The following is a 111,259-nucleotide window of genomic DNA, read 5'->3' as shown; positions in this document are numbered from 1 at the left end:
TCTCGGCTCGACCGACACGATGACGCCGTCCTCGATGACGACGGTCGCGTCCGGCACGACGTGTGGACGCGGTTCGGTGTCGACGACGGTGCCGTTGACGATGATCGTTTTCATACCGCAAACCTCTTTCCCGAATGCTTTTGGTAAAGCTTTTTGGAAAGCTATCAGGATGAAGGACTAAGCTCAAGGGCATGCGAGAGCGGGACCGGGTCGACGAGATGATCGAAGGGTGGCGGGCCGAACTGCCGGAGGCGGCCACCGTCCAGTTGGAGATCGTCAAGCGCGTCAGCCTGCTCAAGTCCCGCATCGAGGAGGTCACGCAGGCGGTGCTCGGCCGCCATGGCCTGACGTACGCGGAGTTCGACGTGCTCGCCACCCTCCGCAGGGCCGGCCGGCCATACCGGCTCAAGCCGAGCAGGCTCGCCTCTCACCTGATGCTCACGACCGGGGGGACGAGCAACATCCTGCAGCGGCTGGTCGCCGGGGGGCTGGTGGAGCGGGAGCCCGATCCGGCGGACGGGCGCAGCTCGTGGGTGCGGCTCACGCCGCTCGGCGTCGAGAAGGCCGAGGAGCTGGCGCTGGCCACGACCGTGGCACACCGGGAGCTGCTGGCCGACGTGCCGGAACCGGCCATGCGAGCCCTGGCCGACCAGCTCAGGGACGTCCTGCTCGCGCTGGGCGACCGCGCCCGGCCCTGAGCGTCCGCCGGTGCGGCGGCCGAGCCGTCAGTAGGCGAGGGCGATCATGCGCCGGACGGTGTCCGGGTCGTCCAGCGCCTTGAGCAGGTATCGGGCCAGGTCCTCCCTGGAGATGCGCGTGCCGCCGCGCACGCTGTCGCCGACGGCGACGCGGTAGGCGCCCGTGGCCGGTCCGTTCGTGAGGCGGGGCGGCTGCACGACGGTTCAGTCGAGGTCACGGTGCTGCTCGAACAGATGCCCGCCCTGGCCCCCCCGCGGTGGCCCGGTTGCGCGCGACCCTGGGGGAGGGGGACCCGGCCGCGAGCCTGCGGGAGTTCGCCGTGGCGGCGATCCCTACTTCGGCAGGTCGCTGCCGCTCATCGCCGGCCTGCTCGCGGAGGCCTCGCTGCGGGAGGGCTTCCGGGAGATGCTCGCGGGCACCGGCGGCGGTCCGCACATACCCGTCGCGGTCCTCGGCCGTCACCTCGCCGAGGAACAGCGGCTGGGCAGGTTCCCGGCGGGGACGAAGCCCGACGCCGCGGCGGCGCTCCTGCTAAGAGCGTGCTTCCAGCGGGCGGTCGTCGTGAGCCTCGTCGGCGGCCTCACCGACCTCGGCTCGGACGAGGACGCCGCCGCCGATCTGGTGGCGGCGGTCCTGGGAAGCGCGGGCCCTCGCGATCCGGCGCCCCGAAGCCGGCTCTAAGGTGCTTGTCATGCCGCGCAACCTCATCGTGTCCGGGGGAGTGGCCCACGACTTCCCGGCCACCTCCGCCGCCCTCGCGGACGTGCTCGCCGGGATCGGCGTCGAGTCGGAGATCACCGAAGACGTCGCCGGCGCCCTGGCCGCGCCCCCGCCGACCGGCCTCATCACGGTCAACGCGTTCCGCTGGACGATGGACGGCGACGACTTCGCGGACGAGCGAGACCGCTGGCGCTTCGAGACACCCGAATCCGTGAGGCGGACGGTGCTCGACCACCTCGCGAGGGGCGGCGGGCTGCTCGCCGTGCACACCGCCTCGCTCTGCTTCGACGACTGGCCCGAGTGGGCCGAGATCATCGGCGGCGCCTGGAGGTGGGGCCGGTCGTACCATCCGCCGATCGGCCCGGCGAAGATCCGCCTCGGCTCCGGCCACCCGATCGTCGACGGCCTGAGCGGCTTCGAGGTGACCGACGAGGTCTACACCGACCTCGACGTCCTCCCCGATGTGGAGCCGCTGGCGTACTCGGAGGACCAGCCCCTGTTGTGGGCGAGGAGCGTGGCGGGCGGCAGGGTAGTGTACGACGCGCTCGGCCACGACACCCGGTCGTACGCCCACCCGGTGCGCCGCACGCTGCTCCGGCGGGCGGCGCGGTGGCTCCTCGGAGACCGACTCTGACCCGCCGGCCCTGGCTGACCCGCCGGCCCTGACCCGCCGGCCCTGGCACGCCCGACTTACACACCGGCCCTGAACACCGGCCCTGAACACCGGCCCTGAACACCGGCCCTGAACACCGGCCCTGAACACCGGCCCTGAACACCGGCCCTGAACACCGGCCCTGAACACCGGCCCTGAACGCCGGCCCTCCCCGCAGGCCCTTACGCTTCGGGCAGGTTGCGCAGCGCCTCACGGCGGCTCAGCCCGCTGAGGCCTTGGTGCTTCACGTAGCGGAGCACCTCCTGCGGGTTGGTCTTCGCGTACTCGCGCAGCGCCCAGCCGATCGCCTTGCGGGCGAAGAAGTCGGTGTCCGACAGGCTGGGCTCGATGCAGGCGTAGAGCAGGTGGACGTCGGTGCGGTCCTTGAAGGAGTTCTGGCACAGGATGGCGGTGCGCCGCTTCCACAGGTCGGGGTCGTGCGCCCACTCCAGCACCATGCGGCGCATGCTGTCGGGATACAGCCGCAGCAGCGTGCCGATCCGGTGCACGGCGATGTCGTCCACCAGGTCCCACCACGCCCCTGTGACGATCATCTCCTCGTACATGGGGATCGTGTAGAGCGTCTGCCAGGACCGGTAGAAGCGGTGCGCGGACAGCTCGATGGCGGCGTAGCGCTCCTCGCGGTATTCCGCCTCTCGCCACAGCGCCAGCACCGCCCTGCGCCACTCGGGGGCGCTGTCGAGCCGGTGCTCGTTGAAGACCTTGCGCAGCGCGGCCCGCCGCGGCACCGCCGGGACCCCGAGGAACGGCATGTCCGACTTCATGTACGACCGCATGCCCGCGGCCCGGGCGGGGTCGGCGAGCTCGGTCAGCGCGAGCCGTACGGCCTTGAGGAGTGTCATCACGGCTGGCTCGCCCGCTCTCCGGTCGCCAGGCCGTCGAACAGCAGCTTGACGAAGTGGTCGGCAAGGGCGTCGGTGTCGAGCCTGCCGCCGGGACGGAACCAGCGCACGGTCACCCAGATCGTGTCGCGGATCATCCGATAGGTGAGCTTGGGATCGACGTCGGGACGGAACTGGCCGATGGCCTGGCCGCTCGTGATCTGCTCCACCCACAGGCGCTCGACCTCGTCCTCGGCCCGCACCAGGTAGTCGAACCGGTCTCCGGGCAGCGAACGCAGGTAGTTCCAGTCGTTCTGCATGACCGTGATGGCCGCCCGGTGGTCCTCCAGGGTGCCGAAGCCGATGCGGACCATCTCCGCGAGGATCGAGCGCGGGTCGGTGTGCGTGCCCAGCGCCGCGCGATAGCGGGCGATCAGATCCTCGAGGAAGGTGCGGAGCACCTCGTCGACGATCGTCTCCTTGGAGTCGAAGTGGTGGTAGAGGCTGCCGGACAGGATGCCCGCCTCCAGCGCGATCTCCCGCACCGTGGTGGCCTGGAAGCCCTTGCGTGCGAACAACTCGGCGGCGAGCTTGACAAGGTGGTCACGCCGTTCGGACGCCGAACCCGCCGTCCCCCGCTTCGCCCTGACCGGCGCGGCCGTGCCGCCGGAGTCCTTACGCTGGTTCACGGCTCCCATTATGACTGTCGAGCAAGAGCTTGTTCACATTCTCGCCTCGTACGACCTCCCCGCACGGGCGGGATCGGTAGGGCAGGATCGAACCCATGGCGAAAATGGGGTATCCGTTCACCTTGGGGGTGGCATCAGGAGAGCCGTTATCCGACGGCGTGATCCTGTGGACCCGCCTGGCCCCCGAGCCACTGCATCCGACACAGCCCGGCGGCATGCCCAACCGGGCGATGAGCGTACGGTGGGAGCTCGCCGAGGACGACAAGTTCAAGAGGATCGTCCAGTCGGGCACCGCGCCCGCGCAGCCGGACTGGGCGCACAGCGTGCACGTACGCGTCGCCGGGCTGCGGCCCGCGGCCGACTACTTCTACCGCTTCTCCATCGAGGGACACGTCAGTCCGGTGGGTCGCACCAGGACCGCGCCCGCTTCCGATTCGACCGCCCCCGTCCGGTTCTGCTTCGTCTCCTGCCAGCGTTACGAGCACGGCTACTTCACCGCGCTGCGCCACCTCGCCGCCGAGCGCCCCGACCTGGTGCTCCACCTCGGCGACTACATCTACGAGTACGGCAAGCCGAAGAACCCCAAGCCGGGCCGCTGGGTGCGCCCGCTGGAGTCGACGGCCGAGTGCACGACGCTCGGCGCGTACCGCAACCGCTACGCCCGCTACAAGATGGACCCGGACCTGCAGGCCGCCCATGCCGCCGCGCCGTGGGTCGCGATCCCCGACGACCACGAGGTCCGCGACAACTGGGCCGGCGCGCTGCCCGGCGACGGCGGCAGCCCCGCCGCCTTCCTCAAGCGCAGGGCCGCGGCGTTCAAGGCCTACTACGAGCACCAGCCGCTGCGCGTCCACCCGTCCGGCTCCGCGCTGCAGAACTACCGCTGGCGGCCGTACGGCCGGGTGGCCGACTTCCTGCTCGCCGACACGCGGCAGTATCGCGAGGGGCGGGACATGCTCGGCGCCGAGCAGGAGAAGTGGCTGACCGGCCGGCTGCGCGGATCGACGGCCCGGTGGAAGGTGCTCGCGCAGGCGGTCTTCTTCTCCCAGCGCAGGTTCCCGCTCGAAGCCGTCAGCGCCGACGCCTGGGACGGCTACCCGGACTCGCGGGCCCGCGTGCTCGCCGCCGCCCCCGACGGGATGGTCGTGCTGAGCGGCGACGTGCACAGCGCGTACGCGAGCGACGTGCGCGCCGACTGGGCCGATCCGGCCTCGCGCGCCCTCGGGGTCGAGTTCGTCGGGCCGTCGGTGACGAGCGCGCCGGGCATCACCGACGCAAGCGAGATCCTCTCGCTGAATCCGCACATCGCGTTCTTCGACAGCCGCCACGGCTACGTGTCCTGTGCGGCCGACATGGAGAACTTCCGCGCGGACTACCGGGCCGTGGCCTTCGTGGACCGTCCCGGCGCGCCACTGACGACCATCGCGGGCTTCGAGGTGAAGGAGAACCGGCTCCACCGCACCGACGTGTGATCCAGGGCGACAACCCAGGCCCGCCCCCTAGCAAATAGGAAACTTTCCTATTAGATTGCGGGGCATGCCTGAGCGATGCCATGTGGGCGCAGCATGAAGCGAAGCCCTGACCTGCTCCGTCTGGCCGACACGGTCCTGTTGCCCGGCTTCACCGGGACCACCGCACCCGACTGGGTGCGGCGGCGGCTCGCCGGCGGGCTCGCCGGTGTGGTGCTGTTCTCCCGGAACGTCGACACCCCGGCCCAGCTCGCCGCGCTGACCTCGGCCCTGCGCGCGGAGAACCCCGAGATCCTGATCGGCATAGACGAGGAGGCGGGGGAGGTGACGAGGCTGGAGGCCCGCACGGGCAGCTCGCGGCCGGGCAACTACGCCCTCGGTGTCGTGGACGACGTGGACCTGACCGAGCGGGTGGCCCGCGGCATCGGGCGGGACCTGCGCGCGGTGGGAGTGAACATCGACTTCGCCCCGGCCGCCGACGTCAACTCCAATCCCGACAATCCGGTCATCGGCCTGCGGTCGTTCGGCGCCGATCCGCTGCTCGTCGCGCGGCACACGGCCGCCTGGATCCGCGGCCTGCAGTCCACCGGCGTGGCGGCCTGCGCCAAGCACTTCCCCGGGCACGGCGACACGTCGGTCGACTCCCACCACGGCGTGCCGCGCGTCACGGTCTCCCGCGAGGAGCTGGCCGAGGTCGAGCTGTGGCCGTTCCGGGTGGCCATCGACGAGGGCGTGCGCTCGATCATGACCGGCCACCTGCTGGTCACGGCGTACGACGAGGAGCTGCCGGCCACGCTCAGCCCCCGCGTCCTCACCGGCCTGCTGCGCGAGGAGCTGGGTTTCGAGGGCCTCATCGTCACCGACGGAATCGAGATGGCCGCCGTGTCGGGCCGGTACGGCCTGGGCGGCGCGAGCGCGATGGCGGTCGCGGCCGGGGCCGACGCCGTCTGCGTGGGCGGGGAGAACGCCGACGAGGCGACCTACGAGCACATCCGCGCCGCCGTCGCGGACGCGGTGACCGAGGGCAGGCTGCCGGAGGAGCGGCTCGCCGACGCCGCCGCGCGGGTGCGCGCCCTGACCGCCTGGCAGGCGCAGGCCGCCCAACCCGTGGACGACGGCCGAGACGAGGGAGGGGACGACGGCAGGGACGAGGCCGGGCTGGTCGCCGCCCGCCGGGCCGTACGGGTGACCCGGCACCGCGCGGACGGCCCGCTGCCGCTGACGGCCGCCCCGCACGTGGTGGAGCTGGCGCCGGAGACCAACCTCGCGATCGACAAGGACATGCCGTGGGGCGCGGGGGAGCCGCTGGGCAAGCTGCTGCCCGGCACCACGGTCACCCGGCTGCGGCAGCCGGACGTGCACAACGGCGTCGCCGGCACGATGCTGCGCCAGGCCGCCGACCGGCCCCTCGTGGTCGTGGTGCGGGACGCCCACCGGCACCCCTGGCAGACGGACCTGCTGGAGAGCCTGCTGGCCGCCCGGCCGGACGGCGTCGTGGTCGAGATGGGGCTGCCGGGCCGTACGGACCTGGGCGCGGTGCACATCGCCACGCACGGTGCCGCCCGGGTCTGCGGCCAGGCGGCGGCCGAGGTGCTCGCCGGCCTCGCCTGACATTGCCCATAGCATTGGTCACTGCTGACATGCGAATGGGAGCGTAATGAAGGTCGCCTACGTCACCACGGACCATCCGGCCGCCGAGCAGGACGACGAGCGGGAGACCGCCCTCACCGCTTGGCTCGGGGCCGGCATCGAGGGCTCGCCGGTGAACTGGAGGGATCCCCGCGTCGACTGGTCGGACTTCGACGCGGCGGTGGTTCGCTCGCCCTGGGACTACATCCTTTATCGGGACGAGTTCGTCGCCTGGGCCCACCGGGTGGGGTCGGTGACGCGGTTGCTCAACCCCGCGCCGGTGATCGAGTGGAACACCGACAAGACCTACCTGCGCACGCTCGGCGTGCCCACAGTGCCGACGCACTGGGCGGAGCCGGGTACGGAGCTGCCCGAATGGGACGAATACGTGGTGAAGCCCGCCGTCTCGGCGGGGGCGCGCGACACCATCCGCACCACGGACCGGAACGCCGCCGAGAGCCACGCGGCGACGCTGCTCGCCGCCGGCCGCACGGTCATGGTGCAGCCGTACGTCCCGTCCGTCGAGCAGGAGGGCGAGCTGTCGCTGCTGTACTTCGGCGGACAGTTCAGCCATGCCGTACGCCGGCACCCGATGCTCACCGGGGTGGCCGAGACCGCGGAGAACCGCGCCACGCTGCGCGACCCGGACGACGACCAGTTCGCCCTCGCGGAGCGGGTGCTGGCCGCCGTGCCGGAGACCCTGCTGTACGCCCGGGTGGACCTGGTGCGGATGCCGGACGGCGAGCCGGTGCTGATCGAGCTGGAGCTCACCGAGCCCTACCTCTTCCTGCGGCACGAGCTGGCCGCGCCCGACCTGTTCGCCGAGGCCCTCGCCGAGATGCTCAAGGGCTGAGCGCCCGCTCCGCGGCGGCGAGCGCCAGCCGTACGGCGTCGGCCGGGTCGGCGGCGGACACCGGACCGGGCACGGGAAGGCCCTCGGCGTCGAGGACCCGCCACCCACCGAGGGTGATCACGGGCGTGCCGCCCCGCTGGGCGAGCGCCAGCTCGGACAGCGTGCCCCAGGAGCCGCCGACGACCACGACCGCGTCGGCGGCCCGCACGATCAGCGCGTTGCGGGCCTCGCCCAGGCCGGTCGGCAGGGCCACGGTGAGGTCCGGGCTCGCCCCGGCGCGGTCGCGGCCGGACAGGACGCCGACCACGACGCCCCCGGCCTCCCGCGCGCCCGCCGCCGCGGCGGCCATCACCCCGCCATAGCCGCCGCACAGCACGACCACGCCGCGCCCGGCCAGCAGGCGGCCCACGGCGTGGGCCGCCTCGGCCTCCTGCGGGGTGCACTCGCCCGGCCCGCACACCGCCACCTGCCACATGGTGACCACGTTAGGCGGAGATGCCCCCGTCGACGGGGATCACGGTGCCGGTCAGGTAGGAGCCGGCCCGGGAGGCCAGGAAGATCGCCGCGCCCGCCATGTCGTCGGGCCTGCCGATGCGGCCCAGCGGGACGTTGCTCTCGATCGCGCCGCGCATCTGGGGGTCGTCGAGCGCGAAGGCCATCATCTTCGACTCGAACGGCCCGGGCGCGATCGCGTTGACCGTGATCGACTCCCGGGCGAGCTGGCGGGCCAGATGCCGGGTCAGCATGTGGACGCCCGCCTTGGCCGCCGAGTAGGCGTAGTTCTCCATGAACGGCACCCGGAGCCCGTCGATCGACCCGATGTTGATCACGCGGGCCGGGTCGCCGGGCGACGCGGCGGCGCGCAGCAGGGGCAGGAAGCGGCGGGTGAGGAAGAAGACGCCCTTGACGTTGATGTTCCAGAGCTTGTCGAAGGCGTGCTCCGGATACTCCTCCAGCGGCGCGCCCCAGCTCGCCCCCGCGTTGTTGACGAGCACGTCGAGCCGGCTCTCCCGCTCCGACACCGCCTGCACCAGCGTCTCGACGCCGTCGGAGGTGGACAGGTCCGCCTGTACGGCGTGGCAGCCCAGCTCGGCGGCCGTGGCCTCCAGCTCGTCCTTCTTCCGTGAGGAGATGTAGACGGTGGCGCCCGCGTCGAGGAACCCCCGCGTGATCATCTTCCCGATGCCCCGGGACCCGCCCGTGACGACGACCGTCTTGCCTTCCACCGAGAACAGAGTCATGCGGGCAGCATACCGACCGGTCGGTTCCGCGTCAGGCCCGGAAACCGCCGTACGTTCCGCGGAAGAACACCAGCGGGCCGCCGTCGTCGTGCCGGTCGAGCCCGGTGACCCGGGCGACGACGATCACGTGGTCGCCGGCCGGGTGTTCCGCGTCCACCGCGCAGTCGATCCAGGCGAGCGCGCCGTCCAGCACGGGCGCGCCCGCGGGGGACAGTGCCCACGACAGGCCCGCGAACTTGTCCCCGCCGGGGACGGCGAGCCGGTCGCACACCTGCCGCTGGTGGTCGGCGAGCACGTTGACGCACAGGGCGGGCGCGGCCTTCAGGCGCGGCCAGCTCGTGCTGGCCCGCGAGACGCAGAACGACACCAGCGGCGGGTCGAGGCTCACGGACGTGAAAGAGTTGACGGCCAGGCCGCACGGCTCCCCGGTTTCCGGGTCGATCGCGGTGACGGCCACGACGCCGGCGGCGTACCTGCCGAGGACGTTCCTGAAATGCTGGGGATTGACGGCCGGAATTCTCCTGGCGCCGTCACGGCCGACCTTCCGGGCCACAGGGATGCTCATCGCGCACGTGCCTCCTCGGTCGCCTCCCCATGAAGTCAAGGAGGGCCGGAGTCGATGCATTCCCTGCGCGTGATCAGCGGTGGCCGATTGACGGTGGCTGCTCGGCGGTGGCTGCTCAGCGGGGCTTTCTAACGGTGGCGCGTCCTGGCGGGCGTGGGGGACCCGCCAGGACGCGCTCCGCCCCGGCGCGAGACCTCGACCCCGGCGAGGGTTGGGGTCGAGACCTCGTTCATTCGCGCGGAGTCTGTGGGGAGCGGCCGTTCTCGACCGGACGCTCCGGCGCGCTGTCGTACCGCATGTTCGGGCATGTCACGCCGTTCCCGCACAAGGCGGTCATGTCGGTGGATACCGACAGCTCTGACATGCCGCTCCCGTCGCTCTGGTAGGTCTGGGCTCTGCAGGCCCGGCCTCTGTGGGTCCGGGTTGGGGGCTCGCGCCAGGGCGAGTTCGGCGTTCTCGCACCGACCGCCCTCACGTGTCCCTCCATTGGATGGATTTGTACCAACGTTTGGATAATGCGCGGCTGGGTGGGCTCTGGTCAAGGGGTTGTTTCCCGGTAGACCGAGATCCTCTAGATTTGTTGGAACAAAAGGGTGGATTGAGGAAAGATGGCACGATCGTCGCTCTACCAGCAGGTGGCCGCCGAAGTACGCAGGGCCATCTATGCGGGCGAACTCGCGCCGGGCGACCAGATTCCGACCGAGGCCGACCTCATGGAGGCACACGGCGTCAGCCGCAACACCGTGCGGCTGGCCCTGGGCGAGCTGGAGAACGAGGGTCTCATCCTGCGGATGCGCCGGCGTGGAACGTTCGTACGCGAGCGCCGCCCGCTCCTCATGCGCCCCCAGGACGAGTTCCTCCCGTACGACCAGGAGGGGCGGCGCTTCGACACGTTCGTGCACGCGGTCCGCTCCGAAGGACGTACGGCGGACCAGCGGATCGAGGTCTCGATCGTCGAGCCGCCCGAGGACGTGGCCACCCGCCTCGCCCTCGCCGACGGCGCGCTGGCCGTCGTGCGCCGCCGGCTGCGCTTCGTCGACGGCCAGCCGTACAACACCTTGGACTCCTACTTCCCCCTGGAGATCGTGGGGGACTCCGAGATCGCCCGGCCCGGCGACATCACGCGCGGGGCCAACCGGGTGCTGGAGGAGTTGGGTCATCTCCAGGTACGTGTGATCGACGACCTCTCGGCCCGCATGCCGACATCCGACGAGTCGTCGCGGCTCCAGCTTGAGCCCGGCACTCCGGTCGTCGTCCACACCCGGGTCGGCTACGACGCCGACGACACGCCCGTCCGCGTCGCCGTGTCCGTGCTGCCCGCAGACAAGCATCTGATCCGATACGAGCTGGAACGTCATTGACGAGGCCCGGACGCCCTCTGGCCTGAGCGGGCGTCCCCGGCCGACGGGCCCTCCTCCGGAGGGCCGCTTCCGCGATTCCCGTCCTGACCCCGGCAGGGGACCGCGCAGAACCCGCGCGCCCTAGCGGGCCCGCCGTCTCCCGGACGGACGCTGTACGGCATCCAGCCGTCACTCTCAGTGATCAAATCGCCGCCGTCGGCACGAAAGGAATCAGGCATGCCCGCGAACACCCTGGATCTTGTTATGGAACTCACGCTGCGTCGCGCCACCCCGGCCGACCTTGAGGGGGTCCTCGCCCTGCTGACGCGCACCGCCGGATGGCTGAACGGCCTCGGCGTCCGGCAGTGGCCCGCCGGGGGCTTCCCCGCCGAGCGCATCGAGCCGCTCATCGGCGCGGGCGTCATGTATCTCCTGGACGACGGCTCCCCGGAGCCGGCCGCCACGATCGCCGTGGACGGCCACGCCGACCCCGAGTTCTGGACCCCCGCCGACCGCCCCGGCGACGCGCTCTACGTCCACAAACTCGCCGTGAGCAGGACATGCTCGGGCCAGGGACTGGGGGAGGTGCTGCTCGACTGGGCAGCCCTGCGGGCCGCCGCGCACGACCGGCCCTACCTGCGGCTCGACTGCGCCAAGGACAACGCCCGCCTGCAGGCGTACTACAAGAAGGCGGGCTTCCGGCACGTCCGCACCGTCGACCTGCCGCATCGCGCCTCCGGCGCGCTGTTCGAGCGGGACGCCGGCGCCGCGATCCCGGCCGCGCCGTCCCGTCGGCGCACGCCGATGGTGCCGGCCCAGCGCTCGGGACATGCGGTGCAAGCCTGGAGAGTTCTTGACATCACCGCTCACAACGAGTTGATCGAGTGCTGAACAGGGCGGATGCCGTGAGGCCCCGCAAAGGGACCGGATACTGTTCACTTCATGACGGGATCCCTCCTTGAAGTGATCGCGCTCGACGTGCGTGACGCCGTGGCCGCCGAGGAGGGCGGAGCGGACCGCCTGGAAATCGTGTCCGGCATGGACGTGGGCGGGCTCACCCCCTCGGCGGACCTCGTCGCGGCGATCGCACGCGAGTGTGGGCTGCCGCAGATGGTCATGCTCCGCTGCAACGCCGGGTTCACCGTGTCCCCGGAGGAGCTCGACCGGCTGCGCGGCCACGTCAAGGAACTCGCCGAGGCCGGCGCGGCGGGCTTCGTCTTCGGCTTCCTTTCCGAGGACGGGTCGGTCGACAGGGAGGCGACGGACGCGCTGATCCACGCGGTCTCGCCGCTGCCCTGGACCTTCCACCGCGCCGTGGACAACGCCGCCGACGTCCGGGCCGCCTGGCGTGCCGTACGGCTGCTGCCGAACCTGGCGACCGTCCTCACGTCGGGCCTGCCCGAGGGGGTCGGCAGCGGCCTCGGCGTGTTACGCGCGCGGGCCGAGGCGGGGGACGCCTCGCTGGTGCTCGCGGGCGGCGGCCTGCGCGAGGAGCACGTGCCGGTCCTGCTCGACTACGGCATCCGCGCTTTCCATGTTGGCACCGCCGTACGGGGCTCCTGGCAGGAGCCGGTCGACCCGGGCCTCGTCAGGCGCTGGCGCGGCATCGTGGACCGGCTCTGAGCGCCTGGCTCTGGCCACCCGGTTCTGGCCACCCTGGCCACCTGGCTCTGGCCACTCTGCCCTGACCGTCGGGCCCTGACCGTCCGGCCCTGACCGTCGGGCCCTGACCGTCCGGCCCTGACCGTCCGGCGCCGAGACTCAGGCGCGGCGTCGGGCGACCAGGACGGCGTCGCGGCTGGTGACCTCGTGGCCCTCCGGGTCGACCGCCGTGCGCGGCCGGGCCTCGGCCGCCGCGATCTCCCACTCGGCCGGATCGAGCGACGCCGCGACCTCCTCGGCGGTGAACATCATCTGCGGGAAGTGCATCTTCCGGACCCTGGTCACCAGATCGGACGGGTGGTGCCCGACGATCAGCAGGGTGCCGCCCGGAGCCACCGCGGCCGCCAGCCGGGCGAACAGCGTCCGCCTGGCCTCACCCGGCAGGTGCATGTACTGCGCGGACACCAGGTCGTACGCGCCCTCGGGGAAGACATGGTCGCGCAGGTCCGCGCGCACCCACTCGGTGCGGTCGGCGACGCCCGCGTCGACGGCGTGGGCGGCGGCCCGCTCCAGCGCCGTGGCGGAGATGTCGGCTCCCGTCACCCGCCAGCCCCTCGTGGCGAGCCAGACGGCGTCGGCGCCCTCACCGCTGCCGACGTCGAGGGCCCGGCCCGGAGGAAGCTGCGCGGCCTCGGCGACGAGCTGCGGGTTGGGGTCGCCGCTCCAGATCGCCGGCCGGGAGCGGTAGCGCTCCTCCCAGGCCGCCTCCTCGAACATCGTGCGCATGTCGTCGCGGTAGGCCGCGACGGCCTCACGGGTCTCCTCGGCGACGAGGTCCGCGTTGATCGCCGCCCCTGCGGCCAGGCCCGCGGCGGCGGACGCGATCACCACGGCGCGTACGTCCGTCACGTTCCCCGCCACGTAGACCCCCGGCACGGCGGTCGCGCCGGTCGGCTCAGCGGCAATCCGGGTGCCCGCCAGGTGGCCGCCGAGCTCCACCTCGACCGGCTTGAGCCCGAGTGACTCCAGCACCTGGGACCGGGTGGTGAGCGGTGCGCCGACGACCAGCGCGTCCAGCGCGACGACCTCGCCGGAGGCCAGCCGCACCCCGGTGAGCGCGTCACCGGTCACCTCGATCCCCGTGACGGGGCCTTCGGCGACCGGGATCCGCCGCGCGGCGAGCCGTTCGGCATCCTCCTCGGACGGCGCGGGGCAGTGGTGGGCCAGGAACACCACGTCGTCGCTCCACTGCCGCCACAAAAGGGCCTGCTCGACGGAGAGCGGCCCCATGGCCAGCACGCCGATGCGCCGGTCGCGCACCTCCCACCCGTGGCAGTAGGGGCAGTGGAGCACGTCGCGGCCCCACCGCCCGGCCAGGCCCGGCACGTCGGGCAGCTCGTCCACGGCCCCGGTCGCCACCAGCAGCCGGCGGGCCCGGACGGCGCGGCCGTCGTCCAGCGTCACGAGGAAGCCGTCGCCCTCCCGCGTGGCCGTCTCGGCCCGCCCGGTGACGACCTCACCGCCGTACCCGATCACCTCCTCGCGCCCGGCCGCCCGCAGCTCGGCGGGTGGCGTGCCGTCCAGGCCGAGGTAGTTGTGCATGTGCGCGGCCGGGGCGTTGCGCGGCTCTCCCGCGTCCACCACCAGCACCGACCGCCGGGCCCGCGCCAGCGCCAGGGCTCCGCTGAGCCCCGCCGGGCCGCCGCCCACCACGACCACGTCGTACTTCTTCTCGTCCACCTCTGCCTCCCGTGTCGGCGTCTGCTGTCGACGTCGGGCCCACAGTGCGGCACAGGTGGCGAAGGCGGCAAGGAACCTTGCCGATATGGCAAATCCCGTGCGTACTGTCCAGGGTGGGCGCGGCCGGCCGGGGGCAGCAGGGGGCCATGGCCGGCCGGTCTCGGCAGAGGCCGTGGTGGGCCCGGTGTCGGCAGAGGGACCGGTCTCAGCAGAGAGCGCGGTCGGCCCGGGCCAGGGCGGCGACCAGGGTCCTGATCGTCGCCGGCTCGTCCAGCACGCCCCCCGAGGCCGCGCGCCGTTCCTGCCACGCGCGCACCCGGTCGGCGTACTTCTCGTAGCAGGCCAGGTGGAAGGCGTAGACGGTCGCGAAGCGGCTGACCAGGTGCGAGGGGTGCATGTCCCAGCCCTGGTAGAAGCCGTGCGCCAGCGAGTGCGACACCAGCGCCGAGTGCCTGCGCAGGAGGGCGTGCACGTCGGCCGCCGCGTCCGAGGCCGGGGCCGCGGCCAGCGAGCCGTCCGACAGCTCCACGCCCGTCCCCGACAGCGCCGTCTGCATGACGTGCCGCGCGTGGTCGCAGGCCGGGTGGTCGAGCCGCTGCTCGTCCGGGGGCAGCCCGAGCGCGGCCGTGTAGTCGAACACGCCGAAGTGGGCGGCCGCCAGCCGGCCGCACAGCGAGGGCACCAGGTCGGCCGAGCGTTGGAGCATGAGCACGGTCTGCGGGGCCTCCACCTGCATCTCGAAGCGCAGGGTGCCCGGGGGCAGGCGCAACCCGTGCTCCAGCGCCTCCAGGCAGCGTGCGAACTGGTGCAGGTAGTCCTCCATGAGGACCTTGGGGAACGTGACCGTGAACCCGTCGGGGAGCCTGCCGGCCCGCCGTACGACCCCGGTCAGGAACCCGTCGAGCGTGCGCACCGAGCGCACGGGGTCGCCGTCGGCGAACGACTTCACCCGCAGCCCCCACCTGCGGGGCAGCGTGCCCGCCTCGTGCATCGCGGCCACCGCCGCCGCCGCCGACTCGGCGTGCCCGTCCTCCTCCTCGGGGGAGCGCGTGCCGTAGCCGTCCTCGAAGTCGATCCGCAGGTCCTCGATCGGCTCGGCGTGCAGCTTCCTGCGCACCCGGTCGTGCACGGGCTGGGCCAGCTCGAGGTCGAGATCGAACAGCTCGGCCAGCTCGGTTGGGGTGAACAGGAGCCGGTGGAGGAGATCGGTCGCGGCGTGCCGCCACTGCTGGACGATCTCCGCCGTCACCCGGTCCGCGGGCACATACACCGTGTGCACCGGCTGCCACGCGGGCTCCCTTACGGGGAAGCGGGCGAGCTGCTCGTCATGGGTCCCGGCGAAGCCGTCGAGCAGGCCGTCGAGCAGGCCGCCTGGGCCGGTCAGCGTCGTCTCCATAGGGACGATCCTCGCAGAAGCCCTCGCCACGAAGACCTCATCACACAACGTCGCTGCGCGACCACGTTCGGTTGGCTATTCTTTTCCTCGAACGGCCGATCGAACAGGTGATCGAATCGGTGGGGGAAAAAGAAACGGCCCCCTGCCGGGGGCCGTAGAGCCCGGGGACGTAACCCCGGGCGCGGTGACTCCATGTTAGGAGATGATGGCGTTGCGCGACAACCCCGTTCCCCAGGTCCTGCGTGTCGGGGTCTACGTGGACGGGTTCAACCTCTACTACGGACTGCGCTCCCTGCGGGGACGCCGCTATCTCTGGCTCGATCTCCATGCGTTGGCGGGCCGGCTGCTGAGGTCCGGGCAGACGCTTGCGACCGTCCGCTACTTCAGCGCCCACGTGCGCGGCGAGCCGGCCGCGCTGCTGCGGCAGAAGACCTACCTCGCGGTCCTGGAGAGCCTGGGGGTCGAGGTGGTGCTGGGGCGGTTCCAGGAGCAGCGGGCCTCCTGCCGGGCCTGCGGCGTCTCCCGGCGGACCTACGAGGAGAAGCAGTCCGACGTCGCGCTGGCCGCCGCGATGGTCGGCGACGTCGCCCTCGACCGGGTCGACATGGTGCTGCTGCTTTCGGCCGACTCCGACCTGTGCGCGGCCATCGAGGCGGTGCGTCAGGTGGACGCCCGGCGCGGCGGCAAGACCCGGGTCGTCACCGTCTTCCCGCCCGGCAGACGTTCGGACGGCCTTCGCCTCGCGAGCGACGCCTGGTTTCCTCTCGGCGAGGCGCTCGTCAGGCAGTCGCAACTGCCCGATCTCGTGCCCGGCCGCGACGGAGGGCGCTACCACCGGCCGGCCCACTGGTCCTGACCACGCCACCCCGTCAGGACGAGACGCCCCGTCAGGACGAGACGCCCGTTCAGGACGTGACCCCAACGAGCCGTGTCAGGAGGCGCCCGTGAGCGCTCGGCCCCGCCAGAAACGCGGCACTCGTCAGGGCGCGCCCCCGTCAGCACCCGGCACCCGCGAGAAATCGACACCCGCCAGAGCCTGGCACCCGCCAGAAACGCGGCACTCGTCAGGGCGCGCCCTCATCAGGACCCGGCACCCGCCAGGACGCGGCCTTGTCAGGCCCCGGTCCTTGTCAGGACGCGCCGCCTGGGCGGGAGAGCCGGCCGCACGCGTTCAGCATCGCGTCCCTGCCCACCAGCTTCACCCGTTCGCCCCTCCCGAGGCTGCCGGCCAGCGCCGCCTCCGCGGCCTCGATCGCCAGCCAGTCCTCGTACGTCACCGGGCTCAGCCCGCGCGCGGCGAGCAGGTCGTCCAGCCGGGCGGTCGCCGTTCCCGGCACCACCTCGGCGAGCAGCGTGCGCACGGTCTCGGCGGCATCGGACTTGTTGGTCCCGATCACGCCCGTCGGCCCGCGCTTGAGCCAGCCCGCGACGTACTGCCGGTCGGTCACCTTGCCGGCGACGTTCGGCACCGTCATCGTCGCCGGGTCGAACGGCACCCCGGGCAGCGCCACGCTCTGGTAGCCCACCGAGCGCATCACCATGTCCGCCGGGATCGTCTCGAAGTCGCCGGTCCCGACGACCCGCCCGTTCTCCAGCCGGGTCCGCTCCAGCCGTACGCCCTCGACCCGGGACACGCCGAGGATCTCCACCGGGCGCAGCCAGAAACGCACCTCCAGGCGGCGGGGCCGGTCGGAAGGCTTGCGCTCCGACCACGACCGCAGCACGTCCACGTTGCCCCTGACCTGGCGCGACAGCGTGGTCAGGTCCGCGACCGCGACCTCGTCGGGATAGGTGAGGACGTCGGCGTTCAGCAGCTCGCCGAGCTCCCGCAGCTCCTTCAGGGTGAACTTCGCGTGCTCGGGCCCGCGCCGGCCGACCATGTGGATCCGCTTCACCTTGGAGGCGGCCAGCCGGTCGAGCACCTCTTCGGGCACGTCCGTGCCGCGCAGCTCGTCGGCCGTCTTCGCCATGATCCGCACCACGTCCACGGCGACGTTGCCGACGCCGATGACGACGACCTCCTCCGCGTCGAGGGAGAACGTGTCCGGCGGGACGTCGGGGTGGCCGCAGTACCAGTTGACGAAGTCGGTCGCCGCGACGCTGCCCGGCAGGTCCTCGCCCGGGACTCCGAGGTGCCTGTCGACCATCGCGCCCGTGCAGTAGACGACGGCGTCGTAGCAGGACAGCAGGTCGTCCGCCGACAGGTCGGCGCCCAGTTCGACGCCGCCCAGGAAGCGCACCCCCGGGGTCTCCAGAACCCTGCGCAGGTAGCCGGCGATCGACTTGATCGACGTGTGGTCGGGCGCCACGCCATAGCGGACCAGCCCATACGGTGTCGGCAGGCGTTCGAGAACGTCCACCTCGACGGGGTCCTGCGACTGTTTGACCAGCGCCTCGGCCGTGTAGATGCCGGCCGGGCCCGACCCGACGATCGCGACGCGCAGTGTCACCATGGCCTCCAGCATCTGCGGATGCTCCCTGTCTGTGATTCTTTATCACCGCCGGTTGCACTGCCAGTGGAACGCCGTGCCGCGCACACCGGATTGTCATCCGTGTTGTGATGGTTCGCGGGGTTGCGGCGACCATGCGGCCACGATCAAAGTGATGCCCGTGGGCAGTGGGGCTAAAAGACGGGGAAACCCGCGGACGAGAAGGCCGGGCGGTGGCACCCTCCCTGACATGAGGGGACTCCGCGGGGGGCGGGACGAGCCCGGGGCCTCACCGGCCACGGTGCCCGGCCCGCAGAACGGTCAAGAGGACGGCGACGCGCCGCCGTCCGGCTCCGTGCCGGACGGGCTGAGGTATGAGGCACTGGGGCGGGTCATGGCCGCCTTATCCGGTGAGGCGGAGACGCTGGAGGCGTGCCGCGACCTGACATGGTGGCGGGGCACCGACCGCTCCTGGCACATCGAGTGGCGCGACGGCCCGTACGCCGCCGAGGTGGCGGCGCAGCTCCTTGACCGGATCGGCGAGCCCGGCCAGGACGCCGTACGGGCGGCCCCCGCGGGCCCGGCGACCACGTCCACGGCGATGCTGAACGTGATGGGCGTGACCTTCGTGCTGCGCGCCATCGACCCGTTCGGCATGGAGCGGTTGCGGACCAGGCCCGGCCTGTGGCGGCTGTCGGCGGCGCTGGACGGCCCGGCAGGCTCGGTCGGCACGGGTGGACGGGGCCGTCAGCACTGGGAGGAACTGCTCGGCGGCTGACGCCGGCGGCCCTGTATCGGCTCGCCGTTCGTTTTACGTGAGGCGGTGTGGCCCCCGGAGTCGATAGCCTTGGGGGCACATCGTCTTCGTCTCGTCCCTCCGGTCGTCTCCGAGGGTCCGTGAGGAGATCCGATCGCACCCCGAGGGGGCGCCGCGGACGAGACCTCTTACGAGCAAGGAGTAGCCGTGCTGCTGCGTATGTCGACCCTGTTCCTGCGCACCCTGCGTGAGGATCCGGCGGACGCGGAAGTGCCGAGCCACAAGCTGCTCGTCCGCGCCGGCTACATCCGCCGCGTCGCGCCCGGCATCTACTCCTGGCTGCCGCTCGGCAAGATCGTGCTGGAGAACGTCGCGCGGGTCGTGCGTGAGGAGATGGACCGGATGGGCGCGCAGGAGGTGCTGTTCCCCGCGCTGCTGCCCCGGGACTTCTACGAGCCCACGGGCCGCTGGACCGAGTACGGCGACACGCTGTTCCGGTTGAAGGACCGCAAGGGCGCCGACTACCTCCTCGGGCCCACCCACGAGGAGATGTTCACCGACATGGTGAAGGGGGAGTACTCCTCCTACAAGGACTACCCCGTCACCCTCTACCAGATCCAGACGAAGTACCGCGACGAGGCCCGGCCCCGGGCGGGCATCCTGCGTGGCCGCGAGTTCGTCATGAAGGACTCCTACTCCTTCGACCTCGACGACGACGGCCTCAAGCGGTCCTACGAGATGCACCGCGAGGCGTACATCCGCATCTTCGATCGCCTCGGCATCGACTACAAGATCTGCTTCGCGATGTCGGGCGCGATGGGCGGGTCGGCCTCCGAGGAGTTCCTCGCCCCCTGCCCGACCGGTGAGGACACCTTCGTGGCCTGCCACAACTGCGGATACGCGGCCAACGCCGAGGCGGTCGTCACGCCCGCGCCGCCCGCCGTCACCGCCGAGCAGCCCCCCATGAAGGTGCTCGACACGCCCGACACCCCGACGATCGAGTCGCTCGTCTCGTACGTCAACGAGACGTACGGCCTGGACATCACCGCAGCCGACACGCTGAAGAACCTCGTCGTCAAGGTCCGTACGCCGGGCTCCGACGAGGTCAAGACGGTGATCGTCGGCGTGCCCGGCGACCGCGAGGTCGACTTCAAGCGCCTTGAGGCGGCGCTCGCGCCCGGCGTGCCGGAGATCTTCGAGGCCGAGGACTTCGCCCGCCACCCCGGCCTGGTGCGCGGCTACATCGGCCCCCAGGTGCTCAAGGAGCTGGGGATCACCTACCTGGTCGACCCCCGCGTGGTCGAGGGCTCGGCCTGGGTGACGGGCGCCAACGAGCCGGGCAAGCACGCCGCGCACGTGGTCGTGGGCCGCGACTTCCAGCCCGACGGCACCATCGAGGCCGCCGAGGTGCGGGCGGGCGACGCCTGCCCCCGCTGCGCGCACCCGCTGTCGATCGACCGGGGCATCGAGATCGGCCACATCTTCCAGCTCGGCCGCAAGTACGCCGACGCCGCCCAGCTCGACGCGCTCGGGCCCGACGGCAAGCCCATCCGCATCACCATGGGCTCGTACGGCGTCGGCGTGTCCCGGGCGGTGGCCGTGCTCGCCGAGCAGCGCCACGACGAGCTGGGCCTGGTGTGGCCCAGGGAGGTGGCGCCCGCCGACGTGCACATCGTGGGCACCGGCAAGGAGAACCAGATCGAGGTCGCGAGCAACCTCGCCGAGACCCTTGAGGCGCGGGGGCTGCGCGTGCTCGTGGACGACCGCCCCGGCGTGTCGCCCGGCGTCAAGTTCAAGGACTCCGAGCTGCTCGGCCTGCCCACCGTGCTGATCGTCGGCCGGGGCCTGGCCAACGGCGTGGTCGAGCTGCGCGACCGGGCCACCGGGACCAAGGAGGAGATCCCGCTGGACGAGGCCGTCGAGCGGGTGCTGGCCGCCTGCCGGGCCTGATCGCCGGGCACATCTGATCACCACACGGCGCCGCCGTCCCCGTACGAAGGGGGCGGCGGCGCCGCGTTGCTGTGCCTGTGGGGCGCTGCTCCGTGGGCCGCGCGACCTTGCCGGCTCGCTGGGCCGGACTGTTCCGGCAGGGCTTCCCGGTGCCGGGGCGGCGGGACCGTGTCGTTGTGCGCCGTCCGTGGGTTGCGCTGCTTACTCGCCGGGGCGGATCCTGCTGAACTCCAGGGCGAGGGCCCTATTGGCCGCCTTGGGCGGACTGCTCCGGCCGGGCCTCCTGGCCGGGGGCGGCGTCCGCCCCGGCCGATTCGGAGGAAGCGGCATCCGACCCTGCCCCCTCTGACCCTGCCCCCTCTGACCCTGCCTCCTCTGACCCGGCTTCCTCCGCAGGGGCGGCGTCGACGTCGGCGCCGCCGCGGCCCATGCCCGGGAACGGGTCGCCGATCTTCGGCTGCCAGCCGTACGCGCGGGTCGCGCACTCCTGCGCGGCCAGAGCGGCGAGCCGCCGCAGCGCCGGGTCGCGGTCGGCGGCGAGCTCCAGGTAGGCGGTGGTCACCCGCTGCTCCACCAGCACGGCCAGACGCACCGCGTCGGCCGGTTTGCGCACCTCGAAAGGCAGGAGGTAGGTGGGGCCGGGCTCGGCGGGCGTGCCGCCTCGCCGGGTGATGAGCGTTCGCAGCTGGTCGCGCCGTGCCCGGTGGGCGTCGAACCCTGCGGTGGCGCGTTTGAGCAGCGCGCCGCTGGTCTTCCCGCCGATCACTCCGTAGGCGTACACGGCGGCGTGCTCGGCGGACAGGGCCCGGTCGAGCGCGTCGCCGGTGGGCGCCTTGGAGGGCTCGGCCGCGCTCTCAGTCACGCACCCTCCCCAGGGCGACGACGTGGACGGCCTCGCACGCGCCGATGCTCGCCAGGAGCTGGGAGAGCGCGGGGGAGGCCGTGGCCATCTGCGCGGGTCGCGCCGACGCCGCGCGCCGTTCGGCGTCCCTGAGCGTCTCGACGGACACGGCGGACACGGCGGACACGGCGGACGGCGACGGGGCCGCGGAGGACGAGGCCGGCGGCGCGGGGCTCGCGGGGAACGTTCCGCCCCCGGCGGGCAGGAGCGCGCGCAGCGCCTGGAGATGCGCCGCGTGACGCTGACGGAACGGCTCCAGCGCGGCGGCCTGGGCGGGCCGGGCGGCGACCGCCTGCCCGTAGAGCGAGACCAGGTGTTCCTTGCCCGTGATCAGCGAGGTGAGCAGCACGGTCTGCGGATCCGGAGCGGCCGGAGCGGCAGGCTTCCGCGGGGCCGGGGAACAACCCGCCGCGGCCAGACCGGCAGCGGCGGCGGAGCCCAGCAACACGCGTCTCGTCACCCGTGGCCCGCCGCTGTGTCTCACGACACAGCATCGTACGGCGCGGCGCGCACTGGTCATCGCCCGTGACCGTGTCGATCGTGCCCGTGTCGGATCGCCGCCCGGGTGTGGCGCTGTTTCCACCTCCCGGTGTCGATAGGCTGTTGGCACATCGGGCTTGGGCACCAGGGGCTTGGGCACTACGGTCACAGGCAACGATCACAGCCACACGGTCATTTGGGAGGTCGGCATGGGCAGCGACGCTCGACGCGGCCGCCTGGTTGAGCTGCTCGGCCCGGTCGTCGCCGCCGAGGGGTTCGACCTGGAGGACGTCACGGTCACACCGGCGGGCCGCCGGCGGCTGGTGCGCGTCGTGGTGGACCGGGACGGCGGTGTGAGCCTCGACGACGTGGCCGACGTGAGCCAGTCCGTTTCCAAGCGGCTCGACGAGGTGGACGTCCTCGGCGGCAGCCCGTACGTCCTCGAGGTCACCTCTCCCGGAGTCGACAGGCCGCTCACCGAGCCGCGCCACTGGCGACGGGCGCGCGGGCGGCTGGTGAAGGCCGAGCTGCGTGACGGCACCTCCGTGGAGGGCCGGGTGACCGAGGCCGGCGAGACCGATGTGGAGCTGGACGGCGCGCGCCGCATCGCGTACGGCGAGCTGGTGCGCGGCCGCGTGCAGGTCGAGTTCAACCGGCGCGACGCCGGGCTCGACGACGAACTTGACGAAGACCTCGATGTCGACGAAGACATCGACGACGCCGACGACGAGGGCTAGGGGGAGCCTTGTGGACATTGACATGAGCGTCCTGCGCAGCCTGGAGCGGGAGAAGGACATTTCCTTCGACCTGGTCGTCAAGGCGATCGAGGACGCGTTGCTGATCGCGTACTTCCGCACGGAGGGCGCGGCGCAGAAGGCGCGGGCCGAGCTGGACCGCGACACGGGCCATGTGATCATCTGGGCCGCCGAGATGGACGAGAACGGCGAGGTCGTGCGGGAGTACGACGACACCCCGTCCAACTTCAGCAGGATCGCGGCCACCACGGCCAAGCAGGTGATCCTCCAGCAGCTGCGCGACGCCGAGGACGAGGTGAACTTCGGCGAGTTCGCCAGCCGCGAGGGCGAGCTGGTCGCGGGCGTCATCCAGCAGGGCAAGGACCCGCGGGTGGTGCTGGTCGACCTCGGCAAGATCGAGGCGATCCTGCCGCACAACGAGCAGGTGCCGGGCGAGGAGTACGCGCACGGCGAGCGCATCCGCTGCTACGTGGTGCAGGTGAAGAAGGGGCCCAAGGGGCCGTCGGTCACCCTGTCGCGCACGCACCCCAACCTCGTGAAGAAGCTCTTCGCGCTGGAGGTGCCGGAGATCGCCGACGGGACCGTGGAGATCGCGGCCATCGCCCGCGAGGCCGGCCACCGCACGAAGATCGCGGTGCGGTCGCGCAAGCCCGGCGTCAACGCCAAGGGCGCCTGCATCGGCCCGATGGGCTCGCGCGTGCGCAACGTCATGACGGAGCTGCACGGCGAGAAGATCGACATCATCGACTGGTCGGAGGACCCGGCCGAGTTCGTCGGGAATGCCCTGTCGCCCGCGCGTGTTTCCCGTGTCGAGGTGGTCGACGCCGAGAGCCGCACCGCGCGTGTGATCGTGCCCGACTACCAGTTGTCCCTGGCGATCGGCAAGGAGGGCCAGAACGCCCGCCTCGCCAACCGTCTTACGGGCTGGCGGATCGACATCCGTCCGGACACCGAGCAGGCACCTGCTGATCCCGCTGATGCGTCGGCAAGGTAAGCTGGAATATGGTTACCAGGCAGCCCCGCTGAGAACGTGTGTGGGCTGCCGGGTTCGCACGGTAAAGTCCGAGTTGCTCCGCCTGGTCGTGGTCGAGGGCGTGATCGTCCCCGACACGCGAGGACGGCTCCCGGGACGTGGTGCCTCGTTGCATCCGTCCCCGCGCTGTCTGGAGTTCGCCGAGCGTCGCCGGGCGTTCCCACGCGCGTTTCGCGTGGAGGGACCGCTCGATACGTCGCTGCTGCGGGCTCATTTGGAGGGGTTGACGCCGGGACGGTCCGGGTGAATGGTTACCGCTGGCCCTCGGTATCGGCTCCGGGAGCCAGGGCACGACGAAATTGTCATGTAGGACGCCGAGTTGATGGGCGGAGTCAGATTGCTATGAGCGCCTGATGAGCACGCGGCGATGAGTACGTTCAGGTAGCGACGGTCCGGCGGCACTGCGAGCCTCCCGGGCCGAGTTAGGGAGTGCAGTGGCGAAGGTCCGGGTATACGAGCTCGCCAAGGAGTTCGGGGTCGAGAGCAAGGTCGTGATGGCCAAGCTCACCGAAATGGGCGAGTTCGTGAGGTCGGCGTCCTCGACGATAGAGGCGCCGGTCGTCCGCAAACTGACCGAGGCGTTCAAGGGTGACGCCTCCAAGGGCGGGGGGAAGCCCGCCCGTCCGGCGCAGCCGAAGCCTGCGCCGAGGCCGGCAGAGAGCCAGGCCAACGGGGGCGCCGCGCAGGCGCCCGTTTCACAGTCCACCGGCGCGGTGGCCAAGCCGGGTCCGAAGCCCGGCCCGCGGCCCGCTCCGCGTCCGGTTCCGATGCCTCACCCGCCGGTGTCCCAGCCGGGCGCACCCGGCCCCGAGGCCGCCCGCCCGCAGGCGCCCCGTCCCGAGGGGCCGCGTCCGGCGGCCGCAGGCCCGAGGCCGGGCGCCCCAGGCGCCGGCGCGCCAAAGCCGGGTCCCCGGCCGGCGCCGGCTCCGCGTCCGGGCGGCGCACCCGCCGGTCCCGGCGCGCCCACCGGTGGCGCTCCGCGTCCCGGTGCGCCCAAGCCGGGCCCGCGTGGCCCGCGTCCGGGCAACAACCCGTTCTCCTCGACCGCCAGCGGCATGGGCCAGCGCCCCGCGCGGCCCGGCGGCCGTGACGGCGGTCGTCCCGACCGTGGGGACCGTCCCGACCGTGGTGACGGAGCCCCTCGCGAGCCGCGTCGTGACGGCGCGCGCGACGGAGCCATGCCGCGTCCGCCGGGCGCGCGTTCCGGCGCTCCGGGCGCCGGTGGTCCGCGTCCCGGGCCTGCGGGTCCGCGTCCGGGACCGGGCATGGGCGGTCCGCGCCCCGGCCCCGGAGCCGGTGGCCCGCGTCCCGGTGGTCCGCGTCCGAACCCGATGATGATGCCGCAGGGCCGTCCGGCCGCGCCGGGCGGTCGTCCCGGTGGTCCCGGTGGCGGCGGTCGTCCCGGTGGTCCGGGCGGCGGTGGCCGTCCGGGTGGCGGCGGTGGTCGTCCCGGTGGCGGCTTCGGCGGTCCGCGTCCCGGCGCCGCGGGTGCCGGTCGTCCCGGTGGTCCGGGCGGCGGTCCCGGTGGTGGCGGCGGCGGTTTCGCCGGCCGTCCCGGCGGTGGCGGCGGCCGTGGTCGCGGTGGCGGCACGGCGGGCGCGTTCGGGCGTCCGGGTGGCCGTCCGACCCGTGGCCGCAAGTCCAAGCGCCAGAGGCGCCAGGAGTTCGACAACATGCAGGCCCCGGCGATCGGCGGCGTGCAGGTTCCGCGTGGCGGCGGCCAGACGATCCGCCTCCCACGCGGCGCGTCCCTGTCGGACTTCGCCGATCGCATCGGCGCCAACCCCGCCTCGCTCGTGCAGATCATGCTGCACCTCGGCGAGATGGTGACGGCGACCCAGTCGGTCAACGAGGAGACGCTTCAGCTTCTCGGCGCCGAGCTGGACTACGACGTCCAGGTCGTCAGCCCGGAGGAGGAGGACCGCGAGCTCCTCGAGTCCTTCAAGATCGAGTTCGGTGAGGACGAGGGCGACGAGGCCGACCTCGCGCCGCGCCCGCCGGTCGTGACCGTCATGGGTCACGTCGACCACGGTAAGACGAAGCTGCTCGACGCGATCCGCCACACCAACGTGGTGGCCCGCGAGGCCGGCGGCATCACCCAGCACATCGGCGCCTACCAGGTGGCGACGACGCACGAGGGCGAGCCGCGGAAGATCACCTTCATCGACACCCCGGGTCACGAGGCGTTCACCGCCATGCGTGCCCGTGGTGCGCAGGCCACCGACATCGCGGTGCTGGTGGTCGCGGCCGACGACGGTGTGAAGCCGCAGACCATCGAGGCGCTGAACCACGCCCAGGCGGCGAACGTCCCGGTCGTGGTGGCGGTCAACAAGATCGACAAGGAGGGCGCGGACCCGACCAAGGTGCGGGCCCAGCTCACCGAGTACGGCCTGGTGGCCGAGGAGTTCGGTGGCTCCACCCTCTTCGTCGACATCTCGGCCAAGCAGGGCATCGGCATCGAGAACCTGCTCGAGGCCATCCTGCTGACCGCGGACGCCGAGCTCGACCTGCGGGCCAACCCGGAGATGGACGCTCAGGGACTCGCGATCGAGGCGCACCTCGACAAGGGCCGCGGCCCGGTGGCGACCGTGCTCGTGCAGCGCGGCACGCTGCGGGTGGGCGACTCGATCGTCTGTGGCGAGGCCTTCGGCCGCGTCCGCGCGATGCTGGACGACAACGGCGAGACGGTCGAAGAGGCCGACCCGTCGCGTCCGGTCCTGGTCCTCGGTCTGACGGCCGTCCCGCGCGCCGGTGACAACTTCATCGTCGTCACCGACGACCGCATGGCCCGCCAGATCGCCCAGCAGCGGGCGGCCAGGCAGCGCATCGCCGACATGGCCAGGTCCGGCCGTCGCCGCACCCTCGAGGAGCTGTTCAAGGACCTCGAGAAGGGCCAGGTCGACGAGCTCAAGCTCATCATCAAGGGTGACGTCTCCGGTTCCGTCGAGGCACTGGAAGACGCGCTGCTCAAGATCGACGTCGGCGACGAGGTGCGCCTGCGGGTGCTCCACCGCGCGGTCGGCGCCATCACCGAGCACGACGTCAACCTGGCGATGGGCGACGACAACGCCGTCATCATCGGCTTCAACGTGCGTCCCGAGGTGCGGGCGCGCGACCTGGCCGAGCGCGAGGGCGTGGACATCCGCTACTACTCGGTCATCTACCAGGCGATCGAGGAGATCGAGGCGGCCCTCAAGGGCATGCTGAAGCCGGAGTTCGAGGAGGTCAGGACCGGCACCGCCGAGATCCGCGAGGTCTTCAAGGTCCCGCGGATCGGCAACGTCGCCGGTTCGATCGTCCGCTCGGGCGTCATCACCCGCAACAGCAAGGCCCGGCTCATCCGCGACGGCGTCGTGGTGGCCGACAACCTCACCGTCTCGTCGCTGCGTCGCTTCAAGGACGACGCGACCGAGGTCCGCGAGGGCTTCGAGTGCGGTATCGGTATCGGCTACAGCGACATCCGGGTCGAGGACGTCATCGAGACGTTCGAGATGCAGGAGAAGCCGCGCGTCTGACGCGCCGTTCCGCCGCCCCCGCCACGCGCGGGGGCGGCGGCCGGACGTTCGCCGACGTGGTGACGACCCATGTTCATCGGTGCTCTTACTCTTGACATCCTGCTCGGCGACGTCCGTTCGCTGAAGCAGAAGCGCTCGGTGGTCCGGCCGCTCATCGCCGAGATCCAGCGCAAGTATCCCGCCGCCGCCGTCGCCGAGGCGGGCCACCTCGACCTGCACCGGCGCGCCGAGATCGGCGTCGCCGTGGTGTCGGCGTCCGCGGCCAACTGCGACGAGGTGCTCGACGCCTGCGAACGCCTGGTCGCCTACCACCCCGAGATCGAGTTGCTGTCCGCGCGGCGGCGGCTCTTCAACGACCACGAGGAATAGACGGCCGGGGCCCGCGCGTCAGCCGTACAGATACGAGGGAGCGTGAGCATGGACGCAGCGCGTGCCAGGAAGCTGGCCGATCGCATCCAGCAGGTGGTCGCGGAGATGCTGGAGCGGCGGATCAAGGATCCGCGGCTGGGGTTCGTGACGGTGACCGACGCCAGGGTCACCGCGGATCTGAGCGACGCGACCGTCTACTACACGGTTTTCGGCTCCGAGGCGGAGCGTGCCGACACGGCCGCCGCCCTGGAGAGCGCGAAGGGCATCATCCGCTCCGAGGTCGGCCGGCAGACCGGCCTGCGGCACACCCCCGGCCTGACGTTCGTGCACGACCCGCTTCCGGACAGCGCCCGCCACATGAACGACCTGTTCGAGCTGGCCAAGAAGAAGGACGCGGAGATCGCACGCCAGGCGGAGGGCGCGAAGTTCGCCGGGGACGCCGAGCCCTACCGCTTCGAGGACGACCTCGACACCGAGGCGGCCGAGGAGGAGGGCGAGGACGAGCCCACCGGCCGCGCGGGGCACCCCGCCCGGTGACCACGAACGAAAGCGCCGCCGGCGAGGCGGACTGGCGGCGTGCGACCGAACTGATCAGCGCCGCCGGCACGGTGGCGCTCGCCTGTCACGTGTCCCCGGACGGGGACGCCCTCGGCTCGATGCTGGGCCTCGGGCTGGCGCTCGCGGCCACCGGCAGGAAGGTCGTCGCGTCCTTCGGCGACCGGGTGTTCGCCGTGCCCCGGCTGCTGCGGTTCCTGCCCGGCCAGCACCTGCTGGTCGAGCCCTCGGCCTACCCCGCCGAGCCCGACCTGATGATCACCTTCGACGCCTCCACGATGGAGCGGCTGGGCCTGCTCGCGCCCCATGCGGGCAAGGCCCGCGAACTCCTCGTGATCGACCACCACGTGTCGAACACCCGCTTCGGGACGGTCCACCTCGTGGACCCCGGGGCGGCCTCGACCACGATGGTCGTCGAGGAGCTCCTCAACCGGCTCGGTCTCCCGGTCGACCGTGAGGTCGCCACCTGCCTGTACGCGGGGCTGGTGACCGACACCGGCTCCTTCCGGCACTCCATCACCACCCCGGCCGCGCACGCCATGGCCGGCCGGCTGCTGGCCACGGGGCTGCGCCCGGAGGAGATCGCCAGGGAACTGTGGGACCGCTCGCCCTTCGCGTACCTGCGGGTGCTCGGCACGGCGCTCGGGCGGGCCGCCCTGGAGCCGGACGCCGCGGGCGGCCTGGGCCTGGTGTGGACCTACGTGAGCCGTGCCGACCGCGCCGCCGAGGGCTTGCCGTACGACGAGGTGGAAGGCGTGATCGACGTCGTGCGCCGGGTCGACGAGGCGGAGGTCGCGGTCGTGCTCAAGGAGGACGACGAGGGCGGCTGGAACGTCTCGACCCGGTCGAAGGGCGCGGTGGACGTGGCCCGGGCCTGCGCCGCGCTCGGTGGCGGCGGCCACGCGCGTGCCGCAGGGTTCTCCTCGGCGCTGTCCGTGGCGGACACGATGGCCGCACTGCGTCCCCTCCTCGCTCCGGAAGGGAGCCGGTCATGAGCACGCCCAAGGCGAGAAGGACGCCGCCGCCGAGCGGCCTGATCATCGTGGACAAGCCGGCCGACTGGACGTCGCACGACGTGGTCGGCAAGATGCGCGGCATCGCGGGCACCCGCAAGGTCGGTCACGCGGGCACGCTCGACCCGATGGCCACCGGCGTGCTGGTGATCGGGGTGGAGAAGGCGACCCGCCTGCTCGGGCACCTCGCGCTGACCGAGAAGGTCTACGAGGCCACGATCCGCCTCGGCGTGACGACGAACACCGACGACGCCGAGGGCGAGGTGGTCGCCACCACCGCCGCCGGGCACGTGACCGACGACCAGGTGCACAAGGGCGTCGCCGCGCTCACCGGCGAGATCATGCAGGTGCCGCCGCAGGTCAGCGCCATCAAGGTCGACGGGCAGCGGGCCTACAAGCGGGCCCGCGCCGGCGAGGAGGTGGAGCTGGCCGCCCGGCCGGTCACGATCCACGCGTTCGAGGTGGGGGAGATCCGGCGGACCCCGCAGACGGTGGACCTGGACGCCGTGATCACCTGCTCCAGCGGCACCTACATCCGGGCGCTGGCCCGCGACCTCGGCGCGTCGCTCGGCGTCGGCGGCCATCTCACCCGGCTGCGCCGCACCCGGGTCGGGCCGTACGGAATCGAGGCGGCGCGCACGATCGAGGATCTCTCCCGGGAGTGCGTGATCATGCCCATGGCCGACGCGGTGGCGGCGGCCTTCCCCCGCAGGGACGTGGGCGAGGACGAGGCGCGGCTGGTCGCCCACGGCGGGCGGCTGCGCGCGGCGGGCCTGGGGCCTGGCCCGATCGGCGTCTTCGGGCCGGACGGCACGCTGCTCGCGCTCGCCGAGGAGCGGGGCGGGACGGCCCGGCCTCTGGTGGTCTTCGTCTCCTGAGGCCGGGGGCTGGTGCCTCGGCACCCCCCGGGGCATGGCAGTCTTGTCTACTGCGCGGTTCCCAGACGAGGCGATACGGCCGCCTCGCCGACGGCACGGCAATCGGACACAGAAGCGAGGTCGAGGTGCAGAGCTGGCACGGGCTGGACGAGGTCCCGCAGGACTGGGGCAGGTCCGTCGTCACGATCGGCGTGTTCGACGGCGTGCATCTCGGTCACCAGCGGATGGTGGCCCGAGCGGTCGAGATGGCCCGCGAGCTGGGGCTGCCCGCCGTGGCGATCACCTTCGACCCGCACCCCGACGAGGTGGTGCGTCCCGGCAGCCACCCGCCGCGGCTCACCACCACCGAGCGCAGGGTCGAGCTGCTCCACGCGCTGGGCGTCGACGCCGTGTGCGTGCTGCCGTTCACGCTGGAGTTCTCCCGGATGTCGCCGGACGAGTTCGTCCAGACGGCCCTGGTCGACCGGCTGCACGCCGCCGGGGTCGTGGTGGGGGAGAACTTCCGCTTCGGCCACAAGGCGTCGGGCGACCTGGAGACCCTGCGGACGCTGGGCGAGAAGTACGACTTCACGGCCGAGGGCGTGCCCCTGGTCAGCGACGGCGACGCCATCTCCTCCACGGTGATCCGGGAGCGGCTGGCCGAGGGTGACGTCGAGGGCGCGGCCGCCCTGCTGGGCCGTCCCCACCGGGTGGAGGGCGTGGTGGTCCGCGGCCACCAGCGGGGCCGGGCGCTCGGCTTCCCCACCGCGAACGTCGAGTCGCCGCCCAACACGGCCATCCCCGCCGAGGGCGTCTACGCGGGGTGGCTGCAGTGCACCCAGAGCCCCTCGCCGTACGAGGGGGAGCGCTGGCCTGCCGCGATCTCGATCGGGACCAACCCCACGTTCGACGGGGTGGAGCGCACGGTCGAGGCGTACGCGCTGGACCGCGACGACCTGGACCTGTACGGCGCGCACGTGGCCGTGGACTTCGGCGCCCGGCTGCGCGACACGCTCCGCTTCGACTCGATCGAGGCGCTGATCGAGCAGATGCACGACGACGTGGCCAGGGCGCGGGCGTTCACGTCCTGAAGGGCAGGCGTGACGCGGCGTGTCCTACGGGCTGGTAAGGTTGTATGTCAGCCATGCTCAGGTGGTGTAAGCCACCCGGCTGTCCTGTCACGGCGACTGTAGGCACGCACGGTCGTTCGCGGGATGGGAACCGTTGCGCGTGCCATTTCACCAGAATGGAGAAGCAGTGTCGCTTGACGCCGCTACCACCAAGTCCATCATCAGCGAGTACGGCACCAGCGAGGGTGACACCGGGTCGCCGGAGGTCCAGATCGCGCTTCTGAGCAAGCGGATCAGCGACCTCACGGAGCACCTCAAGACCCACAAGCACGACCACCACAGCCGCCGTGGTCTGCTCCTGCTGGTGGGCCGCCGGCGCCGGCTGCTGAAGTACCTGCAGGCCAAGGACATCACCCGCTACCGCTCGCTCATTGAGCGGCTGGGCCTTCGCCGATAAGGTGAGGAAGGAGCGGCGATTCTTCGCCGCTCCTTTTCCATAACCAGCCACAATGGCTGAGCACGACAACTCCATAGCCGAGACAACTGAATAGCCGAGACACAGTGCCCCGCGTCCGCAAGCAAGCCGCAGCGCGATCCCGCGGCGTGAGAGGGCCGGTCCTCGGTAGTGGCCCCCGGTCGGCGCGGCGACAGCCGCGCGGACGGACCGGGCGCTTCGATCGAAGACCGGCACTGCACCTGAACGGGGAGCCCGGCGAAAAAGAGGACGCGGGGAGACCGACCCGAAGAGGAGGTCCCCCGTGGAGGGTGTCCACAGCACAGAGGCCGTTATCGACAACGGTCCCTTCGGCACGCGCACGATCAGGTTCGAGACCGGGCGGCTGGCCCGGCAGGCGGCGGGTAGCGCCGTCGCGTACCTGGACGACGAGACGATGATCCTGTCCGCGACCACCGCGTCCAAGCATCCCAAGGAGAGCCTGGACTTCTTCCCGCTGACGGTGGACGTCGAGGAGCGGATGTACGCGGCCGGCCGCATTCCCGGCTCGTTCTTCCGCCGTGAGGGCAGGCCGTCCGAGGACGCGATCCTGACCTGCCGTTTGATCGACCGGCCGCTGCGCCCGTCGTTCGTCAAGGGCCTGCGCAACGAGATCCAGATCGTCGCGACGGTCATGGCCCTGCACCCCGAGCACCTGTACGACGTGATCGCGATCAACGCCGCGAGCATGTCCACGCAGCTCGCCGGGCTGCCGTTCTCCGGCCCGATCGGCGGCGTGCGCGTCGCGCTGATCGACGGCCAGTGGGTGGCGTTCCCGACCCACACCGAGCTCGAGCGCGCCACGTTCGACATGGTCGTCGCCGGGCGCGTCCTGGCCGACGGCGACGTCGCGATCATGATGGTCGAGGCCGAGTCGACCCGCGACACGCTCAAGCTGGTCGCCGAGGGCGCGGTCGCCCCGACCGAGGAGGCCGTGGCCCAGGGCCTGGAGGCCGCCAAGCCGTTCATCAAGGTGCTCTGCGAGGCCCAGTCGAAGCTGGCCGAGGTCGCCGCCAAGCCGACCGCCGAGTATCCGATCTTCCTCGACTACCAGGACGACGCCCTGGAGGCCGTGACCGCCGCCGTCAAGAGCGAGCTCGCCGCGGCGCTGACGATCGCGGGCAAGCAGGAGCGCGAGCTGGAGATCGAGCGCGTCAAGATGCTCGCGGCCGAGAAGCTGCTGCCCGACTTCGAGGGCCGCGAGAAGGAGATCGGCGCCGCGTTCCGGTCGCTCACCAAGAAGCTGATGCGCGAGCGCGTCATCAACGAGGGTGTCCGCATCGACGGCCGCGGCCCGAAGGACATCCGGCAGCTCAACGCCGAGGTCCACGTGGTGCCGCGGGTGCACGGCTCGGCCCTGTTCGAGCGGGGCGAGACGCAGATCCTCGGCGTCACCACGCTCAACATGCTGCGCATGGAGCAGATGATCGACACGCTTAATCCCGAGCGGACCAAGCGCTACATGCACAACTACAACTTCCCGCCGTACTCCACGGGTGAGACGGGCCGCGTCGGCTCGCCGAAGCGCCGCGAGATCGGCCACGGCGCGCTGGCCGAGCGGGCGCTGATCCCCGTGCTGCCGTCGCGCGAGGAGTTCCCGTACGCCATCCGGCAGGTGTCGGAGGCCATCGGGTCGAACGGCTCGACCTCGATGGGGTCGGTCTGCGCCTCCACGATGGCCCTGCTCGACGCGGGCGTGCCGCTCAAGGAGATGGTCGCCGGCATCGCGATGGGCCTCATCGGCGAGGGTGACACCTACGTCACGCTGACCGACATCCTCGGCGCCGAGGACGCCATGGGCGACATGGACTTCAAGGTCGCCGGCACCAAGGATCTGATCACCGCGCTCCAGCTCGACACCAAGCTGGACGGCATTCCGGCCCACGTGCTCGCCGCCGCGCTGAAGCAGGCGAGGGGCGCCCGCCTGGCGATCCTCGACGTGATGCAGGAGGCCATCGACTCCCCGGCGGAGATGAACCCGACCGCGCCGCGCATCATCACGATCAAGGTGCCGGTCGACAAGATCGGCGAGGTCATCGGCCCCAAGGGCAAGATGATCAACCAGATCCAGGACGACACGGGCGCCGAGATCACCATCGAGGACGACGGCACGATCTACATCGGCGCCACCGACGGCCCGTCCGCCGAGGCGGCCCGTACGCTGATCAACGGCATCGCGAACCCGCACATGCCGGAGGTCGGCGAGCGTTACCTGGGCACGGTCGTCAAGATCGCCGCCTTCGGCGCGTTCGTCTCGCTGCTGCCGGGCAAGGACGGTCTGCTGCACGTCTCGCAGATCCGCAAGCTGCACGGCGGACGCCGGATCGAGAACGTCGAGGACGTCATGAACGTCGGCGAGAAGATCCAGGTGGAGATCGCCGAGATCGACTCGCGCGGCAAGCTCTCGCTGGTCCCGGTCGAGGTGGTCGAGAAGGAGGCCGCCGAGAAGGCCGCCGGTGCCGACAACGGCGAGGCCGCGCCCGCTCAGGCCGAGGCCGGCGCCGCGCCGGCGGAGGAGGAGCAGCCGCGGACTCCGCGCCGCAGCCGCAGCCGTACTCGTGGCGGCCGGGACGAGCGCAACTCGTGACGACCGAGACACTGTTTCCGGGCAAGGACGGCGCGGGGGTCATCCGCCGCACCGTCCTCCCCGGCGGCCTTCGGGTCGTGACCGAGACGATGCCGACCGTGCGCAGCGTGGCGGTCGGCCTGTGGGTGGGCATCGGTTCACGCGACGAGGCCCCCGAGCACATGGGAGCCACCCACTTCCTGGAGCACCTGCTCTTCAAGGGCACGCCCACGCGCGACGCCATGGAGATCTCGGCGTCCATCGAGGGCATCGGCGGTGAGATCAACGCGTTCACCGCCAAGGAGTACACCTGCTACTACGCCCGGGTGCTCGACGAGGACCTGCCGCTGGCGATCGACGTGCTCGCCGACGTGGTGACCTCCTCGCTGATCACCGAGGAGGACGTGGAGTCGGAGCGCGGCGTGATCCTGGAGGAGATCGCCATGCACGACGACGATCCCTCCGACGTGGTGCACGAGCAGTTCTCCGCCGAGCTGTACGGCGACACGCCGATCGGCCGCCCGATCCTCGGCAACGAGGAGTCGATCAACGCGCTCACCCGTGACCGCATCCGCGAGTACTACCAGCGGTTCTACGTCCCGCCCCGCACGGTCGTGTCGGTGGCGGGCAACGTGGACCACGAGCGGGTGGTCGCGCTGGTCGCGGCGGCGTACGAGCGGGCGGGCGCGCTGGGCGGCTCCGCCGAGCCCGCGCCGCCGCGCATCGGCGGCCCCGGCGTGGACGTCAGGACCGGCGTCCGGGTGGTCGACCGGCCGACCGAGCAGGCCAACCTGGTCCTCGGTATGACCGCGTTCCACCGCAACGACGACCGGCGCTTCGCGCTCGGCGTCCTGAACGCGGCGCTCGGCGGCGGCATGTCGTCGCGCCTGTTCCAGGAGATCCGGGAGAAGCGCGGCCTGGCCTACAGCGCCTACAGCTACACCTCGCAGTACGCCGACACCGGCCAGTTCGGCATCTACGTGGGCTGTCTGCCCTCGAAGGTGGACGACGTGCTGAAGATCTGCCGCGACGAGGTGGCCAGGGTCGTGGCCGAGGGGATCACCCCCGAGGAGATCGCCCGCGGCAAGGGCCAGATGCGCGGCGGGCTCGTGCTCGGCCTTGAGGACACCGGCTCGCGCATGTCCAGGATCGGCAAGAGCGAGCTCGTGTACGAGCGGCTCATGACGGTCGACGAGGTGCTCGGGCGGATCGAGGCGGTCACCCCCGAGGAGATCGCCGCGGTCGCCGAGGACGTCCTCAACCGGCCGCTGACCCTCGCGGTGATCGGGCCCTACTCCGACAAGGACTTCGGCTCCGCCATCGCCTGATCGTGCCGCTGAGGCCGCGCCGACGCCCTTCCGCGCCGACGCGGCCTCTTGCGTTTTCTGGGACGTGCGGCCCGCTCGCCTGCCGCCGCCCCGGCCATGCGTCCGCCCGTTACGGCTCGCGCCCGGGGGCGGTGCTTCTCGCCGTCGTGGGCTCGGGCGCGCCGGTCTGTTACGGCTCGCGCCGGGGGCGGTGCTTCTCGCCGTCGTGGGCTCGGGCGCGCCGGTCTGTTACGGCTCGCGCCGGGGGCGGTGCTTCTCGCCGTCGTGGGCTCGGGCGCGTCGGCCCGCTCCTCGCCGCCTCGCCCGCCGCCGTCACGTATAGCCTTGGGCGCGTGATTAAGGTCGGTGTTCTCGGCGCCCGCGGGCGCGTGGGTGTGGAAGTGTGCAAGGCCGTCGCGGCGGCCGATGACCTGGAACTCGTGGCGGAGGTCGACAAGGACGATCCGCTCGACGCGCTGACCGGCGCCGAGGTGGTGGTGGACTTCACCCACCCCGACGTCGTCATGGACAACCTGAAGTGGTGCATCTCCCACGGCATCCACACGGTCGTGGGCACGACCGGTTTCGACGCGGAGCGGCTGGAGACCGTGCGGGGGTGGCTGGCCGCCAACCCCGGCACGAACGCGCTCATCGCCCCCAACTTCGGCATCGCGGCCGTGCTGATGATGCACTTCGCCGCGCAGGCGGCCAGGTACTTCGAGTCGGTCGAGATCGTCGAGCTGCACCATCCGAACAAGGCCGACGCCCCCTCCGGCACCGCCCGCCGTACGGCGGAGCTGGTGGCGCAGGCGCGGCGCGAGGCGGGGCTCGGTCTCTCTCCCGACGCGACCACCACCGCGCTCGACGGCGCCAGGGGCGCGGATGTGGACGGCGTCCATGTGCACGCCGTACGGCTCGCCGGGCTGATCGCCCACCAGGAGGTCATCCTGGGCGGCGAGGGGGAGACCCTCACGATCCGGCACGACACGATGAACCGGGCGTCGTTCACGCCGGGCGTCCTGCTGGGCGTCCGCCGTGTGCAGGGGCTCGACGGCCTCACCGTCGGCCTGGAGCGCCTCCTCGACCTGCAGTAGTCTCCGCGGCCGCCCGGCCTGTCCTCGTCGGGGACAGGCCGGGCGGCCGGGAGTGGTCCATCCCGGTTGAGACGCCATCCGCAGGGTCGGCATGGACACATACGAGCGACAGCCCCGCGTTCCGGGGCAAGCAATTCCCGCATCGCGGGCATGAGCGGGCGCCTTCGGCGTTTCGCCGCCATCTTCCCAGTTCGCGCGGCAGGAGGCCGCTCAGGGAGTGCGACTCGTCTACCCGGGGCGGCAAAGGTCATCCACGCGGTTCAGGTCCTTCTCCAGAACGGTTTTCGGTGGTCCGAAGCGGTTCGAAACCGCTCCCGTCCTAGGGCATGGTTGTCCCCCGGACCGCCGCTCGGCGGACCGTTCCAAACGACGACCCCCCGGAGAAAGGCATGACTACCATGGCCGGCATGGAGCTCGAAGAGCGCGTCACGGCACTCGAGACGGACGTGCAGTCCTTCAAGATCCTCATCAACGCCGTCGACAACAAGGTCGAGCGTGCGCGCCTGGACATTCAGCAGGCACAGGGCGCGAACATCCGCCTGTTCCAGGCGACGCGCGACGACGTGATGGAGTTCCGCTCGCGCATGGACTCGCGCTTCGCCGAGATGAGGGCGAGGTTCGACCTCGCCGACGAGCGCTTCACGGCGATGGAGGACCGCTCTCTCGGTATCCAGGCCGAGCTTAAATTCGTCAACCGCCGTCTCGACGGCCTGGACGCGCGGATGGATCACGTCGAGACCCGTCTCGGCGGCATCGATCAGCGGCTGGACGGCATGGACGCGCGAATCGAGCGTGTCGAGACTCGCCTTGACGGCATCGATCAGCGGCTGGACGGCATGGACGTCCGCTTCGACGCCGTGGACGAGCGGCTTGACAAGATGGACGCGCGAATCGATCGCGTGGAGATCCGCCTCGACCAGATGGACGAGCGGCTTGAGCACGTGGAGACCCGGCTCGACAAGATGGATGCGCGGATCGAACGCGTGGAGACCCGCCTTGACGGCATCGATCGGCGGCTGGACGGCATAGACGCCCGGTTCGACAAGATGGACGCGCGGTTTGACGAGGTGATCGCGCTCATCAAGGACCGGCTCGTGCCCCAGGGCTGACCGCCTCAAGGGCGACGCGCTCCTCCATGGGATCCTCCGGATGCGGCCCGGCTGCCGGTGACGGCGTTCCGCGTCCGGAGGTCCTCCAGCCCGGCCGGAGCGGCGGTGTCAGCGCAACTCGACGGTGATGTCCACCTCGGCGAACATGCCGAGCAGCTCGTCCAGGGTGACGGGCGGGCCCCAGGAGCGCAGGGCGTACGCGGGCCGGTCGTAGCCGGGAACGAGATGGCGGCGGGCCACCTCCGCGTGATGCCAGACGAGCCGGAAGGGGCGACTGGCGCCCCATCCGCCTCGGAGACAGTCCACCAACGCGTCGAGGTTCCATCCGAAGTAGCCGCCGGGGCCGTTGACGGCCTCACCGACGGCGCAGTAGAAGCCCTCGATGTCGGTGACGAACCGCCCGTCGAGGTGACAGGTCCTGCCCGGCGGCCGGTCCGGTTGATCATGAGTATGGTGGCACAGCGCCGCGCCGACCCACTCGTGCCGCAGGCGGCGGTCGTACCCGGCCCAGAGGTTGCGCCGGGAGGGCCGTCCCGCATGCCAGAGGTCCCAGATCGCGCGGGCGCCGTCGGGGAACGGCTCGTCGAAACCGCCGTCGAGGGTGATGTCGAGGAGCCCGGGGTCCAGCCGGGAGGGGTTCGCCTCGATGACGACGGAGGACACCGCTCTGTGCGTCGGGACGGCGCGGCCGGTGACGTCGACGGCGCAGACGGTCGCCGCGAGGTGCCGCTTCCTGGCGGACCGCCGCCGCAGCAGCGTGAGCAGCGGTTCCTCCGGGCGGCAGCCGACGAGGGTCACCGGCCGCTCCTCCGGATAGGGCCGGTCGTGGAAGACCCCGGTGGTGCGGCGGCACGTGCCCGGTCCCCGGCCTGGCCGTGGAGCAGGAAGCCCTGCGCCTCCGGAGGCTGCGCGGGCGCGGCGAACAGCCCATTGATGTCGGTGCAGACCCCCATCGCGCTACCCGGGGTGTCCGTGAACTCGTCGAGCAGCAGCCACCGCAGCGGCAGGGGCCGGTCCCAGGTCCACGCGCGGTCCATCGGGGATCCGGTCAGAACAGGGCGAGGCCGAGGGTGAACAAGGCGCCGAAGACGAGTTGCAGGCGGCCGGTCTGCTGGAGCGTCGCGATGAGCGCGGGACCGGTCGCGCCGGAGCGGACCGTCTTGATCGGGGCGGCCACGAGGGGGAGCGCCAGCACGGTCAGCGCGGCGAAGGGCCGTACGGGCACCAGAGCGAGCGCGAACACGAAGGGCAGCACCAGGGTCGCCGAGTAGGCCAGGCGCGTACGGCTGTCGCCGAGCACGACGGCCAGCGTGCGCTTGCCCGAGGGGCCGTCGGTCACGATGTCACGCAGGTTGTTGACCATGAGGAGCGCGCAGGCGAGCAGCCCCACGGGCACGGCGGCGGCCAGCGAGAGCCAGGTCAGCCGCTCCACCTGGACGTACGTCGTCCCGGCGACGGCCACGATGCCGAAGAACACGAAGACCGAGATCTCCCCGAGCGCGCGGTAGCCGTACGGGCGGGAGCCTCCGGTGTAGAACCAGGCCGCGAGGATGGAGGCGAGGCCGACGAGCAGCAGCCACCATGCCTGGGTGACCACCACGAGGACGAGACCGGCGACCGCGGCGGCGAGGAAGCAGCCGAGGGCGGCGGCGAGCACCTGCTTGGGGGCCGCGACACCCGAACCGACCAGGCGCAGGGGCCCCACACGGTCCTTGTCGGTGCCCTTGATGCCGTCGCTGTAGTCGTTGGCGTAGTTGACCCCGATCTGCAGCGCCAGCGCGACGAACAGCGCGAGCAGGGCGCGCCACCAGATCGCGCCGTCTTCCGCGATGGCGGCTCCGGTGCCGACGGCGACCGGGACGACGGCGGCGGGCAGCGTACGGGGGCGTGCGCCCGCTAACCATTGAGCTGGGGTGGCCACGTGACTCCCTTTTCCTACCTGTGCGTAGCCGGTGAAGGCGTACCTAGTTTGGCCAATCCCCCATCTTCTCGTGACAGCGGGGTTGGCGGAGGCGACGCCCCCGGGGGCGCAAGCCGTACGGACGGGCAGGAAAGGAGGCGAGTCAGCTGATGTCGGTGGTGAGGCGGATCATCCGGATCGGGCGGCCCATGTCGAGAACGCGCTCGGCCTCGTCCTCGCCCCAGCCGGCCGACTCCAGGAATCCGATCATCGGGTGGTTGTCGGCGAAGACCCAGGTGACGACGGTGCTGTAGCCGTCCTCGCGCAGGTGGTCGACGGTCGCGTTGAGCAGCCTGCTGGCGTGTCCGCGCCGGATGTGGTTGGGATCGACGAGCAACGTCATCAACTCGGCCGTGGTGGCCGGGTGAAGATCGGGGTCCTCGGCGGGTCCGTGCGACGCCAGCCCCACGACCCGGTCGGAGGCGCGCTGCGCGGCGGTCGCCAGGATGCCGCCGGGACCGAGCGCGGTGAACGCGTCGGTGTCGGGCACCACCCGCTCGACTGCGACGAGCAGACGGTGACGGGGCGTGGGCGGCGAGAGGATCGCCTCCTCCCACTGGCGGCGCCACATCTTCTCCGCCGCCGGCCCCGTCATCTGTTCCAACGGGATCGGTGGCAGGAAGTCGCGATAAACCGCCTTCCACGCCCGGATCTGGGTGCTGGTCACCGCGTCGACGTCTTCGAGGCGGGCAGCTCTAACACCCATTCGACGGGCTCCTTTCTTAGCCTGTAACACCGTACTGGTCAGGAGGGCCTCGGCGTACCTTCCGCCTGGCGTCGTGCCCGATATGCCCGAGTTTTTGTGCGGTTTCCGCAGACGCGCATGGAGCACCAGGAGCGAGACCGGTTTTTCGACGAGTCGATGAACGCCCATTGACAGGTGCTCTCGGCGCAGACCTTCAGCCGCGGCCAGGTGCCGTCGGCGTGGGCGGCCGGAATCAGCGCCGCCAGCCGTGCGAGCCCGCCCGCCACTCCGGACCCCATGGGTTCGAGCGCCGGCATCCCCGCCGAGAGCGTCACGCGCACCGGCAACTGCGCCAGCGCCGCGTCCAGTCCCTCCGGAACCTCGTACGGACCTCCGTCGTGGTTGCCGCGCAGCGCGGCGCGCAGTCCTTCGCGCAGCTGGGTCGCCATCGCGAGGTCCTCGTCGGCGGCGCGGTCGTCGTCGCCGATGAGCCCCCGTTCGCGCAGCCAGACGGACAGCTCGGCCGGCGAGGCCAGCTCATCGGCGTCTCCCTCGACGTCGTAGGTGTTCACGAAGTCGCGGAGCAGCTCCGCCGGGCCCGTCATGATCGATCACCCCTCGTGACCACTTTACGACAGTCGGAGGTCATGAAATAACAACACCACCGCGAGTGTTTCACTGGTGTCGACTATTCCGAGGAGAGCCTCATGCGCTTCAGCTACCTGGCCTATCTGGCGCTGCGGAACAAGGAGCGTCGCGAGCGCCTGTCGGGCGAATACCGGCAGGACGAGCACCGGCGGGACGGGCGTCGGCGGCAGGAGCGCCGATGACGCCCGGGTCGTAGGGAAGCCGTCTAGAGGCCGAGCCGTCGCACCGCGGTCCGCCAGTTCTTGGCGATGGCCTGCTGCGCCTTGGCGAGTGGCACCTTGCCGCGGCACACCGCCCTCCACAGGGTGAGCTCGACCGCGTCCTTGGCGGCCGGGGTCTTGCCCGTGCCCGCCAGGACCGGCTGGGGCCACAGGTTCTTCGCGCTCTTGGGCGAGCCGCCCAGGGAGAGCGGGATCAGGTGGTCCTCCTTGTAGTGCGACGGCTTCCTGTCCGCGTAGCCGTACTGGGCGATCTGCGTGACCCGCAGGGCGTTGAGGTAGCTCGCCGGAGGCGCGACCTTCCTGCTGTAACCGGGCACGCAGATCGTCGACTTGATCGTCTTCTGCGTGACGGCGGGGTTGCGCGCGCCCGGCTGGCACTTCGGGTCCGGCAGCGGCAGGTACTTACGGGAGCACTTCGCCCCCGACGGCTTCGCGACCGGCTTCGGCTTGACGGTCGGCTTGGGCTTGACGGTCGGCTTGGGCTTCGCGGTCGGCTTGGGCGTCGTGCCGCCGGAGGAGCCGGCCGGCTTCCACCGCCAGTAGGAGCCGTCCTGCACGCACCGGTAGGAGTCGCCGTCCTGCGAGGTTCCGCTCTTGCCATGGGCCGCCGCCGGGCAGAACGCGCCGGGCGTGACGCACTCCCAGTGGTCCCCGACCTGGCGGTAGCAGCCCGCCGACGCGGAGGAGGTCCCCGCGGGGGCGGCCACGGCGGCGGACGGGACGACGAGCAGGCCGGCTGACGCGAGCACGGCGCATAACGCGATCAACAGAGAACGGACGCGCACGCTGTCTCCTCTGTGAGGGGTTGAAGGGTGACAGAGAAGAGACGGCTCAGCCGGGGCAAAGGTTCACTGGTGGGACTGATGTGACAGCTGTGACAAGACCGGGGCGAGGCGGCGGATTCCCTCCTCCAGCTCGGCCAGGCCGATCGCGGCCGTGTGGGTGAGCCGCAGCCGTGGTCCCGGGGGCTCGGAGGGGTAGTAGATGCGCCCCGGGCTCACCACCACGCCCTGTGCCTGCGCCGCCTCGACCACTTCCGCCTCGTCGGCGCCGGGCGGCAGCCGCACCCAGACGTGCAGGCCGCCGGCGGGAGTCAGCTGCACCTCGGCCGCGGGCGCGTGGCGGGCGAGCCCCGCCAGCAGCGTGGCCTGCCGTACGCCGATCTCCTGCCGGACCGTGCCCAGGTGACGCCGCCAGGCGGTGGAGCCCACGAACTCGGCGGCCGTCTCCTGCAGGGGCCGGGCGACGAAGAACGACTCCACCACCTGGCAGGCGCGCAGCCGGTGTGCGGCCGGGCCCCGCGCGGTCAGGCCGGCCACCCGCAGGCTCGGTGACGTGATCTTGCTCAGCGACAGGATGTGCACCACCGTGCCGTGGGTGTCCATGGTCACCATGGGCGGCGGAACGGGTCCCGTGGCCAGATAACGCGCGTAGTCGTCCTCGATCACGAACGCCCCCGCCGCCCGCGCCACGGCGAGCACCTGCTCCCTGCGCTCGCGGGTCAGCGTCGCGCCCGTGGGGTTGTGCAGTGTCGGCTGGCAGTAGAACACCCGCGCACCCGTCATCGCGAACGCCTCCGCCAGCAGGTCGGGCCGCACGCCGTCCCGGTCGAGCGGCACCGCGCTCGGCCGCAGCCCGGCCGCTCTCGCCGCCGCCAGCGCTCCCGGGTAGGTGGGGGTCTCGACGAGGATCGGCGAGCCGGGGGCCGCCAGCGCGCGGAACGCGAGGGTGAGCGCCGACTGGCCGCCGCTCACCACGAGCACGTCGCTGTGCGTCACCGCGCCGCCGACCTCGGCGGCGAACCACCGGCGCAGCTCCGGCAGGCCGTTCAGCGGGGGCATGCTCCACGCCTCCGGCCGGCGTACGGCTCGCGCGGCCGCCGCGGCCAGCGCCTTGACCGGGCGCAGATCGGGGTTGAGGTAGCCGCCGGTGAGCGGCACGACGCCGTCGGGAAGCGGGGCCAGCAGGCTCGCCGTCGCCGAGTCGTCCACCACCCGGTCGCCGAGGGCCACGGTCTGCCACGACAGGTCGGGCGTCCGCGCGACCGGCCGCCGGGCCGGGGCGACGAACACGCCCGCGCCGGGCCGGGTGACGACCCTCCCCTCCGCCGCGAGCTGCGCGATCGCCCGCGAGACCGTCACCGGGCCCACGCCGTGGCGGCGCATGATCTCCCGGCTGGACGGCAGCCGCTCGCCCGGCCGAGCCCTTTCCGTCTCCTCCCGGAGGATCGCGGCGAGCCGAGCGATACTGCTATCGTCATTCATGAAAGCTGACAATAGCGCTACTGTAGTTCTCCCGATAGCGGCAGCCCCGCACCGTTCGGCATGGCGGGGCAGCCTGCTGGCCGGCCTGGGCGTGCTGTCGTTCTCCGGCTCGCTTCCCGCGACCGCGTTCGCGCTGCGGGGGTTCGATCCGTACCTCGTCGCGATCGGGCGCGCGGCCGTCGCCGCGGTCGCCGCGGCGGTCTGCCTCAAGGCCGCCGGGGCGCCGCTCCTGCCGCCCCGCGCCCACCTGCGGGCGTACGCGCTGATCGTGCTGGGGGTGGTCGTCGGCTTCCCGCTGTTCAGCACCCTGGCCCTGGCCGGTGGTGCGAGCACGGCGCACTCGGCCGTGGTCATCGGGTTGCTCCCGGCCGCCACGGCCGCGTTCGCGGTGCTGCGGGCGGGGGAGCGGCCGAGGCCGCTGTTCTGGGCCGCCTGTGCGGCGGGCGCATTGTCGATCACCGTGTTCACGCTGACCCGCGGCACCGGCCGCCTCGCCGGGGCCGACGTGTTGCTCGTGCTCGCCCTGCTGTCGGCGGCCGTCGGCTACACCGAGGGCGGCCGCCTGGCCAGGGAGACGCCCGGCTGGCGCGTCATCTCGTACGCCCTGGTGCTGGCGGCCCCGCTCACCGTGCCCGCGACGGTCGTGCTGGCCCTGACCACATCGGCGGCGCCCTCGGCCGAGTCGCTGGCCGGGTTCACGTACGTCGCGCTGGTGTCGATGTTCCTCGGGTTCATTCCGTGGTACGCCGGGCTCGCGATGGGCGGGATCGCCCGCGCCGGGCAGACCCAGCTCGCGCAGCCGCTGCTCAACCTGGTGTGGGCGTGGCTGCTGCTGCACGAGGAGATCGGCGCCGCGACGATCGCGGCGGCCCTGGCCGTGCTCGCCTGCGTGGCGGTCACGCAGGGCAGCCGGAGGGCCGCATGACACAGGCCGGCCGCAGGCGGCCCGGAGTGGGCACTTGATTGGTGTGACGGAGCGGCGCAGGATGGGGCTGACAGTGTTACAACGTGATGCGGGTCACACGCGCGCGGGATGGTGAGGCGATGTCGGACGTCGTGGTTCCTGAGGGTGGTTTCTGGCCGGCGCCCGAGATCCCGCAGCCCAACATCTACCCGATGGAGTGGCGGGTGGAGACCGAGAAGCTCGCGGCCATCTACGAGAAGTCCAAGCGTATGGTCTGGAACCCCGCCGACCTGCCGTGGGACGCGCTCGACCCGCGGGACTTCACGGCCGAGCAACGGCTGGGGATCATGTACTGGTTCTCCGTGCTGGCCAACTTCGACGCCTCGGGCCCGGCCGTCTTCGCCCGCGCCACGATCCAGGCGTTCGAGAAGCACGAGGAGGATCCCGTCCGCAAGTGTTTCTTCTCGATCACGCGCGACGAGATGAACCACGAGGAGTGCTGCCAGCGGTCCATCGCCCGGCTGTGGCCCGGCGGCCCGCTCGACTGGCAGCCCTCCACCGACCTGGAGCGGGCGGCGCACAACAACATCGGCTGGCTTTATCACAACGGCGGGCGCTACTGGAACGGCTACAACACGGCCGTGGGCAAGTATTCGCTCGCCGTGCTGTTCACGAGCTTCATGATGGGGGAGATGGCGGCCTCGACGCTGTTCCGGGGCATGGCCTCCGGCACCGAGCACCCCCTGTTCTCGGAGATGTTCCACAAGATCGGCCGGGACGAGTCGCGGCACCTCCAGATCTGCATGACGATCCTGGAGAACGAGTGGCCCGGGCTCACCGACGACGTACGCGGCCTGATCACCCGTCAGTTGCGTGCCGGGTTCGTGTTCCTGTCGATGATCCTGTGGGAGCCGCCGGAGGGCTTCTGGGAGCTCCCGCCGTACTTCCTGCACAACCACCGCGTGCTGATGGACCACGCGCGGGAGGGCGGCCTCGGCGTGCTGTCGTACGACGAGCAGGCCGACAACTGGCGCGTGGCGATGGCCCGTGTGCGCGCGATCGTCGAGCGGTGGGGGATCGAGTTCCCCGCGATCCCCGAGCTCGACATCGACGGCGTGAACGTCGACGTGATCGACCCTGAGGACATCATCCCGGTGTTCTGACTCCTGGACGAGTGATTCCGATCGGTGATGAAGGCGCCCAGGAGCTCGTTCGGCAGGGCGTCTCCATTGCGACGTGACGGCGACGGTCCGGCCTGGACGCCGGAGACGACGAGCAGCGTGATGGAGTCGCCGGCCAGGCCCGCGCTCCCGGAAGAGGTGCACGTCCAGCAGGGATGCGTTCCGGCGGTGCGGCTCTCAGGCCACGAAGGCGATGGCGGCGACGACGCGCGGATCGCCCACCGTCTGGGCGGGCAGGGGTCGCTCTCGCAGCGGGAAGTCTGTCCGGACATGTCGCGCTTTCATCGCACCTGGCCTCGTGCTGGGCCATCTGGATTCGACGTCAAGCGCGAATTGCGGGCGGGGCATACGCTGTTGCATATGACGCAAGAAGACGGAGCGCTGGACAGCCTCGTACGCAAACGGATCCGCGCACTGCGCGTCGCACAGGGCTGGTCGCTGGAAGAACTGGCCACCCGCGCCAACCTCAGCCAGTCCTCGCTGAGCCGGATCGAGAACGGACAACGCCGCCTCGCCCTGGACCAGCTCGTCACCCTCGCCCGCGCCCTGGACACCACACTCGACCAGCTCGTGGAGAACGCCGCCGACGACGTCGTCATCAGCCCGATGATCGACGGCGCCCACGGTCTGATGCGCTGGCCCATAAAGGGCGACCCCGGCATGAGCGTCATGCGTCAGCGCATGACCGAGCCTCCGCCCGGCAATCCCGCCCGCATGCGCGCCCACCCCGGCCGCGAATGGCTCGTCGTGCTTTCCGGCACCGCGATCCTCATGCTCGGCCACCGCCGGTTCCGCATCGAGACCAACCAGGCCGCCGAGTTCCCGACCATGATGCCGCACGCGATCGGAGCCGAGGGCGGCCCGTGCGAGATCATGGGCATCTTCGACCGCGACGCTCGTCGGGGCCACCGGCGCGTCGCGGGCGAGACCGGCGAGTGCGACGGCGCGCAGGGCCCCTGCGAGTAGCACCCTCGCGAGTACGGGTTGCCCCGCCACATTTGCGCGGCGGGCAGCACACCGAGCCACCTTGTTGCGTTTCTCGCAAGGAGTCATGCCGTAGGCGCATGGGCTGCTTACGGTGATGTCATGACCCCAGCGCACGAGCACACCCCGCACCACGGCGGCTCGCACGGCCGCCACCAGGAGCACGACGACAGCGGCCAGGCGGAGATCCTCGACCTCGACGCCGAGGTCCTCGCCGAGCACATCGCATCCATCACCGCCTGGCTGCCGCTGAAGGTCGAGCCGCGCCAGGTCGTGGACCTGGGCTGCGGCACCGGCGCGGGCACCTTCGCGCTCCTCGAAGGCTTCCCAGAGGCGCACGTCACCGCGGTCGACGCCTCCGTCGGTCACCTGCGGCTCCTGCGTGAGAAGGCATGCGCCCGCGGCGTCTCGGACCGGGTGCGCACCGTGCAGGCCGACCTCGACACCAGCCGCTGGCCCGACCTCGGCACACCGGACCTGGTGTGGGCCTCCGCGTCCATGCATCACATGGCCCATCCCGACCGCGCACTGCGGAGCGTCTACGAACTTCTCGCGCCGGGCGGGCTGTTCGCCGTCGTGGAGCTGGACGGCCTCCCCCGCTTCCTGCCCGCCGACGCCCCCGAAGGCCGGCCGGGGCTCGAGGACCGCGTCCACAGAGCGACCGACGGCTTCCACGCTGAACACGTCCCGCACCGCGGCGCCGACTGGGGGCCGATGCTGGCCGCCGCCGGCTTCACCGTCGAGGCCGAGCGCACCATCACCGTCGACATCGAGGGCGACGTCGAGGGCGACGTCGAGGGCGACCGCGGCGAGGCCATCGGCCGCTACGCCCACCGCAGCCTGCAACGCCTCCGCGGCGCCGCCGCGCCCGCACTCGGCCCTGAGGACCTCGCCGCCCTCGACGAACTCCTGGACGCCGACAGCCCGCACAGCATCCTGCGCCGCGACGACCTCGCCGTACGCACCGAGCGCACCGTCTGGGCCGCCCGCCGCACCTGACCCTGGGCTCCCCGGTCGCCTGCCGGGCGGCAAGCGCGCCCAACCTTTCGGAACCACTCGTCCTAGCGGACGGCGGAACGCAGGGCCGCGATCAGCGCGACGGCGGCGGGATGGCCGCCGGCGCCCCGGCGGAAGGCCACGCGGGTGCGGCGGCGCATCGACAGCGCGGTCAGCGTGACGCCGTCGGGCGGGTCGGCGGCGCCCAGCTCCGGCACGAGCGCCACGCCCTGCCCGACGGCGACCATCGCCAGGACCGTGGCGAAGTCGTCGATGTGGTGGCGTACGCGTGGGGAGAAGCCGGCCGCCTGGCAGGCGCGCACGGTCATCGTGTGGCAGAGGGTGCCCGGCGTCGAGACGATCCACGGCGCGTCTCGGCAGGTGAGGAGCGTGGCCGCGTCCCCCTCCCCGCCGGCGGGGCGGACGGTGGCCAGATACATCGGTTCGTCGAGAAGGGGGACGGCGTCCAGGGCGAGATCGGGCTCGGCCGGGACGAAGTCGTACTCATGGACCAGCGCCACGTCGAGCTCGCCGGCGCGCAGGCGCGGCGCGACCTCGGCCGGGTCCACCTCGTCCACCATCGGGTCGAGGCCCGGATGGCTGCGGGCGAGCGCCGCCAGGGCCGAGGGGAGGATGGCGCGGGTCGCAGTGGGAAAGGCGCCGATCCGCACGGTCCCGGATAAGTCCCCCTTGGCCGCGGCGAGCTCCGCCGCCGCCTGCTCCAGCCGTTCGAGCACGGCCTCCGCGTGCCGTACGAGTGTCACCCCGGCGGGGGTGAGCGCGACCCGGCGTCCGGTGCGTTCCAGCAGGGCGACCCCCGCCTCGCGCTCCAGCGCGGCGAGCTGCTGGGAGACGGCCGAGGGAGTGAACGTCAGCGCCTCGGCCACCGCGGCGATCGTGCCCCGGTAGGCGAGCTCGCGGAGCAGGCGCAGCCTGCGGACGTCGAGCATCAGCGCGGGAAGTGGACGTCGAGCATCAGCTCAGCTTAACGGTTTCGACAGAAAGGCGAACTGGACCTACATGCTCTGCCGCCGGAAGGATCGCGGCATGACTCTTTCCGGCATCCATGTCCCGCTGATCACCCCGTTCGCCGAGAACGGCGAGATCGCCTTCGACGCGCTCGAAGACCTGGCCCGCGGCGTGCTCGACGACGGTGCGTCCGGGCTCGTCGCGCTCGGCACCACCGCGGAGGTCGCCACGCTGACCGAGCAGGAGCGGCGCGCGGTCATCGAGCTGTGCGGCCGGGTCTGCCGTGAGCGGGGCGCCACGCTCACCGTCGGCGCTGGCTCGGCCGACACGCGGAGCACGGCCGAGGCGCTGCGCGCGCTCAAGGGGGAGGCCGACGCGGCGCTGGTGACGGTTCCCGCGTTCGTCCGCCCATCCGAGGCCGGTGTGCTCGCCCACTTCGCCGCGCTGGCCGAGCAGACCCCGGTGCCGCTGGTCGTCTACAACATCCCCTATCGCACCGGGCAGACGGTGGGCGCGGCCACGCTGCGGCGGCTGGGCGAGCTGCCCATGGTGGCCGGGGTGAAGCACGCCGTCGGCGGCGTCGACCTCGACACGGTCGCCCTGCTCGCCGACCCGCCGGAGGACTTCGCGGTGCTCGCCGGGGACGACCCGTTCCTGTCCGCGCTGCTCGCCCTGGGCGCCTCCGGTGGCATCCTCGCCTCCGCCCACCTGCGCACCGGTGAGTTCGCCGCGCTCTTCCAGGCGTGGCGGGCCGGGGACGTCGAGCACGCCCGCGCCCTCGGGCACCGGCTGTCGCTCATGTCGGCGGCCATGTTCGCCGAGCCCAACCCCACCGTGCTGAAGGGCGTCCTGCACGCCCAGGGCCGCATTCCCACCGCCGCCGTACGGCTCCCGCTCGTCCCGGCGAGCGCGACGTCCGTCGAGGCGGCCCTACGGACGGTGTGACCCGGTGTGACGTGGTGTGACCTTTGCGGATAATCCGCAAGCGGACGAATTGGTAGCCTGGACGCATGACCGCCATGGCGCCCTCACGTGACGAGCCCGACCTGTCCTTCCTGCTCGACCACACCAGCCACGTGCTGCGAACGCGGATGGCGGCGGCCCTCGCCGAGATCGGCCTGACGGCGCGCATGCACTGTGTGCTCGTCCACGCGCTGCAGGAGGAGCGTACGCAGATCCAGCTCGCCGAGCTGGGCGACATGGACAAGACCACGATGGTGGTCACCCTCGACGCCCTGGAGCAGGCCGGTCTCGCCGAGCGCCGGCCGTCCAGCACCGACCGGCGGGCCCGGATCGTCGCGGTCACGGAGAAGGGGGCGCAGGTGGCCAAGCGGAGCCAGGAGATCGTCGACAGGGTCCACCGGGACGCCCTCGCGTCGCTGCCCGAGGAGGAGGCGGAGGTGCTCGTGCGCGCGCTCAACCGGCTGGTCACGGGGCGCCTGGCGACCGCGGTGGAGGCGCCGCAACCGGTGAGGCGGGCGCGCCAGCGCGGGTGACCGGTCCGTTAGGGATCGTCTACAACAAAACTATCTGCTACGGTTCTTTCTGTTCCTCATGAACAGGAGGCGACCCATGTCGCGGATATCCCGATCCCGTCTGCTCGTGCTGGGCGTGCTGTCCGCCACGATGCTGATGACGGTGCTCGACGGCAGCATCGTTACCGTGGCCATGCCCGCCATCCAGCGGGACCTCGGCTTCGCGCCCGCCGAGCTGAGCTGGACCGTCAACGCCTACCTCATCGCGTTCGGCGGACTGCTCCTGCTGGCCGGTCGGCTGGGCGACCTGATCGGCCGCCGGACCATGTTCCTGGCGGGCAACGCCGTCTTCGCCGCCGCGTCCCTGCTCGCCGGAGCCGCCGGCAGCCCGGGGATGCTGATCGGCGCCCGCTTCCTCCAGGGCGTCGGCAGCGCCATGGCCTCGGCGGTCGTGCTCGGCATCCTGGTGACGACGTTCACGGACGCGGGGGAGCGGGCGAAGGCCATCGGCGTCTTCAGCTTCACCGGCGCCGCCGGGGCGTCGCTGGGCGCGGTGCTCGGCGGAGTCCTCACCGACGCGCTGGGCTGGAACTACATCTTCCTGATCAACGTGCCGATCGGCGTGGTCACGATCGTGCTGGCGCTCCGGGCGCTGCCGGCCGACCGGGGGCTCGGCCTGGCGGCCGGCGCGGACGCCCTGGGCGCCCTGCTGGTCACGGCCGGTCTCATGCTGGGCATCTACGCCGTGGTCCAGATCGAGCGGTATGGCCCGCGCTCCCTGTGGTTCGGTGTGATGGCGCTCGTGCTGCTGGCCGCGTTCCTCGTCCGGCAGGCCACCGCCCGCACCCCGCTCATGCCGCTGCGGATCCTCCGCTCACGCGCCGTCGCCGGGGCCAACCTCGTGCAGGTGCTGACCGTGGGCGCGATGTTCGCCTTCCAGGTCATCGTCGCGCTGTTCCTGCAGCATGTGCTCCGCTATGACGCGTTCGGCACCGGGCTGGCCATGCTTCCGGCGGCGGTGTCCATCGCGGGGGTGTCGCTGTTCGCGTCCCCTCGCCTGAGCACCCGCTTCGGCGCGCGTGCCGTACTGCTGGGCGGCCTGGTGCTGCTGATCGGTGCGATGGCCTGGCTCGCCCGCGTCCCTGTCGACGCGCATTACGTGACCGATCTGCTTCCCGTGATGGTGCTCATCATGGGCGCCGGGCTGGTGCTTCCGGCGCTGACCGCGCTCGGCATGTCCGACGCCCGCCCCGACGACGCGGGCCTGGTCTCGGGGTTCTTCAACACGACCCAGCAGGTCGGCATGGCCGCCGGCGTCGCCCTGCTGTCCACGCTCGCCGCCTCCCGTACGGACGGGCTGCTGGCGGGCGGGGCGAGCGAGGCGGTCGCGCTGACCGGCGGCTACCGGCTGGCCTTCACGGTCTCCCTCGCCCTGCTGGTCGGCGCCTTCGTGGTCGCGTACGTGGTCCTGCGGCGGCCCGGGGCGGACGTGGAGCAGGCGGCGGAGCTCCAGCCCGAGGGAGTCTGAGGACCGCCCCGCCCCCGGGGCGCTGTGGCTCCGACACCGTGGCTCCAACACTGTGTGGTCAGACACTGTGGCTCCAACGCTGTGGCTTTGAAGCTGAGACTCCAAAGTTGTGACTCCAGCCAATGGGCGTCCGGCTGTCACCGGCCGGAGGCGGTGCGGCGTCCTCTCACGTGCGACCAGTGTTCCCGGAGGCAACGATGGGCGTCCCCTCGCAGGCCATGCGCGCGCCCTGGGCGCGGGTGACCACCCGCGCCCGCCTCCGGCACTGGTTCGCCCGGCCGGTGAGTGACGGTGACCGCGCCCCCGTGCGACCGGCTTCCGTACGGCGGCGCCTTCGTCGCCGGTCCGTCCCCCGACCACGGAGCCATGGTGGATTCCCAGACCGTTCTCGTCCTCGCCGGGGCCTTCTTCGGCGTCTGGCTCGTCTTCGATTACATACGCAACTACCTGTCGAAATGCCCCAAGTGCAAGGGAAGCGGCACGCTCAAGGCCACCTGGTGGTCGGGGCGCTACCGGCCCTGCCCGCGCTGCGGCCGTAAGGGAGAGGTCTCGCACGCCTTCGGCCCCAAGAGCTGAGCCGGCGGCGCGGCCGCTTTCCGGGTGATCGGTTGTCAGGCTGATCCTGACGGTGTAGCTTTTGGCCGTGCACGTCAGGAACAACCTGACAGCTCACCCCCCTTGGAGGCGTCGTGCCTGCTCCTTCCCTGGCGGACCAGGACATCCGCTGCTCGTTCTGTTCCAAGCCGAAGACCGCCGTAGCCAAGGTGATCGCCGGTGCCGGCGTCTACATCTGCAACGAGTGCGTCGGGCTCTGCGCCGAGATCCTGGCGGCCCAGTCCATCGAGGCTCCGGAGATCCCGTACACCGAGAGCATGACCGACGAGCAGATCCTGGAGTTCCTTCCGCGGATCGCCGAGGTCGGCGCGCAGGTCGAGGACAACCTGAAGGTCTGGGTCCAGCGGGCGCGCGACCGGGGCGTCACCTGGGCCAGGATCGGGGCCGCGCTCGGCATGACCCGGCAGTCCGCCTGGGGCCGGTTCTCCGGCGAGGAATGACGCTCGCTCGGCCGGATTGTCGGTGCGGCCCGCCACGATGTCCCGCATGACGACGATCGATCCCCTGGCGCCGTTCCAGTGGCTCAACGGGTCTCGGTGCGGAGGCGGCGGACCGCTGGCGAGATTTTCAGCGCGGCCTTCTTTCGCGGGCTCGACCGCGCGGAGGTGGTGCGCCGCTTCAGCCCCGGCCGTGGCTCGGGCAAGGAGACGGTCGTTCGCGGTGAGATCAGCGGCGTGAGTGAGGCGTGAGGTCGTATCCGGGCGCGGTGACCGACTGCGACCGGCCGTCGTGGTCGCTTTCCGGTGCGGCTGTCGTTCCGCCGGGGCTCAGGATTCCGGCGGCGATTCGAGGTCGATGCCGAGCTGGGAGTAGAGCTCCAGCTGGTCGTAGTAATCGCGATCGGTGACGATCTTGCCGTTCTCGACCGCGCAGGCGCAGCTGCCCCGCACCGTTATGCGACGGCCCGTCGCGGCCGCCACCCGGCCGCCCGGCAGCAGGAGCGCGCCCATGTGCGTGCCGGTCATCGTGTACTCGGTGAAGGCGGGGTCATCGCAGGGGGCCTTGTACCAGGCGGTGTAGTAGATGTCGGGGAAGACCTTGCAGAGGTCCTCGTAGGCCCAGGCGATCTGCTCATGGCCCTCCGCGATGCCCGCCGGGCTGATGTACACGGCGTCGGGCGCGTAACAGTCCAGCACGTCATAGAGGTCGTGACTGTTGATCGCGGCGAAGAGCCTGTCTTTGAGTTCTCGAGCGCTCGGCATCGTCCCGGCCACCTCCTCGGCGCCTGCTTCCGACGGCGCCGCAAAGCGTGGTTCAAATCTAACGCCATTGGTATTCAGGTGCCCGACCTGGGATGATGCTTTTGGTTATGGCGTGATGTGCAATGTTCATGTCGTTGACGCCATCAAGTCCTGGTCGCGAGCATTGAGGGCATGCAGCGACGCGTGGTCATCGTGATCTTCGATGGCTTTCAGATGTTCGACCTCGCCGGGCCGGCCGACGTCTTCTCCACGGCGAACCTGATCGTGCCGGAGGCCGGCTATCGGCTTGAGGTGACGGCCGTGCGCGCCGGGGCCATACCGGCTCAGAACGGGATCGCGACCCTCGCGGAGACCCCGCTGGCCGAGGTCGCGGGGCCGATCGACACGCTGCTGGTCGTGGGCGGGCTGTCGATGCCGGAACACCTGCGGGATCGTGAACTGGTCGCGGGCATCACACGGCTGGCGGCCGGGGCCCGGCGCGTCGCCTCCGTCTGCAACGGGAGCTTCCTGCTCGCGGAGGCCGGGCTGCTCGACGGCAGGCGCGCGACCACCCACTGGCTGGTCGCGGGCGAGCTGGCCGACCGCTACCCGGACGTCGAGGTGGACGCCGATCCCATCTACATCCGCGACGGGAACGTCTGGACCTCGGCCGGGGTCAGCTCGGGAGTGGACCTCGCCCTGGCGCTCGTGGTCGACGACCACGGCCACACGATCGCCCGGAACGTCGCCCGCGGACTCGTGGTGTATCTGCACCGGCCGGGCGGGCAGAGCCAGTTCAGCGCCCCGATGCGGGCCGCCGTCCCGCGTGCCGAGCCGCTGCGCGAGATCCAGGCGTTCATCGACGCCAACCCGGCCGAGGACCTGAGCGTGCCCGCGCTCGCCCGGCGGGCCGGGATGAGCGAGCGGCACTTCTCCCGCGTCTTCACCGAGCAGACCGGGGTCTCACCCGGCAGGTACGTCGAACGCAGCAGGGCCGACGCCGCCCGGCGGCTGCTGGAGACCACCGCGCATCCCCTGGACCGGGTGGCCAGGGAGTCGGGGCTCGGCGTCCCCGAGACCCTCTATCGGGTCTTCCGCCGTCATTGGCGCGTCTCACCCGGCGACTACCGCCGCCGGTTCCGGTCGAAGGAAAGCAGCAGATCATGAACATCGCGATTCCGCTCTATCCCCGGTTCACCGCGCTCGACGCCGTCGGGCCGTACACGGTGCTCGCGTTCGCGCCGGGCTGCACGGTCACGTTCGTCGCGGCCGAGCCCGGGCCGGTGCTCGACGACCGGGGCAGCCTGAGCCTCGCGGCCACCGCGTCGTACGGCGACCTGCCCGCGCCGGACGTGGTCGTCGTGCCGGGAGGGCCGGGGACGATCGAGGCGCTGTCCGACACGGAGTTGCTGAGCTGGATCGCACGGGCCCACGAGGGCACCCGGTGGACGACCTCGGTGTGCAGCGGCTCGTTCCTGCTGGGCGCGGCGGGGCTGCTGAAGGGCCGCAGGGCGACGACCCACTGGGGATGGCTCGACCAGCTCGCCGGGTTCGGCGCCGAGCCGGTCGGCGAGCGCGTGGTCATCGACGGCAAGATCGTGACGGCGGCGGGGGTGTCCGCCGGCATCGACATGGCCCTGAGCCTGCTGGCCGCGACGCACGACGAGGAGACGGCGCAGACCGTGCAACTCGCGATCGAGTACGACCCGCGGCCGCCCTACTCGGCAGGCAGCCCGAAGACCGCCCCGGCCGGCCTGAGCGACAAGGCGCTGGCCCTGATCGGCTGAGCCGTTCGTGCCGTCGAGCGTGTCGACCGGCACGGGCCTCGCGCCGCCCCCGCGGCTCCTCCGGGAGATTGTTCCGCATCGACCCCAGGCAACCGGTGAGGCCGCCGGGTGAACGAGGGTGATACCACTGGGCGCCTCTGGGGCGGTCCGGTGCGCGACCCTCAGGAGCGTACCGCTCGGTCATGACCCGCGGGAGCGCCTCGTCGAGACCGCCGCGTGAGGTGGTCGCCCACCTCGCGCGGCAGCCGGCCGCGCTACGTCACAGGGCCCGCCGCGTCCGGCCCTCCGGACACCGCGGGCAGGTCGAGGTGCTCGCGCAACGTCGTCCCGGTGTACTCGGTGCGGTAGGCGCCCCTGTCCTGCAACTCCGGAATCAGCTTGTTCACGATGTCCTCCAGAGAGGAGGGGAGCAGGTGCGGGCTGATGTTGAACCCGTCCACCGCACGCGTACGGACGTATCGCACCCATTCGTCGGCGACTTGCGACGCGGTGCCGACGAAGGCGCGCTCGCGCGGCGTGACCCGGCGGACGAGCTGCAGGATCGACAGGTTCTCCGCCGCGGCCTGCTCCCGCCACCGGGCGATGGTGGCGAGCTTGCCGGTGCGCCGCTCGATGGGGAGCGTGCCGCGAGAGGGGTCCAGCTCGGCCGCGCTCGGCTCGATGTCGGGCAGCGGGCCGTGCGGATCGTAGGCCGACAGGTCGGTGTTCCAGTACTGCTCCAGGAACGCGATCGCCCGGGGTGGCGAGACCTGCTCCGCGAACACCCACTCGGCGCGCTCTCTCGCCTCTTCCGGAGTGTCGCCGATGATCACCGAGGCGCCGGGCAGGATGCGCAGCGAGTCCGGCGAGCGGCCGTGACGGGCCAGCCGGGCCCGCAGATCGGCGGCGTAGGCGACGGCCTTGTCATAGTCGGTGTTGGCCGAGAACACCACGTCGGCATGACGGGCCGCCAGCTCGCGGCCGCCGTCGGAGTCGCCCGCCTGGAACAGCACCGGCCGTCCCTGGGGGCTGGCCGGAACGGTGGCGCGGGCGCGCAGCCGTACCAGGTCGGTGTCGCGTCCGACCTCGCGGATCGCGCCGGGCCGTGCCCAGGACGCCTCCTCTCCTGACTCGGCGATCGCGTCCGGCGCCCAGGACGCCCACAGCTCCTTGGCCGCCTCCACGAACTGCGTGGCCCGCTCGTAACGCCGCTCATGGGCAAGCCAGCCGCCGTGGCGGAAGTTCGCGCCCGTCCAGGCGTTGTCGGTGGTGACGATGTTCCAGCCGGCCCGTCCGCCGGACAGGAAGTCCAGGCTCGCCAGGCGGCGGGCCAGGTCGGCGGGGAAGTTGTAGGTCGTGTTCTGCGTGGCGACCAGGCCGATCCGCTCGGTCACCGCGGCGAGGGCGGAGAGCTGGGTGATCGCGTCGGGGCGGCCGGCCACGTCCAGGTCGTGCACACGTCCGCGGTTCTCCCGTACGCGGAGCCCCTCGCCGAGGAAGAACGCGTCGAACAGCCCGCGCTCCAGGAGCTGCGCGACGTGGACGAAGGTCTCGATCGCGGTGTGGGATGCGGCGTGCGGATCCGTCCAGATGAGCTGGGGGCCGACCCCGGGATAGAACACGCCGAGGTGCACCTGGGCGTGCGGGTCGTAGGGGGCGCCGGTCGGGCTGGGGGAGGTCATGGGGCGTCCCTTCAGACGGTCGCGCTCGCGACGGCGGCGAAGCGGTTGGCGGGATGGGGCAGGCCCAGCGTCGTACGGAGCGTGGCCCCGGGCACGGGCGGTGCGTGCAGGCCCGCCGCGGCGAGCGCGGGCAGCACGTCCGCGGCGAGCACCGGCAGGTCGGCGGCGAGGACGGCGGGGTGCAGGCGAACCCCGTCGACGGCCGGGGGGAGCGAACGCAGCAGTGCCACGAGCCCGCCGGCCGGTCCGGTGTAACGCAGGCGTCCCGAGTCCGGCCACGGCGTCGCCGCGTCCAGGACGGCGAGCCTCCGCGCCGCCGGTTCGGCGGCGTCGAGCACGACCTCGATCTCGGCGAACGCGAGCGCCGCGCCCGCGTCCTTGGCCTGCCGTGCCCGGCGGGCGAGCGCGTCGGGATCGGTCTCGCTCACGAGCACCACGTCGGCCAGGGCGTCGAGTTCCAGGGCGGCCGGGGCGAGCACGACGACCTGGCCCTGCGGCGGGCGCGGTGTGATGAGAGGTCCCGAGATGGTGAAGTTCGTCCCGATGTAGTTGACGTGATGGACGCGGCCGGAGTCGAGGTAGCGGCCGGTGGCCACGTCCTTGATCACCGCGTCGTCCTCCCAGGAGTCCCACAGCAGGCGGGCCACCTCGATGACGTCGGCCGCCTCACGCCGCGCGTCCTCGCCGGTGAGCGCCCGCGCCCCGATGGTGGCGAAGGCGTCGTCGCCGTCGGCCGCGCCGACCACCCAGGCCGCCCGGCCCCGGCTGGCGTGGTCCAGGCTCGCCAGCTGCGTGGCCAGGTGGAACGGCTCCGTCGTGGTCGTGTGCAGCGTGGGGGCGAGCCCGATGCCGCTGGTCAGAAGGGCGGCGAACGCGGCCCGGGTGCCCGCCTCCAGCCGCCCGGCGTCGTCCGGCGCGGGGCCGGCCAGGAGCGGGGAGTCGGCGAAGGTGGCGAGCGTGAAGCCGGCCGCCTCCGCCTCGGTGACGACCCGCCGCAGCGCCGCGGCCGTCAGCGTGTGCGCGGGTGGGCGGCCACTGTGGCGCCAGGAGGCCGGATGGGCGCCGTCTCCGTCCAGATCGACGGCGAGCGACAGGCGACGATCGGTCATGGTGGGCTCGTCCTCTTCTCTCCGTGCGGGTGTTCCTCCGCGGCGTTGCCGTCCAGCAATTAGCTGGTTATTTGGTAGGAATAGTCTGGAAGACGGATATGTTCCCGCACAAGGCGATCTTTTTCTGAGGACGCGTTCTGAGGGGCCCGGTCAGCCCGCGACCGGGGGCGCCTCCCCGTCCGGCCCTGTCGCGGGTCGCCAGCCGAGTTCGGGCCCCAGCCTCGTGGCGATGTCGGTGAGGATCTGCACGTAGTCCTCGTGGCCGAAGGTGAACGGCAGCGCGAACGCGACCTCGTCGATCTCCCGGAAGGCGGCGTGCGCGTACAGCCGCTCGGCGATTTCCGCCGAGCTGCCGACGAGATCGGGCGCGAACATCATGCGGGCAGGTCCCTGCGGTGCGGCGGTGCGGGGCGTGCGCTTGGCGGCGTACTCCTCGTACTTGGCCCGCTGCTCCGGCGTCGCCGTGTCGGTGGGGATGACGACCAGCCCCTGGGAGACGCGGGCCTTCTGCCCGTCGGGGTGGCGGTCGCGGAACTCCCGAATGTGGGAGAGCTGGATCTCGGCGAAGTCCTCCGACTCCTCCGCCTTGACGACGCTGCTGGTCAGGAAGTTCATGCCGTGTTCGCCCGCCCATCGGGCCGAGCGGAGGCTGGCGCCGCCGTACCACATGCGATCGCCCAGCCCCGGCGAGTGCGGCTGGACCCGGTCGGAGAAGACCTCGAACCCCTCGGTGCCGCTGAAATCGGTGACCGGCTCGCCGCGTACGAAGGACAGCAACCGGCGCACCCGCTCGTAACTGAAGTCCTCCAGGTCGGCGGTCCCGGGGTGGAGCGCGTCCTTGACCTGGTCGTAGTGCATCGGGGGCCCGACGCTGACGCCCGGGTTGAGCCGGCCCCCGGACAGGATGTCCACCGTGGCAAGGTCTTCGGCGAGCCGTAGTGGGTTCTCCCAGCCGAGGGGGGTGACCGCCGTCCCCAGCTCGATGCGGGTGGTGCGCTGGGAGGCCGCCGCCAGGATGGCGACCGGGGAGGAGATGCCGTACTGCAGATGGCGGTGCCGCACCCAGGCGCTGTCGAAACCGAGCCGCTCGCCCAGCTCGATGATCCGCAGCGTCGACTCGTGTCCCGGGCGCGGGTCGTCCCCGTCGAACAGTCCGATGGTCAGAAAACCCAGCTTGCGCAGTGGTTGTGTGGGCACCGGCATGATGACCTTCCTCCTCTTTGTCCAAAGCCAACCAGGAATGAGGGGAAATAATTGCCGGGGCCCGGCGGCTCCGCAACACTCGACGTCCTCGCTGGTCTACGACCGGCCGGCCGGTGCGCCGAACGGCCCGGCGTAGTCCGCGCGGCGCCGCCTGATGACGGTCTCGACCACGATCAGGTTGACGACCCAGCCCAGCGTCTGCCCGACCGGGATCATCGAGTTCGCGAGCTCTCCCATCGCTTCGGCCCCGCGGAAGGGGCCTGCACCAGCAGGAGCAGGGGAACGAGGACGCGCGCGGTGACGGCGAGGAACGCCGAGGAGATAGGCCCGGCCGAGCGCCCGGTGGACTCGCCTGCGAGCCCGCACCTTGGGCATGAACTGCAGGGAGCCGAGCACGAGCGCCACCGCGCCACGGAAGCCTTCACGCAGACAGCGAGGCGGCGTCGGGTTGGTCAGGCGGCGCTCGGGTGGTGCGATCAGTCCTTCGGCCAGTTGTCTGGGGAAGACACATAAGTGCCGCGATGGGGAACGGTGAACACCCATCCCTGCTTGCGAAGGAAGTCCACGGCGTTGCGAGCGGTGGCCTTGGCGACGCCGTACTGCTTCATCAGCGCCTTCTCCGGCGGAATGCGCCGATTCGGCACGAGGTCTCCGTTGCGGATCTGTTCCAGGATCTCGGCCGCTATGCGCTGGTAGACAGGCGTCCGTTCGGCTGACCGTGGAGTGCCCGGCTGTCCGACGAACGTTCCTTCGCCTTGGACGGTGTAGACGAGGCCCTGCTCGCGAAGCTCCCGGGTGACGCGTCGTGCCGTGAGGCGGGCGATGCCGTATTCGGCTTCCATCTCGGTCTCGCTCGGGACGGCGTCGCCCGGCTCAAGCTCGCCGTGATCGATCTGCTCTCGGATGATCTCGGCGATCTGTTTGTAGATCGGCACCGGACCGTCGCGATCAATCATGAAGGAATGATAGACGAAACCGGACGTCTACCTACAAAGCAGACAACCACCGGCTAGATGTATAGGAGTAGTAGACCGCTATAGCTAATATGGTCTACGCGTCGTCGACCTGGCCGTCAGACGCGATCCGGCGCCAGGCGGTGTCGGTGACGATCACGTGGTCGAGGAAGCGGAGGCCGACGGTGTCGGCGGCCTCGTGGAGGCGGGCCGTGACCTCGACGTCGGCGGGGCTGGGGTCGAGCGATCCGCTCGGGTGGTTGTGGGCGAGGCCGAAGGCGGCACCGCCGGAGAGGAGGACGGTCGTGACGATGTCGCGGACGGGCGCGGGAGTGTGGTCGCTGCCGCCCTCGGTGACAACGGTCCGGCGGAGCACGGCGCCGCGGCCGTCGCACACGATCACGACGAGCCGCTCGCGCGGCTGTCCGTGCAGCAGGGGAGCGGCAGCCGAAGCGATGTCGGCCGAGCAGGTGATCCGGCTTCGCTCCGGCTCCGCCTGGGCCCGCCGTACGAGATGGAACGCGGCCGCCACACGGGCGGCCTTGGCGGGGCCCACACCTGGGACGGCGAGCAGCCGGTGGGCCTCGGAACGGGCAAGCTCCCCGAGGTCGCCACAGTGGGCGATGAGCTGGGAGGCGAGTTCGACGGCGCTCACGCCCCTGCTGCCCGAGCCGAGCAGCAGGGCGAGCAACTCCCTGTCGGCGAGCGCGGCGGCTCCCGACGTCAGCAGCCGCTCACGCGGCTGGTCGGCCAGGGGCATGTCCTTGACGCGCATCGGCACCTCCGGATGGGGGATCCGGATTGGTTGTACCAGTGGGCACCGACAGTCAGAGGGGGCTGGGAATGCCGTAGACCAGCCGGAACCTGTCGCCGGGCACCACGGCGTCGCTGGTCTCGACCGGGCGCTCCCCGGTCCAGTACGTACGCTCGATCTGGAGCACCTGGACGCCGGCGGGCAGTTCGAGCAGGTCGCTCTCGGTCGGCTGGGGGACACGGATGAGCACGCTCTCGCTGATCTCCGTGACAGGCAGGCCGCTCGCCGCGAGCCGGAAGGCCGCGCTCCTGCGTTCGTACGTGCCCTCTTCGGGCGCCTGGCTCTGGCCGGGCTCGATCGGCTCGTACGAGGTGAGCAACTGCACCGGGCGGCCGTCCCCGCGGAAGATGTAGCGGGTTCTGATCACCGGGCTGCATTCCCCGATGCGGAGCCGGCGGGCGATGTCGGGAGGAGCGTCGGTGAGCTCGCTGCGCCAGCTCCAGCTGGGTTGTCGGCCGCCCGCCTGCATGTCGCTCGCGAAGGCGGCGTGCGGTTCGGGATAGCGGCTGCGGTGGAGCGGGAGCAGGATCGGTTTCTCCCGCACCCGGTGGCCGGAGCCCACCCGGCCGATGATGAGGCCCTCCTGGGCGAGCACGCGCAGCGCGTGGCGGGCGGCCGTTTCTCCGACGCTGTATTTCCGGGTGATCTGGTGCCGCGAGGGGATCGGTGCGCCCGGGGGGAGCGTGCCGTCGACGATCTGGCGGCGAATGTCCTCGACTACGCGCAGGTAGACCGGATCAGAGTTTGCCATCAATCCATCCCTGAGGGGGTGACGGGTCCTCCAAATCTTGGCGTATTCGCCGGGCGACCGAGAGTGACGGGGATGGCCTGTGACTCCAACTTTACCTGGTGAAAGGGCTGCTAATGGGTGATTGTGCCGCTAAGCGGCCAGGTGCTGATATTCCCCTTCCACCGCCCTATCACGGTATCCATGCCAGCCCTCCACGGGACGGGCACAAGCGGATCAAATGGATGCAGCCCACCAACCGCAGCGATCGCGTACGGGTGCGCCGACACACGTGCGAGTGCAAGCCGACGATCTATGAGCTGTGCGCGGCGGGCGGCCTGTTGTTCATCCGGCGGACGACCCGGGGCAAGAACCCGGAGGTCCGCGAGACCGAGCGGCTCGTGGCCGCGCGCATGGAGGAGCTGTGGGTGCGGCTCCTCGCAGGCGAGGTCCACTGACGTGGTCGCGGCTTCCGCCGCGGCCCGCCGCCCGCCCCGAAGGGGCTCGAAGGCCAGCGCAAACCCGTAAGGGCACGCGAAGGCTCGCGCGAAAACCGTGCAGGCCGGCGGAGGCTCCGCCAACCTGTGGAGGCCCGCGCGGGTTCGCGAAAACCCGTGAAGGCCCGCGGGCTCGCGAAAGACCCCCGAGGCCCCCCAGGAGACCCCTCGAAGACCGCTCGAAGACCCCGAAGATCCCCTAAGAACCCCCGGAGGTGCAGAAGCCGCTGTTCGCGGCCTTCCGGAAAATTCTCGCCAGCGGCGTGTAACGTCCGCGTAAGACGCGGCGATTTTCGGTTAGAGGTCGCTGATGTGTGTACCCCCGAGCACATATCGGCGGCCTCTTCCGCTGTCAGCACCGCTCACGGGGCGGTACTGGACATAACGGGGTGGCGAGGTCCATCACTCCTGCGGATCCGGGTACCGTTCGGTCTATGGCATCGCCTACTGGAACCTCCGACGCCCCCTTCGGCCGCACGCTGACCGCCATGGTCACACCGTTCACCTCTGACGGCGCCGTCGACTATGAGGGCGTCCAGCGGCTCGCCGCCTATCTCGTGGACGAGCAGCGCAACGACGGCCTGGTCGTCAGTGGCACGACAGGGGAGTCCCCCACCACCTCCGACGAGGAGAAGGACCGAATCCTGCGCGCGGTCGTCGAGGCCGTCGGCGACCGGGCCACCGTCGTGGCCGGTGCCGGCACCAACGACACGCGGCACAGCGTCGAGCTGGCCAGGGCCGCCGAGCGCGCCGGTGCGCACGGTCTCCTGGTGGTGACCCCCTACTACAACAAACCGCCGCAGGAGGGTCTGCTCCGGCACTTCACGGCCGTCGCCGACGCGACCGGCCTGCCGGTGATGCTGTACGACATCCCGGGCCGAGCCGGGGTGCCCATCACGATCGAGACCCTGTTCCGGCTGGCCGAGCACCCGCGCATCGCCGCCGTCAAGGACGCCAAGGGCGACCTGTTCACGGGCTCGCAGGTGATGGCCTCCACCGATCTCGTCTTCTACTCCGGCGACGACCTGCTGAACCTGCCGTGGCTTTCCGTCGGCGCGGCCGGGTACGTCAGCGTGGTGGGCCACGTGGTGGGCGCCGAGCTGGCCGCGATGGTCGACTCCTACCGGTCCGGTGATGTCGAGAACGCTTTGGCCGTCCACCGTCAGCTCCTTCCGGTGGTCTCGGCGATCATGACCCGCACCCAGGGGGCGATCATGGTCAAGGCGGCGTTGAAGCTGGTGGGCCAGGACGCGGGATACGTCCGGCCGCCGCTCGTGGACGCCACGGAGGAGCAGACGACAGCGCTTCGGGAGGACCTCATCACGGGGGGCCTCAAGCTTGTGGATTAGATCAACAGATGGAGCCGAATGAGCGACTTGATCAGAAGGAACGACGATAGGGAACTGCGCGCGCACGGCGAGCGGCCCGGGGCGGAGGGCGCGGAATGAGTCATCCGCATCCCGAACTCGGTCCGCCTCCGGCGCTGCCGGAAAACGGCCTGCGCATCGTCGCGCTGGGCGGCCTCGGTGAGATCGGCCGCAACATGGCGGTGTTCGAGTATGACGGCCGCCTGCTCGTGGTGGACTGCGGCGTGCTGTTCCCCGAGCCCGACCAGCCGGGCGTCGATCTCATCCTGCCCGACTTCGACTACATACGGGGGCGGCTCGACGACATCGAGGCGCTCGTGCTCACGCACGCCCACGAGGACCACATCGGCGCGGTGCCCTACCTGCTGCGCGAGCGGCGCGACATCCCGATCGTCGGTTCGCGGCTGACGCTCGGGCTCATCGAGAGCAAGCTGACCGAGCACCGGATGCAGCCGGTCAAGGTCGAGGTGGCCGAGGGCGAGCGGCGCACGTTCGGGCCGTTCGAGTGCGAGTTCGTCTCGGTCAACCACTCGATCCCCGACGCGCTGGCCGTGGCGATCCGCACCCCTGCGGGCCTCGTCCTCCACACCGGCGACTTCAAGATGGACCAGCTTCCGCTGGACGGGCGGCTGACCGACCTCGGGGCGTTCGCCCGGCTCGGGGCCGAGGGCGTCGACCTGCTGATGTCCGACTCCACCAACTCCGAGGTGCCGGGCTTCGTCACCAGCGAGCGGGAGATCGCGCCGGTCATCGACGACGTCTTCCGCAGCGCGACCAAGCGGATCATCGTTGCGAGCTTCGCCTCGCACATCCACCGCGTGCAGCAGATCATGGACGCGGCCGAGAAGCACGGCCGCAAGGTCGCGCTCATCGGCAGGTCGATGGTGCGCAACATGGGCGTGGCGCGCGAGCTGGGCTACCTGAAGGTGCCCGGTGGCCTGCTCGTGGACTCCCGGGAGATCGAGGAGTGGCCGCCGGAGGACGTGGTGCTGATCTGCACCGGCTCCCAGGGCGAGCCGATGGCCGCGCTGTCACGCATGGCCAACCGCGACCACCCGATCAGGATCGCCGAGGGCGACACCGTCCTGCTCGCCTCGTCGCTCGTGCCGGGCAACGAGACGGCGGTCAGCAAGGTCATCAACGGCCTCAACCGGTGGGGCGCTCGGGTGGTCCACAAGGGCAACGCGCGGGTGCACGTCTCCGGGCACGCCGCCGCGGGCGAGCTGCTGTACGTGCTCAACCTCACCAAGCCGTCCAACTTCATGCCCGTACACGGGGAGTGGCGGCACCTGCGGGCGCACGCCAGGCTCGCCGAGCTGACCGGCGTCCCCCGGGAGAACATCGTGATCGCCGAGGACGGCGTGGTCGTCGACCTCGTCGACGGCCAGGCGAGGATCACCGGCGCGGTTCCGTGCGGGTACGTCTTCGTGGACGGCACCTCGGTGGGCGACATCACGGACGTGGCGCTCAAGGACCGGCGGATCCTGGGCGACGAGGGGTTCATCTCCATCGTCGTCGTGGTCGACTCCACCACGGGGAAGCTCACCGGGGGCCCGGAGATCACCGCGCGCGGCTCGGGCATCGACCCCGACGCGTTCGACGCGGTCATCCCGCAGATCGAGGTCGCGCTGCAGGAGGTCGCCGCGTCCGGAGTGGCCGACGAGCTGCAGATCCGCCGGACCATCAGGCGTACGGTGGGGCGCTGGGTGAGCGACACCTACCGCCGCCGCCCGATGATCATCCCGGTGGTCGTCGAGGTCTGACGGGTTTATCCCGTTGTACTCGGAGACGGGCGTGGCGTAGCGTCCCGCCCGTGTCCGAGGTGAGGATCGTCTACCGCAAGTACGGCGGGTCGCTGCACTGGCACCAGTACGCGCGGGTGCTGGGCGAGGACGAGCACGGCGTCTGGACCGGATGTCCCCCGGGCACCGTCGGCCGGCGGGGAAACGAGCCGCCGGTGGTCTGGGAGGACGCCTTCGTGATGCTGTTCCCTGGGAACGCGTGGTGGACGGCCACGTTCAACTCCCCGTCGAACCGGTGCGCCATCTACTGCGACGTCACCACCGTGCCCGTCCGCGGCGACGGCCGGATCACGATGGCCGACCTCGATCTCGACGTGCTCCGGATGCGCGACGGCCGGGTGATCCTGGACGACGAGGACGAGTTCGCCGTCCACCAGGTGCGGTACGGCTACCCGGAGGAGGTCGTCCGCCAGGCGGAGCGGTCGGCCGCCTGGCTGATGGAGGCGGTGGCCGCGCGGACCGGCCCCTTCGGCGGCGCCCACCACCGCTGGCTGTCCCTCGTGAGATAGGGACCACGCCCGCCTTGATGTAGGCACCATGCAGGACCGAGGCCATGGGAAACCCTCTGTGGCTCATGACCACGCCCGCTTTGATGCAGGCACCATGTCCCATGCCTCGGCGGGCAGTGCCTCGCCGGGCCACGCCTCAGTGGGCCGGGCCTCAGTGGGCCGGGCCTCAGTGGGCCGGGCCTCAGTGGGCCGGGTCTCGGCGGGGGCGCCCCCAGTGTGCGGGGACGCCCCAGGCGTGTGGCCCGCATCAGTGGGCCGTGACCGCGCCCTCGGCGGGCTGCCCGCCGGTCTCCTCGTCCTCGGTCTCGGGGATCACCTTGGGCACGCCGCGCAGTGCGAACGGCACGGCGACCGCGAGCACGAGCAGGATGGCCGCGCCGGTCAGCACGGTGACGTGGATGCCTTCGACGAACGCCTGGCGGGCGGCCCGGGCGACGGCCCCCGCGGCGTCGCCCGGGAGCGTGGCTGCGACCTTCAGCGCGCCCGCGAGCGTGTCGCGTGCCTCGGCCGCGGGCCCGCCGGGCAGGCCGGGCGGAAGCGCCAGGCCGTTCCGGTAGGCGCTGGTCAGCACGGTGCCGAGCACGGCGATGCCGAGCGCGCCGCCCATCTCGTGCGCCGTCTCCGAGATCGCGCTCGCCGCGCCGGCCCGTTCCTTGGGCACCGAGGCGAGCAGCGTGTCGCCGGTCACCGCGAACGTGAAACCCATCCCGATGCCCTGGATGATCATGGCGACCAGCATGTAGAGATAGGGCGTCTCCGTGTCGATCCGGCTGAACAGGATGAACCCGGTCGCGGTCAGCACCAGCCCGAGGCTGACGACCGGCCCGCGGCCCCACCGGTGCACGAGCACACCGGACAGCGCGCCGCCGAGGCCCCCGGCGAGGCCGCCCGGCAACCCGGCGAGCCCCGCGGTCAACGGCGACCAGCCCATGACGAGCTGGAAATACTGCGCGAAGACCACCGACATGGCGAGCATCGCGAAGACCGCGACCAGTTCGGCGCCGACCGTGGCCGCGAACGCCCACCGCCGGAACAGCGCCACGTCGATCAGCGGCTCGGCCAGCCGGGTCTGCCTGCGGACGAAGACGACCAGCGCGGCGACCGCGACCACCGCCGCGACGATCACGGGGGCCTGCGCGACGCCGCCGGTCGTGGCCTCCTTCATCGCGTAGATCAGGCCGAGCACGCCTGCGGCGGACAGCGGAACGCTGACGAGGTCGAGCCGTCCGGGCCGGGGGTTGCGCGACTCGGGCAGCACGACGAACCCGGCGGCCAGGACGGCCACGACGACGGGCACGTTGATCAGGAAGACCGAGCCCCACCAGAAGTGGTCGAGCAGCAGGCCGCCGACGACGGGCCCGAGGGCGAACCCGATCGCGCCCACGCTGCTCCAGATGCCGACCGCGGTGGTCCGCTCCTTCGGGTCGGAGAACACGTTGCGGATCAGCGACAGCGTCGAGGGCATGATCGTCGCGCCGGCCACGCCGAGGAGCGCCCGAGCGGCGATCAGCAGCGGGGCGTTCGGCGCGAACGCCGTGAGCACCGAGGTCGCGCCGAAGGCGGCCAGGCCGGTGAGCAGCAGGCGTTTGCGCCCGATCCGGTCGCCGACGTTGCCCATGGTCACGAGCAGCGCGGCCAGCGCGAAGCCGTAGATGTCGGCGATCCACAGCAACTGGGTGGCCGAGGGCGCCAGGTCCTCGCCGAGCTTCGGCAGGGCGAGGTGCAACACGGTGAGATCGAGGGACAGCAGGAGCATGGCCAGGCAGGCGACGACCAGCGTGCCCCATTTGCGAGAGGTGCCGTTCATGGCCGTCAGCGTGCGCCCGGGCGCTGACGGCTCATCCACCGAGCGCTGACAGGTGCCTTTCGATGACGGTCAGCGCCGCCGCCTCCGTGTCCTCCGCGGCGCCCTCCGCAGCCCCCTCCGCGGCACCCCTCGTGACGCCCGCCGTGGCCGGCACCCGCTGCCGCGTGAACGCCTCGGCCTCGGCGTACGTCCGGTCGAAGGCGTCGTCGCCGAGGACGGTCCGGCAGCGCGCCTCGATCCGGGCGACGTCCGGATCGCGGACGGCGGGCGCTCCGCGCAGCGCGCCGCCGACGCCCAGCAACCAGGCGGCCCGCTCGGGGGCCTCCTCCAGCAGCGCGACGCCGGCGACGCCCTCCGCGACCGCGGCGGTCATGGCGAGGCTGCGGGTGCCGAGGCCGGTGGTGAGGGCGCGGCGGTGCCACGCCAGCGCCTCGGCGGCCTGGCCCGACATCTGCGCGGCCCAGCCGAGCGCGAGATAGACGTGCGAGCGCGTCTCCTCGGCGGTGAACCACTCGGCCGTGCACTCCGCCAGGGCCGTCTCGTACCACCGCCGGGCCCCGGGCAGGTCGCCGTCGTGCCGGGCGAGCTCGCCGAGCCCGAGGAGCGCCGTCGCGAGGATCTCCGGTGCGCCCGTGCGCCGGGACAACTCGGCGGCCCGCTCGAAGTCGGCCCTCGCGGCGTCCATGTGCCCGGAACGCATGCGGGCCCAGCCGCGCCGGCAGAGGCTCTCGGCGAGGTCCGCCGTGGCGCCCAGCCGCTCGGCCAGGTCGATCGCCTCGTTGGTCAGCGCCTCGACCCGTTCGAGATCGCCCCGCCCGTCGGCGACGTCCGACATCGCGGACAACATCATCACGCGGAGCCAGACGTCCCCGGCGGCGCGGGCGTCGCGGAGCGCGCCGGTGAGCTCCTGCTCAGCCTCGTCGAGCCGGCCGTCGAACGCCTTGAGATAGGAGAGGCTGAACCGGCTGAGCATCCGCGTCCACGGGTCGCGCTCCAGCGCGCGGAACAGGTCCTCCATCCGGCCGAGCATCTCCCCGGAGGGTGGACCGCTGATCATCGCGTTCAGCACGAGGAGGTACGGCTGACGGGGCGGCATGGGCAGCGTGTAGGTCCGGCCGATGGCCTCGGCCACGAGCGCGTCCAGGGCGGGGCCGCTCGTTCCGCCCCAGGCCACGAGGCAGGCGCACACGACGTGCTCCTCCTCCAGGCCCTCGGGCGGCGTGGCGCCGACCTCGCCCAGCAGTTCGGCGCCCAGCCGGGCGGCCTCGCCGCGCAGCCCGCGCAGCAGCCAGTAGCCGGCCGTGGCCGACAGCAGCCGCAGCGCGGGTGCCAGATCACCCGCGCGTACGGCACGGCGCAGCGCGGCCTGCAGGTTGTCGCGCTCGCCGTCCAGCCGGCGCAGCCACTCGATCTGACCATGCCCACGCAGGTGCGGGTCGGCCGTGGCGGCCAGGTCGAGGATGTACGCGAGGTGGGCCTGCCGCATGGTCTCGCTCTCGCCGGCCTCGGCGAGCCGTTCGGCGCAGAACGCCCGGATCGTCTCCAGCATCCGGTAGCGGTCGTCCACCACCTCGACGAGGGACTTGTCCACCAGGGAGGCGAGCACACCGTCGGTGTCGGGCAGGCCGCACACCCGCTCGGCCGCCTCCAGCGTCGCGCCGCCCGCGAAGACCGTCAGCCGCCGGGCGAGCGCGCGCTCCGGCTCGTCGAGCAGGTCCCAGCTCCACTCGACGACCGCGCGCAGCGTCCGGTGGCGCGGCTGGGCCGTACGGCTGCCGCGCGACAGCAGCGCGAAGCGCGGGGCGTCGCCCTCCGCCGCCGGGTCGCCGTCGTCGCCGCCCAGCCGGACGGCGATCCGGGCCAGGGGCAGCGAGCGCAGCCGCGCGGCGGCCAGTTCGACGGCGAGCGGCAGCCCGTCGAGCGCCCGGCAGATCCGCAGCACGTGCCCGACGTCGCCGGGCGTGAGGACGAATCCGGGGCGTACGGCGGCCGCCCGCTCGGCGAACAGCCGTACGGCCGGATAGGCGAGCGCGTCCTCCACGGAGGGCTCGGCGGCGGACTCGCCGGCGGCTTCGTCGGCGGGCGGCGGGACCCGCAGCGGGGGCACCGGGCACAGGCGCTCGCCGGTGATGCCGAGCGCCTCCCGGCCGGTGGCCAGCACGCGCAGGGCGGGGCACGCCGCGAGCAGCCGGTCGGCGAGCCGGGCCGCCTCCTCCACGACGTGCTCGCAGTTGTCGAGCACGAGCAGCACCGGCCGCAGGGTGAGGGCGGCCACGAGGCGGGCGACCGGATCGGCGGCGCCCTGCCGCGTGCCGGGAGCGGGGATGGCCGCGGCGGTCTCGCGCAGCCCGAGCGCGCCGAGCACGGCCTGCGGCACGTCGGCGCCGTCGGTGAGCGGGGCCAGCTCCACGAGGCAGACCTCGCCCGGCCACCGGCCGGCCGCCTCGATCGCCAGCCGGGTCTTCCCGGTGCCGCCCGGGCCGATGAGCGTCACCAGCCGCGCCTCGGCGAGCAGCGCGCCGATGCGCTCCAGCTCGTCGTCGCGGCCCACGAGAGAGGTGAGCGGGACGGGGCGCCCGCCGGTCGCGGCGGAGGCGGAGGCGGGAGCGAGGGAGGGATCGGAGCGCAGCACCGCGAGGTGGATCGCGGCCAGCTCGGCCGAGGGATCGACGCCCAGCTCGTCGGCGAGCACCCGCCGGGCCTCGTCATAGACGGCCAGCGCCTCCGCCGGGCGGCCCGCAGCGTACAGCGCGCGCATGAGCTGTCCGCGCGAGCGCTCCCGCAGCGGGTGTGTCGCGACCCGTTCCTGCAGCTCGGGCAGCAGGTCGCGGTGCCGCCCGAGGGCGAGGCGGGCCTCGGTGAGGTCTTCGGCCGCCGACAGGCGCAGCTCCTCCAGCCGGGCCGCCTGGACGGGTGCGAACGGCGCGTCGGGCACGTCCGCGAGCGCGGGCCCGCGCCACAGCGCGAGGGCCTGGTCGAGCAGGCCGGCGGCCCCGGCGGGGTCGCCCGCGTCGAGCGCCCGCCGCCCCTCGGCCGCCAGCCGTTCGAAGCGCGGCGCGTCCACGTCGTCCGGGTCCACCGCCAGCCGGTAGCCCGCGGGTTCCCGTACGACGAGGTCGCCGAGGTGCTGGCGCAGCCGCGACACCTGGGCCTGCAGGGCGTTGGTCGCTCCGGCGGGAGGCTCGGCGCCGTAGAGGCCGTCGATCAGGCGTTCGGTGGTGACGACCCGCCCCGCGTTGAGGAGCAGCAGGCCGAGCAGCGCCCGCACCCCCGGCCCGCCGACCGGGACCGGGCGCTCGCCGTCGGGCCGCGCCTGCGTGGGGCCGAGGATGCCGAACCGCATGCCCATGATTGTCCCGCATCGTGTCGGTCTCTGGGGTGGGCTCGGCACGGGTTCGGCACGGGTTCGGCACGGTGCCTCAGCGGCGGATCGCCTCGGCGATCGCCTTCAGCCGGGCCGCGGAGGCGAGGCCGCCGTGATACCAGTGGATCTCGTCGGCACCCGCGGCCGTGTAGGCCTCGGCGAGGAACGACAGCGCCGCGCCGTCCGCCGGGCGCGGGGGCAGGGCCAGCACGTACGCGCCCACGCGGGGGCCGAGCCGGCCCAGGGCGCGCAGCCCGGCCTCGTCCACCTCGGGGGCGTTCCAGCAGTTGCCGACGAGCACGTCGACGTCCACCCCCTCGGGCACGGTCGCGAACGGGCTGGTCGCCCACGGGTCGGCGTTGGCGTGCAGGGCGATCTTCAGGCCGGGCCGCACCGCCCTGGCCTCGGCCAGCAGCAGGTCGCGCAGTTCGCCCGCGAGCCCCGTGCGCAGGTCGCGCACCGGGCCGGCGAGGTCGCCGAGCGCGTCCTCGACCGAGCGCGGCGCGCCGTCGACGCCCGCCCGCACCCTGGCGCGGACCTCGGCGAAGTCCAGCCCGGCCGCCTCATAGCGGCGCAGGCAGGCCGCGCAGAAGCACAGCGACAGCAGCGCGATCTGCGCGGGCGACCAGTCGGCGCCGTCGGTCTTCTCGTGGTGGCCGCCGTGCCGGAAGCCGAGCGCGCCGCACGCCTCCAGGATCAGCGCGTCGGGGTCGCCCGCCTCGACGACCTCGTGGACCAGCGTGCGGCAGTAGTCGCGCACGTCGGCCGCCGCCGGGCACAGCGCGTACGGATAGAGCTCGCCGAAGGCGTTGGTGACGACCAGGTCGGGGTTGGCCGCGCCGAGCAGCGTGCTGTGGGTCAGCACGGTCCACGCGTGGACCGGCAGCCCGACGGCGCGCAGGGCGTCCCTCGCCTCCCCGAACGGGTCGCCCGAGTCCACCCACGACGGCGTGCCGGGCACGAGCCGCGACCCCTTCCACGCCTCCTCGCGTACGGGGACGTAGCAGGCGGCGTGCCGGGCGTCGACCAGCCGGTGCGCCGGATGGAAAGGGGTGGCGGCGCGGGTGGTGTGGTAGGAGGCGGCGAGCGCCACCGCGTCGACGCCGAGCGCCTTGAGGCGTGCGGCGGCGCCGGGGTCGCCGACGATGTCCCAGGGGTAGGCGTAGATGACGTTCACCAGCGTGGCCTCCGAGCGGAGAAGGACGGGTCGACGGACCGCATGTACGTCGTGTCGTCGCGGGAGCGTACCCCGCACTTCTCATACTGCTCGTTCATGATTGCGAGGGCGTCGCGGTCGAGTTCCACTCCGAGTCCCGGGCCGTCGGGCACCGGGACCGCGCCGTCCACGAACCGCAGCGCGCCGGGGACGACCACGTCCTGGCCGTCCTGCCAGGGCGTGTGGGTGTCGCAGGCGTGGGTGACCGACGGGGTGGCGGCGGCCAGGTGGGTCATCGCGGCGAGGCTGATGCCGAGGTGGGAGTTGCTGTGCATGGACAGCTCGATGCCGAAGGTCGCGCACAGTGTGGCGATGTGCGCCGAGCGCACCAGGCCGCCCCAATAGTGGTGATCGGTCAGCAGCACGCCGATCGCGTTGCGCCGGACGGCCTCGGGCAGGTGCTCGGGCGTCACGACGCACATGTTGGTGGCGAGCGGCATCGGCACCTCGGCGGCGACCCGGGCCATGCCCTCGATGCCCTCGGTCGGGTCCTCCAGATATTCGAGCACGCCGTCGAGCTCGCGGCCCACCCGGATCGAGGTCTCCACGCTCCAGACGGCGTTGGGGTCGAGGCGCAGCGGATGGTCGGGGAACGCCTCGCGCAGCGCGCGGGTCGCCTCGATCTCCTGCTCGGGCGGGAACACGCCGCCCTTGAGCTTGATCGAGCGGAAGCCGTACCGGCCGATCAGCATCCGGGCCTGCTCGACCACTCCTTCGGGGTCGAGTGCGGCGCCGAAGCCGTCGTCCGGCGCGCCCGGGTGGCCCGCCCACTTGTAGAACAGATAGGCGCTGTACGGCACGGCGTCGCGCACCCTGCCGCCGAGCAGGTCCACGACGGGCCGGCCCACCGCCTTGCCCTGGATGTCGAGGCATGCCACCTCGAAGGGGGAGAAGATCCGGTCGACGGTCTTGGCCCGCGAGGAGGTGCCGGTCAGGCCGTGCAGGTCGGTGACGACGTCGGCCCCGACGAGGCCGGCCACGGTGGCGTACATCGCGTTGTGGCCGTAGACGTCGTGTCCGATCAGCGCCTCGGCGGCGGCCCGCACCCGCACGAGGTGGTCGAGGTCGCCGTAGGTCTCGCCGAGGCCGGTGAGCCCCTCGTCGGTGACGACCTCGACGATCGTGCGCAGCGCCCACGGTTCGTGCACGCCGGCGGCGTTGAGCAGCGGCGGGTCGCGGAAGGCGACCGGCGTGACGTTGATCTCGCGAATCCTCATCCCACGATCTCCAATCCGGCCTCGATCAGCCGCTCCAGCCGGGCCACGTGCTCGGGCGCCGCGTCGACCAGCGGCGGGCGCACCGGGCCCACGTCGAGGCCGCGCAGTGCGACGCCGGCCTTGATGAGCGAGACGGCGTAGCCGGGCACGAGGTCGCGCAGCTCGACCAGCGGGCGGTAGAAACCGGCGAGCAGGCGCCGCACGAGGTCGTCGTCCCCGGCGGTCACGGCCTTGTGGAAGGCCAGCGCCACCTCGGGGAGGAAGCAGAACACGGCGGAGGAATACAGGCTCACGCCGATCCCCCGATAGGCGGGCACGGTCATCTCGGCCGTCGGCAGCCCGTTGAAGAACGTGAAGTCGCCGTCGGTCGCGTCCCTGACGGCGAGCACGATGCGCTGCATGGCGTCGACGTCGCCCAGGCCGTCCTTGAACCCGACGACGTTGGGGATCTCGGTGAGCGCCACGGCGGCGGCGGGCGTGAAGCGGGCGTTGGCCCGTTGGTAGACGATGATCGGCAGGTCGGTGGAGGCCGCGATCTCACGGACGTAGCGGACCAGCCCGTCGGCGGGCGCGCTGACCAGGTAGGGCGGCAGCAGCAGCAGGCCGTCGGCGCCCGCGTCGGCGGCCCTGTGCGCGCACTCGCGGGCGAACGGGAGGGAGCCGCCCGCTCCCGACAGCACGGGCACCCGCCCGTCCGCCGACTCGACGGCGATCCGCACCACCCGTGCGTACTCGTCGATGCCCAGTGCGTTGAACTCGCCGGTGCCACAGGCGGCGAACACCCCGCCCGCGCCCTCGGCCACCCCTCGGCTCACGTGCTTGGCCAGCACGTCCTCGGCCAGCTCACCGTCCGAGCCGAACGGTGTGACCGGAAAGAAGAGAACGCCGTCGAGCTGCATCCGCCCACCCCCCTTGGTGTCCACATATATGGACAGAGTTCTTCAATATGTCCCCGAAGCTAGCCGGATCATCCGATGAAAGTCAACTTTGTCACCCTTTGGCCGCGCCGCTGCTGCCCGCGGCGCTGGTCGGCCCGCGGCGCTGCGGGCCGAGCTTGTAGGCGGGCGTCATCGGCATCTCTCCGGAGCCAGGCTGCCGGCGGCAGGGGCGAGTGCGGGGGGTGAGTGCAGGGGGCGAGTGCGGGGGGTGAGTGCAGGGAGTGAGTGCGGGGGGTGCGTGCGCCGATCGGACAGATGACGCGGCATGTGCCCGCCTCCGGTTCACGTGTTTGGGGTGGTTCACGTTCTGAATCGGCCCCGCAATTGTGATTGCTCGCTAGCAAGACCGTAGAAATTGGCATCAGTTGCGTCAAGGAGAGATGTCGGGTCAGATATGTGAACCATGCACGTGCTTGTGAACATTTGTGGGTTGCTGCGAGACTGACGCCGTTCCGCATCGACACGGTCCATACGTCGCTTGGACGATCACGGAGCGCCGCGCACCGGCGCGGGCACCAAGATCCCCATCGCCGGGGCCGCGCTCCATGCAGGGCCGATCCGACAGGAGGCACATGCGAATTCTCATGACCGGCGCGGCGGGCGGCGTCGGCACCCTGCTGCGACCCCGGCTGGCCAGAGAGGGGCGCGTGCTGCGCCTGCTCGACGTCGTCCCGCTGGAGGCGGGCCCGGGCGAGGAGGCCGTGACCGCCGACATCACCGACCCCGCCGCGATGGAAGCGGCGATGGACGGCGTGGACGCCGTGCTGCACCTGGGCGGCCACAGCGTCGAACAGCCGTGGGCGGACATCCTGCAGGTCAACATCAACGGCACCTACGTCGTGCTGGAGGCCGCGAGGCGGGCCGGAGTGCGCCACGTCGTGCTGGCCAGCAGCAACCACGCGGTCGGGTTCCACCCGCGCGGCGAGGGCGAGGCGCCCGACTACCTGTTCCCGCGCCCCGACACCTTCTATGGCGTGAGCAAGGTGACCAAGGAGGCGCTCGGCTCGCTCTACCACGACCGCTACGGCATCCAGGTGACCTGCCTGCGCATCGGCTCGTGCTTCGAGAAGCCCAGGGACGTGCGCATGCTGTCGACCTGGCTGTCCCCGGACGACTGCGCGCGGCTGGTCGAGGCGTCGCTTGCGGCCGACGGCTTCCACGTGGTGTGGGGCGTGTCCGCCAACACACGCCGCTGGTGGTCGCTGGAGGAGGGCCGGGCCATCGGCTACGAGCCCAAGGACGACTCGGAGGTGTTCGCCGAGAAGCTGATCGCCGAGCACGGCGAGCCCGATCTCGGCGAGCTGCCGCACTCCCTGGTCGGCGGGGCGTTCTGCGGTCCCCGTTACGATGTCGGGAATCTGACGGCGGAAAAGTGAGGTGACCGATCAGGTGATCGATTCCGTACAGGCGGCGGTCGAGCGAGCCGCGACGGCGGGCGAGGCGTGGCGGGCGACGCCCCCGGCCGAGCGAGCCACCGTGCTCGAAAGTGTCGCCGACGCCCTGCTCAAGCACGCCGAGGAGCTGTGGCCTGCCGCCGCGGAGGAGACCCGGCTGCCGGAGGCGCGGCTGCGCGGCGAGATCGCCCGTACGGCCGCGCAGTTCCGGCTGTTCGCCGACGTTCTGCGGGACGGCGGCTGGGTCGAGGCGGTGATCGACCACCCCGACCCCGGCGCCACCCCGCCCCGGCCCGACCTGCGGCGGATGAACCACCCGCTCGGCGTCGTGGCCGTCTTCGCGGCCAGCAACTTCCCCTTCGCGTTCTCGGTGGCGGGCGGCGACACGGCGTCGGCGCTCGCGGCCGGCTGCCCGGTCGTGGTCAAGGCCCACGAGGGGCATCCCCGCACCTCCGACCTGACCGCCTCCGTCGTACGGCAGGCCCTGCCCGACCCCGACCTGCTCGGGCTCGTGCACGGGTTCGAGGCGGGGGCTCCGCTGGTGCAGCACCCGCTCGTCACGGCGGTCGGCTTCACCGGCTCCCTCGCGGGCGGCACGGCCATCCAGCGGCTGATCGACGAGCGGCCCGACCCCATCCCGTTCTACGGCGAGCTGGGCAGCGTCAACCCGGTCGTCGTGTTGCCGTCGGCCGGCCCCGCCGAGGTGGCCTCCGGGTTCGCGGCCTCGCTCACGCTGGGGGTGGGACAGTTCTGCACCAACCCCGGCCTGGTCTTCGTACCGGCCGAGGGCGGGTTCGAGGAGGCCATCGCCGAGGCGGTCGGCGCGACCAGCGGCGGGCCCATGCTGACCGGCAAGATCCGCGAGGGCTACCTGCGGGCGTCCGGCCGGCTGGCCGAGCGGCTCCCCGTGCTGGCCGGCGGAAGCGAGGTGGACGGCATCACCCCACAGGTCTTCGCCGCCGACCTGGAGGCGTTCGCGGACGGGCTGCCCGAGCTGGCGGAGGAGTGCTTCGGCCCGTCGGCGATCGTGATCCGCTATCGCGACGCCGCCGACCTGCCCGCCGTGCTGCGCCGGCTGCCCGGGTCGCTGACCGCGACCATCCACGCGGCCGGGCCGGAGGAGGCCCGCGATCTCGTGCCGGTGCTGCGGCGCCTGGCGGGGCGGCTCATCTGGAACGGCTGGCCCACGGGCGTCGCCGTCTGCTGGGCGATGCACCACGGCGGCCCCTGGCCCGCCTCCACTGCCCCGGCGCACACCTCCGTCGGCGCGGCCTCGATCAGCCGCTGGACCACCCCCGTGGCCTACCAGGACTGGCCGGCGGATCTGCTGCCGCCGGAGCTGCGCGACGACAACCCCCTCGGCGTGCCGCAACGCGTGGACGGCCGCCTGCGCGTCTGACACCACCGCGCTCGTCGCCGCGTGTTCGCTACCGCGCCGCTCCCGTTCCGGGGGAGCGGCGCGGACTGTTATTCGGCCCGCTGTTCCTTGTGCTGTTCCGACCGGTCTTCGGGTCGCTGTTCCGACCGGTCTTCGGGGTGCCGTTCGGGGCCGAGCCCGAGGAGCCGGGCGACCAGGGAGACCTGCTCGGCGTAGTGCCGGACGAACTCGGGGGAGTGGGGATCGGCTCCGCAGACGCCCTCGACGACGTGTGGCAGGGTGACGGGGGCCATGGCGGCGGCCATCAGCATGATGCTCAGACAGGCCGGATCGACCTCGTCCGGCAGCCGGCCCGCCGCCTGCCGGGCGCGGACCTCGTCCACGTAGCCCCGCAGCGCCTCGGAACGCGGCGCCTGGTCGGGATCGGTGTGCGGCCCCGCGTACTCCAGGCCGCTCCACGCCAGCAACCGGACACCGTCCGGGTTGTCCAGCGCCTCCAGCGCGTACCTGCGGATCTGCTCGGGCAGCGGCGTGGCGGGCGACACGAGCTCGCCCTGACGCTGCCGCCAGCGTTCCCCGAGGGCCCGATAGAGGCCCTCCTTGCCGTCGAAGTAGTACGAGATCAGCTGCTGGTTGACGCCGGCCCTGGTGGCGATCGCGCTGAGCCGGGCGCCCGCGTAGCCGTGCGCGGCGAACTCGGCCGTGGCCGCGTCCAGGATGAGCCCGCGGGTGCGCTCCGGGTCGCGCTGCCGTTCCTGGGGCTTGGGCGATCTGCGGGGCTTCGGCGTGGACATGATCCGATCGTAGCGCTGACAGTGTCATCCATCCATTCAACACAATCAACCATCTGATTGACACAATTTTATAGACGGTTGATTATGGGTGCGACAGGTTCCGAACGGGAGGACGCACCCATGACCACGCCGTACGACGACAGGACCGCCGTTCTCATCGTGGGAGGAGGCATCACCGGCCTGTCCGCCGCGCTCTTCCTCACCCGCCTCGGGGTCCGCCCGATGCTGGTCGAACGGCATCCGTCGACGGCGATCACACCGCAGGCGCGGGCGTTCAACCCGCGCTCGATGGAGATCTACCGCTCGCTCGGGCTGGAGGAGGAGATCCGCGGGCGGCAGTCGATCCTCGCCGGCCTTCCGGAGATGATCGGCGCGGACACGCTGGCCGGCCGGGAGCGCTTCCGCGTGGACCTGCTCGCGCATGTCCGGCCGCCGTCATCGGTCGGCCCGGCCGACTGGGCGATGATCGACCAGGACGAGCTCGAACGGATCGTGCGCTGCCATGCCGAGAGCGGCGGCGCGGACATCCGCTTCGGCACCGAGCTGGTCTCCTTCGACGCCGACGACGACGGTGTGACGGCCGTCGTCCGCGACCTGCGCACCGGCGCCGACCGATGCGTCCGCGCCGATTATCTGGTCGCCGCCGACGGTCACCGCGCCGGCGTGCGCGGCCGGCTCGGCATCGGCGCGGACCAGCCGGGACCGGTGACCCACGTGGCGTACTTCGTCTTCGACGCCGACCTCACCGCCGTGCTGCGGGAACGCCGGTTCCTGCTGGCCTACCTCGACCGGCCGGTCACCGGCACCGTGCTCGTGCCGCTGCGGACCCCCGGGCGGTGGATGCTCGGCGTGCCCTACCGGCCGGGCGAGACCCCCGGCGACTTCTCCGAGGGGCGCTGCGCCGAGCTGGCCCGCCTCGCGACCGGGGTGGAAGACCTCGACCTCACGCTCGTGCCCCCGGTGCCGGGATGGCCGTGGGAGGTCTCCCACAGTACGGTCGGCGGGTGGGTCGCCCACCGATACCGGGCCGGGCGGGTGTTCATCGCCGGTGACGCCGCCCACGTCGTGCCGCCGTCCGGGTCGTACGGCGCGAACACCGGCATCGCCGACGCGCACAACCTGGCGTGGAAACTCGCCGCGGTGATCGGCGGCCGGGCGGGAGACGCGCTGCTGGACACCTACGAGACCGAGCGCCGGCCGGTCGCGCTGCTGACGCTGGAGACCGCGACGCGGCACCTCGCCGGTCGCCACGAAGGCACCGGCGAGGACGTCACCGCGATCGACGACCTGACCATGATCCTCGGGTACCGCTACGACTCCCCGGCGATCATCCCGGAGACGCCCGCGCCCGAGGCGCCGGCCGAGGACCCGCGGGCGCCCGGCGGGCGTCCGGGCCTGCGGGCGCCGCACGTATGGCTGGAGCGCGCGGGGACCAGGCTGTCCACGCTCGACCTGTTCACCGGAGCGTTCACCCTGTTGATCGGCCCGGACGGCGCGGAGTGGGCCGCGGAGGCCCCGGGCCGCGCCGGGCTGGACGTCCACCGGATCGGCGTCGATCTGCGTGATTCCGAAGGCCGGTTCTGCGAGGCGTACGGCATCACGAGGACCGGCGCGACCCTCGTCAGGCCCGACGGTTTCGTCGCCTGGCGGTCGAAGCAGAGCCCCCGCGGCGGGCGGCCGGGACGCCGGCTGGAGGAGGTGCTGGCCCGCCTGCTCGCTCCGGACGCCCGCCCGAGGTGAAGGGCCGGCGTCTCGATAGCCTGGACAACCAGGTGCGAGCATCGGGGGTCTCGCCGTGGCCGACGTGGTTGACCGATACTTCAGTGCGTACAACGCCCACGACCTGGACGAGGTCATGGGGTGCTTCTGCCTCAAGCCCGTCGCGGTGGGGCCGGGCGGCCCGGTGGAGGGCCGTTCGGAGGTGGCGTCCTACCACACCGCGATCTGGAGCGCGTTCCCCGACCTGCACGTCACGGTGTTGCGGAAGGTCGTGGAGGGCGACGTCGCGGCGGTCACCACGGTGGGGACCGGCAGGCACACCGGGCCCTTCCCGCTCACCACGGGTGAGGAGCTCCACGGCTCCTGGCGGTACGTCAGCGTGCGGTGCGGCTGGTTCTTCACCGTGCAGGACGGCCTGATCGTCGACCAGCAGATCTTCTTCGACCAGCTTGAGCTGTATCTCCAGCTCGGGCTGCCGCTGTCCCGCCTCGGCCCGCCCTGACGAGGGTGCGCGCGGCTCCTCCGCACACCGCCTCCGCACACCGCCTCCGCACACCGCCTCCGCACACCGCCTCCGCACACCGCCTCCGCACACCGCCTCTGCACGCGGCTTCTGCACGCGGCTTCTGCACGCGGCCCCTGTGCGCGCGCACAGGGGCCGCGCGCCTGGCACGCACAGTCGCGTACAGGGGTCGCGCGCCGCCGGCCGTCAGTGGATCTCGCCGGCCCCGGCGTGCCGGGAGACCTCCCTGCGCACGCTCGCTGCGGGGTCGATCCCCGTGTGCAGGGCCGGCGTCCAGCCCGCGTCGGCGCCGAGGTCGGGGTCGTTCTTCGCGTTGTAGACGGAGACCAGGTCGATCGGCGTCTCCTTGCCGCCGACCCGCAGCAGGTTGCCCTTGGCCGTCAGCGTCGTGCCGCCCCAGTTGTAGAGCAGGTCGGCCGGGTCGACGCTCCGGCTCAGCCGGAAGTAGTTGTTCTCGGCGTAGATCTGCGACTCCACGCCCACGCCCAGCGCGTACTCGAAGGGCTCGGCGTCGGGCACCTGGTAGTAGTTGTTGTAGACGTGCACCTTGCCGAACCGCACGCGGGGCAGCCGCTGCAGGTTTCCGGAGAACTCGTTGTGGTGCACGGTGACGCTGAGCTTGCCCCGGTCGGTCGCGGGGTTGTTGGTCGAGCCGATCAGCATGGTCTTGTCGTGGTCGGAGAACTTGTTCCACGACACGGTCACGAAGTCGGAGCCGTTGGTGATGTCGGCCTGCCCGTCGTGCACCTGGTACGGCCGCCCGAAGTAGAGCGGCTGGTCGGAGTCGGGGTTGTCCCCATCGGTGAAGGTGTTGTGGTCGATCCAGACGTGGGTCGAGCCGGTGACCGAGATGTTGTCGTAGAGCGAGTTCCAGTTGCCCTCGTCGCCGTCGGTGGGGTCCCACTGGGGGAAGCAGTCGGCCGCGTCCTCGAAACGGATGTTGCGGATGATGACGTTGTCGGCCTTGTCCACGTGCAGGTTGACGTGCCGGATGGTCGCTCCCGGCAGGCCTGCGATGGTGGTGTCGGACGGCACCTTGAGCTTGATGTACTTCGTCTGCGCAGCGGCGGAGGCGGCCAGCGCGTCCTCCATGGGCCCGGACGGCTCGGTGTCGCGTCCCCACACCGCCGGGTCGTACGCCGCGAGGTAGCCGGCCAGGGTGTAGCCGCCGGTGGCGAAGTCGGCGCAGGTCTTGTCGACGTCGATGACGCCCTTGACATAGATGATGCGGGGGCCGGGGGAGGCGAGCGCCGCGGCCAGGCCCGCGCGGTCGGTGACCACGTGGACGTTCGACGCGGGGGCCGCCGCGCCGCCGGTGGTGCCCGTGCCGGACGAGGCCCAGCCGTCGCCCGAGGGCAGCGTCTGCCGCCCGATGTCGGCCGGCTTCCCGGCGGGCGGGGTGACCGCTCCGGCGGGGCCCGCTCCCAGCACGGGGACGGCGGCCGTGATCGCGAGGGCGGCCGACAGGAGTAGGGATCTTCCGGGCATGACTGTCTCCGTTCCGCGGTCGCTCCCCCGAGACGAGTCGTACGTGTCGCCGGCGCTCAGGCCGGATCGGGCGACCGCTCCAGTTCTTCGAGAAGGGCGAGGCCGCGGCCGATCAGCCCGGCGAGCCTGTCGAGGTGCTCGGGGCTGGGATCGGACAGCGGCCGGCGGACGGGTCCCACGTCCAGACCACGCAGGCGAACGCCCGCCTTGATGAGCGAGACGGCGTACCCCGGGCCCTCGTTGCGGAGGTCGACCAGGGGACGGTAGAAGCCCTCGATCAGACGGTTCGCGACGTCGTCGCGGCCGTCCCGCATCGCCCGGTAGCAGGCGAGCGCGAGGTCGGGGAGGAAACAGAAGACGGCGGAGGAGTAGCGGACCACTCCGAGGTCCCGGTACGCGAGCTGGGACAGCTCCGCCGTCGGCAGGCCGTTGAAGTAGAGCATTTCCGGCGGGGCGGCCTCGATGATCCGGCGCAGGAGGCCGAGGTCGCCGTAGCCGTCCTTGAGCCCGATGACGCCCGGGTGCCGCGCGAGCGCCGCGACCGTCTCCGGCTCGAAGATCGCGTTGTCCCGCTGGTAGAGGATGATCGGCAGCCGGGCGCCGTCGGCGAGCGCCTCGTAGTGGCGGCGCAGGCCGTCCTGGCCCGCCTGCAGGAGGTAGGGCGGCAGCGCGAGCAGGGCCGACGCCCCGCCGTCCTCGGCCGCCCTGGCGAACTCCAGGGCCATCGCGGTGCCGTAGCCGGTGCCGGCGACCACCGGGACGCGCCCGGCCGCCTCCTCGACGGCCGCGGCCACGCAGGCGGCGTAGTCGCGCAGGCTGAGCGTGGGGAACTCGCCGGTGCCACAGCAGGCGAACACCGCTCCGCATCCCGCCTCGACACCCTGCCGCACGTGCCGGCGGAACACCTCGAGGTCGAGCCGCTCCTCCTCGTCGCAGGGCGTGACCGGGAAGAACAGCAGGCCGTCGATTGTCACCGGCTTCCTCCGTCATCCATCTGAACGTGATTCATATTCGTGAACACCGGGACCGTACGGCGCGCGGCGGCGCGCGGTCAAGACGCGCACCCCGAAGAGAGCGAATGTTTCGAATAAGGCACGGATCCTTGACAGGGATGCGGCCCGAACATCACCGTGGATCCGTCCACGTTTGTGAACCACGTTCAGGAATATGTCTTGGCTGTGGTTCCGGCAAGAGTCGCAGAGGAGATGCGCCGGTGACGACGATGCGCCGCAAGGCCGTGCCGTACCTGCTGATCTCGCCGACGGTCGCGCTCATCGCCGCGTTTCTCGTCTACCCGATCGCCAGCGTCGCGTACTACAGCCTGCAGCACCGCAACCTCACCCGGCCATGGGCGGACGGCTTCGCCGGGCTCGGCAACTTCCGGCAGATGCTGTTCGAGGACGAGGTCTTCTGGCACAGCCTCGGGTTCACCGCCAAATGGGTGGTCGCCGAGATCGGCCTCCAGCTGATCCTCGGGCTGGCCCTGGCCCTCATCGTCAATGAAAGTTTCATCGGACGGGGGCTCGCCCGGTCGCTGGTCTTCTCGCCCTGGGCAGTCTCCGGAGTGCTGACGACGGGCATCTGGATCCTGCTCTACACGCCGAGCACCGGCGTGCTGCGCTTCCTCGGGCAGCCCGAGGCGGCGGTCCTCGGCAACCCCGACACGGTCTTCCCCGCCGTGGTGGTGACCGAGTTGTGGCGCGGCGTGCCGTTCTTCGCGATCCTCCTGCTCGCCGGCCTGCAGGGCATCCCCGGCGAGCTCTACGAGGCGGCGGCGGTGGACGGCGCCGGGCGCGTCAGGCGCTTCCTCCACGTCACGCTGCCGCACCTGCGGGACGCGATCGTGCTGGCCACGCTGCTGCGCGGGGTCTGGGAGTTCAACAACGTCGACCTCCTCTACACCCTCACCGGCGGCGGCCCGGCGCAGGTCACGACCACGCTGCCGCTGTACGTCGCCCAGCGGGCGGTCGACTCCAAGGACTTCGGGTACGGCTCGGCGCTGACGATGGCGGGCTTCGTGATCCTGCTGTTCTGCTCCATCCTCTACCTCCGGCTCAGCCGGTTCGGCGGGGAACGATGAAGAGGCGAGGGGTTTCGCGATGAGCGCCGACGTCATGACCCGCCCGCGCACGCGAGCGTTGCCCCAGGGGGCCCGCCGGCGGAGGAGACGCGATCCCGGCCGTGTGCTGCGGCTCTACGTCCCTCTCGGGCTGTATCTGGTCTTCACCCTCGTGCCGTTCTACTGGATGCTCGTGTTCGCCCTCCGGCCGGCCGGTTCGACCGACCCGGTGCCGTGGCCGATCACGTTCGAGCACTTCGAGACCGTCTGGAACGACATCGGCTACGCGGTGTTCTTCAAGAACAGCGTGATCGTCGGGGTCTGGTCGCTGCTGGTCACCACGGTCATCGCGGTCATGGGCGGCTACGCCCTGTCGCGCTACCGGTTCCGCGGCCGGAGCCTGTTCATGGTCGTGCTGCTGTGCACCCAGTTCATCCCCGGCGCGATGATGCTGATCCCGCTGTTCTCGATCTTCAAGTCGCTCGGCCTGATCAACAGCCTGGCCAGCCTCATCGTCGCCGACACCGTCTTCAACCTGCCCTTGTCGATCATCCTGATGAGCGGGTTCATCTCGGCCGTGCCGTTCACGGTCGAGGAGGCCGCGATGGTCGACGGCTGCACCCGGTTCCGCGGCTTCCTCGCGATCGTGCTGCCGCAGCTGCGGCCCGGCCTGATCGCCGTGGGGTCGTTCGCCTTCATCCACACGTGGAACAACTTCCTGTTCGCGCTGATGTTCGTCAGCAAGCAGGACAGCTTCACGATCCCGGTCGGGCTCAGCTACACGATCGGGGAGTACAGCGCCGACTTCGGGGCCCTGGCGGCCGGGGGCGTCGTCGCCGCCCTGCCGGTGGTCTGCGTGTTCGCAGTGGTCCAGCGCTATCTCGTGCACGGCATCAGCGCCGGCGCGGTCAAGGGATAGCACCCCCAGAGACGGTCAAGGGATAGCACCCCCAGAGAACTGTCGAGAGCAGCCTGTCGTAAGCAGGAGGAACCATGAAGATGAAAGTGGCCTGGGCGGCGCTCGCCGTTCTGGCCGTCACCGTTACCGGATGTGGGTCGGACTCGGGTTCCGGCGAGGGCTCCGGCAAGACGACCATCACGTTCTGGGACAACAACGGGGGCGCCCGCACCCCGATCTATCAGGAGCTGATCAAGCGGTTCGAGGCGGCCAACCCCTCGATCCACGTCGAGTACGTCGGCGTCCCGATCGCCTCCGTCCAGCAGAAGTACGACACCGCCATCGCGGGCGGGGACACCCCCGACGTCGGCGGCGTCACCACGTCGTACCTGGCCAACCTGACCGGCCAGCAGGCGCTGGAGCCGGCGGACGAGTGGCTGGCCAAGAGCTCGGTGAACGGCAAGCTGGCCACGTCGATGCTCGACTCGGTCCGCAAGACCGTGCCGGACGGCAAGCTCTACCTGGTGCCCAACACCTCCAACATGGACGTGGTGTGGTACCTCAAGGACAAGCTCCAGCAGGCGCCGGACACCTGGGACGAGTTCTTCAAGGACGCCGACGAGCTGACCAAGAAGCCCGACGAGTACGGCTACACCATCCGCGGCGGGGCCGGCTCGATCTTCCAGATCCTGGCCGAGATGTACTCCTACTCGGGCGTGACCGAGTTCTTCGACGCCTCGGGCAAGAGCACGGTGAACGACCCGAAGAACGCCGAGTTCCTCACGAAGATGGCCGGGCTGTACAAGAAGGACACCCCCGAGGCCGACGTCACCAACGACTTCCCGAAGATGGTCGCCCAGTTCGGCACGGGGAAGATCGCGATGATGCACCACAACCTGGGCTCGTACAACGACCACGTCAAGGCGCACGGCAAGGACAAGATCGGCGCCTTCGCGCTGCCGACCGGTCCCGGCGGCAAGCGGACCATCGTCGCCAACCCCGTGGACGGCTTCGCGGTGTTCAAGAACAGCGAGCACAAGGACGCCGCCTGGAAGTTCGTGGAGTTCCTGGTCTCCCACGACGGCAACAGCTACTGGAACGAGCAGACGGGCCAGATCCCGGCCAACACCGAGGCGCAGGGCGACTCCTGGGTGCAGGGCCTGGAGCACCTGAAGACGGCCGTCGACACGCTGAGCGACCCGAACACCCAGGTCGTGTCGCCGCCCTACTACCTGCCGCAGTTCTCCTCCATCACCAAGGCCGACACCGAGCCGCTCTTCCAGAAGGTGCTGCTCGGCCAGATGAAGCCCCAGGAGTTCCTCGACACCCTGGCGCAGAAGCTGACCGACGCCCAGGCCGAATGGAAGAAGGCGACCGGCGGCTGACGATCGCCGCCGCGTCCCGGGACCGGGCCGGTGCGTACCTGACCGCGCACCGGCCCTCCGGCCCCTCCACACCGACAGAGAGGAAGAGGTCATGGCGGTCGTCGAACGCGTCATCGTCACGGTCTTCGCCACGGTCACCAAGTCCGTGGTGGACGGCCACGGCCACCGGCACCCCGGCCCGCCCCGCGAGGTGCGGGAGGCGCTGCTGGCCGTCACCGACAGCGACGGCGCGACCGGATACTGCCTGGCGGCGCCCGACACCGTCAGGGAGGCGGTGATCACGGGCCACATCGGCCCGGCGCTGATCGGTCAGGACAGCCTCGACCGCGAACGGCTGTGGCACCGCGTCGCCCGCCGGCAACGGGGCGCCCAGGGCAACCTGTCCGACCGGGCGCTCAGCGCGGTCGACCAGGCACTGTGGGACCTCGCCGGGCGCAAGCTCGGCCTGCCGGTCTGGAAGCTCCTCGGCGGAGCCCGCTCCGAGGTGCCCGCCTACGCGAGCACGATGTGCGGCGACGACATCCCCGGCGGCCTGGCCACCCCCGACGACTACGCCGCCTTCGCCAAGGAGCTCGTCTCCCGCGGCTACCGCGGGATCAAGCTGCACACCTGGATGCCGCCCATGCCGTACGGCGTGGACCGCGACATCGAGGCGTGCGCCGCGGTCCGGGAGGCGGTCGGCCCGGACGTCGCGCTCATGCTCGACAGCAACCACTGGTACTCCCGCTCCGAGGCGCTGACCCTCGGCCGGGCCTTGGACGAGCTGAACTTCGCGTGGTACGAGGAGCCGATGGAGGAGGCGTCGGTGCAGTCGTACCGATGGCTCGCCGACCAGCTCAGGACGCCGATCCTCGGGCCGGAGACCTCCTGGGGCAAGCACATGGCGCGGGCGGAGTGGGTGGCCGCGGGGGCCTGCGACATCCTCAGGGTCGGCGTGGTCGGCTCCGGCGGCATCATCCCGGCGATCAAGGCCGTTCACCTGGCCGAGTCGTTCGGCATGGACTGCGAGATCCACGGCAACGGCTCCGGCGCGCTCGCCGTGATCGGCGCCACCCTCTGCGGGCAGTGGTACGAACGGGGACTGCTGCACCCGCACTCGGACTACGACACGCCCGCCCCGCACCTGCGGTCGATCGTCGACCCGCTCTCCGGCGGAAAGGTGCGGATGCCGGACACTCCCGGACTAGGGGATGATCTGGATATGGACTACATCGCCTCCCGTACGGTCGCCTCCTGGGGAACCGGCTCACAATAGGAGGCGGAACAGGCGGGTCAGGGAGGTACACATGGCGGAACCCGTGCCGCACGTGAAGTCGGCACTCCGGACGGTCGAGCTGCTCGACTTCTTCGCGCAGTATCCCGGACTGCACAGCCTCACCGACCTACAGGGCAAGCTGGGCTACCCCAAGAGCAGCCTGCACGCCCTGCTGCGCACGCTGGTCGACCTCGGCTGGATCGAGACCGACGTCACCGGCACGCTCTACCGGATCGGCATGCGGGCTCTGCTGGTCGGGGCGACGTACATCGACGGCGACCCGGTGGTGCAGCTCGCGCACGACGCGCTGGACTGGCTGGCCGAGGTCACCGGCGAGACGGTGCACCTCGCCCGTCTCGACCATTTCGACATCGTGTATCTCGCCACCCGCGCCTCGCGGCACTACCTGCGGCCGTTCTCGCGGGTGGGCCGCCGTCTGCCGGCGAGCACCACGTCGCTCGGCAAGGCCATCCTGGCGAGCCGCGACGACGACGAGGTCCGCGCGCTGCTGCCCGCCGAGCTGCCCGCGCTGACGGCCAACACGATCGTGGACGCCGACGAGCTGCTGGTCGACCTCCACCGGGTGCGCAAGCAGGGCTACGCGGTGGACCGTGAGGAGAACACCGAGGGGCTGCGCTGCTTCGGCGTCGCGCTGCACATCAGCGACCCGCCGCGCGACGCCATCAGCTGCTCGGTGCCGATCCCGCGCCTCACGCCCGAGCGGGAGAAGGAGATCGCCTCCTGCCTGCTGGAGGCACGTGAGCGCATCGAGCGCTCCGCCATGCGGCAGCGCCGCGCCTTCTGACACGTCGGCGGCGCCCCGCACGCACATGCGTGCGGGGCGCCCGCATATAGAAGAAATCTAGAATTCGTCCGGGCGTGGCGATTATTTTGGGGCCGGCCGGATCGGCGGGCCGTTCCGCACCGTATTCTTCCCGGTCTTCGGCGTATTCGCGAATAGACATTGACCGGCGGCAATTCGCGCTGATAAGTTCCCGGTGTCGTGATCGTCTCCTCGGGCCGATGGAGGTCGGCTTGCGCCTGCCGAAAGTGAAGGCCGAGCACCGGCCGTACAGGATCGGGCGCGACAGGATTCGCATCGGCGGCTCCATTTATGGAATCGCCGCGGAGATATCGGATCCGCATGGTCACGCGTGGGCCGCGTTGTCGGCGATGGACGGGACCCGCGCGCCCGCCGACGTCGCCGATCATTTGTGCCATCTGTTTCCCGGCATGAAGCGGGTGGACGCCGCTGGCGTGGTGGACCTGCTGCTGCGATCGGGCTACCTGGAGGACGCGGCGGCCCCGCCGCCGGGTGACCTCAGCGCGGCCGAGACGGAGCGATATTCGCGGAACAAGGCGTTCTTCCGCTGGGTGGATCTCGTGCCCCGGGCCCATGGATGGGAGGCGCAGGTCGCGCTGAAGCGCGCACGCGTGCTGGTCCTGGGGCTCGGGGGCACCGGCAGCCACGCCGCCTGGGCGCTGGCCGCCGCGGGGGTCGGCAGGATCCACTGCGTCGACTGCGACGTGGTCGAGGTGTCCAACCTCACCAGGCAGGCGCTGTTCACCGAGGCCGACATCGGGAGACCGAAGGCCGACGTGGTGGTCGAACGCCTCACGGCGATCAACTCGGGTGTGCGCGTGACCGGGGAGACCCGCGCCGTCGAGAGCAGGGCGGACGTGTCCGCGCTGCTGGCCGGGTTCGACGTGCTCGCCCTGTGCGCCGACGAACCTCGCGGCCAGGACAGCATCCGGATCTGGGCCAACCGGGCATGCCTGATGGCCGGGGTGCCGTGGGCGGTCGGCGGCTATCGGGGTCCCCTCGTCAGCGTGGGGGTCTTCGCCGCCGGCGGGCCCTGCTACGAATGCCTCACCGCCGCGATCGAGGCGTCGCTGGAGCCGGGGGTCCACGTCGACCTCGGCGGGCCGGGAGTGCTGGCGCCGTCCGCCGGCATTTCCGGACACCTCACCGCGCAGGCCGTGATCTCGATGGTGACCGGAATTCCGGCGACGCTGCGCAGTCATGTCACCGGGATAAATCTGATCGCCCCCGAACAGCATGTGTACACGCACTATGCGGCGTCGCCGGAATGCGCCGGCTGCGCGGTGCGGGGGAAAAGGGAACGGAAATCAGCGGTTGACGCCTGAAATGCCCCGGCTTAGTGTCGTGAGTTGTCGCGACGAAAGGGGGTGGAAATGGAGCGACAGGAGCCGGCGGTGCAGGATTCCGCCGAGACCGAGGACGCGGCCGGAAAGATTTCGTTCCGGCTGCTCGACAAGATCGAGACGACGCAGTCGTACAGCGGAAACTCGAATAGCTGACCGGTGATGGTCCGGATGGTCGATTTCCGAGTCGCCGTCCGGACCATCGTCATGCGAAATACGAATGACGGTGAGGCATGAAAATACCCCGGCCCGAGGCCGTGCCGGGCACGATGCTGCCCATGCGGGAGTACGCGGCGGACTTCCTTGAGGTCTTCCACGACGTCGACGGTGTGATCTGGAAGCTGGAGCGCGCCCAGACGTTCGACGAAGGGGAGAACCCGAGCTGGAAGGCCATGCGCGCGGGAGACTGGCACCGCTCGCTCGAACTGCTGGAAGAGGCGCGGGAGACCATCGCCGCGGACCTTCCGGCCCGGGGGGAGCTGCGCCGCCTGCGGATCGTCGAGACGCCGCTCACCGCATATCTGCAGTGGGAGCTGCACCTGCTCGCGCTGCGCGCGCGCCTGGGGGAGCGCGGCAGGGTTCTGGACGCCGGTGAGCTGGCGGGCCTCGAGGCGGACGGTCCCCTCCCGGAGCTCGTCGTCTTTCCCGGCAGGCACATGTACCACGTGCGCTACGACGACCGCGGCGCGTGTGCCGGCGCCCGCCGGATAGACGACGCCGACGCCGTCGCCGCATGGACGTCGGTCGTCTCCTCGCTGTACGAGCGGGGCGAAGACCTGCCGGCCTACGTGGAGAAGCGGGTCGTCCCGCTTCCGCCGCCCCGGACGGACGCGCAAGCGCGATGACGCACGTCCGGCTGCGTCCTCTCGGGTTCCGCGAGGACGAGGACGGATGGATCGTCGGCCGCGTCGACACGGGCGTCTGCATCGAGGTGCCCTACGCCGGCAAACGGGCGATCGAACTGCTCGGCAGCGGGCGGACGATCCGCGCGGCGCGCGAGGAGCTGAGAGCCGAGCTCGGGGTGGAGCTCGACGTGTCCGGATTCGTGGACGACCTGGCGGCCGTGGGGATGGTGGCCTCGATCGGCGACCGGGTCTTCGCCGACACCGGCGCCCCGGCGCCGTCGCTTCCCTGGATAACGCGGGAAATGGTGCGGTGGACGCTGAGCCCCCTGCTGCACTGCCTGCTGGGCCTGCTCGTGCTCGGCGGGGTCGTCGCGGCGGTGCTGCGGCCCGGCGTCGTTCCCCGGTGGCATGCCCTGCTCTGGAGCGACCACGGCACGGTGGTCCTGCTGAGCGAGATCGCCGTGGTGGCCGTGCTCGTCTCACTCCACGAGCTCGCCCACCTCCTCACCGCGCGGGCCGCGGGCGTCCCCGGCCGCATCCGGATCGACACGCGCCTTCAGTTCCTGGCCGCGCAGACCGACGTCTCCGGCGTCTGGCTCGCCGAGCGGCGGGTCCGCCTGACCGTCTATCTCGCGGGGATGGCGGTGGACGCGAGCGTGCTCGCCGCCTGCCTGCTGACGATGGCGCTGTCCGGCACGAACACGCTGCTGTCGGTCATCGCGCTCACCGAGATGACGGGGCTGGCGTTGCAGTTCTTCGTCTTCATGCGCACCGACCTCTACTTCCTGCTCCAGGACCTGGCGCGCTGCCGCAACCTCTACGCCGACGCCGCCGCCTTCCTGCTGCACCTGCTTCGCCGCGCCGTACGGAGGCCCACCGCGGAGCCGCTCACCGGGTTGGACCCGCGGCAGCGCCGGTTCGTCCGGTTCTACAGCGTGCTCCTCGTCGCCGGGACGGGGCTCTGCCTCGGGGTCTTCCTCCTGATCTCCGTCCCGTTCACGGTCGCGCTGATCGCCAGGTCCCTCGGCGTGCTGCTGCATCACGACGGCCTGGTCGACGCCGCCGACGCCCTGCTGACGCTGGGGGTCGTGGTCGCCTACCAGGCCGTGTGGGTGAGGGCGTGGGTCCGCAGGCACGGACCACGCGTACGGGGGTTCGCCGCGAGGCTGGTGCGCCACCGCGCGCCGGGGGCGAGCGTGGTCAGGCGCGGTTCGTGAGCGGGGTCAGCTGGTGGATGTCGTGCCGGGCGCGCAGCGCCGTGATCTCGGCCGGGTCCGGCGGTCCCGAGGCCAGCATCCCGGTGAGCTCCCGCAGGTAGGTCTCGTGACCCGCGGGGGTCACGATGAACAGCATCCGGGCCGGTTCACTGCCGGGGTTGAAGAACGCGTGGGGGCATCCGGCCGGCACGTGCATGAAGCTCCCGGGCCCGCCCCGCAGCACCTCGGCGCCGGCCTCCGACCGCCAGGAACGCCAGTCGGAGCCCGTCTCGGAGTCCGCCGGATGGAAGGCGAGGAGGTCGAGCTCGCCGTCGATGACGTAGAACATCTCCTCCGCCTCGTGATGCAGGTGCGCCCCGACGTCGAAACCCGGGGCGACCACGGCCTCGAAGACCGACCACGCCGCCGCCTGCTCCGCGCCGACCTTCAGCGTCATCGCCTGGATCGAGTCGCCGCCTCCCGGCGGAAGTAACAGTCCATCGGTCATGTCCTCGCACCTCACGCTTTCCAGCCGGTGGCGCGCAGCCACGTCTCCAGGGTCATCAATCCGGGGTGCTCGGCGCGCAGGGCAGGCAGATCGACCTGTGCGGGGTGCTCCTCGAAGAACTCGAACATCCGGGCCACCCACGGGTCGAACGCGCGCACGTGCTCGATCGGCGTCCGTTCGAAGCGGGCCGGCAGGCCGCACACCCGGCCGAACGTGGCGGCGATCTCCGACGGGGTGGGCTCGTCGGCGCCCAGATCGACGGTGCGGCCGAGGTACTGGCCGGGGCGCTCGAAGGCGAGGGCGGCGAACACCCCGATGTCCTCGACGCTGATCAGCTGCATCGGCGTCCCGGGATCCATGGGGAGCCGTACGACCAGCGTGCCGTCCTCCAGGCTCGGCCGGTTGTAGGTGCTGAAGTTCTCCATGAAGGAGACCGGGCGCAGGATGGTCGCCGGCAGCCCGAGCTCGTGGATCTCACGCTCGATCCGCGCCTTGCTCTCGATGTGGGGGATTCCGGACTGGTGGTCCGTGCCGGGGACCGAGCTGTACACGAGGTGTCCCGTGCCGATCTCCGCGGCCAGCCGGGCCACCGTCAGGCCCCGCCGCTCCTCGGCGGCGGCGCCTTCGACGGTGATCGTCGGGCCCTGCATCATGGTCAGCGCCAGGAAGACCCCGTCCACGCCCCGCATCGCGCGGCGCAGCGACTCCTCGTCGTCGAGGTCGCCGACGAGGAGTTCCGCCCCCGACTCCTCCAGCGCCTTGGCGGCGGAACCGCCCGGGTCGCGCACCAGGGCGCGTACGTTCCGGCCCCGGGCGAGCAACCGGCGCGCGGCGGCGCCGCCCTGCCGGCCCGTGGCTCCGACGACCAGTACGGGATCGCTCATGGCGTATGCCTCCATGGCAGACTCGCGGTGTGAGGGATCATGGGCGTCACGATAACGAGGCGGCGTCCGGCGGTCCTGGCACTCGTGCTGCCAGTCATGGACCCGACCGCCGCTCCAGGACGTCGAGCCGCAGGGCAGAGCTCGGTGCGTTCCTCCGCGCCCGGCGGGCCCGCCTGCGCCCGTCCGACGTCGGCCTGCCGGAAGGCGATCCGGCCCTGCGCCGCACCCCCGGCCTGCGCCGTGAGGAGATCGCCGAGCTCTCGGGCGTCGGCGTCACCTGGTACACCTACCTGGAACAGGGACGGGACATCTCGGCGTCGGCGCAGGTGATCGACGCGCTGGCCCGTGCGCTGCTGCTCGATCCCGACGAACACCGGCACCTGCGCCATCTGGCCGGGCTGGCCCCGCCGGACACGCCGTCAGGAGAGGGGGAGCGGCCCCGGGACCGGTTGCGGCGCCTGGTGGACGCCGCCGCTCCGAACGCCGCCTGCGTGTACGACGCGCGCTTCGACTACCTGGCCTGGAACACCCCCTACACCCTGCTCCGCCACGATCCGCTGACGCTCCCGCCGGACCGGCGGAACCTGCTGTGGATGATGTTCACCGACCCCGGCAACCGCGCCCGGATGGTCCACTGGGAACGCGCCGCCCGCGCCCTGATCAGCCAGTTCCGCGCCGCGATGGGACACCGGCAGGGCGACCCCGCCTTCACCGCGCTGGTGACGGCGCTGAGCGAGGTCAGCCCGGAGTTCCGGGAGTGGTGGGCGGACTACCCGGTCCGCCGCTTCAGGCCCGCGACGGTCGCCATCGATCACCCCGAGATCGGGCGGCTCGACCTGGAGATGTTCCAGCTGCGGCCGGCGGAGCACCCCGATCTCCTGCTGGTGCTGCAGGTGCCGGCCAATGAGGACGGCCGCAGGCGGGTGAGCGCGCTCCTCGACGGGCGGCGCGGGCCCTCCAGCGCCCCAGAGGGCGGCGCCTCGTAGGACGCGCTCGGCCGGACGGCGTTTCGCCGGCCGGTGTCCCGTGGAGCGCGCTCGGCCGGGCGGTGCTTCGCGGGCCGCTGTCGTGTGCGGCGCGCTCGGCCGGGCGGCGCTTCATCGGGTGGCCTCCCGGCGCGCCGCCCCGGCAATCGCCCGCATCCGGGGTAACTTCGGCATCATGGCCACCCGTACGTCCGGACAGGGGTCCGGCAAGCGCCCCGCGTCGCGCTCCGGATCCCGTACGGCTTCCACCAAGCGATCCCCGTCGGGTTCCCGAGGCAGGCCGGCCCCCAGATCCGCGCCCAAACGGCCCGTCGCCACCGGCCAGGATCCGGTCAGCTGGTTCTTCCTCGTGATCGGCAAGCTCGTCATCGGCATGTGGATGCTGCTGGCGAACGGCGTGGGGGCGGCGGCCCGGGCACTCGGACAGGGCGCCCGCGACCTCGATCCCGCGCACCGCCGCGACGGGCAGGGGCTGGCGGTGCTCGCAGGCGCCATCGTGCTCGCCGCCCTGACCTGGCGGGACACCAAGACGGGGTTCGCCGCGTTCGTCGACGCCGTGGTGCGCGGGACGGTGGGCTCGCTCGCCTGGGCGGCGCCGGTGCTGCTCGCGCTGCTCGCCTGGCGGCTGCTGCGCCACCCCGACCAGAACTCCGAGACCGGCAGGATGGGCATCGGCTGGACCGCGCTGCTGGCCGGGATCCTCGGGATCGTGCACGTCGCCCACGGCACGCCGTACCCCTCCGGGGGTCCAGACGACGGCATGGACAACGTGTCGGCGGCGGGCGGCATGATCGGGTTCATCGTCTCGGCTCCGCCGTCGAGCATCCTGCCGGCGTTCATCACGATCCCGCTGCTGCTGATGCTGTCCGGCTTCGGCCTGCTGGTGATCACCGCCACGCCGATCCACCGCATCCCCGAGCGGCTCGCCGAGATCCAGCACATGCTCTTCCAGCGGCCGGACGAGAACGGGGAGCCCCGCAGGGCCCCCGCGCCGCCGAGGAAGCGCACGCGCAAGCAGCCGGGCGGCGGGCGCGACGTGCCCGAGGGCGGCGACACCGTCAAGCCGTACGACACGCCGGTGCTGGCGGAGAAGGACCATTCGCCGGAGATCGTCCCCGGCCTCGTGGACGACATCGTGGAGCCGGCCGAGCCGGAGACGCCCAAGCCGGCGCCCCAGCCCCCGCTGCCGACCCCCGCGCCGCGCAAGGTGGAGCAGCTCGTCCTGTCGAGCCAGGAGGGGCCCTACACGCTGCCGGACCTGGCGATGCTGCGGCCGGGCAGCGCGCCCAAACAGGAGACCAAGGCCAACCGGACGGTCGTGAACGCGCTGACCAGCGTGATGGAGCAGTTCGCGATCGACGCGCAGGTCGTCGGCTTCACCCGGGGCCCGACGGTGACCCGGTATGAGATCGAGCTCGGCCCGGCCGTCAAGGTCGAGAAGGTCACCGCGCTCACCAAGAACATCGCCTACGCCGTCAAGTCGGCCGACGTCCGGATCCTGTCTCCCATCCCCGGCAAGTCGGCGATCGGCGTGGAGATCCCCAACGTCGACAAGGACCTCGTGTCGCTCGGCGACGTGCTGCGCTCGCAGGTGGCCCAGGCCGACCACCACCCGATGATCGTCGGGCTGGGCAAGGACGTCGAGGGCCGCACGATCGTGGCCAACCTGGCCAAGATGCCGCACATCCTCATCGCCGGCGCCACCGGCGCGGGCAAGTCGACCTGCATCAACGGCCTGATCTCCTCGATCCTGATGCGGGCCACGCCCGACGAGGTCCGCATGGTGCTCGTCGACCCCAAGCGGGTGGAGCTCAGCTCGTACGAGGGCATCCCGCACCTGATCACGCCCATCATCACCAACCCGAAGAAGGCCGCCGAGGCCCTGGAGTGGGTGGTGGGCGAGATGGACCGGCGCTACGACGACCTGGCGGCCAGCGGCTTCCGGCACGTGGACGATTTCAACAAGGCCGTGCGCGCGGGCAAGCTGGTGCCGCCCCCGGGCAGCGAGCGCGTCTACCAGCCGTACCCATATCTGCTGGTGATCGTGGACGAGCTGGCCGACCTGATGATGGTCGCGCCGCGCGACGTGGAGGACTCGATCGTCCGCATCACGCAGCTCGCCCGGGCCGCCGGCATCCACCTGGTCATCGCCACCCAGCGGCCGTCCGTCGACGTCGTGACCGGCCTGATCAAGGCGAACGTGCCCTCGCGGCTGGCGTTCGCGACCTCCTCGCTCGCCGACTCGCGGGTCATCCTCGACCAGCCGGGGGCGGAGAAGCTGGTCGGGCAGGGCGACGCGCTGTTCCTGCCGATGGGCGCGAGCAAGCCGATGCGGCTGCAGAACGCCTTCATCTCCGAGAAGGAGATCGCGGAGGTCGTCGGCCACTGCAAGGCCCAGATGCAGGCCGAATATCGGGAGGACGTCGCCGCGCCCGCCACCGCGAAGCGGGAGATCGACGAGGAGATCGGCGACGACCTCGACCTGCTGATCCAGGCCGCCGAGCTGATCGTGTCGACCCAGTTCGGCTCCACGTCGATGCTCCAGCGCAAGCTGCGCGTGGGCTTCGCCAAGGCCGGACGGCTGATGGACCTGCTGGAGAGCCGCAACGTGGTCGGCCCGAGCGAGGGGTCCAAGGCCCGAGAAGTGCTGGTCAAGCCCGACGACCTGCCCGGCCTGCTCGCCGACCTCCGCGGCGGCGAGTAGCCGCCGGGCCTCGCCGAGCGTCCGCACGGCCTGGATCGCCTGATTTCAGCGGCGTGCGACCCGGTGGGCGGCGGTGGCGAGCAGCAGGGCCGCGTGCGCGCCGGGGTCGGTCACCGGGTGGCCCAGCAGCGTCTCGATGCGCTGCAGCCGCTGGTAGAACGTCTGCCGGCCGAGGTGCAGCGCGGCGGCCGCACGGGTCGCGCTGCACCCGTGCAGCAGGAAGACCTCCAGCGTGCCGACGAGGTCGGTCCGGTGGGCCGTGTCCCAGTCCACCAGCGGGCCGATGGTCCGCCGTACGAGCTCGGCGGCGTGCCCGGTGTCGGCGTGGCGGGTGAGCTCCAGCTCGAGGGCGAGCGCGCGGGTGGTGACGAGCCGGGCGTCCCGCCGCAGCCCGAGCGCGGCCCGTGCGTCCCGCAGCGAACCGCCCAGCTCGGCCAGGCCGGTCGCGGCGTGCCCCACGGCGACTCTGAGCTGGGGGGTGTGCAGCCGCCGCAGCGCCTCCTCCAGCGCCTGGGCGGCCGCACCGGCGGCGTCCGCCACGGCCACCGGCACCGCGAGGGTGCCGAGCACCAGCCGGCCCACCCGCCCGCGCAGGGCGGTCGTGTGCAGGATGTGCGCGGCCCGGTCGAGTACGGCGAGCGCGGCCGCCGTCTCCAGGGCGTCCACGGCCACGCCCACCAGCAGGTGGGCGGGCCCGGTGGGCAGGCCCGCCATGACCGCCCGTACGCCGGGGTCGGCCTCGGCCGTGCCCTCGATGAGGTCCCGCAGCAGCGCGGACGCCTGGCGGTCGCGCTCGCTCGGCGGACTGCCCGTCCTGAGCATGGCGAGGGCGAGGGCGACGGCCGTGCGCTCCAGCGCGATCGCCAGGTCGTCGGCGGGCAGCGCCGAACCGGGGCCGGCCACCAGCCGCCCCCAGGGATGGCCGTGGAGGGTGACCGGTGACTCGCAGACCGCACGCTCAGCCGCGCGCCAGGCGTCCCGGTCGCTGCCCACGCCGTGGGCGGCGACCAGCGCGCCGCTGGCGGACAGCAGCATCAGCGGTGCCCCCACGACCTCGGCTCCGGTCGCCAGCACCCCGGCGACCCCGGCGCCGGCGATGAGCGCCTCGTTGAGTGCGCGGGTGGCCGAGTCGCCCACCCGCAGCCGCCGGCTCGCGTAGTCGACGATCAGCGTGTTGACGTGCTCGGTGATCCGGATGAACGGGACGACCGCGTGCAGGGCGATGAACGGCAGCTCCTGCCTGCGGGCCTCCTCCACCAGCTCGCGCGGCGTCTCGGGGAACGTGCGGCCGAGTTCGAGGGCGACCCCGGCCACGCCCCTGGCGGCGATCTCCCGCAGGTAGTGCCGCCGCGCTCCCGCGTCCGTGCCGGCCAGGCCGAGCCCGGTCGTCAGCAGCAGCTCGCCGCCCGTGAGCAGGGGGCCGATCTCGTAGATCTCGCTGGAGTGCACCCATCGGACCACCCGGTCGAGCGCGCCCTCCCCGGCGAGGACCTCCGGCCGGGCCTCCCGCAGCACCTCGAAGGACAGCAGCTCGCGCAGCGTCAGAGGCATCGATGCACCCCTATACGGATCGTCCGTTAAGGGACGTCATAGTACGGACGTTTCGTCCGTTCCCGAAGGCGCCGCCCGGAGGGATAGTGAGCACATGACAAGCGACGCCGCCATGCTCAGCGTGGCCCTGGAAGAGGCCAGGAAGGGGTTCGCCGAGGGCGGCGTGCCCGTCGGCGCGGCCCTGTTCGGCCCGGACGGCCGCCTGCTCGGGCGCGGGCGCAACCGCCGAGTCCAGGACGGCGATCCCTCGGTGCACGGGGAGACCGCCGCCTTCCGCGACGCGGGCCGCCAGCCCTCCTATCGCGGGACCACCATGGTGACCACCCTGTCGCCCTGCTGGTACTGCAGCGGCCTGATCCGGCAGTTCCGCATTCCGCGCCTGGTGGTCGGCGAGTGCCGCACGTTCACGGGCGCGCACGAGTGGCTCGCCGAGGCCGGGGTGGAGGTCGTCGTGCTCGACGATCCGGAGTGCGCCGGGCTCATGACGGCCTTCATCGCGGCCAACCCGGCCGTTTGGAACGAGGACATCGGAGATGAGGCATGAATTCGGTTCCCGTCGTCGACCTGACTCCCTGGTTCTCCGGTGAGGCGGACGGCCGGGCGCGGGTGGCCGCCCAGGTCGACGCCGCGCTGCGCGAGATCGGCTTCCTGCTGGTCACCGGGCACGGCGTGCCGGCCGAGCTGCGCGAGGACGTGCGCGCCGCGGCCCGGCGGTTCTTCGCCCTGCCCGCCGAGGTGAAGCAGCGGTACGCGGCCGTCGTGGGGGAGCGGGGCTGGCTGCCGCCGGGCGTCGAGGCCAACGGCTACGCCGAGGGCACGCCCACCCCGCCCGACCTCAAGGAGACCTTCGCCGTGGGCGCCGACCGGCCGATCGGCGTCCCGGAGATCGACGCCGAGTGGTTCCTCGCCAACGTCTGGCCGTCCGAGGTGCCCGAACTCCAGGCGCTGCTCACCCGCTACCTGGCGGAGATGCGCTCGCTGGCCGGCGAACTCCTGGTGATCTGCGCGGCCGCCCTGGGGATCGAGGAGGACTTCTTCGCCTCACGGGCCGACCACCCGTCGTACACGATGAACATCAACCGCTATCCGCCGCTGTCGCAAGTGGGCGAGCCGGAGCCGGGGCAGTTCCGGATCGGGCCGCACACCGACTTCGGCACCGTGACCGTGCTCGACCGGCAGCGGGGCGTCGGCGGCCTGCAGGTCTACACCCTTGACGGCGAGTGGATCGACGCGCCGTTCGTGCCGGACTCGTTCACGATCAATATCGGTGATCTGCTGGCCCGCTGGACGGGCGACCGCTGGCGCTCCACCCGGCATCGGGTGCTCCCGCCCGACCCGTCGGCGCCGGACGAGGAGCTGATCTCGCTCATCTACTTCTACGAGTGCAATCCCCTGGCCGAGGTGGAGTCGCTCGGCCCCCCGGTCGGCCGGGTCTCCTACGAGCCCGTCCGCGCGTCCGACTACCTCCTCGAGAAGCTGAGGGCGATCACCGTATGACAGTTCTGGAACCCTCCGAGGTCGCCGTACGCGAGGGCCGGTACGGCGACAAGGTCGCCGCGATCGAGCCCGGCGGCATCGAGTTCATCCCCCTCTCCGAGCGTCACGGCAGGCCCCGGCAGCTCTTCTGGACGTGGACCTCGCCGAACCTGGAGTTCGCCACGATCTTCCTCGGGGTCCTCGCCGTGGCGGCGTTCGGGCTCGGCTTCTGGCAGGCCGTGCTCGCCGTCGTCGTGGGCAGCGGCCTCGGGGCCCTCACCCACGGCGTGCTGTCGGCCAGGGGTGTGAGCGCGGGACTGCCGCAGATGGTGCTCGGCAGGCTGCCGTTCGGCTATTGGGGCAACGTCATCCCCTCGGCGTTCAACTCCGTCGCCGCCGGAATCGGCTGGTTCGCGGTCAACAGCGTGAGCGGCGCGCTCGCGCTGAACACGCTGACCGGCCTGCCGGGCTGGGCCTGCCTGCTGATCGTCGTCGCGGTCATGGTGGTGCTCGGATTCTTCGGCCACAACCTGGTGCAGGCCTTCGAGAAGTACGCGTTCCCGGTCCTCGCGGCGATCTTCGCGGTCACCTCCGTGATCATCCTGTCGAAGGCCCAGCCGGGCTATGCGGGCAGCGGGGGAGGGCTGGGCGGCTTCCTGCTGACCGTGGGCGCGACGTTCGGTTACGCGGCCGGCTGGAACCCGTACGCCGCCGACTACACGCGGTACCTTCCGCAGGACGCGAGCAGGCGGGCCACCGGCCTGTCGGCGGGCCTCGGCGTGTTCGTGTCGTGCGTGCTGCTGGAGGTCGTCGGCGCGGCGTCCGTGACGATCGGGGGCGGCGACGCCCTCGGGCAGCCCACCTCGGCGTTCACCGGCCACCTGCCCGCGCTCGTGGCGAACCTGACGCTGCTCGCGATCGCCCCCGGGGCCGTGTCGGCGAACGCGCTCAACGTCTATTCGGGCGCGATGTCGCTGCTCGCCCTCGGCGTACGGCTGCCGCTGACGATGCGCCGGGCCATCGTCGCGCTGGCCTGCGGCGTGATCGGTTTCGTGGTGGCGCTTTCGGGCCTGGAGGACGCCGGGCACAAGTACGAGGCGTTCCTGCTGGTCATCGCGTACTGGATCGGCCCCTGGCTGGGCGTGGTGCTGACGGACATGCTGCTGCGGCGCGGCCAGGACATCCGCGCGCTCGAACCGCTCATGTTCGACCGGCGGCACACCAACTGGGCCGGGCCCGTCGCGATGGTCGCGGGGGTCGTCCTGTCGGTCTGGCTGTTCTCCAACCAGGAGCAGTACGTCGGCCTGGTGCCGCGGAGCGTGCCCCAGGTGGGGGACATCGCGTTCGAGGCCGGGTTCCTCATCGCCGCCGGGCTCTATCTCGCGCTGAAGCCCCTGCGGCGCTGAACAGGCCCCGGCCGCTCCCCGCGCGCACTCTCCGTGAACATTTGGCACACCCCCGGGTACACATCGTAGCCAGTTACTGATTGAATGTGACTAACTACGCATTGTGGGGCGAGCTGCAAGCTCGAACAGGGGGGCGTGACCAATGAGCGTTGGTGCTGTTTTGGCCGAAGCCCGTGAGCGCGCCGGGCTGACCGTGCGTCAGCTCAGCGAGCGCACGCGGGTCCGCGAGTCCGTCATCGAACGCTTCGAGCGTGACGACTTCTCGGTGGGCGACTTCTACGCACGCGGGCACATCCGTACCATCGCCTCCGACCTCGGCCTGGACGCGGACGAGATCCTGCGGCAGTACGAGCAGGAGAACGCCGACATCGCGTCACCGGTCAAGGCCTCGGCGGTGTTCAGGCGCGACGTGAGCGAGCGGGCCCGCTGGGCCACGGGCTGGACGAAGGCCGCCGCGGTCGCCCTGGCCATCGTCGCGGTCGTCGTCATCGCGCGGATGCTCGGGGGCTCCGGCGAGAAGGCCGGCACGACTGCCGCCCAGCTCCCGGTGACCGCGCCGCACCAGCACGCGCGTAACGAGAAGGGCCACGAGAAGAAGACCCTGGAGGAGGCCCTCGCGCCCGGCACGGTGGTCGTGAAGGTCACCGCGCGCAAGCCGTCGTACATCAACGTGCGGGACGCCAAGGGCAAGGAGATCTTCCAGGGGACGCTGCCCGAGGGGAGGACCTCGACCTATTCGGCGAAGGACCGCATGCGGGTGACCATCGGCGACGCGGGGGCGGTGCGGCTGGAGGTCAACGGAAAGGACCTCGGCACGCCCGGCAAGGACGGCCAGATGATCCGGCGGACCTTCGAGGCGGGCGGCCCGAGTCTCCGTTAATCGCCGACTGCCGATACCGTAGTTCGCATCATGTCTTCTCGCCGAACCGTATCGCTGATCACGCTGGGCTGCGCCCGCAACGAGGTCGACTCCGAGGAGCTGGCCGCGCGGCTGGAGGCCGCCGGCTGGCACACCGATGACGACGATCCCGACGTCGTCGTCGTCAACACGTGCGGCTTCATCGATTCGGCGAAGAAGGACTCCATCGACACCCTGCTCGCCGCGGCCGACTCGGGCGCGAAGGTGGTGGCGGCGGGCTGCATGGCCGAACGGTACGGCGCGCAGCTCGCCGACGCCCTGCCCGAGGCGACCGTCATCTCCTTCGACGACTACGCCGAGATCGGGGAGCGTCTCGACGACGTCATCGCGGGCAGGCCGCTGGTCCCGCACTCCCCGCGGGACCGCCGCACGCTCCTGCCGATCACGCCGGTGGAGCGCTCGGCCGCCCACGCCCACATTCCCGGTCACGCCCAGGCGGACCCGCTGCCGGAGGGCGTCGCCCCCGCCAGCGGCCCGCGCATGCTGCGCAAGCGGCTCGGCTCGGGGCCGGTGGCGTCGCTGAAGCTCGCGTCGGGCTGCGACCGGCGCTGCACGTTCTGCGCGATCCCGGCCTTCCGCGGCTCGTACGTCTCGCGCCGCCCGGAGGACCTGCTCGCCGAGGCCGCCTGGCTGGCCGGGCAGGGCGTCAAGGAGCTCGTGCTGGTCAGCGAGAACTCCACGTCGTACGGCAAGGACCTGGGCGACCTGCGCGCGCTGGAGAAGCTGCTGCCCCTCCTGGCCGCGACCGAGGGCATCGAGCGGGTGCGGGTCAGCTACCTGCAGCCCGCCGAGCTGCGGCCCGGGCTGCTCGACGTGATCGCCTCGACGGAGGGGGTCGCGCCCTACTTCGACCTGTCCTTCCAGCACGCCAGCGGGACCGTGCTGCGGCGGATGCGGCGCTTCGGCGACCCCAAGCGGTTCCTCGACCTGCTCGCGCAGATCCGCGACCGCGCGCCCGAGGCGGGCATCAGGTCCAACTTCATCGTGGGGTTCCCGGGGGAGACCCAGGAGGAGTTCGACGAGCTGGTGGCCTTCCTCGAAAAGGCCAGGCTCGACGTCATCGGTGTCTTCGGCTACTCCGACGAGGAGGGCACCGACGCGTACGGCTTCGAGGGCAAGCTCGACCAGGACGTGATCGACGAGCGGGTCGCGATGCTGACCGAGCTGGCCGAGGAGCTGACCGCCCAGCGGGCCGAGGAACGCATCGGCGACGAGCTGCAGGTCCTGATCGAGGAGGACCTCGGCGACGGCGGATACGAGGGCCGTGCGGCGCATCAGGGTCCCGAGGTGGACGGCGCCGTCACGGTGCAGGGGATCGGCCTGGTCCCCGGCCAGATCGTCCAAGCGGTCGCCGTCGACTCCGAGGGGGTCGACCTCATCGCCCGGATCAAGGCAGGCACATGACGGAGCGCGGTGAGCCGCCGATGGACGTGGCGGGCCCGGGGGAGATGACACCGGAGTCCGCGGCGCCGCCGGTCGCCGCCGTGCCCGCCACGCCGGTGGCGATCCCGGCGTCCGCTCCGCGTGTCCCGCAGGCGGGGCAGGACGTCGCGGGGGAGCCGGGCTCCGGGGCCGTGACCGGCGACCGTACGGCCGCTGAGCCGCCGTCCGCCGGAGAAGGCACAGGAGAAGGCGCCGGCGAGGGCGCCGCGGAAGGCGTCCCCGGAGGCGCCGGGGAAGGTATCGCCGGAGGTGCGGGGGAAGGCGTGGTGCGCCGGGTCAGCACCTGGAACATCGCGAACGTCCTGACCATCGCCCGGCTGGCGATCGTCCCCGTCTTCACCGTCTTCCTGTTCGTCGAGGGGGAGGGCTGGCGGCTGGCGGCGCTCGGGGTCTTCCTGCTCGCCTCCCTCACCGACCAGCTCGACGGCTGGCTCGCCAGGAAGTACGCGCTGGTCACCGACTTCGGGAAGATCGCCGACCCGATCGCGGACAAGGCGCTGATCGGCGCCGCGCTGCTCAGCCTGTCGTACCTCGGCGAGATCCCGTGGTGGGTCACCGTGGTGATCATCGCCCGCGAGGCGGGAGTGACGCTGCTGCGCTTCCTCGTGATCCGGCACGGGGTTATCCCGGCCAGTTACGGGGGCAAGGTGAAGACTGTTTTGCAGATCGTGGCCATCGCGCTCTACATCGTGCCGGGGGTGCCCGACGTGATCAGGTGGGTGGCCATGGGGCTCGCCCTGGTGGTCACGGTCGGGACCGGCGCCGACTACGTGGTGAGGGCGGTGCGGCTGCGGCAGGTGGCGAGGAGTGCGCAAGGCTGATGAGGGGTGTGGCGAGCGAGGTGCTGTCCCTGCTGGTGCGGCAGGGCGCGACCGTCGCCGTGGCGGAGTCGCTCACCGGCGGCCTGATCGGGGCCACGCTGACCGGTCCGATGGGCGCCTCGGCCGCCTTCCGGGGCGGCGTGATCGCCTATGCCACGGACCTCAAGGCGAGCCTTCTCGACGTGCCGTCCGATCTCCTTGAACGAGAGGGAGCGGTGCATCCCGACGTGGCCGCGGCCATGGCGGTCGGCGTTCGCAAGCTCGCCGACTCCGGCTACGGCCTGGCGGTGACCGGGGTCGCCGGCCCCGATCCCCAGGACGGCAAGCCGGTCGGCACGGTCCACATCGCCCTGGCGGGACCGGGAGAGCGCCTCTGGCACCGTGACCTGCGCTTGACCGGAGACAGGGACGGGATCAGAACCGCCACCTGCCAGGAGGCGTTGCTGCTGCTGGAAGGTGTGCTGAAGGCAAATTCGGGGGAACATCTGGGGTGATTACCGCGTTACGTCCCCAGCGAACATGCTCGCCTCGGTCTGCCGCGGTGTCGCCCTCTACAGGTACGGTGGAGCTGTGAGTGAGGTCCGTGAGCCAAAGGCGAGGAGCAAGACAGGCGCACGCCCGGCGAAGGGGCCGAGCGAACCCATGATGACGGCGAGGCGTATGTACGAAGGGCAGATTAAGAAGGGGCGACATGAGCCCACCGCGAGAGGCGTCGTGAAGGCGCCCCCCTTGGGGAGGGAGCGACAGATGATCCTGCTGCGTCAGCTGCTCGGTGACGTACTGCGGCGGCTGAGGGTGCGGCAGAATCGCACCCTTCGCGAGGTCTCCACGCTGGCGCGTGTCTCACTCGGCTATCTGTCCGAGGTCGAGCGCGGCCAGAAGGAAGCCTCCTCCGAGCTGCTCGCCTCGATCTGCGGCGCGCTCGGGGTGCCGCTGTCCCAGGTGTTGCGTGAAGTGTCCGACCAGTTCGCACTGGCCGAGCTGCAGGCCGCCCCCGTGCTGGCAGATGTGCCCGAGCACGAGCGCCTGCCCATACCCGAAACCGTCCCCGCCGGGCCGGATTTCGAGGGTTTCCCGGAGGTCAAGGACATGGTCGCCGCCTAGGCGGCGTCTCGACGCCCCGCCGTGCCGGCGGACGGCGTCTCCGCGACCTCGCCCGATTGTCCCCGTAGGCCCCATAAGACACGGCCCGATAGGGCACGCCCGGTCCGAAGGCCAGGGCGTGACCTCCGCGCCCGCAGTCCGGGTCGACCCGGACCCGGGTGCCCAGTCCCGATCCCACGGGTGGGCGCCTGGCCCCCGCAGGCCCGTTTCCGTGCCCGTTTCTGTATCGTGCGGCCCGTTCCGCCCGTTCCCTTTGGTGTCGCCTCGGGTGTCGCCCCGTTCCCTGACGCGCCCACCGGGCTCCGTCTCCGACTTCGTGCGGCCCGCTCCCGATGGGGTCTCCGTTTCGACGGCCCCGTCCCGGCGCGCCCGTATGGCCCCGTCTCCGTGTCGCCTGGGCCGTTTCCGGCGTGCGTCTGGCCCGTCCCCGTGTCGCGTGGCCTGCTCCTGGCGCGCCTGTCTCACCCGTTCTCGACACGCTCGTCTGACCCCGTCTCTGTGTCGTGGGCCCGTTTTCAGCGGTTCCGCCGGGTTGTGTTCGCCACTTCGTCTCCGTGGTGCCTGCCGCGCTCCCGTAACGTGCTCACCGCTGCTCGCGGTCTCGTGGACCCGCCCTCGGCCTTCGGGCGCGCGCTTGCGGCCGCCCGCGATCACGATGCGTGGATCTCGACCACCCTGCCGTCCGGGTCGGTCATGAGGTGGCGGCCGGGCTCCAGCCGCGGCTCGGCGGCGGCTCCGTCCACGTCAAAGCCGAGCCGTACGGACCCGGTCCTGCGCTCTGCGGTCGCCGGATACAGCTCGAACACGGTGCCGTCGGCGAGGACGGCGGCGTGGTGCCGCGGGCCCTGGCCGTGCCGTTCCAGGGTGAACTCGACACCGAGTGCGCCATAGAAGGCGCGGCACTCCTCCAGCCGGTCGGTGTACAGGACGAGCAGCATGACGCGGGCGGCGGTGGGCGGCACGGGATCCCCTTCGTGTGCGTACCGGTTCTCAGTCGCGCTGGCAGGAGGGACACCAGTAGATGAGCCGCTCGGCCGGCTGTGGGCCCATCTCCCCGCGGCTGACAGGGGTGCCGCAGTGGTGACACGGGCGGCGTGCCCTGCCGTAGACGAGCAGCGACCGCCCGGGGCGCGCGTCGCCCGTCGTCACCGGGAGTGGCGCGTCCTTGCTCGCGTCCATCAGGCGGTGGGCGACGCAGACCAGCGCCTCCAGCTCGTCCGGCGGAATCGACCCCACCGGACGCCATGGGGACATCCGCGCGGCGTACAGCGTCTCGGCCCGCCAGATCGTGCCGATGCCCGCCAGGTCGCGCTGGTCGAGCAGCGCCTCCCCGATCGACCGCTGCGGGTCGCGCAGCAGGTTCCGTACGGCGAGGGCGGCGTCCCAGTCCGGCCCGAGCAGGTCCGGGCCGAGATGCCCCACGACCCGCTCCTCGCGGTCGGTCGGCACGAGGTCGACCATGCCCAGCCGGGTGCCGACCGCCTGCCACTGGATGTTGGCGAGGATCAGCCGGACCACGTCGCCCCTCGGCGCCGGACGGCCCGCCGGGCCCACGCGCCAGCTTCCCTCCATGCGCAGGTGGGTGTGGACGGTGAGCCCACCCTCCACCCGGGTGAGGAGGTGCTTGCCGCGCGAGACCGTCGTCAGCACGGTCCGGCCGCGCAGATCGGCGGTGGCATACCGGGGCACCCGGAAGTCGCTGCGGGTCAGCCTCCGGCCGTCGAGGGCCTGTCTGAGCCGCTTGGCGGTCCGATAGACGGCGTCACCCTCCGGCACGGCTCTCCTCCCGCGAGGATCGGGTACAGGCGGCTCACACGGGCATGTGCGAGTCCCATGCCGCCGGGTCGGCGGCGAGCTCGGTCACCCGGGGCGGCAGCTCGCCCTTGGCGATCTGCTCCAGCGTGACCTCTTCGAGGATGGCCCGCTCACTCGCCCGCAGCGCGATCCACACCTGCTGCAATGCCTGGGCGGCGCCCTGGTATCCGACGTGCTCGGGCCGCTCGCCCCGCACGTTGGCCAGAGGTCCGTCCACCGCGCGGATCACGTCGGCGAGCGAGATCTGGCTGGCCGGCCGTGCCAGGACATAGCCCCCCTCTGGGCCCCGCTGCCCGCGCACCAGTCCGGCGCGGCGCATCTGCAGGAGGATGTTCTCCAGATATTTGGGGGGCATCTCCTGCTCCTTGGCCAGCTCGCCCACCGTGGTGGGTCCCTCGCCCGACGCGGCGAGTTCGGCGGCGGCACGGAGGGCGTAGTCGACACGGGCAGAAAGTCGCATGTAGTCGATTATCCCGCCTGGTTGGCATCGGTAGGACGCCCGCCTGCCATCACGGCCCGGCGGAGCCCTGATTTTCCGGCCGCAGACCCTAATTCAGCCGGAGCCGTACGACGAGCGGGAGGTGGTCGGAGTAGGGCATGCGGGGCGCCTCGGCCGCCACGGCGGTGAGCCCGTCCGAGATCAGCACGTGGTCGATGCGCCGCACGGGAGCGTCGGCGGGAGAGGTCGGCGGGTCGCCGAGCGCCCGCAGCGGGTCGGACAGGCCGGCGGCCTCCAGCACGCGCATCTGGGGGTCGGACGGCGTCGTGTTGAGGTCGCCGGCCACGATCACCGGTCGCGGGCCGGCGCCTGCGGTGCCGGACGGGAGGGTGCCCGTGGCGAGCCGCCGGGCGATCGCCGCCGCCTCGGGCGCCTGCCCGCGCGGCTCCTGCAGGTGCGTGTTGACGATGCCCACCTCGCGGTCGCCGATCCTCAGCACGATCGACTGGGCCTGGGCGCCGGTCGGATACCCGTGCCGTCCGAGCCGGGTCGAGCCGATCTCGGCGACGGGCAGGTTCGTGAGCAGCGCGTCGCCCCAGAGGCGGTCGGCGGCGGGCGCGAAGTAGTAGCGCATGCCCAGGCCGCGGGCGATCCTCGCCAGGTCGTCGTGCCCGCCGTTCAGCAGCCAGCCCCGGTCGACCTCGCTCATCAGCACCACGTCGGGACGCCGCGTCGCGACCCAGGCGGCGATGTGGTCGAGGTCGAGCCGTCCGCCGAGCCCGAAGCCCATCCGGATGTTGTACGCGACGAGGGTGAACTCGTTCCCGGTGATCGTCTTCGTCGCGGGCGGCGACTGCCAGGTGAGCAGGCCGGTCAGGACGGCCGCCGCAAGCCCGATCGCCACCCACCGGCGCGGCACTCGCCTCGTCGGGGTGGTCTCTTGCGGTGGGGCTTCCCGGAAGAAGACGACGGCGGCGACGAGGACGGCCACGGCCGGCGGGGCCAGCGCGTTGGGGAAGCCCAGGTCGGCGTCGAAGGACGCGTAGTAGAGGAACGCCCCGACCAGGAACACGAGCATCCCGCCCAGCACCGCGACGCCCCCGCGCCCGGCTCTGCGCTCCGGGACGCCTCCGGCCGTGTCGTCGGCAGCGCTTGCGCGCCCGCTTGTGCTTGCGGCGGCGGTGCCCGCTTGGCGTCCGGCGATGCCGGCGCAGGCCCCGAGTGCGACCGTCGCCACGAGGGCGGGTACGCCCGGCACGCCGGCCTCGGCCGCCGCCACCCCGGCGACGAGGAGGACCCCGGCCACCCGGCCCCACGACGCGATCCGGCTCCAGGACACAGCTCGGCCCCACGGCACAGGCCGGCCCGACGACAGTGTCCATGCGCAGACGACGGCCGCGCACAGCGCCGCGGCCTGGAGCGCGACCGCCAGGGCGGTCAAGGGCGCACCGTGCTGCCCGGCGTCCTGCGCGAGCGTGGCCGCGCCGCCGCAGTACATGCCCGCGAGCATGAGCACCGGGCCGAAGACGAACCAGACGGCCGCCGGGGCGGGGACGGGCGACGCGGGCGAGAGCCGTACGGACCAGAGGAAGGCGGCGCAGAGCGCGGCGACGGCGATCCAGGGGAGCGGGCCGTCCCGCCAGACGAGGTCCACCCGGTCGAGGGCCAGGTGGAGGATCGACGCACTGGCCAGGCCGCCGATCAGCCCGGCCGGCACCCACGTGCCCGCCGTCGTCCGCGCGCAGCCGTAGAGGAAGACCAGCCCCGCCGTGACCCCCGCGGAGGCGAGCAGGAGCTGGGGCGTGCCTCCGTCCGCCGCCTGGAGGCCGAGCCGGGCCGCGACGAGCGCCACCGCACCCACCACACCGACGATCCGGGGCGACGCGAACCGCGCCGCGGGGACGGCGGCGAACGGCAGGACGAACCACAGCGCGGCGTACGTCCCCATGCCGGCGGGAGCGGTCTCGCCCGCCCTGCCGTACAGGGTGATGAGGGACGGCAGGAACACCCGCACCACGTCGATCAGGAGCGTGACGCCCGTCGCCAGCATGACCAGCGGCCACGGGGGAGCGGGAAGCCCGCGGGCAGGTGGGGTGTGCGGTTGCCCGGACGTCTCGGTCATGGCGCTCCCTTCGGGCTCATATGAGCCATCCTCACGAAAGATGGGAGCGTTACCAATACGTTCGACCTGGGGCGTTCCTCGCACGTGCCGGCTCGCTAAGCTTGCTGGAAACCTTGTTGTTCATTCACGGGCGCACATGGTCGAAGCGCCGCCGGGGGCCGAGCGAACCGGAGAGGCGTGGGTGGGCGCACCGACGGCGAGCCGGAGACTTCAGACGATGGGAAGCAGGAGCATGGAGCGACGTCCTGGCGTGCCCCGGCTGCTCCGGGAGATCAACGACCGGGCCGCCCTGGAACTGCTGCTCGCCTCGGGTCCGCTGACCCGCGGCCAGATCGGGGAGCTCACCGGCCTGTCCAAGGTCACCGCGTCCCAGACGCTGGCGCGTCTGGAGGAGCGCGGCCTGGTGGAGGTCGTGGGGGAGCAGGCGGGCAACCGCGGACCCAACGCCGCGCTGTACGGCGTGATCGCCTCCTGCGCGTACGTCGCGGGGCTGGAGGTCGGCCCCGACCGGGTGTCGGCGGCGATCGCCGACATCAACGGCGACGTGGTGGCCGAGGTGACGGCCTCCCCCGAGGGGCAGGATGACCCGGTCTCGCTGGTGCACTCGGCCGTTGTGAAGGCGTGCAGGAGTGCGAAGGTCGCGCTGTCGCGGCTGCGCGGCGTGGTCATCGGCACGCCCGGCGTCGTCGATCCCCGCACGGGGGACGTGCGGTTCTCCTTCGACCTGCCGCAATGGCACGAGGGCATCCATGAGGCGCTCGCGCGCGACCTGCGCAGGGACGTCACGATCGAGAACGACGTCAACCTCGCCGCGATCGCGGAACGCGCGAAGGGCTCCGCCCGGGAGGTGGACGACTTCGTGCTCGTGTGGGTGGGCCGGGGCATCGGCCTGGCCGTCGTGCTGGGCGGACGGCTGCACCGTGGCCGGTCGGGCAGTGCGGGGGAGATCGGCTACCTGCCGGTGCCCGGGGTGCCGCTCGCCGACGACGTCAGAGCGGTGCCCGGGCGCCTGCCGTCCCTCGGGGGCGGCCTGCAGTCGCTGGTCAGCTCCGAGGCCGTCACCGAGCTGGCCCGTGGGCACGGCTTCGCCGGGGACACCGCCGCCGACTGCGTCACCGCGGCCGTCGCGGCCGGGACCGCGGGCGAGCCGCTGCTCGACGAGGTCGCCTCGCGGCTCGCCCTTGGTGTGGCGTCGGTGTGCGTGGTGCTCGACCCCGGCCTCGTGGTGCTGGCCGGAGAGGTCTGCCGCGCCGGTGGGGCGGCGCTGACCAGCAGGGTGGAGGAGGCGGTCGCGCGCATCTGCCCGGTCCCCCCGCAGGTCGTCACGAGCCAGGTTGAGGGCAACCCGGTGTTGCGCGGCGCCGTTCTCGCCGCGCTCGACCAGGCCCGCGAGGAGATCTTCACGGCATAGGGAGTGCTCCCGGCCGAAGTCCCGATCCGGACATACGGCGGTGGCGCCGTCACATGCCGTGCATGGAGTGGTCCGGTATGGCGTCCATGGAGTGACCCGACGTCCCACTCATTGTGTGGCCCGGCATGTCGCTCGTGGAGGGACTCGGCGTCCCACTCGTCGAGTGATCCGGCATGTCGTCCATGGAGTGGCCCGGCACGTTTCCGTTCGCGTCGGTCACGATGAACATTCCGGCCATTCCCATGTCGGAGTGGTTTTGTACGTGGCAGTGGTACATCCACATTCCCGGGCCGACCTG

110 protein-coding genes (1 of these 110 cut by a window edge) are annotated in these 111,259 nt (G+C 71.7%); 66 read left to right on the top strand and 44 right to left on the bottom strand.

Annotated features, from left to right (window positions below; genetic code table 11):
• Positions 1-114 carry the 5' end (the start) of an amidohydrolase family protein gene (locus tag HCK04_RS25650; RefSeq protein ID WP_142649957.1) on the bottom strand. The gene continues 1,242 nt to the left of window position 1, outside the view, so the window shows 114 of its 1,356 coding nt (coding positions 1-114); the start codon lies at positions 112-114; its stop codon lies off the left edge, out of view.
• A 77-nt stretch (positions 115-191) separates the two neighbouring features.
• Between HCK04_RS25650 and HCK04_RS25645 the strand changes: the two genes are divergently transcribed.
• Positions 192-698, top strand: coding sequence for a MarR family transcriptional regulator (locus HCK04_RS25645; RefSeq protein WP_142649956.1), 507 nt, complete (start codon positions 192-194; stop codon positions 696-698).
• Between the two features lie 27 nt (positions 699-725).
• On the opposite strand, the gene HCK04_RS25640 is transcribed toward HCK04_RS25645, so the two are convergent.
• Positions 726-896 carry an NAD(P)H-binding protein gene (locus tag HCK04_RS25640; RefSeq protein ID WP_142649955.1) on the bottom strand — a complete coding sequence of 57 codons (171 nt, stop codon included), beginning with the start codon at positions 894-896 and terminating at the stop codon, positions 726-728.
• Between the two features lie 208 nt (positions 897-1,104).
• Between HCK04_RS25640 and HCK04_RS25635 the strand changes: the two genes are divergently transcribed.
• Positions 1,105-1,380: a hypothetical protein gene (locus HCK04_RS25635; RefSeq protein WP_142649954.1), complete on the top strand. Its 276-nt coding sequence runs from the start codon at positions 1,105-1,107 to the stop codon at positions 1,378-1,380.
• Positions 1,381-1,390: 10 nt separating this feature from the next.
• Entirely contained in the window at positions 1,391-2,053 is a 663-nt protein-coding gene (locus HCK04_RS25630; protein WP_142649953.1) for a ThuA domain-containing protein, read from the top strand.
• A 200-nt stretch (positions 2,054-2,253) separates the two neighbouring features.
• Here the strand turns inward: HCK04_RS25630 and HCK04_RS25625 are convergent, their stop codons facing one another.
• Together HCK04_RS25625 and HCK04_RS25620 are read right to left on the bottom strand one after the other, a co-directional pair.
• Positions 2,254-2,934, bottom strand: coding sequence for a DNA alkylation repair protein (locus tag HCK04_RS25625; RefSeq protein WP_142649952.1), 681 nt, complete (start codon positions 2,932-2,934; stop codon positions 2,254-2,256).
• Positions 2,934-3,602 carry a TetR/AcrR family transcriptional regulator gene (locus tag HCK04_RS25620; protein ID WP_260617401.1) on the bottom strand — a complete coding sequence of 223 codons (669 nt, stop codon included), beginning with the start codon at positions 3,600-3,602 and terminating at the stop codon, positions 2,934-2,936. Before HCK04_RS25620 ends, HCK04_RS25625 begins: the two co-directional genes overlap by 1 nt.
• A 95-nt stretch (positions 3,603-3,697) precedes the next feature.
• Between HCK04_RS25620 and HCK04_RS25615 the strand changes: the two genes are divergently transcribed.
• The 3 genes from HCK04_RS25615 to HCK04_RS25605 all read left to right on the top strand — a co-directional run bounded on the left by HCK04_RS25615 (position 3,698) and on the right by HCK04_RS25605 (position 7,553).
• Positions 3,698-5,074 carry an alkaline phosphatase D family protein gene (locus HCK04_RS25615; protein WP_142649950.1) on the top strand — a complete coding sequence of 459 codons (1,377 nt, stop codon included), beginning with the start codon at positions 3,698-3,700 and terminating at the stop codon, positions 5,072-5,074.
• 93 nt (positions 5,075-5,167) lie between these two features.
• Positions 5,168-6,682 (top strand): glycoside hydrolase family 3 N-terminal domain-containing protein, encoded by a 1,515-nt coding sequence (locus HCK04_RS25610; protein WP_142649949.1) that lies wholly within the window; start codon positions 5,168-5,170, stop codon positions 6,680-6,682.
• Between the two features lie 46 nt (positions 6,683-6,728).
• On the top strand, positions 6,729-7,553 hold the full coding sequence (locus tag HCK04_RS25605; RefSeq protein WP_142649948.1) for a hypothetical protein: 825 nt from the start codon (positions 6,729-6,731) through the stop codon (positions 7,551-7,553).
• On the opposite strand, the gene HCK04_RS25600 is transcribed toward HCK04_RS25605, so the two are convergent.
• From HCK04_RS25600 to HCK04_RS25590, 3 genes are read right to left on the bottom strand one after another with little or no spacing between them, the layout of a single operon-like run.
• Positions 7,543-8,028: a TIGR00725 family protein gene (locus HCK04_RS25600; protein WP_142649947.1), complete on the bottom strand. Its 486-nt coding sequence runs from the start codon at positions 8,026-8,028 to the stop codon at positions 7,543-7,545. The two genes, HCK04_RS25605 and HCK04_RS25600, sit on opposite strands and share 11 nt — an antisense overlap.
• Before the next feature lie 10 nt (positions 8,029-8,038).
• Positions 8,039-8,794: an SDR family oxidoreductase gene (locus tag HCK04_RS25595; protein ID WP_142649946.1), complete on the bottom strand. Its 756-nt coding sequence runs from the start codon at positions 8,792-8,794 to the stop codon at positions 8,039-8,041.
• Positions 8,795-8,825: 31 nt separating this feature from the next.
• Complete coding sequence (locus tag HCK04_RS25590; protein WP_142649945.1) at positions 8,826-9,359, bottom strand: flavin reductase family protein; 534 nt, start codon at positions 9,357-9,359, stop codon at positions 8,826-8,828.
• A 608-nt stretch (positions 9,360-9,967) separates the two neighbouring features.
• Between HCK04_RS25590 and HCK04_RS25585 the strand changes: the two genes are divergently transcribed.
• From HCK04_RS25585 to HCK04_RS25575, 3 genes are all read left to right on the top strand, one after another.
• Positions 9,968-10,720 (top strand): GntR family transcriptional regulator, encoded by a 753-nt coding sequence (locus HCK04_RS25585; protein WP_030510734.1) that lies wholly within the window; start codon positions 9,968-9,970, stop codon positions 10,718-10,720.
• Positions 10,721-10,936: 216 nt separating this feature from the next.
• Positions 10,937-11,590: a GNAT family N-acetyltransferase gene (locus tag HCK04_RS25580; protein WP_142649944.1), complete on the top strand. Its 654-nt coding sequence runs from the start codon at positions 10,937-10,939 to the stop codon at positions 11,588-11,590.
• Positions 11,591-11,641: 51 nt separating this feature from the next.
• The gene (locus tag HCK04_RS25575; RefSeq protein ID WP_142649943.1) at positions 11,642-12,322 is read left to right on the top strand and encodes a copper homeostasis protein CutC; all 681 of its coding nucleotides are present in this window, start codon (positions 11,642-11,644) and stop codon (positions 12,320-12,322) included.
• Positions 12,323-12,460: 138 nt separating this feature from the next.
• Here HCK04_RS25575 and HCK04_RS25570 read toward each other — a convergent pair whose 3' ends face one another.
• Both HCK04_RS25570 and HCK04_RS25565 read right to left on the bottom strand, forming a co-directional pair.
• Positions 12,461-14,041 (bottom strand): bifunctional NAD(P)/FAD-dependent oxidoreductase/class I SAM-dependent methyltransferase, encoded by a 1,581-nt coding sequence (locus tag HCK04_RS25570; RefSeq protein WP_142649942.1) that lies wholly within the window; start codon positions 14,039-14,041, stop codon positions 12,461-12,463.
• Positions 14,042-14,246: 205 nt separating this feature from the next.
• Positions 14,247-15,437: an aldolase/citrate lyase family protein gene (locus HCK04_RS25565; protein ID WP_142649941.1), complete on the bottom strand. Its 1,191-nt coding sequence runs from the start codon at positions 15,435-15,437 to the stop codon at positions 14,247-14,249.
• 202 nt (positions 15,438-15,639) lie between these two features.
• Between HCK04_RS25565 and HCK04_RS25560 the strand changes: the two genes are divergently transcribed.
• A complete protein-coding gene (locus tag HCK04_RS25560; protein ID WP_142649940.1) occupies positions 15,640-16,293 on the top strand; it encodes an NYN domain-containing protein in 654 nt (217 codons plus the stop codon).
• Between the two features lie 274 nt (positions 16,294-16,567).
• On the opposite strand, the gene HCK04_RS25555 is transcribed toward HCK04_RS25560, so the two are convergent.
• Complete coding sequence (locus HCK04_RS25555; RefSeq protein ID WP_205830694.1) at positions 16,568-17,902, bottom strand: FAD-dependent oxidoreductase; 1,335 nt, start codon at positions 17,900-17,902, stop codon at positions 16,568-16,570.
• Positions 17,903-18,116: 214 nt separating this feature from the next.
• Here HCK04_RS25555 and HCK04_RS41390 point away from each other — a divergent pair, with 214 nt between their 5' ends.
• Together HCK04_RS41390 and HCK04_RS25545 are read left to right on the top strand one after the other, a co-directional pair.
• Positions 18,117-18,644 (top strand): hypothetical protein, encoded by a 528-nt coding sequence (locus HCK04_RS41390; protein ID WP_185949033.1) that lies wholly within the window; start codon positions 18,117-18,119, stop codon positions 18,642-18,644.
• A 186-nt stretch (positions 18,645-18,830) separates the two neighbouring features.
• The gene (locus tag HCK04_RS25545) at positions 18,831-20,573 is read left to right on the top strand and encodes a proline--tRNA ligase (protein WP_185949032.1); all 1,743 of its coding nucleotides are present in this window, start codon (positions 18,831-18,833) and stop codon (positions 20,571-20,573) included.
• 244 nt (positions 20,574-20,817) lie between these two features.
• Here the strand turns inward: HCK04_RS25545 and HCK04_RS25540 are convergent, their stop codons facing one another.
• The gene (locus HCK04_RS25540; RefSeq protein ID WP_185949031.1) at positions 20,818-21,435 is read right to left on the bottom strand and encodes a ferritin-like domain-containing protein; all 618 of its coding nucleotides are present in this window, start codon (positions 21,433-21,435) and stop codon (positions 20,818-20,820) included.
• Positions 21,428-21,958 (bottom strand): hypothetical protein, encoded by a 531-nt coding sequence (locus HCK04_RS25535; RefSeq protein ID WP_142649939.1) that lies wholly within the window; start codon positions 21,956-21,958, stop codon positions 21,428-21,430. The genes HCK04_RS25540 and HCK04_RS25535 overlap by 8 nt, the downstream gene beginning before the upstream one ends.
• Before the next feature lie 205 nt (positions 21,959-22,163).
• Between HCK04_RS25535 and rimP the strand changes: the two genes are divergently transcribed.
• The 14 genes from rimP (at position 22,164) to HCK04_RS25465 (ending at position 37,690) form a co-directional block, all read left to right on the top strand.
• A complete protein-coding gene (gene rimP, locus HCK04_RS25530; RefSeq protein WP_142649938.1) occupies positions 22,164-22,691 on the top strand; it encodes a ribosome maturation factor RimP in 528 nt (175 codons plus the stop codon).
• Between the two features lie 22 nt (positions 22,692-22,713).
• Positions 22,714-23,703, top strand: a complete 990-nt coding sequence (nusA, locus tag HCK04_RS25525; RefSeq protein ID WP_205830693.1) for a transcription termination factor NusA — start codon at positions 22,714-22,716, stop codon at positions 23,701-23,703.
• A complete protein-coding gene (locus HCK04_RS25520) occupies positions 23,687-23,989 on the top strand; it encodes a YlxR family protein (protein ID WP_142649936.1) in 303 nt (100 codons plus the stop codon). The genes nusA and HCK04_RS25520 overlap by 17 nt, the downstream gene beginning before the upstream one ends.
• Positions 23,990-24,176: 187 nt before the next feature.
• Positions 24,177-27,257, top strand: coding sequence for a translation initiation factor IF-2 (gene infB, locus HCK04_RS25515; RefSeq protein WP_142649935.1), 3,081 nt, complete (start codon positions 24,177-24,179; stop codon positions 27,255-27,257).
• A gap of 69 nt (positions 27,258-27,326) precedes the next feature.
• Positions 27,327-27,626 (top strand): DUF503 domain-containing protein, encoded by a 300-nt coding sequence (locus HCK04_RS25510; RefSeq protein WP_142649934.1) that lies wholly within the window; start codon positions 27,327-27,329, stop codon positions 27,624-27,626.
• A gap of 48 nt (positions 27,627-27,674) precedes the next feature.
• Positions 27,675-28,163, top strand: coding sequence for a 30S ribosome-binding factor RbfA (gene rbfA, locus HCK04_RS25505; protein WP_142649933.1), 489 nt, complete (start codon positions 27,675-27,677; stop codon positions 28,161-28,163).
• Positions 28,160-29,176, top strand: coding sequence for a bifunctional oligoribonuclease/PAP phosphatase NrnA (locus HCK04_RS25500; protein ID WP_142649932.1), 1,017 nt, complete (start codon positions 28,160-28,162; stop codon positions 29,174-29,176). The genes rbfA and HCK04_RS25500 overlap by 4 nt, the downstream gene beginning before the upstream one ends.
• Entirely contained in the window at positions 29,173-30,072 is a 900-nt protein-coding gene (gene truB, locus HCK04_RS25495) for a tRNA pseudouridine(55) synthase TruB (protein ID WP_142649931.1), read from the top strand. Before HCK04_RS25500 ends, truB begins: the two co-directional genes overlap by 4 nt.
• A gap of 125 nt (positions 30,073-30,197) precedes the next feature.
• Positions 30,198-31,142 (top strand): bifunctional riboflavin kinase/FAD synthetase, encoded by a 945-nt coding sequence (locus HCK04_RS25490; protein WP_142649930.1) that lies wholly within the window; start codon positions 30,198-30,200, stop codon positions 31,140-31,142.
• Positions 31,143-31,308: 166 nt separating this feature from the next.
• A complete protein-coding gene (gene rpsO, locus HCK04_RS25485; protein ID WP_142649929.1) occupies positions 31,309-31,578 on the top strand; it encodes a 30S ribosomal protein S15 in 270 nt (89 codons plus the stop codon).
• A 301-nt stretch (positions 31,579-31,879) separates the two neighbouring features.
• Positions 31,880-34,201: a polyribonucleotide nucleotidyltransferase gene (locus tag HCK04_RS25480; protein ID WP_142649928.1), complete on the top strand. Its 2,322-nt coding sequence runs from the start codon at positions 31,880-31,882 to the stop codon at positions 34,199-34,201.
• Complete coding sequence (locus HCK04_RS25475) at positions 34,198-35,508, top strand: pitrilysin family protein (protein WP_142649927.1); 1,311 nt, start codon at positions 34,198-34,200, stop codon at positions 35,506-35,508. Before HCK04_RS25480 ends, HCK04_RS25475 begins: the two co-directional genes overlap by 4 nt.
• Before the next feature lie 332 nt (positions 35,509-35,840).
• Positions 35,841-36,581: a 4-hydroxy-tetrahydrodipicolinate reductase gene (gene dapB / locus HCK04_RS25470; protein WP_142649926.1), complete on the top strand. Its 741-nt coding sequence runs from the start codon at positions 35,841-35,843 to the stop codon at positions 36,579-36,581.
• A 407-nt stretch (positions 36,582-36,988) separates the two neighbouring features.
• The gene (locus tag HCK04_RS25465; protein ID WP_168066253.1) at positions 36,989-37,690 is read left to right on the top strand and encodes a tropomyosin; all 702 of its coding nucleotides are present in this window, start codon (positions 36,989-36,991) and stop codon (positions 37,688-37,690) included.
• A 108-nt stretch (positions 37,691-37,798) separates the two neighbouring features.
• On the opposite strand, the gene HCK04_RS42745 is transcribed toward HCK04_RS25465, so the two are convergent.
• The 5 genes from HCK04_RS42745 to HCK04_RS25440 form a co-directional block, all read right to left on the bottom strand.
• Complete coding sequence (locus tag HCK04_RS42745) at positions 37,799-38,488, bottom strand: barstar family protein (protein ID WP_142649924.1); 690 nt, start codon at positions 38,486-38,488, stop codon at positions 37,799-37,801.
• A complete protein-coding gene (locus HCK04_RS25455) occupies positions 38,485-38,727 on the bottom strand; it encodes a hypothetical protein (protein WP_142649923.1) in 243 nt (80 codons plus the stop codon). The genes HCK04_RS42745 and HCK04_RS25455 overlap by 4 nt, the downstream gene beginning before the upstream one ends.
• A gap of 11 nt (positions 38,728-38,738) precedes the next feature.
• Positions 38,739-39,611, bottom strand: coding sequence for a 1,4-dihydroxy-2-naphthoate polyprenyltransferase (locus tag HCK04_RS25450; protein ID WP_142649922.1), 873 nt, complete (start codon positions 39,609-39,611; stop codon positions 38,739-38,741).
• A gap of 142 nt (positions 39,612-39,753) precedes the next feature.
• Complete coding sequence (locus tag HCK04_RS25445; protein WP_142649921.1) at positions 39,754-40,356, bottom strand: GNAT family N-acetyltransferase; 603 nt, start codon at positions 40,354-40,356, stop codon at positions 39,754-39,756.
• A gap of 38 nt (positions 40,357-40,394) precedes the next feature.
• Positions 40,395-40,940, bottom strand: a complete 546-nt coding sequence (locus HCK04_RS25440; protein ID WP_142649920.1) for a CGNR zinc finger domain-containing protein — start codon at positions 40,938-40,940, stop codon at positions 40,395-40,397.
• Between the two features lie 102 nt (positions 40,941-41,042).
• Between HCK04_RS25440 and HCK04_RS43760 the strand changes: the two genes are divergently transcribed.
• A complete protein-coding gene (locus HCK04_RS43760; RefSeq protein ID WP_260617400.1) occupies positions 41,043-41,165 on the top strand; it encodes a hypothetical protein in 123 nt (40 codons plus the stop codon).
• Positions 41,166-41,188: 23 nt separating this feature from the next.
• Here HCK04_RS43760 and HCK04_RS25435 read toward each other — a convergent pair whose 3' ends face one another.
• Positions 41,189-41,989 carry a hypothetical protein gene (locus tag HCK04_RS25435; protein WP_142649919.1) on the bottom strand — a complete coding sequence of 267 codons (801 nt, stop codon included), beginning with the start codon at positions 41,987-41,989 and terminating at the stop codon, positions 41,189-41,191.
• Positions 41,990-42,052: 63 nt separating this feature from the next.
• Entirely contained in the window at positions 42,053-43,468 is a 1,416-nt protein-coding gene (locus HCK04_RS25430) for a PLP-dependent aminotransferase family protein (protein WP_142649918.1), read from the bottom strand.
• Between HCK04_RS25430 and HCK04_RS25425 the strand changes: the two genes are divergently transcribed.
• The 4 genes from HCK04_RS25425 (at position 43,467) to HCK04_RS25410 (ending at position 47,536) form a co-directional block, all read left to right on the top strand.
• Positions 43,467-44,393: a DMT family transporter gene (locus HCK04_RS25425; protein WP_142649917.1), complete on the top strand. Its 927-nt coding sequence runs from the start codon at positions 43,467-43,469 to the stop codon at positions 44,391-44,393. The two genes, HCK04_RS25430 and HCK04_RS25425, sit on opposite strands and share 2 nt — an antisense overlap.
• A gap of 119 nt (positions 44,394-44,512) precedes the next feature.
• Positions 44,513-45,535 (top strand): hypothetical protein, encoded by a 1,023-nt coding sequence (locus tag HCK04_RS25420; RefSeq protein ID WP_142649916.1) that lies wholly within the window; start codon positions 44,513-44,515, stop codon positions 45,533-45,535.
• 378 nt (positions 45,536-45,913) lie between these two features.
• Positions 45,914-46,519, top strand: a complete 606-nt coding sequence (locus tag HCK04_RS25415) for an XRE family transcriptional regulator (RefSeq protein WP_168066251.1) — start codon at positions 45,914-45,916, stop codon at positions 46,517-46,519.
• Positions 46,520-46,639: 120 nt separating this feature from the next.
• On the top strand, positions 46,640-47,536 hold the full coding sequence (locus HCK04_RS25410; RefSeq protein WP_142649915.1) for a class I SAM-dependent methyltransferase: 897 nt from the start codon (positions 46,640-46,642) through the stop codon (positions 47,534-47,536).
• Between the two features lie 62 nt (positions 47,537-47,598).
• Here the strand turns inward: HCK04_RS25410 and HCK04_RS25405 are convergent, their stop codons facing one another.
• The gene (locus HCK04_RS25405) at positions 47,599-48,483 is read right to left on the bottom strand and encodes a LysR family transcriptional regulator (protein WP_142649914.1); all 885 of its coding nucleotides are present in this window, start codon (positions 48,481-48,483) and stop codon (positions 47,599-47,601) included.
• A gap of 97 nt (positions 48,484-48,580) precedes the next feature.
• Between HCK04_RS25405 and HCK04_RS25400 the strand changes: the two genes are divergently transcribed.
• The 5 genes from HCK04_RS25400 (at position 48,581) to HCK04_RS25380 (ending at position 52,560) form a co-directional block, all read left to right on the top strand.
• Positions 48,581-49,447, top strand: a complete 867-nt coding sequence (locus HCK04_RS25400) for a 4-hydroxy-tetrahydrodipicolinate synthase (RefSeq protein ID WP_142649913.1) — start codon at positions 48,581-48,583, stop codon at positions 49,445-49,447.
• 65 nt (positions 49,448-49,512) lie between these two features.
• Entirely contained in the window at positions 49,513-49,998 is a 486-nt protein-coding gene (locus HCK04_RS25395) for a MarR family transcriptional regulator (protein WP_142649912.1), read from the top strand.
• Between the two features lie 76 nt (positions 49,999-50,074).
• Positions 50,075-51,505 (top strand): MFS transporter, encoded by a 1,431-nt coding sequence (locus HCK04_RS25390; protein ID WP_205830691.1) that lies wholly within the window; start codon positions 50,075-50,077, stop codon positions 51,503-51,505.
• 291 nt (positions 51,506-51,796) lie between these two features.
• Complete coding sequence (locus tag HCK04_RS25385) at positions 51,797-52,081, top strand: hypothetical protein (RefSeq protein ID WP_142649910.1); 285 nt, start codon at positions 51,797-51,799, stop codon at positions 52,079-52,081.
• 113 nt (positions 52,082-52,194) lie between these two features.
• On the top strand, positions 52,195-52,560 hold the full coding sequence (locus tag HCK04_RS25380; protein ID WP_142649909.1) for a ClpX C4-type zinc finger protein: 366 nt from the start codon (positions 52,195-52,197) through the stop codon (positions 52,558-52,560).
• A 327-nt stretch (positions 52,561-52,887) separates the two neighbouring features.
• Here the strand turns inward: HCK04_RS25380 and HCK04_RS25375 are convergent, their stop codons facing one another.
• Positions 52,888-53,322, bottom strand: a complete 435-nt coding sequence (locus HCK04_RS25375) for a nuclear transport factor 2 family protein (RefSeq protein WP_142649908.1) — start codon at positions 53,320-53,322, stop codon at positions 52,888-52,890.
• 171 nt (positions 53,323-53,493) lie between these two features.
• Between HCK04_RS25375 and HCK04_RS25370 the strand changes: the two genes are divergently transcribed.
• Complete coding sequence (locus tag HCK04_RS25370; RefSeq protein ID WP_142649907.1) at positions 53,494-54,468, top strand: GlxA family transcriptional regulator; 975 nt, start codon at positions 53,494-53,496, stop codon at positions 54,466-54,468.
• Entirely contained in the window at positions 54,465-55,088 is a 624-nt protein-coding gene (locus HCK04_RS25365; RefSeq protein ID WP_142649906.1) for a DJ-1/PfpI family protein, read from the top strand. Before HCK04_RS25370 ends, HCK04_RS25365 begins: the two co-directional genes overlap by 4 nt.
• A 254-nt stretch (positions 55,089-55,342) precedes the next feature.
• Here HCK04_RS25365 and HCK04_RS25360 read toward each other — a convergent pair whose 3' ends face one another.
• From HCK04_RS25360 to HCK04_RS25330, 7 genes are all read right to left on the bottom strand, one after another.
• Positions 55,343-56,749: an NtaA/DmoA family FMN-dependent monooxygenase gene (locus HCK04_RS25360; RefSeq protein WP_142649905.1), complete on the bottom strand. Its 1,407-nt coding sequence runs from the start codon at positions 56,747-56,749 to the stop codon at positions 55,343-55,345.
• Positions 56,750-56,760: 11 nt separating this feature from the next.
• Positions 56,761-57,858, bottom strand: coding sequence for an LLM class flavin-dependent oxidoreductase (locus tag HCK04_RS25355; RefSeq protein ID WP_142649904.1), 1,098 nt, complete (start codon positions 57,856-57,858; stop codon positions 56,761-56,763).
• 150 nt (positions 57,859-58,008) lie between these two features.
• On the bottom strand, positions 58,009-59,061 hold the full coding sequence (locus HCK04_RS25350) for an LLM class flavin-dependent oxidoreductase (RefSeq protein ID WP_142649903.1): 1,053 nt from the start codon (positions 59,059-59,061) through the stop codon (positions 58,009-58,011).
• Positions 59,062-59,157: 96 nt separating this feature from the next.
• Positions 59,158-59,298, bottom strand: a complete 141-nt coding sequence (locus HCK04_RS25345; RefSeq protein WP_168066249.1) for a hypothetical protein — start codon at positions 59,296-59,298, stop codon at positions 59,158-59,160.
• A gap of 239 nt (positions 59,299-59,537) precedes the next feature.
• Positions 59,538-60,017, bottom strand: a complete 480-nt coding sequence (locus tag HCK04_RS25340) for a GntR family transcriptional regulator (RefSeq protein ID WP_142649902.1) — start codon at positions 60,015-60,017, stop codon at positions 59,538-59,540.
• A gap of 94 nt (positions 60,018-60,111) precedes the next feature.
• Positions 60,112-60,789: a DNA repair protein RadC gene (gene radC, locus HCK04_RS25335; protein WP_142649901.1), complete on the bottom strand. Its 678-nt coding sequence runs from the start codon at positions 60,787-60,789 to the stop codon at positions 60,112-60,114.
• A gap of 52 nt (positions 60,790-60,841) precedes the next feature.
• A complete protein-coding gene (locus HCK04_RS25330) occupies positions 60,842-61,579 on the bottom strand; it encodes a GntR family transcriptional regulator (RefSeq protein WP_142649900.1) in 738 nt (245 codons plus the stop codon).
• 221 nt (positions 61,580-61,800) lie between these two features.
• Between HCK04_RS25330 and HCK04_RS25325 the strand changes: the two genes are divergently transcribed.
• From HCK04_RS25325 to HCK04_RS25310, 4 genes are all read left to right on the top strand, one after another.
• Positions 61,801-62,013 carry a hypothetical protein gene (locus tag HCK04_RS25325; protein ID WP_240971803.1) on the top strand — a complete coding sequence of 71 codons (213 nt, stop codon included), beginning with the start codon at positions 61,801-61,803 and terminating at the stop codon, positions 62,011-62,013.
• A gap of 473 nt (positions 62,014-62,486) precedes the next feature.
• On the top strand, positions 62,487-63,401 hold the full coding sequence (gene dapA, locus HCK04_RS25320; RefSeq protein WP_142649899.1) for a 4-hydroxy-tetrahydrodipicolinate synthase: 915 nt from the start codon (positions 62,487-62,489) through the stop codon (positions 63,399-63,401).
• A 95-nt stretch (positions 63,402-63,496) separates the two neighbouring features.
• On the top strand, positions 63,497-65,182 hold the full coding sequence (locus HCK04_RS25315; protein ID WP_142649898.1) for a ribonuclease J: 1,686 nt from the start codon (positions 63,497-63,499) through the stop codon (positions 65,180-65,182).
• Between the two features lie 50 nt (positions 65,183-65,232).
• On the top strand, positions 65,233-65,730 hold the full coding sequence (locus HCK04_RS25310; RefSeq protein ID WP_142649897.1) for a DUF402 domain-containing protein: 498 nt from the start codon (positions 65,233-65,235) through the stop codon (positions 65,728-65,730).
• Between the two features lie 247 nt (positions 65,731-65,977).
• Here HCK04_RS25310 and HCK04_RS25305 read toward each other — a convergent pair whose 3' ends face one another.
• From HCK04_RS25305 to HCK04_RS25285, 5 genes are all read right to left on the bottom strand, one after another.
• Positions 65,978-67,537: a DHA2 family efflux MFS transporter permease subunit gene (locus tag HCK04_RS25305; RefSeq protein ID WP_142649896.1), complete on the bottom strand. Its 1,560-nt coding sequence runs from the start codon at positions 67,535-67,537 to the stop codon at positions 65,978-65,980.
• A gap of 31 nt (positions 67,538-67,568) precedes the next feature.
• Positions 67,569-70,880, bottom strand: coding sequence for a BTAD domain-containing putative transcriptional regulator (locus HCK04_RS25300; protein WP_142649895.1), 3,312 nt, complete (start codon positions 70,878-70,880; stop codon positions 67,569-67,571).
• A gap of 76 nt (positions 70,881-70,956) precedes the next feature.
• The gene (locus HCK04_RS25295; RefSeq protein WP_142649894.1) at positions 70,957-72,078 is read right to left on the bottom strand and encodes a hypothetical protein; all 1,122 of its coding nucleotides are present in this window, start codon (positions 72,076-72,078) and stop codon (positions 70,957-70,959) included.
• Positions 72,075-73,334: a glucarate dehydratase family protein gene (locus HCK04_RS25290; RefSeq protein ID WP_142649893.1), complete on the bottom strand. Its 1,260-nt coding sequence runs from the start codon at positions 73,332-73,334 to the stop codon at positions 72,075-72,077. Before HCK04_RS25290 ends, HCK04_RS25295 begins: the two co-directional genes overlap by 4 nt.
• Positions 73,331-74,233 carry a 5-dehydro-4-deoxyglucarate dehydratase gene (locus HCK04_RS25285; protein ID WP_142649892.1) on the bottom strand — a complete coding sequence of 301 codons (903 nt, stop codon included), beginning with the start codon at positions 74,231-74,233 and terminating at the stop codon, positions 73,331-73,333. Before HCK04_RS25285 ends, HCK04_RS25290 begins: the two co-directional genes overlap by 4 nt.
• Positions 74,234-74,844: 611 nt before the next feature.
• On the opposite strand from HCK04_RS25285, the gene HCK04_RS25280 reads away from it, so the two are divergent.
• Together HCK04_RS25280 and HCK04_RS25275 are read left to right on the top strand one after the other, a co-directional pair.
• Entirely contained in the window at positions 74,845-75,648 is an 804-nt protein-coding gene (locus HCK04_RS25280) for an NAD(P)-dependent oxidoreductase (RefSeq protein WP_142649891.1), read from the top strand.
• Between the two features lie 13 nt (positions 75,649-75,661).
• Positions 75,662-77,065 (top strand): aldehyde dehydrogenase (NADP(+)), encoded by a 1,404-nt coding sequence (locus HCK04_RS25275; protein ID WP_312845768.1) that lies wholly within the window; start codon positions 75,662-75,664, stop codon positions 77,063-77,065.
• 68 nt (positions 77,066-77,133) lie between these two features.
• On the opposite strand, the gene HCK04_RS25270 is transcribed toward HCK04_RS25275, so the two are convergent.
• Entirely contained in the window at positions 77,134-77,838 is a 705-nt protein-coding gene (locus HCK04_RS25270) for a TetR/AcrR family transcriptional regulator (RefSeq protein WP_142649889.1), read from the bottom strand.
• 120 nt (positions 77,839-77,958) lie between these two features.
• On the opposite strand from HCK04_RS25270, the gene HCK04_RS25265 reads away from it, so the two are divergent.
• Both HCK04_RS25265 and HCK04_RS25260 read left to right on the top strand, forming a co-directional pair.
• Entirely contained in the window at positions 77,959-79,578 is a 1,620-nt protein-coding gene (locus HCK04_RS25265; protein WP_142649888.1) for an FAD-dependent monooxygenase, read from the top strand.
• A gap of 55 nt (positions 79,579-79,633) precedes the next feature.
• Positions 79,634-80,059: a nuclear transport factor 2 family protein gene (locus tag HCK04_RS25260; protein WP_168066247.1), complete on the top strand. Its 426-nt coding sequence runs from the start codon at positions 79,634-79,636 to the stop codon at positions 80,057-80,059.
• 207 nt (positions 80,060-80,266) lie between these two features.
• Here the strand turns inward: HCK04_RS25260 and HCK04_RS25255 are convergent, their stop codons facing one another.
• Positions 80,267-81,568 (bottom strand): pectate lyase, encoded by a 1,302-nt coding sequence (locus HCK04_RS25255; RefSeq protein WP_142649886.1) that lies wholly within the window; start codon positions 81,566-81,568, stop codon positions 80,267-80,269.
• A gap of 56 nt (positions 81,569-81,624) precedes the next feature.
• A complete protein-coding gene (locus HCK04_RS25250) occupies positions 81,625-82,542 on the bottom strand; it encodes a 5-dehydro-4-deoxyglucarate dehydratase (protein WP_142649885.1) in 918 nt (305 codons plus the stop codon).
• A gap of 248 nt (positions 82,543-82,790) precedes the next feature.
• On the opposite strand from HCK04_RS25250, the gene HCK04_RS25245 reads away from it, so the two are divergent.
• The 9 genes from HCK04_RS25245 to HCK04_RS25210 all read left to right on the top strand — a co-directional run bounded on the left by HCK04_RS25245 (position 82,791) and on the right by HCK04_RS25210 (position 91,393).
• A complete protein-coding gene (locus HCK04_RS25245) occupies positions 82,791-83,648 on the top strand; it encodes a sugar ABC transporter permease (RefSeq protein WP_142649963.1) in 858 nt (285 codons plus the stop codon).
• Between the two features lie 19 nt (positions 83,649-83,667).
• Positions 83,668-84,546, top strand: coding sequence for a carbohydrate ABC transporter permease (locus HCK04_RS25240; RefSeq protein ID WP_142649884.1), 879 nt, complete (start codon positions 83,668-83,670; stop codon positions 84,544-84,546).
• Between the two features lie 74 nt (positions 84,547-84,620).
• Positions 84,621-85,910: a sugar ABC transporter substrate-binding protein gene (locus tag HCK04_RS25235; protein WP_142649883.1), complete on the top strand. Its 1,290-nt coding sequence runs from the start codon at positions 84,621-84,623 to the stop codon at positions 85,908-85,910.
• Positions 85,911-86,001: 91 nt separating this feature from the next.
• The gene (locus HCK04_RS25230; protein WP_142649882.1) at positions 86,002-87,165 is read left to right on the top strand and encodes an enolase C-terminal domain-like protein; all 1,164 of its coding nucleotides are present in this window, start codon (positions 86,002-86,004) and stop codon (positions 87,163-87,165) included.
• A 31-nt stretch (positions 87,166-87,196) separates the two neighbouring features.
• Positions 87,197-87,970 carry an IclR family transcriptional regulator gene (locus tag HCK04_RS25225; RefSeq protein ID WP_142649881.1) on the top strand — a complete coding sequence of 258 codons (774 nt, stop codon included), beginning with the start codon at positions 87,197-87,199 and terminating at the stop codon, positions 87,968-87,970.
• Positions 87,971-88,200: 230 nt separating this feature from the next.
• Positions 88,201-89,313, top strand: coding sequence for a ThiF family adenylyltransferase (locus tag HCK04_RS25220; RefSeq protein ID WP_142649880.1), 1,113 nt, complete (start codon positions 88,201-88,203; stop codon positions 89,311-89,313).
• 48 nt (positions 89,314-89,361) lie between these two features.
• Positions 89,362-89,487 carry a hypothetical protein gene (locus HCK04_RS43755; protein ID WP_260617399.1) on the top strand — a complete coding sequence of 42 codons (126 nt, stop codon included), beginning with the start codon at positions 89,362-89,364 and terminating at the stop codon, positions 89,485-89,487.
• A gap of 77 nt (positions 89,488-89,564) precedes the next feature.
• Complete coding sequence (locus HCK04_RS25215; RefSeq protein WP_142649879.1) at positions 89,565-90,176, top strand: DUF6879 family protein; 612 nt, start codon at positions 89,565-89,567, stop codon at positions 90,174-90,176.
• A complete protein-coding gene (locus HCK04_RS25210) occupies positions 90,173-91,393 on the top strand; it encodes a hypothetical protein (RefSeq protein WP_142649878.1) in 1,221 nt (406 codons plus the stop codon). Before HCK04_RS25215 ends, HCK04_RS25210 begins: the two co-directional genes overlap by 4 nt.
• Here the strand turns inward: HCK04_RS25210 and HCK04_RS25205 are convergent.
• Both HCK04_RS25205 and HCK04_RS25200 read right to left on the bottom strand, forming a co-directional pair.
• A complete protein-coding gene (locus HCK04_RS25205; protein ID WP_142649877.1) occupies positions 91,377-91,880 on the bottom strand; it encodes a cupin domain-containing protein in 504 nt (167 codons plus the stop codon). The two genes, HCK04_RS25210 and HCK04_RS25205, sit on opposite strands and share 17 nt — an antisense overlap.
• An 11-nt stretch (positions 91,881-91,891) precedes the next feature.
• Complete coding sequence (locus tag HCK04_RS25200; protein WP_240971802.1) at positions 91,892-92,764, bottom strand: NmrA/HSCARG family protein; 873 nt, start codon at positions 92,762-92,764, stop codon at positions 91,892-91,894.
• A gap of 29 nt (positions 92,765-92,793) precedes the next feature.
• On the opposite strand from HCK04_RS25200, the gene HCK04_RS25195 reads away from it, so the two are divergent.
• Positions 92,794-93,750, top strand: coding sequence for a helix-turn-helix transcriptional regulator (locus HCK04_RS25195; protein ID WP_205830690.1), 957 nt, complete (start codon positions 92,794-92,796; stop codon positions 93,748-93,750).
• Positions 93,751-93,925: 175 nt separating this feature from the next.
• Positions 93,926-96,454: a DNA translocase FtsK gene (locus HCK04_RS25190; RefSeq protein ID WP_142649874.1), complete on the top strand. Its 2,529-nt coding sequence runs from the start codon at positions 93,926-93,928 to the stop codon at positions 96,452-96,454.
• A gap of 45 nt (positions 96,455-96,499) precedes the next feature.
• Here HCK04_RS25190 and HCK04_RS25185 read toward each other — a convergent pair whose 3' ends face one another.
• Positions 96,500-98,005 carry a PucR family transcriptional regulator gene (locus HCK04_RS25185; protein WP_142649873.1) on the bottom strand — a complete coding sequence of 502 codons (1,506 nt, stop codon included), beginning with the start codon at positions 98,003-98,005 and terminating at the stop codon, positions 96,500-96,502.
• Positions 98,006-98,099: 94 nt separating this feature from the next.
• Between HCK04_RS25185 and HCK04_RS25180 the strand changes: the two genes are divergently transcribed.
• The 8 genes from HCK04_RS25180 to HCK04_RS25145 all read left to right on the top strand — a co-directional run bounded on the left by HCK04_RS25180 (position 98,100) and on the right by HCK04_RS25145 (position 105,174).
• Positions 98,100-98,549, top strand: a complete 450-nt coding sequence (locus tag HCK04_RS25180; RefSeq protein WP_142649872.1) for a nucleoside deaminase — start codon at positions 98,100-98,102, stop codon at positions 98,547-98,549.
• Positions 98,546-99,502, top strand: a complete 957-nt coding sequence (locus HCK04_RS25175) for a 2-oxoglutarate and iron-dependent oxygenase domain-containing protein (RefSeq protein ID WP_142649871.1) — start codon at positions 98,546-98,548, stop codon at positions 99,500-99,502. The genes HCK04_RS25180 and HCK04_RS25175 overlap by 4 nt, the downstream gene beginning before the upstream one ends.
• On the top strand, positions 99,499-100,887 hold the full coding sequence (locus tag HCK04_RS25170; RefSeq protein ID WP_142649870.1) for a cytosine permease: 1,389 nt from the start codon (positions 99,499-99,501) through the stop codon (positions 100,885-100,887). Before HCK04_RS25175 ends, HCK04_RS25170 begins: the two co-directional genes overlap by 4 nt.
• Before the next feature lie 160 nt (positions 100,888-101,047).
• Positions 101,048-101,767 (top strand): helix-turn-helix domain-containing protein, encoded by a 720-nt coding sequence (locus HCK04_RS25165; protein ID WP_168066245.1) that lies wholly within the window; start codon positions 101,048-101,050, stop codon positions 101,765-101,767.
• Between the two features lie 30 nt (positions 101,768-101,797).
• The gene (gene rimO, locus HCK04_RS25160) at positions 101,798-103,210 is read left to right on the top strand and encodes a 30S ribosomal protein S12 methylthiotransferase RimO (protein ID WP_142649868.1); all 1,413 of its coding nucleotides are present in this window, start codon (positions 101,798-101,800) and stop codon (positions 103,208-103,210) included.
• Between the two features lie 278 nt (positions 103,211-103,488).
• Entirely contained in the window at positions 103,489-104,070 is a 582-nt protein-coding gene (gene pgsA / locus HCK04_RS42740; protein WP_222709521.1) for a CDP-diacylglycerol--glycerol-3-phosphate 3-phosphatidyltransferase, read from the top strand.
• A complete protein-coding gene (locus HCK04_RS25150) occupies positions 104,070-104,564 on the top strand; it encodes a nicotinamide-nucleotide amidohydrolase family protein (protein ID WP_142649867.1) in 495 nt (164 codons plus the stop codon). Before pgsA ends, HCK04_RS25150 begins: the two co-directional genes overlap by 1 nt.
• Positions 104,565-104,817: 253 nt before the next feature.
• On the top strand, positions 104,818-105,174 hold the full coding sequence (locus HCK04_RS25145) for a helix-turn-helix transcriptional regulator (protein ID WP_142620497.1): 357 nt from the start codon (positions 104,818-104,820) through the stop codon (positions 105,172-105,174).
• Between the two features lie 650 nt (positions 105,175-105,824).
• On the opposite strand, the gene HCK04_RS25140 is transcribed toward HCK04_RS25145, so the two are convergent.
• The 4 genes from HCK04_RS25140 to HCK04_RS25125 all read right to left on the bottom strand — a co-directional run bounded on the left by HCK04_RS25140 (position 105,825) and on the right by HCK04_RS25125 (position 109,550).
• Positions 105,825-106,112, bottom strand: coding sequence for a glyoxalase/bleomycin resistance/dioxygenase family protein (locus HCK04_RS25140; protein WP_185949034.1), 288 nt, complete (start codon positions 106,110-106,112; stop codon positions 105,825-105,827).
• 52 nt (positions 106,113-106,164) lie between these two features.
• The gene (locus HCK04_RS25135) at positions 106,165-106,950 is read right to left on the bottom strand and encodes a DNA-formamidopyrimidine glycosylase family protein (RefSeq protein ID WP_142649865.1); all 786 of its coding nucleotides are present in this window, start codon (positions 106,948-106,950) and stop codon (positions 106,165-106,167) included.
• 34 nt (positions 106,951-106,984) lie between these two features.
• Positions 106,985-107,449, bottom strand: coding sequence for an Rrf2 family transcriptional regulator (locus HCK04_RS25130; protein ID WP_142649864.1), 465 nt, complete (start codon positions 107,447-107,449; stop codon positions 106,985-106,987).
• Positions 107,450-107,537: 88 nt separating this feature from the next.
• Positions 107,538-109,550, bottom strand: coding sequence for an endonuclease/exonuclease/phosphatase family protein (locus HCK04_RS25125; protein WP_142649863.1), 2,013 nt, complete (start codon positions 109,548-109,550; stop codon positions 107,538-107,540).
• A 232-nt stretch (positions 109,551-109,782) separates the two neighbouring features.
• Between HCK04_RS25125 and HCK04_RS25120 the strand changes: the two genes are divergently transcribed.
• Complete coding sequence (locus HCK04_RS25120; RefSeq protein ID WP_142649862.1) at positions 109,783-110,961, top strand: ROK family transcriptional regulator; 1,179 nt, start codon at positions 109,783-109,785, stop codon at positions 110,959-110,961.
• Positions 110,962-111,010: 49 nt separating this feature from the next.
• On the opposite strand, the gene HCK04_RS25115 is transcribed toward HCK04_RS25120, so the two are convergent.
• A partial coding sequence (locus HCK04_RS25115) for a multicopper oxidase domain-containing protein (RefSeq protein ID WP_168066243.1) occupies positions 111,011-111,259 on the bottom strand: 249 nt, incomplete at its 5' end.

It is taken from the genome of Microbispora sp. CL1-1, from assembly GCF_012034195.1.
In the GTDB taxonomy this organism is placed as follows: Bacteria; Actinomycetota; Actinomycetes; order Streptosporangiales; family Streptosporangiaceae; genus Microbispora.
The sequence above is the reverse complement of the archived record's forward strand: the minus strand, read 5'-3'. Positions and strand labels throughout refer to the sequence as shown.

Bases quoted from the DNA above. Each gene is read 5' to 3' on its own strand.
- HCK04_RS25645 (WP_142649956.1), top strand. From the start codon at position 192: ATGCGAGAGCGGGACCGGGTCGACGAGATGATCGAAGGGTGGCGGGCC.
- HCK04_RS25635 (WP_142649954.1), top strand. From the start codon at position 1,105: ATGCTCGCGGGCACCGGCGGCGGTCCGCACATACCCGTCGCGGTCCTC.
- HCK04_RS25630 (WP_142649953.1), top strand. From the start codon at position 1,391: ATGCCGCGCAACCTCATCGTGTCCGGGGGAGTGGCCCACGACTTCCCG.
- HCK04_RS25625 (WP_142649952.1), bottom strand. From the start codon at position 2,934: ATGACACTCCTCAAGGCCGTACGGCTCGCGCTGACCGAGCTCGCCGAC.
- HCK04_RS25615 (WP_142649950.1), top strand. From the start codon at position 3,698: ATGGCGAAAATGGGGTATCCGTTCACCTTGGGGGTGGCATCAGGAGAG.
- HCK04_RS25610 (WP_142649949.1), top strand. From the start codon at position 5,168: ATGAAGCGAAGCCCTGACCTGCTCCGTCTGGCCGACACGGTCCTGTTG.
- HCK04_RS25605 (WP_142649948.1), top strand. From the start codon at position 6,729: ATGAAGGTCGCCTACGTCACCACGGACCATCCGGCCGCCGAGCAGGAC.
- HCK04_RS25600 (WP_142649947.1), bottom strand. From the start codon at position 8,028: ATGTGGCAGGTGGCGGTGTGCGGGCCGGGCGAGTGCACCCCGCAGGAG.
- HCK04_RS25595 (WP_142649946.1), bottom strand. From the start codon at position 8,794: ATGACTCTGTTCTCGGTGGAAGGCAAGACGGTCGTCGTCACGGGCGGG.
- HCK04_RS25590 (WP_142649945.1), bottom strand. From the start codon at position 9,359: ATGAGCATCCCTGTGGCCCGGAAGGTCGGCCGTGACGGCGCCAGGAGA.
- HCK04_RS25585 (WP_030510734.1), top strand. From the start codon at position 9,968: ATGGCACGATCGTCGCTCTACCAGCAGGTGGCCGCCGAAGTACGCAGG.
- HCK04_RS25580 (WP_142649944.1), top strand. From the start codon at position 10,937: ATGCCCGCGAACACCCTGGATCTTGTTATGGAACTCACGCTGCGTCGC.
- HCK04_RS25575 (WP_142649943.1), top strand. From the start codon at position 11,642: ATGACGGGATCCCTCCTTGAAGTGATCGCGCTCGACGTGCGTGACGCC.
- HCK04_RS25565 (WP_142649941.1), bottom strand. From the start codon at position 15,437: ATGGAGACGACGCTGACCGGCCCAGGCGGCCTGCTCGACGGCCTGCTC.
- HCK04_RS25560 (WP_142649940.1), top strand. From the start codon at position 15,640: ATGATGGCGTTGCGCGACAACCCCGTTCCCCAGGTCCTGCGTGTCGGG.
- HCK04_RS25555 (WP_205830694.1), bottom strand. From the start codon at position 17,902: ATGCTGGAGGCCATGGTGACACTGCGCGTCGCGATCGTCGGGTCGGGC.
- HCK04_RS41390 (WP_185949033.1), top strand. From the start codon at position 18,117: ATGAGGGGACTCCGCGGGGGGCGGGACGAGCCCGGGGCCTCACCGGCC.
- rimP (WP_142649938.1), top strand. From the start codon at position 22,164: ATGGGCAGCGACGCTCGACGCGGCCGCCTGGTTGAGCTGCTCGGCCCG.
- nusA (WP_205830693.1), top strand. From the start codon at position 22,714: ATGAGCGTCCTGCGCAGCCTGGAGCGGGAGAAGGACATTTCCTTCGAC.
- HCK04_RS25520 (WP_142649936.1), top strand. From the start codon at position 23,687: ATGCGTCGGCAAGGTAAGCTGGAATATGGTTACCAGGCAGCCCCGCTG.
- HCK04_RS25510 (WP_142649934.1), top strand. From the start codon at position 27,327: ATGTTCATCGGTGCTCTTACTCTTGACATCCTGCTCGGCGACGTCCGT.
- rbfA (WP_142649933.1), top strand. From the start codon at position 27,675: ATGGACGCAGCGCGTGCCAGGAAGCTGGCCGATCGCATCCAGCAGGTG.
- truB (WP_142649931.1), top strand. From the start codon at position 29,173: ATGAGCACGCCCAAGGCGAGAAGGACGCCGCCGCCGAGCGGCCTGATC.
- HCK04_RS25465 (WP_168066253.1), top strand. From the start codon at position 36,989: ATGGAGCTCGAAGAGCGCGTCACGGCACTCGAGACGGACGTGCAGTCC.
- HCK04_RS25455 (WP_142649923.1), bottom strand. From the start codon at position 38,727: ATGGACCGCGCGTGGACCTGGGACCGGCCCCTGCCGCTGCGGTGGCTG.
- HCK04_RS25445 (WP_142649921.1), bottom strand. From the start codon at position 40,356: ATGGGTGTTAGAGCTGCCCGCCTCGAAGACGTCGACGCGGTGACCAGC.
- HCK04_RS25440 (WP_142649920.1), bottom strand. From the start codon at position 40,940: ATGACGGGCCCGGCGGAGCTGCTCCGCGACTTCGTGAACACCTACGAC.
- HCK04_RS43760 (WP_260617400.1), top strand. From the start codon at position 41,043: ATGCGCTTCAGCTACCTGGCCTATCTGGCGCTGCGGAACAAGGAGCGT.
- HCK04_RS25425 (WP_142649917.1), top strand. From the start codon at position 43,467: ATGAAAGCTGACAATAGCGCTACTGTAGTTCTCCCGATAGCGGCAGCC.
- HCK04_RS25430 (WP_142649918.1), bottom strand. From the start codon at position 43,468: ATGAATGACGATAGCAGTATCGCTCGGCTCGCCGCGATCCTCCGGGAG.
- HCK04_RS25420 (WP_142649916.1), top strand. From the start codon at position 44,513: ATGTCGGACGTCGTGGTTCCTGAGGGTGGTTTCTGGCCGGCGCCCGAG.
- HCK04_RS25415 (WP_168066251.1), top strand. From the start codon at position 45,914: ATGACGCAAGAAGACGGAGCGCTGGACAGCCTCGTACGCAAACGGATC.
- HCK04_RS25410 (WP_142649915.1), top strand. From the start codon at position 46,640: ATGACCCCAGCGCACGAGCACACCCCGCACCACGGCGGCTCGCACGGC.
- HCK04_RS25405 (WP_142649914.1), bottom strand. From the start codon at position 48,483: ATGCTCGACGTCCGCAGGCTGCGCCTGCTCCGCGAGCTCGCCTACCGG.
- HCK04_RS25400 (WP_142649913.1), top strand. From the start codon at position 48,581: ATGACTCTTTCCGGCATCCATGTCCCGCTGATCACCCCGTTCGCCGAG.
- HCK04_RS25395 (WP_142649912.1), top strand. From the start codon at position 49,513: ATGACCGCCATGGCGCCCTCACGTGACGAGCCCGACCTGTCCTTCCTG.
- HCK04_RS25390 (WP_205830691.1), top strand. From the start codon at position 50,075: ATGTCGCGGATATCCCGATCCCGTCTGCTCGTGCTGGGCGTGCTGTCC.
- HCK04_RS25375 (WP_142649908.1), bottom strand. From the start codon at position 53,322: ATGCCGAGCGCTCGAGAACTCAAAGACAGGCTCTTCGCCGCGATCAAC.
- HCK04_RS25370 (WP_142649907.1), top strand. From the start codon at position 53,494: ATGCAGCGACGCGTGGTCATCGTGATCTTCGATGGCTTTCAGATGTTC.
- HCK04_RS25365 (WP_142649906.1), top strand. From the start codon at position 54,465: ATGAACATCGCGATTCCGCTCTATCCCCGGTTCACCGCGCTCGACGCC.
- HCK04_RS25360 (WP_142649905.1), bottom strand. From the start codon at position 56,749: ATGACCTCCCCCAGCCCGACCGGCGCCCCCTACGACCCGCACGCCCAG.
- HCK04_RS25355 (WP_142649904.1), bottom strand. From the start codon at position 57,858: ATGACCGATCGTCGCCTGTCGCTCGCCGTCGATCTGGACGGAGACGGC.
- HCK04_RS25350 (WP_142649903.1), bottom strand. From the start codon at position 59,061: ATGCCGGTGCCCACACAACCACTGCGCAAGCTGGGTTTTCTGACCATC.
- HCK04_RS25345 (WP_168066249.1), bottom strand. From the start codon at position 59,298: ATGGGAGAGCTCGCGAACTCGATGATCCCGGTCGGGCAGACGCTGGGC.
- HCK04_RS25340 (WP_142649902.1), bottom strand. From the start codon at position 60,017: ATGATTGATCGCGACGGTCCGGTGCCGATCTACAAACAGATCGCCGAG.
- radC (WP_142649901.1), bottom strand. From the start codon at position 60,789: ATGCGCGTCAAGGACATGCCCCTGGCCGACCAGCCGCGTGAGCGGCTG.
- HCK04_RS25330 (WP_142649900.1), bottom strand. From the start codon at position 61,579: ATGGCAAACTCTGATCCGGTCTACCTGCGCGTAGTCGAGGACATTCGC.
- HCK04_RS25325 (WP_240971803.1), top strand. From the start codon at position 61,801: ATGCAGCCCACCAACCGCAGCGATCGCGTACGGGTGCGCCGACACACG.
- dapA (WP_142649899.1), top strand. From the start codon at position 62,487: ATGGCATCGCCTACTGGAACCTCCGACGCCCCCTTCGGCCGCACGCTG.
- HCK04_RS25315 (WP_142649898.1), top strand. From the start codon at position 63,497: ATGAGTCATCCGCATCCCGAACTCGGTCCGCCTCCGGCGCTGCCGGAA.
- HCK04_RS25305 (WP_142649896.1), bottom strand. From the start codon at position 67,537: ATGAACGGCACCTCTCGCAAATGGGGCACGCTGGTCGTCGCCTGCCTG.
- HCK04_RS25300 (WP_142649895.1), bottom strand. From the start codon at position 70,880: ATGCGGTTCGGCATCCTCGGCCCCACGCAGGCGCGGCCCGACGGCGAG.
- HCK04_RS25290 (WP_142649893.1), bottom strand. From the start codon at position 73,334: ATGAGGATTCGCGAGATCAACGTCACGCCGGTCGCCTTCCGCGACCCG.
- HCK04_RS25285 (WP_142649892.1), bottom strand. From the start codon at position 74,233: ATGCAGCTCGACGGCGTTCTCTTCTTTCCGGTCACACCGTTCGGCTCG.
- HCK04_RS25280 (WP_142649891.1), top strand. From the start codon at position 74,845: ATGCGAATTCTCATGACCGGCGCGGCGGGCGGCGTCGGCACCCTGCTG.
- HCK04_RS25270 (WP_142649889.1), bottom strand. From the start codon at position 77,838: ATGTCCACGCCGAAGCCCCGCAGATCGCCCAAGCCCCAGGAACGGCAG.
- HCK04_RS25265 (WP_142649888.1), top strand. From the start codon at position 77,959: ATGACCACGCCGTACGACGACAGGACCGCCGTTCTCATCGTGGGAGGA.
- HCK04_RS25255 (WP_142649886.1), bottom strand. From the start codon at position 81,568: ATGCCCGGAAGATCCCTACTCCTGTCGGCCGCCCTCGCGATCACGGCC.
- HCK04_RS25245 (WP_142649963.1), top strand. From the start codon at position 82,791: ATGCGCCGCAAGGCCGTGCCGTACCTGCTGATCTCGCCGACGGTCGCG.
- HCK04_RS25240 (WP_142649884.1), top strand. From the start codon at position 83,668: ATGAGCGCCGACGTCATGACCCGCCCGCGCACGCGAGCGTTGCCCCAG.
- HCK04_RS25235 (WP_142649883.1), top strand. From the start codon at position 84,621: ATGAAGATGAAAGTGGCCTGGGCGGCGCTCGCCGTTCTGGCCGTCACC.
- HCK04_RS25230 (WP_142649882.1), top strand. From the start codon at position 86,002: ATGGCGGTCGTCGAACGCGTCATCGTCACGGTCTTCGCCACGGTCACC.
- HCK04_RS25225 (WP_142649881.1), top strand. From the start codon at position 87,197: ATGGCGGAACCCGTGCCGCACGTGAAGTCGGCACTCCGGACGGTCGAG.
- HCK04_RS43755 (WP_260617399.1), top strand. From the start codon at position 89,362: ATGGAGCGACAGGAGCCGGCGGTGCAGGATTCCGCCGAGACCGAGGAC.
- HCK04_RS25215 (WP_142649879.1), top strand. From the start codon at position 89,565: ATGAAAATACCCCGGCCCGAGGCCGTGCCGGGCACGATGCTGCCCATG.
- HCK04_RS25210 (WP_142649878.1), top strand. From the start codon at position 90,173: ATGACGCACGTCCGGCTGCGTCCTCTCGGGTTCCGCGAGGACGAGGAC.
- HCK04_RS25205 (WP_142649877.1), bottom strand. From the start codon at position 91,880: ATGACCGATGGACTGTTACTTCCGCCGGGAGGCGGCGACTCGATCCAG.
- HCK04_RS25200 (WP_240971802.1), bottom strand. From the start codon at position 92,764: ATGAGCGATCCCGTACTGGTCGTCGGAGCCACGGGCCGGCAGGGCGGC.
- HCK04_RS25190 (WP_142649874.1), top strand. From the start codon at position 93,926: ATGGCCACCCGTACGTCCGGACAGGGGTCCGGCAAGCGCCCCGCGTCG.
- HCK04_RS25185 (WP_142649873.1), bottom strand. From the start codon at position 98,005: ATGCCTCTGACGCTGCGCGAGCTGCTGTCCTTCGAGGTGCTGCGGGAG.
- HCK04_RS25180 (WP_142649872.1), top strand. From the start codon at position 98,100: ATGACAAGCGACGCCGCCATGCTCAGCGTGGCCCTGGAAGAGGCCAGG.
- HCK04_RS25175 (WP_142649871.1), top strand. From the start codon at position 98,546: ATGAATTCGGTTCCCGTCGTCGACCTGACTCCCTGGTTCTCCGGTGAG.
- HCK04_RS25170 (WP_142649870.1), top strand. From the start codon at position 99,499: ATGACAGTTCTGGAACCCTCCGAGGTCGCCGTACGCGAGGGCCGGTAC.
- rimO (WP_142649868.1), top strand. From the start codon at position 101,798: ATGTCTTCTCGCCGAACCGTATCGCTGATCACGCTGGGCTGCGCCCGC.
- HCK04_RS25150 (WP_142649867.1), top strand. From the start codon at position 104,070: ATGAGGGGTGTGGCGAGCGAGGTGCTGTCCCTGCTGGTGCGGCAGGGC.
- HCK04_RS25145 (WP_142620497.1), top strand. From the start codon at position 104,818: ATGATCCTGCTGCGTCAGCTGCTCGGTGACGTACTGCGGCGGCTGAGG.
- HCK04_RS25140 (WP_185949034.1), bottom strand. From the start codon at position 106,112: ATGCTGCTCGTCCTGTACACCGACCGGCTGGAGGAGTGCCGCGCCTTC.
- HCK04_RS25130 (WP_142649864.1), bottom strand. From the start codon at position 107,449: ATGCGACTTTCTGCCCGTGTCGACTACGCCCTCCGTGCCGCCGCCGAA.
- HCK04_RS25125 (WP_142649863.1), bottom strand. From the start codon at position 109,550: ATGACCGAGACGTCCGGGCAACCGCACACCCCACCTGCCCGCGGGCTT.
- HCK04_RS25120 (WP_142649862.1), top strand. From the start codon at position 109,783: ATGGAGCGACGTCCTGGCGTGCCCCGGCTGCTCCGGGAGATCAACGAC.